The organism is Streptomyces sp. NBC_01260 (assembly GCF_036226405.1).
GTDB lineage: Bacteria > Actinomycetota > Actinomycetes > Streptomycetales > Streptomycetaceae > Streptomyces > Streptomyces laculatispora.
On the sequence record NZ_CP108464.1, the window covers coordinates 2,123,066 to 2,238,408 of the forward strand.

The window sequence follows — 115,343 nt, forward strand, 5'->3', positions numbered from 1 at the left end:
GGTCCAGCCGCCGGCCTGGTTGCCGATGTCATCGGCGTTGGACCCGGCGACGTACACCTTCTGCGAGGACTTCAGCGGCAGCACGCCGCCGTCGTTCTTCAGCAGAACCTGGGACTTGGCGGCGGCCTCGCGGGCCACGGCGCGATGCTCGGCCGAACCGACCTTGCCGAGATTGCCCGTGTCGGCGTACGGCTTCTCGAACAGACCCAGCCGGAACTTCTGGGTCAGGATGCGGGAGACCGCGTCATCGATCCTGGACTGCGGGATGCGGCCCGCGGTGACCTCGTCCCGGAGCGTCTTCGTGAACTCCTTGTAGGCCGTCGGGACCATGATCATGTCGAGTCCGGCGTTGACGGACGTACGGACGTCGCTCGCGTAGTCGCCGGGGATCTGGTCGATGGCCTGCCAGTCGCTGATGACGAAGCCCTCGAAGCCCATCCGGTCCTTCAGCACCCCGTTGATCATCTCGGCGTCGGCGTGCATCTTCACCGGGCCCTTGTCGTCCCCGAGGATGTCGAGCGAGGAGTACGACGGCATGACGGTGCCGATGCCCCGCTTGACCGCCTCGCCGAACGGGGCGAGGTGGACGGCTTCCAGCTCCTGCCGGGTGACCTTGGTGACGCCCTGGTCGATCGGGTACGAGCCGGTGGTGGAGGAGCCGTACTCCGTACCGCCGTCGCCGACGAAGTGCTTGGCGGTGGCCAGCACCTTGTCGCTCCGGTCCAGGTCCTTGCCGGACGCGGCGCCCTGCATCCCCTGGATCACCGTCTCCAGGGACTCGACGAGAGCCGGGTCCTCGCCGTACGACTCGTAGGAGCGGCCCCAGCGCTCGTCGCGCGAGACGCAGAGGCAGGGCGCGAAGTCCCACGGGATGCCGGTGGCACGCACCTCGCTCGCGGTGACGGCGCCGGTCTTCTCGACGGTCTTCGGGTCACGGGTGGCACCGAGGCCGACGTTGTGCGGCATGATCGTCGAGCCGATGACGTTGTTGTGGCCGTGCACCGCGTCCACCCCGTAGATCAGCGGGATCTGGAAGCGGGTCGCCCGGGCGCGCAGCTGGTAGGAGTCCACCATCTTCGCCCACGCCTCGGGGGTGTTGGGGGTGGGGACCGAGCCGCCGCCGGAGAGCAGCGAGCCGAGGTCGTAGCCCGCGATGTCGCCCTGCGAGGTGAGCGCGTTGCGCTCGGCCTGGGTCATCTGGCCGGCCTTCTCGGCGGGCGACATCCGGGACAGCAGGTCGGCGACCCGCTTCTTCACCGGCAGCCCGGGGTCCTGGTAGGGCAGCCCGTGGGCGTCGATGACGACCTGCGGGTTCTCCTTCGGCGGCTTGGCGCCGGTGACGGTGAGTTCGAGCGGGATCGTCCTGGCCGAGGCCGCCCCCGCCGTCTTCCTCGTCGCGACGGAGACCCGGTGCGAGGTGCCGGACGCGGTGCCGGCGGGGAAGGTGTAGGTGCCGCTGACCGGGGTGTAGTCGGTGCCGGGCCCTGCGGTGCCGCCCCTGGTCTCGTAGCCGACGGTGACGGGCTCCTCCAGCGGCGCCGAGCCGGTGGTGGCGACGGAGAGGTCGATGTCGGCGGTGCCGCCCTGCTTGACCGGGTGCACGGCCGCGTCGGTGACGACGCTCGCCTTCAGGGCCGCGTCGGCCTTCCCGTACAGCTCCACGCCGTCCATGGCGAACGAGCCGGGGGCGCCGGTCGGCAGGGTGAGGGCGTAGCCCCACATCTCGTCGAGGCCGAGGACCTGGTCGATGCCGCCGACGGGCTGGTAGTCGCCGCGGTAGGTGAAGTCGGCGAAGGGGATCTCGACCTGGTGCCAGCCCTCCCAGTCGTCGGTGAAGGAGGTGGTCCACAGCTCGGACGCCTCGCCGTTGGCGCCGCCGTCCTTGATCTCGAAGCTGATCTTCCTGCCCGAACCGGGGGGCAGGGGCGCGGTGTTCTGCCCGTACCACCAGAAGCGGATGCCCTTGTGCGCGGACCAGTCGTGGGCGGGCTGGTCGGCGGCGTAGTCGTGGCTGAGTCCGCCGTAGCCGCTGATGTCGTAGGTGCCTTCGAGGACCTTGGCGCCCTCGGGGGCGTCCGCGCGCTCCTTCAGCGCCAGGGCCGGCGGGTCGTCGGCGTCACCGCCCCAGGTGAAGATGCCCTCGGCGGGCTGGTTCGCGAACGGGACCTCGCCCTCGAACCGGTCGATGGCGACGGGCGCGGGGTCGTCGGCCGCGGTGGGCGCCGCCGCGCTGGGTACGGCCCCGGCGAGCAGGCCGGCCAGGACGGTGGCGGCGGCCAGCGCGGCGGTCGCGGGTCTCGCCCGGTGACGGGTGCGTGGTGGCATGGGTGCGGCTCCTTCGTGCGATGCCGGACGCGGCACAGCGGGTGCGGGTGCCGTGCCGCGCGCGGCTACGCGTTGCGGGTGCGGTGGATGGTGTCGCGGTACCACTTGGCGCTGTCCTTGAGCGTCCGCACCTGCGTGTCGTAGTCGACGCGGACGATGCCGAATCGCTTGTCGTAGCCGTAGGACCACTCGAAGTTGTCCATCAGCGACCAGGCGAAATAGCCCCGTACGTCGGCCCCTTGTGCGCGGGCTGCGGCGACGGCGGCGATGTGGTCGGCGAGATAGGTGGTGCGGTCGGCGTCATGGATCTCGCCGTCCGCGGAGACGGTGTCGTCGAAGGCGGCGCCGTTCTCGGTGATGACCGTCGGGAGGCCGTAGTCCTTCTCCAGACGGACGAGCAGGTCGGTGAGGGCCGTGGGGGTGATCTCCCAGTCCATGGCGGTACGGGGCAGGTCGCGCTCGACGCCCCGGGTGACGGGCAGGCCGTCGGCGTCCGTCGTCGCGCCTTCCTCGGTGACACCGGAGAAGAGCGCGCCGCGGTAGAAGTTGACGCCGAGGACGTCCAGCGGGGTGGCGATGACCGCCAGGTCGCCGTCCTGGACCGGGAGTTCGATGCCCTGCACGGCGAGGTCGGCGACGATGTCGGCGGGGTAGGAGCCCTTGACGACCGGGTCGAGGTAGAGGCGGGCGCCGAGTCCGTCGGCGCGGCGGCAGGCCTCGGCGTCCTCGTGGCTCTGTGTCTCGGGGGTGGCGGTGCCCAGGTTGAGGGTGAGGCCGAGGTCGAGTTCGTTGCCCCGTTCGGCTGCCTGCTCCCTCATGTACTGCGAGGCGAGGCCGTGGCCCAGCAGCAGGTGGTGGACGGCGTGGATCGCCTCGCCGAAGTTCTGCCGGCCGGGGGCCTGGTTGCCGTAGGCGTAACCGAGCATCGCCGAGCACCACGGCTCGTTCAGCGTGGTCCAGTGCTTCACCCGGTCGCCCAGGGCGTCGTAGGCGAGGGCCGCGTACTCGGCGAACCGGTAGGCGGTGTCACGGGCCGGCCAGCCGCCCGCGTCCTCCAGTTCCTGCGGCAGGTCCCAGTGGTAGAGGGTGATCCACGGGGTGACGCCCTTGGCCTCCAGCTCGTCGACCAGACGCTTGTAGAAGTCCAGGCCCTTCGCGTTGGCGGGGCCCCGGCCGCCGGGCTGGATGCGCGGCCACGCGAGCGAGAAGCGGTACGTGTCGACGCCCAGGTCGGCGATCAGCGAGACGTCCTCGGGCATCCGGTGGTAGTGGTCACAGGCCACGTCGCCGTTCTCGCCGCGCACGACCATGCCCGGCACCCTGCAGTACGTGTCCCAGATCGAGGGCGTTCTGCCGTCCTCGGCCGCCGCTCCCTCGATCTGGTAGGCGGCTGTGGCGACGCCCCAGCGGAAGTCAGCGGGCAGACCGGTCACGGCCTGGGCGGTGATCTCGCGGGCGTAGGCCTGGGGGGTGACGAGGTTCATGGTTCTCCTGTGGTGTGCGGGTCGAAGTGCGCTACGCGCGGGCGGCGGCCGGGGCCTCCCGGTGGAGCCAGCAGGCCACCGAGCGGGAGCTGTCCCCGTCCGGCGCGGCGAGCACCGGGACGTGGGTGTCGCAGCCCTCGACCTTCTTGGCGCAGCGGGGGTGGAAGGCGCAGCCGGCGGGCATCGCGGACAGGTGCGGGGGCGAGCCCGGGATGCCGCTGAGTTCGCGGCGGGGGCCGTGCAGCGCGGGGAAGGAGTGCAGCAGTCCGTCGCTGTAGGGGTGGCGGGGGTCCCGGTAGATGTCCGAGGACCCGGCCTCCTCGACGATCCGGCCGCCGTACATGATCGCGATGCGGTCGGAGAACTCGATCAGGAGCGAGATGTCGTGCGTGATGAAGACGACCGAGAAGCCGAGCTCCTCACGGAGCTTGACCAGCTGGCGCAGGATCTGGCGCTGCATGACGACGTCCAGGGCCGTCGTGGGCTCGTCCATGATGACGATCTCGGGTTCCAGCGCGAGCGCCATCGCGATCATCACGCGCTGGCGCATTCCGCCGGAGAGCTGGTGCGGGTACGCCCCGAGCCGGTCGGCGGAGATTCCGACAAGCTTCAGCAACTCCTCGGCGCGTGCGGTGCGCTGGGCCCGCTTCATCTCCGGGCGGTGGGCCTGGAGTACGTCGGTGAGCTGGCTGTGGACCGTGTGCACCGGGTTGAGGGAGTTCATCGCGCCCTGGAAGACGATCGACAGCTCCTGCCAGCGGAAGGCCCGGAGTTCGGGGGCCGACAGGGTCAGCAGGTCGAGCGCCTCGCCGCCGCGCTGGTGGTAGCGGACCTCGCCACCGGTGATCACGCCGGGCGGGGAGAGCAGCCGGGTGACGGCGTACGCCAGGGTGGACTTGCCGGAGCCCGACTCGCCCGCGAGGCCGAGGACCTCGCCCCGGTGCAGGGTGAGGTCGATGTCGCGCAGCGCGTGCACGGCGTCGTCCCCGGTCCCGTAGTCGACGTTGAGGCCGCTGATGCTGAGGACGGGCTCGCTCATGAGCGGGTCTCCTTGTCGTGCCTGCCGCGCGCCCCGGCCTTGTCCGTACCGCGTGCCACGGGGGTGAAGCCGACCCGCATCCGGACCTTGCGGGAGCCGCCGGTCTCGGTGCGCAGGCGCGGGTTGACGAATTCGTCGATGCCGAAGTTGATCAGGGCCAGGGACATCCCGAGCAGGGCGATGCAGAGCCCGGCCGGGACGAACCACCACCACGCGCCCTGGGCCAGGGCCTGGTTGGACTGCGCCCAGAACAGGACGGTCCCCCAGTTCCAGTTGGAGATGTCGGCGACGCCGATGAAGGCGAGGGTGATCTCGGAGAGGATGGCGAAGATGACCGTGCCGACGAAGCCGGAGGCGATGACGGCGGTCAGGTTGGGCATCACCTCGAACAGGATGATCCGCCAGGTCGACTCACCGGTGGCGCGGGCCGCCTCGACGTAGTCCCGGCGCCGCAGGGAGAGCGTCTGGGCGCGCAGCACCCGCGCTCCCCAGGCCCAGGAGGTCAGGGCGATGACGGTCGCGATCAGCAGGTCGCCCGCGTCGGAGACGAAGCTGGCGATGATGATGATCAGCGGCAGTCCGGGGATGACGAGGAAGACGTTGGAGAGCAGCGAGAGCACCTCGTCGGCCGTGCCGCCGAGGAAGCCGGCGCTGACGCCGATCAGCACGGACAGGATCGTGGCGAGGATGCCGGCGGTGAATCCGACGACCAGGACTCCGCGGGTGCCGACGAGGATCTGCGAGAGCACGTCCTGACCGGTCTGGGTGGTGCCGAACCAGTGGGCCCCGGACGGCGGCTGGAGCAGTTCCTTGCCCATGGTGTCCGGGTCGTACGGGGCGATCCATGGGCCGATGACGGCGATCAGCACGAAGAAGAGCAGGATGCCGAGTCCGATGACGGTCTTGCGGCCGCGCAGGAAACGGAACCTGCGCTTGCTGGGCGCCGGGGTGTCGGCGGTAGCGAGTACGGCGACCTCTGGGGCGGTGACGGCCATTGCCCTACGCCTCCCTTCGGGTACGGGGGTCGAGGATCATGTAGAGCACGTCGGCGAGGAGGTTCGCCGCCAGGACGGAGAGCGTGATGATCAGGAAGACGCCCTGCATCAGGGGGTAGTCCTTGGCTCCCACACCCTGGAAGAGCTGGTATCCGATGCCCGGGTAGGAGAAGACCATCTCCACCAGCAGCGTGCCGCCGACGATGAAGCCGAGCGAGAGGGCGAAGCCGGAGATGTTGGGGAGGATCGCGTTGCGGGCGGCGTACCCGAACATCACCCGCCGCTCGGAGAGCCCCTTGGCCTGGGCGACCATGACGTAGTCCTCGGAGGAGACCGTCACCATCATGTTGCGCATGCCGAGGATCCAGCCGGCCACCGCGCTGAGCACGATGGTGAGGCCGGGCAGCACTCCGTGGTAGAGCGCGCTGGAGATGAACGGCCAGTCGAAGGCGGGGACGAGCGAGTTGTCGTAACCGCCCGCGGCCGGGAAGAGCGGCCACTTCACCGCGAACAGCGAGATGGCGATGAGGCCGAGCCAGAAGTACGGGATCGCGGAGATGAAGGTGGTGACGGGCAGCAGGCTGTCCATCCAGGAGCCGCGCCGCCAGCCGGTGAAGACGCCGATCCCGGTGCCGAGCACGAAGCTGATCAGCGTGGTGATGCCGACGAGCGCGAGCGTCCACGGCAGCGACTGGGCGATCACCTCGCTCACCGGTGTCGGGAAGAAGGTGAAGGACAGGCCGAGGTCCCCGTCGAGCAGATGGCCCCAGTAGTCGGTGTACTGCTCCCAGATCGACTGGTGCTTGTCCAGGCCGAAGAGGGCCTTGAGGGAGGCGATGGCGCTGGTGTCCAGCTGCCCCTGGAAGCGGGCGATGAGTGCCTGCACCGGGTCGCCGGGCATCAGCCGCGGGATGAGGAAGTTGATGGTGATCGCGGCCCACGCGGTGACCAGGTAGAAGGCGAGCCTCTGGAGCAGGTACTTCACTTCGCGGCCTCCTTCTCGTGGTCAGCGGCGCGGCCGGCGGCGTCGGCGTACAGCCAGCAGGCCGCCCACTGGCCGTCGGTCAGGTCGAAGCGGGGCGGCAGTTCGGTGCGGCAGCGTTCCATCGCCTTGGGGCAGCGCGGGTGGAAACGGCAGCCGGCCGGTGGCGCGATGAGCGACGGGGGCTCGCCGCTGCCGGTCTCCTCCTGCTCCGCTTCGGCGACCACCCGGTCCGGGTCGGGTGCCGAGGCGATCAGCAGCTGGGTGTAGGGATGTGCGGGGCGCTGGGTGACGGTCTCGCTGTCACCGCCCTCCACGATCCGGCCCGCGTACATCACCAGGGTGGAGTCCGCGAAGTAGCGGGCGGAGGCGATGTCGTGGGTGATGTAGAGGATCGCGAGGTGCATGCGGTCCTTGAGGTCCTTGAGCAGGTTGAGGACCCCGAGCCGGATCGAGACGTCCAGCATCGAGACGGGCTCGTCGGCGAGGAGGACCTGGGGGTCGGCGCCGAGCGCGCGGGCGATGGCCACGCGCTGGCGCTGACCTCCCGACAGCTCGTGCGGGAACTTGTCCAGGTACTGATGAGGAGGAGTCAGCTGGACGCGGTTCAGCAGAGCGGTCAGGTTCTGTTCCAGTTCCGCCTCGCCGCTGCCCGCCCGGTCGTGGATCTTCAGCGACCGGGTGAGGTGGTAGCGCACGGTGTGCACCGGGTTCAGCGAGGCGAACGGGTCCTGGAAGATGAGCTGGACCCGGCGTACGTAACTGCGGAAGGACCGGCCACGTCCGGCCTTCACCGGCTTGCCGCCCAGGAGGATCTCGCCCTCGGTGAGCGGATACAGCTGGGCGAGCAGTCTGGCGACGGTGGACTTCCCGGAGCCCGACTCCCCCACCAGTGCCGTGACGGTGCCGCGCCGCAGTTTCAGCGAGACGTCGTCGACGGCGTGGACGGTGCGGCGCTTGCCCGCGAGGAGATCGCGGCCGGTGCGCCGTACGGCGAAGTGTTTGGTGACTCCGCGTGCTTCGAGCACGACGTGGTTCTTTTCGAGCTGTTCAGACATGGCCGGTACCTGGATCCCTGGGTGTGAGGCCGACGGCCTTACTTCGACGGCTTGAGCTTCAGCACGACTTCCAGCGACGAGGGCTGGGTGTGCTGCGGGTCGGCGTACGGGTCGGCCTCGGTGGGCCAGCCCACCCAGTTCTTGGTGGAGTACTCGGCCCCGATGGGGGCGGCGGCGGTCGGGATCATCGGCGCCTGCTCGACCATGATCTTCTGCAGCGTGTTCATCGCGGTGATGCGCGCGGTGTCGGTCGTGGCGCTGGCGAAGTCCTTGAGCGCCTCGGTGGCCTCGGTGTTCTTGAAGCGGCCGAAGTTGCCGAGCTGGGAGGCCTTGCCGATGGGCTGGAGCAGCGCGCCGTCCATGATGTTCTGGTACATGTCGTACGGGGTGGCGCCGCTGTTGGTCCAGTGCAGGGTGGCGTCGAAGTTGCCGTTGGCCACGTCCGCGCCCCAGGCCTCGGCGGTCTGCGTCTTGACCTTGGCCTCGATGCCGAGCTTCTTGATGTTGTCCTTGATGATCGCGAGGCCGGTGATGTAGTCGTTCCAGCCGGCCGGGTCGGTGAAGGTCAGCTTCACCGGCTTGCCGCTCGGGTCCTTCAGCACTCCGCCGCTGAGCGTGAAGCCGGCCTTGTCGAGGATCTTCTTGGCGCCCTCGACATCGGGCTTCGTGGTGGCGTTCTGGTACTCGGGGGCGATGAAGGACTTGCCGGCGGGCAGCGGGATGCCGGTCGGGTTGGTGATCTCCGGGTAGAGGGTCGCCTCGGCCTGGGTGTAGATCGCGTTGCGGTCGACGACCATCGCCATGGCCTTGCGCAGCGCCGGGTTGTCGAACGGCTTGCGGGCGGTGTTGAACCACAGTCCGTGGATGCCGAGCCCGGAGGGGAACCACAGCTTGTGGTTCTTGGGGTCCTTGGCGATGTACAGCTGCTTGTAGTTCGGCATGAAGACGAACGACCACTCGAGCTTGCCGCCGGCCAGCGCGGTGGTGGCGGCGCTGTTGTCGTTGTACGTGCTGTACCGAAGCTCCTTGACCTTCGTCGCGCCTTTCCAGTAGGTGGGCGTGGCGGTCAGGGTGGTGGTCTGCGGGGTGAACGTCTTGAGCTTGTACGGGCCCGAGCCGACGGGTGTGCGGTTGGGCCAGGTCTCCGGGTTCTTGACGCCTTCCCAGATGTGCTTGGGCACGATGAACTGCTGGATGATCTTGTTCTGGTTGACGTACTGGGAGTCGTCGAAGGTCAGCACGACCTTCTTGCCCTGAACCTCGACCCCGCCGAAGGCGATGCCGTTGCCGTTGAGCGCCGGGTGCTTCTTCAGCAGGTTGAAGGTGAACGCCACGTCCTCGGCGGTCAGCGGCTTGCCGTCGGCCCACTTGGCCTTGTCATCGAGGGTGAAGGTGACCTTGGTGAAGTTGAAGTCCCACTTCCAGGACGTCGCCAGCCACGGATCGGCCTTGTCGGCGGGCCGGATCTGGCTCGTCATCGCCAGCGGCTCGTAGATCATGTAGCGGTAGCCGAGGGTGGCGCCCGCCGAGGTGCTGAGGAACGGGTTGCTGTTGTTCGTCTGCGGCCCGTCCGGCTTGCCCAGCGTCAGGATGCCCGACGCGGCGCTGCCGCCCTTGTTGGCGTTCGAGTTGGCTGACGAGCATCCGGCGGCGAGCGCGACCACCGCGGTGGCGAGCGCGACCGCTCTGAGCGTGTGGTGACGGCGTGCGGACATGGCGACTCCAGGAGGGACTGGCGGGTCTGGGAGATCCGGAAACGGGCAGCGCTCGGCGCGCCGGGTACGGGCGGTACGGGTGCGGTGCGGGGGCGCGCAGCCGGCTGCTGCACGGAGTACGGGAGCGGTGGGGCCGGTCCGGCCCCGGCCGCTAGGGCGCCGAGTGGCGCACGACCAGTTCGGTGGGCAGCACGAGGGGTGCGTCGGGTACGGCCGTGCCGCCGAGGTGGGAGAGCAGCATCCGTGCGGCCGTCTCACCCATCTGCCGGGTGGGCTGGCGCACGGTGGTCAGCGGCGGTTCGGTGTGCTCGGCCATCGGGATGTCGTCGAATCCGACCACCGCGATGTCGCCGGGAACGGACCGTCCCGCGGCGCGCAGCGCCCGCAGCACGCCTGCCGCGGTGATGTCGTTGTGCGCGAAGACCGAGTCGAACTCCACGCCGGAGGCGATGAGTTGCTCGACGGCCAGCCGGCCGCAGATCTCGGTGAAGTCCCCGCGGACGACGAGGTCGGTGGGCAGGACGGAGACGAATCCCGCGAGCCGGTCGCGTACGCAGCCGAAGTCCTGGGGGCCCGTGATGACCAGGGGCCTGGTGCGGCCGGCAGCCCGCAGATGGCGGGCGGCCGACGCGCCTCCTTCGTGGTTGGTGGTCACGACGGAGGGGAATTCGGGGTGGTGGCCGCGATCGTCGATCAGCACGATCGGCAGACCACCGCGGTGCAGTGCGGTGAGATGGTCGAGGGTGTTCTCGGGTTCGACGACGACCAGTCCGTCGAAGGCCCGCGCCGACACCTGGCTGGTGAAGCGCTCCACGGACTCGGCCCCGCGGTTGCAGGTGAAGAGCAGCAGCCCGTAGTCGGCGGCCTCGACGGTGTCGACGACGCCCTGAAGCACCTCGCCCATCCACGGCCAGGTCAGCGAGGGCACCAGCATGCCGACCGTGCGGCTGCTGCCGCGGGCCAGACCGACGGCGCCCGAGCTGGGCACATAGCCGAGCTGTGCGATCACTTCACGAACACGGGCGGCCGTTGAACCGTCCACTTCGCCCTTGGTGTTGATGACCCGGGACACGGTCGTCTTGCTGACGCCGGCCTCGCGGGCGACATCAGCGATGGTGACACGCATCGGGGGCCTCCAGGACACAACAGGACAGAGAGAGCGGCCGGTCGTGGAACCGGTACCGCAACCGGTTCCGGAACCGGTACCGGCGTTGGTGGCGTGAGTTAACCCCGCTGGAACAGAGCCGTCAATACTTCACACCGAGATTGGTCCGTACCCATCCCGCGAGCTGCGAGGAAGGCCAATGCGTTCAAGTCCTGAACGTGCACCCTCTTGACGTGGGCACGTAAGAGCAGTTCACTCACGCCTCGTTCGACGGCACGTTCCCCACGCTCCCGCCGAGGAAGGTCTTGAGCATGATCCGACCAGGAAGAGCCGTACGGGTGCTGCTCGCCGCAGCGCTCGCCTCCGCCGGTCTCACCGGGCTCTCGTCCGGCACCGCCCAGGCCCCGGGCGAGAGCGTCGGCATCACGCTGACCACCACCGATGACTCCGGCGGCCGGCATGTCACCCGGGGCCTGGAGGCCCAGGCCCCGGTCGCCTTCAGCGCCGGGACCGGCGGCGCCGGTACGAACATCACCGTCGACGAGAACACCCGGTACCAGACCTTCACCGGCGGCGGCGCCTCGTTCACCGATACGGCCGCGAACCTGATGAAGAGCAGCGGGGCGCTGAGCCAGGCGACCGGGGATGCCACGATGAGGAAGCTGTTCTCCCCCACGGACGGCATCGGGCTCTCGTTCGTACGCAATCCGGTGACTCCTCCCCGCCCTGAAGGGTGAGGCTTCTCCTGTGTGGGCCGGTTCTCCTTGGCGATGTGCCCGCATGCGGGACACCGCCGGGAGGTGTTGCGGGGGTCCACGGCCATCACTTCCCACCCGGCACTCTCAGCCTTTGCATTCAGGATCGTCAGGAACACCCTCCATCCGGCATCAGCGATCGAATAGTTGAGTCCCGCCTTGGCTGCTGCCCCATGGGGCAGAAACACACCTGGCCTGTCACGGTCGGGCTTCGGTGCGGGGGCCTTGCTCATGTTGCGGATCTTGAGGCCTTCGTGCGCGATGAAGTCGTGCTCACGGACCAGGGTGAGCGCGGTCTTGTGTGCGTGGTCGAGCCGCCGGCGCCGCACCTTGCCGTGCAGGGCCGCGACCTTGTCCACCGCCCGCTGGTGGTTGCGGATGCGATTCTTGGCCTTGCATCGTGGGAACCGGGACAGTGCCCGCTGCGCGGCCTCGAGCTTGCAGGCGGCCTTGCGGGCGTGGCGCGGGTTGGGGATGTGGGTGCCGTTGGAGTCGGTGAGGAAGGAGGCGATCCCGAGGGAGCACCGTGCGGTGCTGGTTGACCCTGACGTGTCCGACGCCCTGGAAACGCGCACGGGCGACCGGGCCGTGCGGGGTGGAGTCCCAGCGGCAGCCGTCGCCGTCCCTGGGAAAGTCCACCGTGTCGAACCAGTTCACCCCGCGAAAGATCTGGACGTGCACCGGGGCGGTCAACCAGAAGTGGCACCCGGGGTAGCCGGCCGCACGCACCTGGACCGCGGGCCGGAGAGCCGGCCCGCGGTCCAGGTGCGTGCGTGCGGACCCTCTTACTCCGTCGGCTCGATCCCCGCCCGCAGCAGCCCGAAGGTGTACGCGTCCTCCAGCGCCTGCCAGGAGGCCGCGATGATGTTCTCGGCGACGCCCACGGTCGACCAGTCGGCGGTGCCGTCACCAGTGGTGATCAGGACCCGGGTCGTGGAGTCGGTGCCGGTGCGCCCCTCCAGGATGCGGACCTTGTAGTCCACCAGCTCCAGCTTGGCGAGCTGGGGGTAGATCCGCTCCAGCGCGACCCGCAGCGCCCGGTCCAGGGCGTTGACCGGGCCGTTGCCCTCGGCGGTCGCGACGATGCGCTCGCCCTTGGCCCAGAGCTTCACGGTCGCCTCGTTGGCGTGCGTGCCGTCGGGGCGGTCCTCGACAATGACGCGCCAGGACTCGGTACGGAAGTAGCGGCGTACCCGGCCCTCCGCCTCGGCCCGCAGCAGCAGCTCGAAGGAGGCGTCGGCCGCCTCGTAGGTGTAGCCCCTGAGCTCGCGCTCCTTGACCCGCTCGACGACGCGCCCGACGAGCTCGCGGTCACCCCCGAGGTCGATGCCGAGCTCCTGGCTCTTGAGCTCGATGGAGGCGCGGCCCGCCATGTCGGAGACGAGCATCCGCATGGTGTTGCCGACCAGCGCGGGATCGATGTGCTGGTACAGGTCGGGGTCGACCTTGATCGCGGAGGCGTGCAGCCCGGCCTTGTGCGCGAAGGCCGAGACACCGACGTAGGGCTGGTGGGTGGAGGGGGCGAGGTTGACGACCTCGGCGATGGCGTGCGAGACGCGGGTCATGTCGGCGAGCGCGCCCTCGGGCAGCACGGTCTTGCCGTACTTGAGCTCCAGCGCGGCGACGACGGGGAAGAGGTTGGCGTTGCCGACCCGTTCGCCGTAGCCGTTGGCGGTGCACTGGACGTGGGTGGCGCCCGCGTCGACCGCGGCCAGGGTGTTGGCGACGGCGCAGCCGGTGTCGTCCTGGGCGTGGATGCCGAGACGGGCGCCGGTGTCGGCGAGGACGGTGGAGACGACGGCCTGGATCTGGGCCGGGAGCATCCCGCCGTTGGTGTCGCAGAGGATGACGACGTCCGCGCCGGCCTCGGAGGCGGCGCGGACGACGGCCTTGGCGTACTCGGCGTTGGCGCGGTAGCCGTCGAAGAAGTGCTCGCAGTCGACGAAGACCCGGCGCCCCTGCTCGCGGAGGAAGGAGACGGTGTCGCGGACCATCTCCAGGTTCTCCTCCAGCGTGGTGCGCAGGGCCAGTTCCACGTGGCGGTCGTGGGACTTGGCGACCAGCGTGATCACCGGCGCGCCCGACGCCAGCAGCGCCTTGACCTGGGGGTCCTCGGCCGCCTTGCCGCCCGCCCTGCGGGTCGCGCCGAAGGCGACCAGCTCGGCGTTGCGGAATTCGATCTCCTGCTGGGCGCGGGCGAAGAACTCGGTGTCGCGGGGGTTGGCGCCCGGCCAGCCGCCTTCGATGAAGCCGACGCCGAAGTTGTCCAGGTGCCGGGCGATGGTGAGCTTGTCGGCGACCGTCAGGTTGATGCCTTCACGCTGCGCACCGTCGCGCAGCGTGGTGTCGAAGACATGGAAGCTGTCGTCGGTGGGCTTGGCCTTTGTGGTCATGCTGGTCTGACTCCTGTCGGATGAGTGGATCCGGACGATCTGGCTCCACTTGCCCCCATCATCCCGCGCGCCTCGCCCCGGCCGAGGTGAGGGCCGGAAAACAAAAAACCCCTCGCGGGTGCGAGAGGTCTGCGCGCGGGTCTGGGGCACGATGGCCGTGCCGTACATGGTGGTACGGAACGGTCACTGCGGACCGGCGCGCCTGTTGCCAATAATCATGACGAACGAGGACACGGAGGCAGTGTGGCACAGGACCGCCTCCGTGCCGTGTCCCGTCTCAGGATGCGGGCGTGGTGCTCGTCGCTCCGGCCGCCTGCTGCGGCTGCTCCCGCGGCTGACCGGCCGCGGCGACCCGGTTCAGGTCGATGTCGCGGGTCTCGCGCATCGACAGGTAGACGATGAGGGAGACCGCGGCGCAGCCCGCCACGTACCAGTAGAAGCCGGATTCGGCCCCGGCGTCCTTGAACCAGAGCGCCACGTACTCGGCGGTGCCGCCGAACAGCGCGTTGGCGACGGCGTACGAGAGGCCGACCCCCAGGGCGCGGATGCCGGTCGGGAAGAGCTCGGCCTTCACACACGCGTTGATGGACGTGTAGCCGGTGACCACGACCAGGGCGAGGAGCGCCAGGCCGAGCGCGGGCCAGAAGGTGTCGGCGTGCTTGAGCATCGTCATGATCGGCACGGTCAGGAAGGTCGAGCCGACGGCGAAGGTGATCAGCAGCGGACGGCGGCCGATCCGGTCGGACAGCATGCCGGCCAGCGGCTGGATGCACATGAAGACGAACAGGGCGCAGAAGCTGACGAGCGAGGCGGTGGACTTGTCCATGCCGGCGCTCTTGGAGAGGAACTTGGTGAGGTAGGTGGTGTACGTGTAGTAGGCCACCGTCCCGCCCATGGTCAGCGCCATCACCAGGAACGCCTCGCGCCGGTGCTGCCAGAGCACCTTCAGCGTGCCGCGGTCCTGCTGCTCGGCGGTGCCGGACTCGGCGTACACCTCCGTCTCCAGCATGGAGCGGCGCAGATAGAAGACGATGGCGGCGCCGAGCGCGCCGACGACGAACGGGATGCGCCAGCCCCAGCTGTGCAGCGCCGCGTCGGACATGTTGCGCTGGAGGACGATCTGGAGGCCGAGGCCGACGAGTTGGCCGGCGGTCATGGAGACGTACTGGAAGCTGGAGGCGAAGCCGCGCTTCTCGGGGGCGGAGGCCTCGGTGAGGTAGGTGGCGCTGGCGGCGTACTCGCCGCCGACCGAGAGCCCCTGGAGCAGCCGGGCGAGCATCAGTACGGCGACCCCGCCGTATCCGGCGACGTCGTAGGTGGGTGCGATGGAGATCAGGATCGCGGAGGCCGACATGAGGGTGACGGTGAGGGTGAGCGCGGCCTTGCGGCCCTTGCGGTCACCGATCCGGCCGAGCAGCCAGCCGCCGACCGGTCTCATGAAGAAGCCGACGGCGAAGATGCCCATCGTGTTCATGAGGTTGGCGGTCTCGTTGCCCTCGGGGAAGAACGAGTCCGCGAAGTAGACCGCGAAGGTCGCGTACACGAACCAGTCGAACCACTCGACCATGTTGCCGGCGGAGCCGACCCAGATCTTCTTCCATTGCTCTCGTCCCATGGTTGGTCACCGTGCCCCAACCACCGGAGAACTAACAAGGATGCAGAGGACAACGATCGGTCTTGGGCGCGTTGTGTTCACCGCACGAGCGAGTCCCGCAGGAACTCCTTCACATGGGAAAGGACTTGCCCGCGGCCGGTACCGGGGATGCCGACGGCGACATGGACGCTGAAGCCGTCCAGAAGGGCGCGCAGCCGGGTGGCGAAGCGGTCCGGGTCCACGGCGCGGAACTCGCCGCGCGAGATGCCCTCGGCCAGCAGCGCCACCAGGTCCCGGTGCCAGGCCCCCTCGATGGCGGCCATCCGGCCGCGGGCGTCGGCGTCCGCGTTCTGCGAGCGGTTCCAGACCTCCAGCCAGAGCGTCCAGTGGGGGTCGCGCGGCCCTTCGGGGACATACAGGCGCACATAGGCGTCGAGCCGCTGGGCGGCGGACGCCTGCCGGGAGAGCAGGGCGCCGCGCTCGGCGCCGAGCCGGCCCTCGCTCCACTCCAGGGTCTGCAGCAGCAGCTCGTCCTTGGTCCGGAAGTAGTACAGCAGGTGCCCGCTGCTCATCCCGACCTCCCGCCCGAGCCCGGCCATGGTCAGCCCGTCGAGTCCGCGCTCGGCGATGGTGGCCATGGCGGCGACGAGCAGGGACTCGCGGGGCGGGGCCGTGTTGCGCCGCCGGGCGGGGGGCGGGGTCATCGGGCGGCCGGTGCGCTGAGCGTCTCGTTCACCCGTACGTTCTACCGGATCCGCCGGTCAGCCGCGTACCGCGGGCTGCTGCTGGGTGATGCAGTGGATGCCGCCGCCGCCCGCGAAGATCGTGCGGGCGTCGACCAGGGTGACGCTGCGTCCGGGGTACAGACGCCGGAAGATTCCGGCCGCGTTCTCGTCCCGGGGGTCGTTGAAGCCGCACAGAACGACGCCGCCGTTGCAGACGTAGTGGTTGATGTAGGAGTAGTCGACCCAGTGGCCCTCCTCGTCCCGCACCGCGGTCGGGGCCGGGACCTCGACGACCTGGAGGGCGCGGCCCCGCGCGTCGGTCCGGGAGCGGAGCAGCTCCACGTTCTCCTTGCAGAGCTGGTGGTCGGGGTGGGACGGGTCCGGCTGGGTGTGGACGACGACCACTCCGGGTCCGGCGAACGCGGCGACGATGTCGACATGGCCGAGGGTGCCGAAGCCGTGCGGCGGGTAGTCGCCGGTCAGGCCGCGCTTGAGCCAGATCGCCTTCGTGGTGCCGAGCCTGGCGTGGATCTCGGCCTCGACCTGCTCCTTCGTCCAGCCCGGGTTCCGCTCGGGGCCGAGCTGCACGGTCTCGGTGAGCAGTACGGTGCCCTCGCCGTCGACGTGGATGCCGCCGCCCTCGTTGACCAGGGGCGAGCTGTGCACCGGGACCCCGGCGAGGTCCGCGACCTGACGGGCGATCTTCGCGTCGTGCTCCCAGTCGGCCCAGTCCTGCGCGCCCCAGCCGTTGAAGACCCAGTCCACCGCGGCCAGCCGGCTGCCGTCGCTGACGAAGGTCGGCCCGATGTCGCGCATCCAGGCGTCGTCCAGCTCCCGTTCGACCAGCTCGATGTCCGGGCCGAGGAGGGTGCGGGCGTGCTGCGACTGCCCGGTCGGGACGACCATGGTCACCGGCTCGAAGCGGCGTACCGCACGGGCCACGGCGGCCCACGCCGCGCGGGACTCGGCGAGGTCGTCACCGGTGAACGTGGCGTTGGGGCCGGGCCAGGCCATCCAGGTGCGCTCGTGCGGGGCCCACTCGGCCGGCATACGGAAGGTCATGTCGTCGGACTCCTGAAGGCTGTGTGTCGTGGAGCGTGCGTCGTGGAGCAGTGCTTCGTGAAGCGCCGTGCTTCTACAGGAAATAGAGGCGGTTGAGCGAAATCGAGTCGGCGGGGGCGGACCGCACCGGCGCCCCGTCCAGCGTCACCAGACCGCTGTCGCCGTTCACCCCCACCTCCCCGATCCGGGAGTTGAGCCGGAGATCCGCCGGGCCGATCGAGCGGGTGCCGCGTACGGCGACCCTGCGCCGCCGGGTCGGCATCAGGTCGGAGCCGAGATCGATGGCGGCCTTCGCCACGAAGGCCACCGAGAGATCGGCCGGGGTCGCGCCGTGCCCGCCGAACAGCGGTCCCAGGACCAGCGGTTCACAGGTGTCGGTCGCCGCGTTGGGGTCGCCCGTCACTCCCCAGGCGGGGAAGCCCGACTTCAGTACCAGTTGCGGCTTCGCGCCGAAGAACTGCGGCTTCCACAGGACGATGTCGGCGAGCTTGCCCACCTCGATCGAGCCGATCTCGTCGCCGAGACCGTGCGCGATGGCCGGGTTGATCGTCAGCTTCGCCACGTAGCGCAGCACCCGGGCGTTGTCGTCGTGCGGTCCGTCGCCCTCCAGCGGGCCCAGCTCCGCCTTCATCTTGCCGGCCATCGCGAAGGTGCGGCGCACGGTCTCGCCCGCACGCCCCATCCCCTGCGCGTCCGAGGAGGTGATGCCGATCGCGCCGAGGTCGTGCAGCACGTCCTCGGCCCCCATCGTCCCCGCCCTGATCCGGTCGCGCGCCATGGCCGCGTCACCGGGCAGATCCGTCTTCAGGTCATGGACGGAGACGATCATCCCGTAGTGCTCGGCCACCGCGTCCCGGCCGAACGGCAGCGTCGGGTTGGTGGACGAGCCGATGACGTTCCGTACGCCCGCCATCTTCAGCACGTTCGGGACGTGTCCGCCGCCGCACCCCTCGATGTGGAAGGCGTGGATCGTCCGGCCGTCCAGGACGCTCAGGGTGTCCTCGACCGACAGGCATTCGTTGAGGCCGTCCGAGTGCAGGGCGACCTGGACGTCGTGCTCCTCCGCGACCCGCAGGGCGGTGTCGAGGGCGCGGGTGTGCGCGCCCATGTCCTCGTGGACCTTGAAGCCGGACGCGCCGCCCTCGGCGAGCGCCTCCACCAGCGGCGCGTCGTCGGAGGACGAACCGCGGGCCAGGAAGCCGATGTTGACCGGCCAGGCGTCGAAGGCGCTGAACGCGTGGCGCAGTGCCCACGGCGAGTTCACGCCGACGCCCCAGACCGGGCCGAACTCCTGACCGATGACCGTGGTGACGCCGGAGGACAGCGACGCCTCCATGATGCGCGGCGAGAGCAGATGGACATGGGTGTCGACGGCACCGGCGGTGGCGATCAGGCCCTCGCCGGAGACGATGCTGGTGCCCGTACCGACGACGACGTCCACCCCGTCGAGCGTGTCCGGGTTCCCGGCCCGCCCGATCGCGTGGATGCGGCCTTCGCGGATGCCGATGGAGACCTTCCGGATGCCCTGGACCGCGTCGATGACCAGCACGTTGCTGATGACGACGTCGCAGGTGTCACGGACGGCCGCGGCCTTGAGGTGCAGCCCGTCGCGCGCGGTCTTGCCGAATCCGGCCAGGAACTCGTCGCCGTGGCGCTGCGCGTCCGACTCGACGCGCACCACAAGCCCGGAGTCGCCCAGCACGACCCGGTCCCCGGTGCGCGGTCCGTGGACCGACGCGTACTCGTAGGGGTCCATCAGGCGTTGCCCTCCGCTCCCAGATAGCCGCAGGCCACCGCACGTCGCAGGGCCTCCTCCTTCGCACCGGGCGCGTCCAGCGGACCGTCGACGAGACCGGCGAAGCCGATCGCGATCCGGGCGCCGCCGATCGGCAGCAGACCGACCTCGGCCTCGCCGCCCGGGCCGAACCGGACCGACGATCCGGCCGGGACGCACAGCCGCATTCCGTACGCGGCCGCCCGGTCGAAGTCGAGCCGGGGGTTGGCCTCGAAGAAGTGGAAGTGCGAGGTGACGCTGACCGGGACGGTCGCGGTGTTGCGCACGGTCAGCCGCAGCGCGGGTTCCGGTTCGGCGTGCGGCGGGGCAGGCAGCACCGCGCCGGGGGCGCTGTCGCCCAGCCGCGTACCGGCACCGGCGCCTATCGGATCGGTCACCACGGCCAGCCGCGATCCGTCGTCGAAGACGGCCTCCACATGCACCTCGGTGACCACGTCCGCCACTCCGGGCAGCACGTCGTCGGCGCCGAGCACAGCGCGGGCGGCCGCGATCGCCTCCGCGAGCCGCCGCCCGTCGCGGGCCGCCTCGCAGACGGTGTCCGCGACGAGCGCGGTCGCCTCGGGGACATTGAGCCTCAGCCCGCGCGCCCGTCGGGCCCGCGCCAGTTCGGCCGCACCGAAGAGCAGCAGCCGGTCACGCTCGCTCGGGGTCAGTCGCACGTCACCACACCTCCTGTTTGAACACCACTCTAACCATGACTCCACTCCATCCGGAACACCGAGATCATTGACGGGCCGCACCGGATTAGGTCACATTGAGCAGCACTCAAACAGTCGAACGTCAGGGGCGGCCTCATGCCGATCGAACAGCACGGAGTCGACACCATCCCGGAGGCGGAGCGCACCAGTACCCCGCGCGATCTCGTCTCGATCCTGCTCGGATCGAACCTCTGCCTGGGCGTGATCGTCTTCGGCTGGCTCCCGGTCTCCTTCGGCCTGGGGGTGTGGCCCGCGGTGAGCTCGATCGTCGTCGGCACGGTCGTCGGGGTGGCGGTCACCGCACCGCTCGCCCTGGTCTCGCTGCGCACGGCGACGAATCTGTCGACCTCCAGCGGCGCGGCCTTCGGCGTACGCGGCCGGCTGGTCGGCTCCGTCGTCGGGCTGCTGCTCGCGCTGGGCTATACCGCGCTCACCCTGTGGATCGGCGGTGATGTGATGGTCGGCACCCTGGCCCGCATCGCCGGACTGCCGGCCGGCGGCCTCTCGCACACCCTGGTCTACGCGCTCCTGGCCGCCTGCACCGTCGTCGGCGCGGTGTACGGATACCGGCTGCTGCTGCGCCTGAGCAAGATCCTCGCGGTCGGCATGACCGTGCTGCTGCTGATCGGCCTGATCGCCTACGCACCGGACCTCACGACGGCGGCCCCGCCGGACACCCCGTATCTGCTCGGCTCGTTCTGGCCCACCTGGGCACTGTCCGCCGTGGCCGCCGGGCTGAGCGGCCCGATCGCCTTCATCACGCTGCTCGGCGACTACACCCGGTACATCTCACCGGTCCGGCACCAGCCGCGCCGCGTGCTGCGGGCCACCTGTCTCGGCCTGGCCGTCGGGCTGCTGGTCCCGCAGCTCTTCGGTACGTACACCGCGCTCGCGGCCCGCGCCTCGCTCGACTACGCGGGTCCGCTGGTCGCCGCCGCGCCCGCCTGGTACCTGATCCCGCTGCTCCTGGCCGCCACCGCGGGCTCGGTGGGCAACGCCGGGCTGATGCTCTATTCGATGGGCCTCGACCTGGACGCGATCCTGCCCCGCGCCACCCGGGCACGGGCCACGCTGGTCGTCGCCGGGGTCGCCACGGCGTTCGTGTTCCTGGGCCACTTCGTGTGGAACGCGCAGTCGGCGATGACGTCGTTCGTGCTGCTGCTCACCGCGATCGGCACGCCCTGGGCGGTCATCACGATGATCTCGCACCTGCGCTGCCGGGGTACGTACGACGCGGAGGCCCTGCAGGTCTACAACCGGGGCACCCGGGGCGGCGTCTACTGGTTCCGGGCCGGCTGGCAGCCGCACGCCACCTTCGGCTGGGCGCTCGGCGCCGCGGTGGGCCTGTGCGGCGTCTCCACCCCGCTCTACGAGGGGCCGCTGCTCGCGCTGACCGGCGGGGTGGACTGCAGCTTCGTGCTGTCGGGGCTGGTGGGCGGGGTGACGTACACCGTACTGACCCGGCGTGGCCCACGCGGCGCCGCCGGCCGGGCTCGCGGACAAGCCCGGCCGGCGGCTCAGCACACGCCTTAGCCGAGCGGGTGCATCCAGCCGTGGGTGTCCTCGGCGATGCCGCGCTGGATGTCCAGCAGGCGCTCGCGCAGCTTGAGGGTGACCGGGCCGGGCGTGCCGTCGCCCTGGGCCCACTCGCCGCCGGCGCTCTTCACGATGCCGACGGGGGTGATGACGGCGGCGGTGCCGCAGGCGAAGACCTCGGTGAGCGTGCCGTTCGCCGAGTCGTCGCGCCACTGGTCGATCGAGACGCGGCTCTCCTCGGACTCGTGACCGAGGTCCCGCGCGAGCTTGAGGAGCGAGTCACGGGTGATGCCGGCGAGGAGCGAGCCGGTCAGCGCCGGGGTGACGATCCGGTCCCCGTACACGAAGTACAGGTTCATCCCACCGAGCTCCTCGACCCACTTGTGCTCGACGGCGTCGAGGTAGGCGACCTGGTCGCAGCCCTTCGTGGCGGCCTCGGCCTGGGCCAGCAGGGACGCGGCGTAGTTGCCGCCGGTCTTGGCGTCGCCCATGCCGCCGGGGACGGCGCGCACCCGGTCCTCGGAGAGCCAGATGGAGACCGGCTTCACACCGCCGGGGAAATAGGCGCCGGCCGGTGAGGCGATCACCAGGAAGAGGTACTCGTTGGCGGGCCGCACACCGAGGCCGACCTCGGTCGCGATCATGAAGGGGCGCAGGTACAGCGACTCCTCGCCGCCGTGCTCCGGGACCCAGGCCGCGTCCTGCTGGATGAGCGCGTCGCAGGCCGCGACGAACGTCTCGACGGGCAGCTCCGGCATGGCGAGCCGGTGGGCGGAGGACCGGAAGCGCTCGGCGTTGGCCTCGGGGCGGAAGGTGGCGACCGAGCCGTCGGGCTGACGGTAGGCCTTGAGGCCCTCGAAGATCTCCTGGCCGTAGTGCAGCGTCATGTTGGCCGGGTCGATCGACAGCGGCGCGTACGGAACGAGCTGGGCGTCGTGCCAGCCGCGGCCTTCGGTCCACTTGATCGTCACCATGTGGTCGGTGAAGTAGCGGCCGAATCCGGGCTTGACCAGGATCGCCTCGCGCTCCGCGTCGGACAGCGGGTGCGAGGAGGGCTTGAGCTCGATCGTGGGCGTCGTCATGAGTACGTGTCCTTCACCGGTTTTGTGTGTGTAGGACCGCGCCCACGCCCACGCGTGCCGGACAAGTGCTAGGACGTCCGAGCTTCATGGCGAGCCACGGCCCGTTCGATTATCTCTCGCGGGAGGCCGTGCACGAAATGACGTGTGTGCGGTCCAGGGTTCGATGGTGACACCCGGGGCCGCACAGGAGAAGCCGCCGGGTGCCTGTGGGACCCGGCGGCTTTGAGGCAGTCGTCGGATCAGCCCGCTACGCGTACCGCGAGCGCGTCACCGATCTCGTCGGTGCTGCGTGCGGTCCCGTCGCGCTCCGCGAGGTCGGCTGAGACCGCGTCCTCGATGCGCACGGCCTGGGCCTCGTGGCCGAGGTGGCGCAGCAGGAGGGCGACGGAGAGGATCGTCGCGGTCGGGTCGGCCTTGCCCTGGCCCGCGATGTCGGGGGCGGAGCCGTGGACCGGCTCGAACATCGACGGGAAGGCGCCCGTCGGGTTGATGTTGCCCGAGGCGGCCAGGCCGATACCGCCGGAGACGGCCGCGGCGAGGTCGGTCAGGATGTCACCGAAGAGGTTGTCGGTGACGATGACGTCGAAACGCTCCGGCTGGGTGACGAAGAAGATCGTCGCGGCGTCGACGTGCAGATAGTCGGTGGTGACCTGGGGGTACTCGGCCGCCACCTTGTCGAAGGTGTTCTTCCACAGGTGGCCCGCGTACACGAGGACGTTGTTCTTGTGGACCAGCGTCAGCTTCTTGCGCGGACGGGCGGCGGCCCGCTCGAAGGCGTCACGCACGACCCGCTCGACACCGAAGGCGGTGTTGAGGCTGACCTCGGTGGCGACCTCGTGCTCGGTACCGGTGCGCAGCGAACCGCCGTTGCCGGTGTACGGACCCTCGGTGCCCTCGCGGACGACGACGAAGTCGATGTCCGGACGGCCGGCCAGCGGGGTCTCGGTGTTCGGGAACAGCTTCGACGGCCGCAGGTTGATGAAGTGGTCGAAGGCGAAACGCAGCTTCAGCAGCAGCCCGCGCTCCAGGACGCCGGACGGCACCGAGGGGTCACCGATCGCGCCGAGCAGGATGGCGTCGTGGCCCTTGAGGGCTTCCAGCTCCGCGTCCGGGAGGGTTTCGCCGGTGCGGTGCCAGCGCTGGGCGCCGAGGTCGTACTCCTTGGTCTCCAGCTTCACATCCTGCGGGAGAACAGCGTTGAGGACCTTGAGGCCCTGGGCCACGACCTCCCGGCCGATACCGTCACCGGGGATCACTGCGAGATTGATGCTGCGAGACATGTCCGCACCCTACTGCGCGTCCCACCCCATGACACGTGGCGTCCACCATACGGACACATGGGAAGTTGTACGTGTACCGTTCACCCACTCGACGGGACGACGTCAGCGGGCGGGTGGAGGTTGTCGCCCATGGACATCCCCCGCTTCGGAATCCCCGAGAAGCTCGCCGACCGCATGAGCATGGCCGAGCAGCACGACTATCTGCGCACCCGGCTGACCCGTCGCGGCGTGCTGCGCACCAGCGTGGCCACCGCCGCCGTCGCCGGTGTCGGCCTCAGCACCTCGCTGACCGCCTCGGCCTCTTCGCCGGCGTATGCCGCGCCGACGGTGCTCACCTCGCACAGCACCACCCGGGTGGACGGTTCACTGGTCGCCCCGTTCGGCCGGCACCTGGCCTACGGCGCCGACCCGAGGACACAGATGGCGGTCTCCTGGCAGGTCCCGTTCGCCGTGCGGCGGCCGTACATCCGGATCGGCCTCAAGCCGTGGGCGCTGAGCCGGAAGATCGACGCCGAGGTGCGCCACCTCACGACGCCGCGGCTGAACGACGGCAAGATCGCGGCCGCCGAGCAGTTCTACGTGCACGCGGGCCTGGAGCGGCTGAAGCCCGGCACGACGTACTACTACGGCGTCGGCCACGACGGTTTCGACCCGGCCGACACCCGCAACCTGGGCACGCTCGGCACCTTCACCACCGCGCCCGCACGTGCCGGGAACTTCACCTTCACCGCCTTCGGCGACCAGGGCGTCAGCTATCACGCACTCGGCAACGACCAGCTGATCCTGGGCCAGAACCCCGCCTTCCACCTGCACGCGGGCGACATCTGCTACGCCGACCCGTCGGGCTCCGGCCAGACGGGCGACACCTACGACGCCCGCACCTGGGACCAGTTCCTGGCGCAGACGGAGACCGTGTCGAAGACCGTGCCGTGGATGGTGACCACCGGCAACCACGACATGGAGGCCTGGTACTCGCCGGACGGCTACGGCGGCCAGAACGCCCGCTGGACGCTGCCGGACAACGGCCCGGACCCGGTGAACCAGCCCGGCGCGTACTCCTTCGTGCACGGCAACGTGGGCGTGATCGCGCTCGACGCCAATGACGTCTCGTACGAGATCCCCGCCAACTTCGGCATCAGCGGCGGCAAGCAGACGCGCTGGCTGGACCGGCGCCTGGGCGAGCTGAGGGCGCGCCACGACATCGACTTCCTGGTGGTCTTCTTCCACCACTGCGCCTTCTCCACGACCAACGCGCACGCCTCGGACGGCGGGGTGCGGGACGCCTGGGTGCCGCTCTTCGAGAAGCACCAGGTGGACCTGGTCATCAACGGTCACAACCACGTCTACGAACGCACCGACGCGATCCTGAGGAACGCGGTCCAGCGCAAGGTGCCGATCGGCGAGCGCACCGACCCGACGCGGGACGGCATCGTGTACGTCACCGCGGGCGGCGCGGGCAAGGCCCTGTACGACTTCCCGGCACCGGACAGCTACGAGGGGCATGTCACGAGCCTGGAGAGCGTGAACACGTACCAGGTGGTCAAGGGCGGCGGAAGGGCCGCCGAGACCGTCGAGTGGTCACGGGTGCGCTACACCGGCTTCTCGTTCCTCGCGGTGGAGGTGGAGGCCGGCCGGCACGCCAGGATGAAGGTCACCGCGCTCGCCGAGTCCGGCGAGCGCATCGACCATTTCGAGATCAGCCGCGGCTGATCGGCACGTCACCGCCGGGCCGCGGCGGGCCCGGTCAGTGACCGGTCGAGCCGCCGTTGTCCCTGCGGTCGAGGGCGCGCTGCAGGGCGGCGGCGGCGTTCTGGCGCTCCGACTCGGTCGGGCGGTGGGCGTGACGGACGCGGCGGACAATGGTCTCGGCCATGATGGATCGACTCCCTGAGATCGCGAGGATTTCGAGATCGGAACTTCGTGAACGGTGATTTCGAGATCGGTGATTTCGAGGTGCCGGAAGGGGCGGGAGCGGGCGCCGCAGGGGTTACCTGCATCGGGGCACGCACTCACAACGCCAGTCGCTGGTTCCAGCGATACGTTCGGCTTCTCTAAAGCTAGGGCAGTCCGGCCGTTCTGTCTCCACAATTACTCGGACTTCCTACTATCTGAGACGGGGGTTTGGCTCAGCCGGCGCGCAGCTCACGGATCAGAGCCCGGACGGCGGGCGATCGTGCCAGCTCAGAGGTGGTGACACAGCCCACCGACCGCGTCGGGCGCTCCGGCCCGGGAGCAGCGATCGGGGTTCTCGCTGCTCGTGCATGGCCGGCACTGAACGGGGACACAGCGGGAGATCAGGGACGACTCCACCTGCCCGCATTCATTGATCCGACGTATCCGACGCCAGAGCCCTTGACGCCCCCTCAATCCGCCGCCATCCTCCCAGTCATCGGACCAATGGTCAGGTCTGTGAACGATGAGCCTGCGGACTGGGAGAAATCGTGTCACTGCGCACACCATGGAGAAACCGGATCGGGACGCTGTCGGTGGTGCTGTGCGGCGCGCTCGCGTCGACCCTGCTGACGGCCACCGGCGCACACGCCGGGGAGAGCACCTGGACGGTACGCGAGCAACGCGACGGACCCCGCGCCGAGCTGCGGCTCGACCCGGCCGGGGCACTGAGTCTGGCGGTGTCCGGCCGGGGCGGGACAGTCATCGCCCCGTCCCCCGTGGGGATCGTCACCGAGCGGGCCGACCTCTCCTCGGGGCTGGAGTTCACCGGCCGCAGCGACCGCTCGATCGGCGGGACGTACCGCACCGACGCGGGGAAGACCCGCAGTCGCACCGTCCACATGCGTGAGTCCCGCTTCCGCTTCCGCACCGCCTCGGGAGCCCGGCTCGACCTGCTCGTCCGGGCCTCCGCCGACGGGATCGCCTACCGCTACGCACTGCCCGGCGACACGGGCGACGTCCTGCGCGAGGCCTCCGCGTTCACCCTGCCCGAGGGCGCTTCGGCCTGGCTCGGCTACTACCGCAAGGACAACGAGAACCTCTTCAGGGCGTACTCCGCCGCGGACGCCCCGGCCGGCGAGTACATGATGCAGGGGCTGTTCCGTACCGGGGGCGGCTATGCCCTGGTCGCCGAATCCGACCTCACCGGCAGCTACTCAGGGGCCCGGCTGGCCCATGACGCGGGCTCCTCCACCTACCGCGTCAAGCTGTGGGACGAGCGGGTCCGGGTGCGGGGCGCGCTCACCACGCCCTGGCGGGCCGTGATCACCGGCGATCTGGCAACCGTCACCGAGTCGACCTTCACCGACGATCTCGCCCCGGCCTCCAAGGTCCGCGACACCTCCTGGATCAAGCCGGGCCGGGCCCTGTGGACCTGGCTCGCGGGCGGGCGTCCGGCAGGGCAGAGCCTTCGGATGCAGAAGGGGTACGTCGACTACGCGGCCGCCCGCCACTGGCCGTACACGGTCGTCGACGCGGGCTGGTACTTCGACCCGGACCAGTGGGACGTCACGGACCCCGACTGGCAGTCCCACAGCTGGATTCCGGAGCTGGTGCGCTACGGCAGGGAGCGCGGCGTCGGTATCCAGGTCTGGATCCACCACCGCGACCTGGACACCGCCGCCGAGCGTGCCCAGTGGCTGCCCACGCTGGAGAAGTGGGGCGTCAAGGGCGTGAAGATCGACTTCATGGACTCGGAGGCGCAGGAGACGTTCCAGTGGTACGACACGATCCTTCCCGAGACCGCGGCCCGTCATCTCCTGGTCAACTTCCACGGCTCCACGATCCCCAAGGGCATCCAGCGCACCTGGCCGCACGTGATGTCGCTGGAGGGCGTCAACGGTGCGGAGAAGAAGACGAACACCGCCGAGCATCTGGCGACGCTGCCGTTCACCCGCAACGTGATCGGCTCCATGGACTTCACCCCCGGCGCCTTCCAGCGGCCGGAACGGCCCAACGCCGGCTCCGACGCGGGTGAGCTGGGTCTGTCGGTGCTGTACGAGTCCGGGATCCAGAATCTGGCGGGCACTCCCGAGTCCTACGAGGCCCGCCCGGTGGCCCGGCACTTCCTGGAACAGCTGCCGGACGCCTGGGACGACACCCGGCTGCTGGCCGGTGAGCCCGGGAGCAGCGCGGTGGTGGCCCGGCGCAGCGGCAGCCGGTGGTTCATCGGCGGTACGTACGCGGGCGCGGCGCACACCGCCGGGGTGCCGCTGCGGATCGGGGCCGGCCGGTGGCTGGTCGAGACGGTGACGGACGGGCCGGCCGGGCTGGTCCGCACGGCCCGTACGGCGCGGGGCGGCGGCACGCTGTCCGTGGACGTGCTCCCCGACGGCGGCTTCGCCGCGGTCGCCTGCCGTTGGTCGCCGGGCCGCACCTCCTGCGACCGCTGAACCGGCAGCGGGGAAATGGAAACCGCCTCCCGGCCGGCAGGGGAACCGGGCGGGAGGCGGGACTCGTGGCGGGGCGCCGGGAAAGCGGCGCCCCGGGGGGCGTCAGCCCTGGTGGGGGTAGGTGTAGTCGGTCGGCGGGACCAGCGTCTCCTTGATGGCCCGGGTCAGGGTCCAGCGCTGGAGGTTCTGCGGGGCGCCCGCCTTGTCGTTCGTACCCGAGGCACGGCCGCCACCGAAGGGCTGCTGGCCGACGACGGCACCGGTCGACTTGTCGTTGATGTAGAAGTTGCCCGCGGCGTACCGCAGCTTCTCCATCGTGTACGCGGCCGCGGCGCGGTCGCCCGCGATGACCGAGCCCGTCAGGGCGTAGTCGGAGACCGACTCCATCTGCTCCAGCATCGCGTCGTACGCGTCGTCCTCGTAGACGTGGACGGCGAGGACCGGGCCGAAGTACTCGGTCGTGAAGACCTCGTTCTCCGGGTCGCTGCACTCGATGACGGTCGGGCGGACGAAGTAGCCCACCGAGTCGTCGTACGTGCCGCCCGCGACGATCGTGCACGCCGGGTCGGCGGCGGCGCGGTCGATCGCGGCCTTGTTCTTCGCGAAGGCACGGTCGTCGATGACGGCGCCCATGAAGTGCGACAGCTCGGTGACGTCGCCCATCGTGATGGAGTCGACCTCGGCCGCGAACTTCTCCTTGAAACCGGAGTTCCAGATGGAGGCCGGGACGTACGCACGCGAGGACGCGGAGCACTTCTGGCCCTGGAACTCGAAGGAGCCACGGGTCAGCGCGGTCTTCAGGATCGCCTGGTCGGCCGACGGGTGGGCAACGACGAAGTCCTTGCCGCCGGTCTCGCCGACGAGACGCGGGTAGGTGCGGTACTTCGCGATGTTGTTGCCGACCGTCTTCCACAGGTGCTGGAAGGTGGGGGTCGAGCCGGTGAAGTGGATACCGGCCAGGTCGCGGTGGTTCAGGGCCACCTCGGAGACGGCGATGCCGTCGCCCGTCACCAGGTTGATGACGCCCTTGGGGAGACCGGCCTCCTCCAGGAGCTGCATCAGCAGCACGGCGGCGTGGGTCTGCGTCGGGGACGGCTTCCACACCACGACGTTGCCCATGAGGGCGGGGGCGGTGGGCAGGTTGCCCGCGATGGCCGTGAAGTTGAACGGCGTGATCGCGTAGACGAAGCCCTCCAGCGGGCGGTGGTCCATGCGGTTCCACACGCCCGGGGAGTTGGCCGGGGGCTGCTCGGCCAGGATCTGGCGTGCGTAGTGCACGTTGAAGCGCCAGAAGTCGACGAGCTCGCAGGGGGTGTCGATCTCGGCCTGCTGGGCGGTCTTGCCCTGACCGAGCATCGTGGAGGCGGCCAGCGTCTCGCGCCAGGGGCCGGAGAGCAGCTCGGCGGCGCGCAGGATGATCGCGGCGCGGTCGTCGAAGGCCATCGCGCGCCAGGCCGGAGCGGCGGCGAGGGCGGCATCGACCGCGTCCTTGGCGTCCTGCTCGGTGGCGCCGGCGAACGTGCCGATGACGGCCTTGTGGTTGTGGGGCTGTACGACGTCGAAGCGCTCGCCGCCGCCCATCCGCTTCTCGCCGCCGATGGTCATCGGCAGGTCGATCGGGTTCTGGCTGAGCTCCTTGAGCTTCGCCTCCAGACGGGCGCGCTCCGGGGAGCCCGGGGCGTAGGAGTGGACCGGCTCGTTGACCGGCGCGGGGACCTGGGTCACAGCGTCCATGGGTTCCGTTGCTCCTTAGGTAGGGAGGGGGAGGGGCTCAGCCCTTGGTGAGGATGGAGCGGCCGAAGAACAGCAGGTTGGCCGGCTTCTCCGCGAGGCGGCGCATGAAGTAGCCGTACCAGTCGGTGCCGTAGGCGGTGTAGACGCGCATCCGGTGGCCCTCGGCCGCGAGCCGGATGTGCTCGTCGCTGCGGATGCCGTACAGCATCTGGAACTCGTACTCGTCGAGCTTGCGGCCCGCCTTGCGGCCCAGCTCCTGGGCGATGGCTATCAGACGCGGGTCGTGGGACCCGATCATCGGGTAGCCCTCGCCGTCCATCAGCGTCCGCAGGATGCGGACGTACGCCTTGTCGATCTCGGCCTTGTCCTGGAACGCGACGGAGGCGGGCTCCTTGTAGGCGCCCTTCACGATGCGGACGCGGCTGCCTGCGGCGGCGAGGCGGCGGGCGTCCTCCTCGGTGCGGAAGAGGTAGGCCTGGATGACGCATCCGGTCTGCGGGAAGTCCTTCCGCAGCTCCTCGTGGATGGCGAACATCGAGTCGAGGGTGGTGTGGTCCTCGGCGTCCAGGGTAACCGTGGTGCCGATCCCGGCGGCGGCCTCGACGACCGGGCGGACATTGGCGAGGGCCAGCTCGTGGCCGCCCTCCAGCGACTGGCCGAACATGGAGAGCTTGACGGACATCTCGGCCTTCGTGCCCAGACCGAGGTCCTTGAGGCGGCCGATGAGCTCCAGGTAGGCGTCGCGGGCGGCGGCGGCCTGCTCGGGGGTGGTGATGTCCTCACCGACCACGTCCATGGTGACTTCGAGGCCGTGGTCGGCGGCGTCCTCGATGATCGGGACGACCTGCTCGACCGTCTCACCGGCGATGAACCGGCCGACGACCTGCTTGGTGCCCGGGGCTGCCGAGATGAAGCGGCGCATCTTGTCGCTGCGTGACGCGGCGAGAATCACGGGACCCAGCACGGGGCACCTCCACGGAAAGTACGAACGAAGGGCCGTACCGCCGCACACGAAGCTTGCGGAACAGAAGCGGTACAGCACGGAGAACCACCGTGAAATCTAAGGATCTCTCCGATCCTGGGCCATCGACAGCTGTCACGCATCCGTGCCCTGGATCTCAGACATATGTCTGAAGGGGTGCGAGAATGGCTGGGTGAAGGGCGATTACCAGGAGCTGGTCGACGAGATCTCCGGGCTGCTCGGCGCTCCCGCGACGCTGGAGAACCGGGACTTCGGCCTGGTCGCCTTCGGTGCCCACGACAGCGACGACGACTCGGCGATGGACCCGGTCCGCACCCGCTCGATCCTGACCCGCCGCTCGACCCCCGCGGTCCGCGCCTGGTTCGAGAACTTCGGCATCACCCGCGCCACCGGCCCCGTCCGTATCCCGGCCGCCCCGGAGGCCGGCGTCAACCGGGACCGGATCTGTCTTCCGGTACGCCATCGGGGTGTGGTGCTCGGTTACGTATGGCTGCTGGACGCCGACCCCCGGCCGACCGACCAGCAGCTGGACGCGGCGATGGAGGTGGCGGCCCGGATCGGGGCGCTGCTCTCCGACGAGGCGCGGGCGGGCACGGACCTGTCCCGGGAGTTCGGCGCGGTCCTCACGGCGGGGCGCGGCTGGCAGCGCGACATGGCGGTGGCCGCGCTCAGCGAGGCGCTCGGCCCCGACGCGGAGGGGCTGCACACCGTGGTGTGCGTGACCCCGTGGCCGGACGATCCGCCCTCGGTGCGCACGGTGCCGTCGGCGGCGGCCCTGTCCGGCGCCCCGTCCGCGGCCGGGGCGGGCACTCCCGCCCTGGCCGCACTCGTCCGGCTCCGCTCCCCCGAGGTCCTGGACCCGGCGCTCACCGCCGCCGACCGGCTGCGCGCCACCGCGGGGGCCGCCGCCACCGCGGGGATCGCGGTGCCGCGCCGGGGCCTGGCGGAGCTGGCCGACGCCTGGCACGAGGCATCCGCCGCGAACCGGGCGGCAGCGGCGGAGTCCCGGTTCGGCCCGGTCGCCCAGTGGTCCGCCATCGGCCCGTACCGCCTGCTGACCGCGCTCGCCCCGGACACGCCGCCCGACCACACCGTCCGCCCGCTGCTCACCCCGGCGCACCGGGATCTGGCCCGCACCGCCGAGGTGTTCCTCGACTGCGCGGGCCAGGCGTCCCGGACCGCGGGTGAGCTGGGCATCCACCGCCAGACGCTCTACTACCGTCTCTCCCGGGTCCAGCAGCTCACCGGCCTGGACCTGAACGACGGGGAGGACCGGCTGCTGCTGCACATGGCGCTGAAGGCGTCCCGGCTCTGAGCGCCCCCCTACTGCCTTTCGTCCGTGCCGGGCACCTTGGCGGTGGACAGGGCGATGCGGTTCCAGGTGTTGATGGTGAGGATCAGCGCCGGCAGCCCGCCCAGTCCAACCGCGTCGAACACGGCCGCCGCACGGGCGTAGACGTCGTCGGGGACACCACCGCGGGACACCAGCGGTCTGGACGGGCTCGCCGGCTTCCGTCATCCGGCCGCGACGATGCCGGGCCCGGACGGGCTGGTCGTGGGCTGCGCCTCCCCGCCGGACCACGGCGTTCGGCGCGGCGCTGGAGGCGCTCTGCCGGGCCCTGCCCCCGGCTGACGCGGACCTGGCCCGGCCCGGCCTGTCTGATCGCGCCCGCCCGTACCGGCTCGGGTCTGCTCCGGCCTTCTTCCGGACGGGGCGCTACAGCCAGGACGGCGGGCCGGGCGCGACGATCGGCCGGTCACTGACGACGGCGGCCATGACCAGCGGCGCGTCCCCGTCACTGTGCCCGACACTCACCCCGACCCAACGCCCCTCGCCGGACACCGGCCCCCACACCGCCAGGTCGCCGTGGCAGTCCTCGTCGAGCAGCGCCTGGAACAGCGCCGGCACCGGCTCCCCGTCCTGCTCCAGGAGGAGTGCCACATGCACCGCCACCTGCTGGTGGGCGCCCCAGCGGCTCTCCAGCTCCGCCACGAGCAGGGCCAGTTGCGCCTCGGCCACCTCGTCCGCGTCGTCCCATTCGGTGCCGTGCGTCCCGTCGAGGGAACCGCCCTCCCAGAGCGGGACGATCCGGAAGCCCTCGCCCGCGGTCACCGTCCACTCCCCCGTGTCCGGCTCCCCCTCGGCCACCGCCGGCCCGGTGGCCGGCAGCGGAGCGGCGAGCAGCGCCTCGATGGCGGTGACGGCCCGCACGACGTCGAACGTCTCCCCGGCCCGGACGCTCACAGAGCGGCCCCGCTCACCGGGCGCGTGAGCCGCACGGGCCCAGCGGCCGTCCGCGCCACCTCGCAGCACCCCACCTCACGCGTCAACTGCTGCTCCCGTAGCTCCTGTTGCCGGTCGTACTCCACCGGCAACAGGGTAGCCGGGCCGGGCCCTCGGACAGGGACCGGCCCGGCTCGCCGGGCGCTGAGCCGTCAGGCGCAGTCGCCCGCGGCCCTGGCGCGGGTCACCACGTCCGTGGTGCCGCGGGTCTCGGACCACAGGATGCGGTCACTGCTGTTGTCCAGGGTCGGGTAGAGCTGAGCACCGTCACCGCAGGAGACCCGCGTCCAGTCGGCCCGGCCGTCGTCGGCCACATCGGCGACCGGTGCGATCTCCAGCTTGGGCAGCTGGTCGTAGCCGCCCCACAACATGGCGAACGAGTCCGTGCGGACCAGGTTCTTGTCGTACATGCCGTTGTGGACGTAGTCCGTGGGGACGTCGAGGAAGCCGCCCGCCTTGGCCTCGGTGAGCGTGCCGGTGGCCAGGTCGTAGACATCGACATAGGTCTGCGAGGCCTTGTAGTTGAGGAACGACACCTTGCCGTGGGCGATGGTCGGACGAAGCGCGCTCGTCCCGGTCTCCGGCGTGATGTTGACCGGCTTGCCGTCGCCCTGCCTGACGTAGACATCGGCCTCGTCACCCTGGATGTCGACCCAGGTGAGTGCGGTGCCGTCGCTGTCCGCCTCGCGCTGGTCACCGGGACCGCCCGCGACGACGGTGACCTTCCTGCCGTTGCCGTTCACCTTGGTGGAGACGACGTCGGCACCATTGGCCCCGACCCGGGTGTCCAGGAGTTCCTTGCCCTGGATCACCGGGTCGAGGGACCACAGCCCGTCCTGCTGGAAGTCCTTGGGACCGTCGCCGCCCTTGACCTTGCCGACCTTGATCCCGTACTCCGGCGTACCGTCGAAGAATGACTTCAGGTCGACGTACGACGTCGCCCAGTACGCGCCGTCGACCGCCATGTTGCGGGACTGCCCGACCGCCTCGGCGGCCGGCGCGGGGCCCTTGGCGAGGGTGTCGCAGTCGCGCTTGTACCCGATGGCCTCCCAGCCCGGGTAGATGCCGTGCGCCTCGAAGGCGTTGTCGATCTTCTGCAGGTCGCCCCTGGTCGCGCCGAGCCTGCGGGCCGCGTCGACGATCCCGTAGCGCGCCTGGAGGAAGTCCGTCCAGGGATTGAAGTTCTCGGTGAGCGCGGTGTACACGATCCCGTCGGTGAAGTGCTTGTTCAGCGTCTTGCGCATGTCCCACATGGCTCCGCCGACGATGGTGGAGTTGAGGTGCACCCCGCCGTTGTCCACCGCCATCGGGACGTTGAGGTAGTTCTTGTCGGCGCGGCGGCCGTCATTGAGGTCACGCAGGGCGCAGTCCGCGGGGGCACTGCCGTCGCTGCACAGGTCCTCACCGATGAGGCCTGGATCTGAAGCGGAAGCGGATTCCGGATCGGGAGCGGATGCGGGACGGGTGCGCTGAACGGCACCGCGGGGCGGGGTGTTCAGCCCCGGCCCCGGCGTCGGCCCCGGCCTAGCGCTCCCGCCCCTCCAGGACCACCTTCAGCCCGTCCGTCAGGTCCTTCGCCGACGGTGCCGAATCACGGTCCATCATCCACTGGACCATCACACCGGCGAGCAGTGCCTGGCAGAACAGTCCGGCCACCCGCGCCCTCTCGGGATCGGTCTCCGGGTCGATGCCCAGCATGTTCTCGGCGAGCCCGTTCCGGCCCTCGCGCTGCGGGCCGGCCAGGGCCTTCTGCAGTTCGGGGTCGGTGTCGATCCTGGAGATGACCTCCATCTGGAGCTGCCAGACCGACCGGGTCTGCTCGTAGCTGCCGATCACCCGCTCCCAGGTCTCGCGGAACTGGTCGAGCGGGGCCTGGGACGCGTCCTCGCCGGCGGCGTCCCCCTCGGCCTTGTCGGTCATCACGTCACCCCACTCCTCCGTCACCTTGATGAAGGCGAGGTTGAGCAGGGCCTCCTTGGAGCCGTAGTGGTAGCCGATGGAGGCGAGGTTCGTACCGGAGGCAGCCACGATGTCGCGTGCCGTCGTCCGGGCGTACCCCTTCTCCAGCAGGCAGCGCTTGGCGCCTTCGAGCAGATCCTCACGATGTCCCATGACAGCAGCGTACCCGGCACGCAGACGTCTGTGTAAGACACACGTCTAGATGCCGGGTACGGGGGTTGCGGGAGGGACTCAGTCGGTGAGGTTCACCGAACGCGCCGAGGCCGCGCCGATCTCGGCCGAGATCTCGGCCAGCACCGACGGCGGGACGTCGTCGTCGACGGTGAGGACGACCAGCGCCTCGCCGCCCACATCGGCCCGCGAGACCTGCATGCCCGCGATGTTCAGCCCGGCCTCACCGAGAATCTTGCCGACCGCGCCGACGACACCCGGGCGGTCGTCGTACCGCAGCACGACCATGTGGTCGGCGAGCGCCAGGTCCACGTCGTGGTCGCCGATCGCGACGATCTTCTGCAGGTGCTTGGGACCGGCCAGCGTGCCGGAGACCGCGACCTCCTCGCCGTTGGCGAGCGTGCCGCGGACGGTGACCACGTTGCGGTGGTCGGGCGACTCGGAGCTGGTGGTGAGGCGGACCTCGACACCGCGCTCCTGCGCGAACAGCGGGGCGTTCACGTACGACACGGTCTCGTCGACCACGTCCTCGAAGACACCCTTGAGCGCGGAGAGTTCGAGCACCTTGACGTCGTGCTGGGTGATCTCGCCGTACACCTCGACGTCGAGGCGGGCCGCGACCTCGCCCGCGAGCGCGGTGAAGATCCGGCCGAGCTTCTCGGCGAGCGGCAGTCCGGGACGGACGTCCTCGGCGATGACGCCGCCCTGGACGTTGACCGCGTCCGGTACGAGCTCACCGGCCAGGGCGAGGCGCACCGACTTGGCGACCGCGATGCCCGCCTTCTCCTGGGCCTCGTCGGTGGAGGCGCCGAGGTGCGGGGTGCAGACGACCTGGTCGAACTGGAACAGCGGGGAGTCCGTGCAGGGCTCCTTGGTGTACACGTCGAGGCCGGCGCCGGCCACGCGGCCCTCCTTGAGGGCGGAGGCGAGCGCCTCCTCGTCGACGATGCCACCGCGTGCGGCGTTGACGATCCGCACCGAGGGCTTCACCTTGTGCAGCGCCTCGTCACCGATCAGGCCGAGCGTCTCCGGGGTCTTGGGGAGGTGCACGGTGATGAAGTCGGAGACCTCGAGCAGCTCGTCCAGCGAGAGGAGCTTGACGCCCATCTGTGCGGCACGCGCGGGCTGCACATAGGGGTCGAACGCGACGATCTTCATGCCGAAGGCCGACATGCGCTGGGCGACCAGGACACCGATGCGGCCGAGGCCGACGACACCGAGGGTCTTCTCGCTCAGCTCGACGCCGGTGTACTTGGAGCGCTTCCACTCGCCGTTCTTGAGGGCGGTGTTGGCCTGGGGGATGTTGCGCGCGGTGGCGACCAGCAGACCGCAGGCCAGCTCGGCGGCGGTGACGATGTTGGAGGTCGGCGCGTTCACGACCATCACACCGGCCTTGGTGGCCGAGGAGACATCGACGTTGTCCAGGCCGACGCCCGCGCGGGCGACGACCTTCAGCTTCTTCGCGGCGGCGATGGCCTCGGCGTCGACCTTGGTGGCGGAGCGCACCAGGATGGCGTCGACATCGGCGATCGCGGGGAGAAGCTCGGCGCGGTCCGCGCCGTTGCAGTGCCGGATCTCGAAGTCCGGGCCCAGGGCGTCCACCGTGGCGGGCGACAGCTCTTCAGCGATGAGTACGACAGGTTTCGAGCTCACGTGAGTCCTCACAGGTCCAGTGCGGACGGCCGTCCCGACGGCCGCAGGCGGTGGAGGGGCTTGCCGCGTGGAAGACGCACGACACTGTGGGCCTGACGCGTGTATGTGTGAAGAAGTGTAGTCATGCGCGACGGCGCATACTGCGCCCCGTTGGAAGGATCACCCACATGAGGCTGGACGACTTGTACACACGTACGACGCCGCCTCTTCCAGCGGTGAAGCAGGGCTGACGTCTCAGGGGCGGGTCCGGGGACCCGCCCCTGAGGCATCGGTGTTACGCGTCGTCGTCGTTGACCCAGCTCATGAGCTTGCGCAGCTCGCGGCCGGTGGTCTCCAGCAGGTGGTCGCTGTCGGCCTTCTTGTACTCGTTGTACTTGGGCAGACCGTTGTGGTACTCGGCCATCCAGGCCTTGGCGAAGGTGCCGTCCTGGATCTCGGCGAGGACCTTCTTCATCTCGGCCTTGGTGGCGTCGGTGATGATGCGCGGGCCGGTGACGTAGTCGCCCCACTCGGCGGTCTCCGAGATCGACCAGCGCATCTTGTCCAGACCGCCCTCGTACATGAGGTCCACGATGAGCTTCAGCTCGTGGAGGCACTCGAAGTACGCGATCTCCGGCTGGTAGCCGGCCTCGGTCAGCGTCTCGAACCCGGCCTTCACCAGGGCGGCGGTACCACCGCAGAGAACGGCCTGCTCACCGAAGAGGTCGGTCTCGGTCTCCTCGGTGAACGTCGTCTTGATGACGCCCGCCCGGGTACCGCCGATGCCCTTGGCGTACGACAGCGCCAGCTCCAGGCCCTTGCCCGTGGCGTCCTGCTCGACGGCCACGATGCACGGAACACCGCGGCCCTCCTCGTACTGGCGGCGCACCAGGTGCCCCGGCCCCTTCGGGGCGACCATGCAGACGTCGACATTGGCCGGCGGCTTGATGAAGTCGAAACGAATGTTCAGACCGTGGCCGAAGAACAGCGCGTCGCCGTCCTTGAGGTTGTCCTTCACGGACTCCTCGTAGACCTGCGCCTGGATCGGGTCCGGGACCAGGATCATGATGACGTCGGCCTCGGCGGACGCCTCGGCCGGGGACACCACACGCAGGCCCTGCTCCTCGGCCTTCGCCTTGGACTTGGAACCCTCGTGCAGACCGACACGGACGTCGACACCCGAGTCACGCAGCGACAGCGCATGGGCATGGCCCTGGCTGCCGTAACCGAGGACCGCGACCTTGCGGCCCTGGATGATGGACAGGTCGGCATCGTCGTCGTAGAACAGCTCGGCCACTGGGTCTTCTCCTTGGTGTGCAGGTGTTGCGTCCCACCGTACGGCGGGGTGCGTCAGTTACGTTTTCGGGTCTCGCCATACGAGCGGCGAGCCGGCGGCTACGCCGTGCGGTCGAGGGCGCGCAGGGACCGGTCGGTGATCGAGCGCGCGCCACGTCCTATGGCGATGGTGCCGGACTGGACGAGCTCCTTGATGCCGTACTGCTCCAGCATCTTGAGCATCGCCTCCAGCTTGTCGGCGCCGCCGGTCGCCTCGATCGTGACGGCCTCCGGGGAGACGTCCACGGTCTTGGCGCGGAACAACTGGACGATCTCGACGATCTGGGAACGGGTCTCGCTGTCTGCGCGGACCTTCACCAGGACGAGCTCACGCTGGATCGCAGCGGCGGGCTCGAGTTCGACGATCTTCAGGACGTTGACCAGCTTGTTGAGCTGCTTGGTCACCTGCTCCAGTGGCAGGCCCTCGACATTGACCACAATGGTGATGCGGGAGATGTCGGGATGTTCGGTGGTACCGACCGCGAGCGAGTCGATGTTGAAGCCGCGGCGGGAGAACAGGGCGGTGATCCGGGCGAGGACACCGGGCTTGTTCTCGACCAGGACGGAGAGCGTGTGCTTGGTGGACATGGAAGTCGGTCTCTCTCTGTCTCTCAGTCGTCTTCGTTGTCGCCGAAGTCGGGGCGGACACCGCGGGCTGCCATGACCTCGTCGTTGGAGGTGCCGGCGGCGACCATCGGCCACACCATGGCGTCCTCGTGGACGATGAAGTCGACGACGACCGGGCGGTCGTTGATCGCGTTGGCCTCGGCGATGACCTTGTCCAGGTCGGCCGGGTCCTCGCAGCGGATCGCGTAACAGCCCATGGCCTCGGACAGCTTGACGAAGTCGGGCACCCGGGTGCCCTTCGCCGGGATGCCGTCCGTGTCGGCGCCGGAGTGCAGCACGGTGTTGGAGTACCGCTGGTTGTAGAAGAGGGTCTGCCACTGGCGGACCATCCCGAGCGCGCCGTTGTTGATGATCGCGACCTTGATCGGGATGTTGTTGAGCGCGCAGGTGGTGAGCTCCTGATTGGTCATCTGGAAGCAGCCGTCACCGTCGATCGCCCAGACCGTGCGGTCCGGCATACCGGCCTTGGCACCCATCGCGGCCGGCACCGCGTACCCCATCGTCCCGGCACCGCCCGAGTTCAGCCAGGTGGCGGGCTGCTCGTACTTGATGAAGTGCGAGGCCCACATCTGGTGCTGGCCGACGCCCGCCGCGAAGATCGTGTCCGGCGGGGCCAGTTCACCGACGCGCTGGATGACCTGCTGTGGCGAGAGGCTGCCGTCCTCCGGCAGGTCGTAGCCGACCGGGTAGGTGTCGCGCCAGCGGTTGAGGTCCTTCCACCAGGCGGCGTAGTCGCCGGTGTGGCCCTCGGTGTGCTCGGCCTGGACCGCCTGGACGAGGTCGGCGATGACCTCGCGGGCGTCACCGACGATCGGCACGTCGGCGGCGCGGTTCTTGCCGATCTCCGCCGGGTCGATGTCCGCGTGCACGATCTTGGCGTACGGGGCGAAGCTGTCCAGCTTGCCGGTGACCCGGTCGTCGAACCGGGCACCCAGGGCGACGAGCAGGTCGGCCTTCTGCAGCGCGGTGACGGCGGTGACCGCACCGTGCATACCGGGCATTCCCACGTGCAGCGGGTGGCTGTCGGGGAAGGAGCCGAGCGCCATCAGTGTGGTGGTGACGGGCGCTCCGGTCAGCTCGGCCAGCACCTTGAGTTCGGCGGTGGCCCCGGCCTTCATGACGCCGCCGCCGACATACAGCACGGGGCGCTTGGCCTGGACGATGAGCTTGGCGGCCTCGCGGATCTGCTTGGCGTGCGGCTTGGTGACGGGCCGGTAGCCGGGCAGGTCCTGGGTCGGCGGCCAGCTGAAGGTGGTCTTCGCCTGGAGCGCGTCCTTGGCGATGTCGACCAGGACCGGTCCCGGACGGCCGGTGGAGGCGATGTGGAAGGCCTCGGCGATCGTGTGCGGGATGTCCTCCGCCTTGGTGACCAGGAAGTTGTGCTTGGTGACCGGCATCGTGATGCCGACGATGTCCGCTTCCTGGAAGGCGTCGGTGCCGATGGCGGCGGAGGCCACCTGGCCGGTGATCGCGACGATCGGCACCGAGTCCAGGTAGGCGTCGGCGATCGGCGTGACCAGGTTGGTCGCGCCGGGGCCGCTCGTCGCCATGCAGACGCCGACCTTGCCGGTGGCCTGCGCGTAGCCGGTGGCCGCGTGGCCGGCGCCCTGCTCGTGGCGGACCAGCACATGACGGACCCGGGTGGAGTCCATCATCGGGTCGTACGCCGGAAGAATGGCGCCGCCGGGAATGCCGAATACCGTGTCGGCCCCCACCTCCTCGAGGGAGCGGATGAGGGACTGCGCGCCCGTGACGTGCTCAACGGTGGCGGACGACGATCCGCCGTTACGGGCGCGCGGCTGGGGATGGTGGGCCCCGGTGGCCTGCTCGGTCATCGGCATTCTCTTCTCGAAGCTGAGGGTTTTTGCGAGTGTTTTACGACGTTTTGCGTAGTACCGGTGCAACAAAAAACCCCTCGTGCCGTGAGGCAAGCGAGGGGAGCGCGCCGGTGCGGTCTGCAGAGTGTCATTGAGGGACTCTGCTTCAGCCGACGCGCTTTCCAAGTACGAGAATTCGGGTGCGCATGGCATTGACCCTCTCTCCGACGCACTCGACGTGTCAAGTGGGTGGGACGGGCGTCTCAGCATGTGAGCCGGTGAGGAGTGGGATCGAGCCGCCCGCCAGGACCGGCTGCGCGGCCGGGCTGCCGGGCACCGGGAACTCGCCGCGGATCAGGGCGCGGCGCAGCCGGTACTCGTCCAGCGGTCCGGAGAAGGCCATGCCCTGGCCGTGCGTACAGCCCATGGCGCGCAGGGCGAGGACCTGTTCCGGCATGTCGACGCCGTCGGCCACGGACTGCATGCCGAGGTCGCACGCGATCCGCAGCAGCCCGCTGGTGATCTTGTGCAGCCGGGCGGACTCGACGACACCCTCGACCAGACCGCGGTCCAGTTTCAGTACGTCGATGGGGAGCCGGCGCAGGGCGTTGATCGCTGCGTATCCGCTGCCGAAGCCGTCGAGCGCAATGCGCACGCCGAGACGGCGCAGGGCCACCAGCCGCTGTTCGAGTTCGTCGAAGGAGACCCTCGGGTCGCTGTCGGAGACCTCGATCATCAGCGCCCCGGACGGCAGCCCGTAGCGGGTGAGCAGCGCCTCGACGGAGCCGAACGCCATCCCCTTGTCGAGCAGCCGGCGGGCGGAGAGCCGGACGGCGACGGAGACCTGATGCCCGGCACTGGCCCGGTCGGCGGCCTGCTCGACGGCCTCTTCGAGGAGCCAGCGGCCCAGCTCGGCGGTGCGGTCACTGTCCTCGGCGACGCGGAGGAACTCGGCGGGGGTGAACAGGATGCCCTGGGCGGAGCGCCAGCGGGCCTGTGCCGCGACGGCGGCGACCGTACCGCTGGTCAGATGCACCACGGGCTGATGGAGCAGCGCGAACTCGCCGTCGCGCAGTGCGGTGCGCAGCCGGACCGCCAGCTCGGAGCGGCGCACCACCTCGGCCTGCATCTGCGGGGCGTACAGCTCGACGCGGTCCTTGCCGGCCGCCTTGGCGCGGTACATGGCGAGGTCCGCGTTGCGCATGAGGTCGTTGGGGGTGATGGCGGGCTCGGCGAAGGCGACCCCGATGGAGGCGGTGACCCGGACCTCGCCGGCGGCGATCCGGTAGGGCTGGGAGAGGGTGAGGCGCAGCCGGTCGGCGATCTCGTGGACCTGGTACTCACGGGCGGTCTGCTCGCGGCTGCCGTCACCGACGATGAGGGCGGCGAACTCGTCACCGCCCAGCCGGGCGGCGGTGTCCCCGGCCCGTACGGAGTCCTGGAGGCGGCGGGCGGCCTGGATGAGGAGCTCGTCGCCCGCCTGGTGGCCGAGCCGGTCGTTGGCCGCCTTGAAGCCGTCCAGGTCGATGAAGAGCACGGCGGTGCCCGCGTCACCGGACCGGCGGCCGCCGAGGGTCTGGCGGACCCGGTCGGTGAAGAGGGCCCGGTTGGGCAGGTCGGTGAGCGGGTCGTGCTCAGCGTTGTGCTGCAACTGGGCCTGCAGCCGGACCCGTTCGGTGACGTCACGGCTGTTGAGGATCAGCCCGCCCTGGTGGCGGTTGACGGTGGACTCGACGTTCAGCCATTCGCCGCTGCCGGACCTGAAGCGGCACTCGATACGGGTGGTGGGCTCCTCGGCCGGCGGAGCGGCGAGGAACCGGCGCACCTCGTGCACCACCCCGCCCAGGTCGTCGGGGTGGATGATCGAGGCCAGTTCCGCGCCGATGAGGTCGTCCGCCTCACGCCCGTAGACACCGGAGGCTGCGGGGCTGACGTAGCGGAGTATGCCGGTCGGGGCGGCGATCATGATGACGTCGCTGGAACCCTGCACCAGGGAGCGGAAGTGGTTCTCCTTCTGGGCCAGTTCCTGGGTGAGGGCGATGTTGTCGACGAGCATGATGCCCTGCCGGACGACCAGTGCGAGCACCACCGTGCATCCGGTGAAGACCACGACGCGGTCCACCCTGCGGCCCTCGATGACGTTGTAGAGGATGCCCAGGGTGCAGACGGCGGCGGCGAGATACGGCGTCAGCGCGGCCAGCGAACCGGCGATGGGGCGGCTGGTGGTACGCGGCTCGGGCCGCGGCTGGACAGCGTTGTCTTCCTCGCGGCCCGCCCCCCAGGGGGCGTACGCGAGGAGCAGTGAACCGGCGAACCAGCCGGCGTCGAGCAACTGGCCGGAATGGTAGGTCTGTCGCAGCAGCGGCGAGGTGAACAGGGCATCGCACAGCACGGTCAGGGCGAGAGCGGCGATGGCAGTGTTCACCGCGGCGCGGTTGACGCTGGACCGCCGGAAGTGCAGCGCGAGCACCATGGAGACCAGCACGATGTCGAGCAGCGGGTAGGCCAGCGAGAGCGCCGCCCGCGCCACGCTCGCACCCTCGACGTCCGCCAGATGCGCGGTATGGGCGAGGGCGAGGCTCCAGGAGAGCGTGAGGAGTGATCCGCCGATCAGCCAGGAGTCGAGTGCCAGGCAGAGCCAGCCGGCCCTGGTGACGGGGCGCTTGGCCAGGACGAGCAGTCCGACGATCGCGGGCGGCGCGAAGCAGAGGTAGAAGAGGTCGGCGAGGGAGGGGCTGGGCACCGGGAGCCCGCGCACGAACTCGTACCAGCCCCAGACCGCGTTGCCCCCGGCCGCCATCAGCGAGGAGAGCGAGAACAGCAGCCAGGCCGGCCGGAACCGGTTGCCCGCCGCGCGGGCGAAGAGGAAGCACGACACGGCGGCGGCCAGGGCGGCGGTACTGAGGCCGAAGTCACCCATGAACACCGCCAGTTGCGCCGACCCCCAGCCGAGGCACGCACCCACCGCGTATCCGGCGCAGGCGAGGCCGAGGAGGAGCTGCGGGAGCAGCGCGGGCGTCCGCCCGACGGCCGACCGCCGGTCCTGCAACGCTCCGCGGATGCTCGCCGGCGCGCTCACCGGGGTGCCCCCGAGGTCTCCGGACGGCTGCGGCGCCGGCGCACCGGACGCATCACCGGCGGCCTTCGGCCGCCCCGCCGTGTCGGATCGTTCGCCCATCGGCCGTACATCGCCCGTCGCCCCCTCGCGTGTGGCTTCCTCCCCGGCACCGTCCCTTCCACGGCGCAGCCTCCCTTTCGGACGATACACCAGACTCGTCACGCAGGGCCATAGTTCCTCTACTCTCCGTGACGACCTGGGCAGTTGTCGGCACGGGGCGCCGCGGTACGTGCTCGCAGCGTGTTCAGCCGGTGGTACGCACGACGTTGCGGACCGGATCCCCCGCGGCGAAACGGCTGAGCTGTCCGGCGATCAGGCGCTTGGCACGAGGCAGGAACGCCGAGGTGCTGCCGCCCACATGCGGAGTGATCAGGACGTTCGGAGCATGCCAGAGGGAATGGCCGGAAGGGAGCGGTTCCGGGTCGGTGACGTCGAGCGCGGCGTGCAGCCGGCCGGACTCGAGTTCGGACAGCAGGGCCTTGGTGTCGACGACACCGCCACGGGCGACGTTCACCAGCAGCGCGCCGTCCTTCATCGCCGCGAGGAACTCCGCGCCCACCAGCCCCTGTGTGGAGGGGTTCAACGGGGTGGACAGAATCACGATGTCGGCTTCGGGCAACAGTGCGGGCAGGTCGTCGAGCGTATGTACGGGACCGCGTGCGGTTGTCCGCGCAGAGCGTGCGACGCGCGCCACCCGCGCACACTCGAAGGGCGCGAGCCGGTCCTCTATCGCGGAGCCGATCGATCCGTACCCCACGATCAGTACGGACTTGTCGGCGAGCGCCGGGTAGAACCCGGACCGCCACTCCTCGTTGTCCTGGCCGCGCACGAACCCGGGGAAGCCGCGCAGGGAGGCGAGGATCAGGGCGATGGTCAGCTCGGCGGTGGACGCCTCGTGGACCCCCTTGGCGTTGCACAGCCGCACCCCGGCGGGCAGCAGACCGAGCCCCGGCTCGATGTGGTCGATGCCCGCGGAGAGGGTCTGCACGACCCGCACCGCGCTCATCCCGGCGAGCGGACGGACCGCGACCTCGGGGCCCTTCATGTACGGAACGACGTAGAAAGCACAGTCCGCGGGGTCGGCCGGGTAGTCCTGCCCGCCGTCCCAGAATCGGTAGTTGAGACCCTCGGGGAGTCCGTCGATCTCGTCGGCCTCGATCGGCAGCCACGCGTCGGGGACCGCGGTGGAATTCGTGGTGGAAGTCATGGTCAGGAGGCTATGCGAAGGCGCGCGGGGAGCAGAGGTTAGTTTGTGGGTGCGGAGTGGTCCCGTGCGGCGGGGCCGAGGGAGGGTTCGGGGAGTTGGAGCGCAGGAGTCTCGGTGCGGCGGCGCTCGCCGTGGGCGCGGTCGGTCTCGGCTGCATGCCGATGAGCTGGGCGTACGGCGCCTCGCAGCAGCGTGGCGACGATGCCTTGCGCGCGGTGCACGCGGCGCTCGACGCGGGCGTCCAGTTGCTCGACACGGCCGACATGTACGGCCCGTTCACCAATGAACTGCTGCTGGGACGGGCGCTGAAGGGGCGCCGTGCGCAGGCATTCGTCTCCACCAAGTGCGGGCTGCTGGTGGTGGGCGATCAGCACATCGTCGCCCAGGGCCGGCCCGGCTATGTGCGGCGGGCCTGCGACGCCTCGCTGCGACGGCTGCAGACCGATGTGATCGATCTGTACCAACTGCACCGGGCCGACCCCGAGGTGCCTGTCGAGGAGACCTGGGGTGCGATGGCGGAGCTGGTGACCGCGGGGAAGGTGCGGGCGCTCGGGCTGTGCGCGGTCGGGGCGCGGGCCTCGCGCCGGCCGGGTGCGCGGATGCACGACGGAACGATCCGGCAACTGGAACGGGTGCAGCAGGTCTTCCCGGTGAGCGCGGTGGAGGCGGAGCTCTCGGTGTGGTCGCCCCAGGCGCTGGAGTCGCTGCTTCCGTGGTGTGCGGCGCGGGGTGTGGGGTTCCTGGCGGCGATGCCGCTGGGCAACGGATATCTGACGGGGACGCTCACTCCGGGGCAGGGCTTCGAGCCGGAGGACCTGCGGGCCAGGCATCCGCGGTTCACCGCCGAGATGATGGCGGCGAACCAGCCGGTGGTGGTGGGGCTGCGCCGGGTTGCCGAACGGCACGGGGCGACGCCCGCACAGGTGGCGCTGGCCTGGGCGCTGCGGCAGGGGCCGCAGGTGGTTCCGGTGCCCGGGACCAAGCAGGAGCGCTGGGCGGTGGAGAACGCGGGGGCGGCCGGTCTGACACTGACGGCGCAGGACCTGGCGGAGATCGACCGGCTGCCGCCGGCGCGGGAGTCGTGGGACTGAGCTCGGGGAGGTGGGCCGCGGCGGGGTGGAACCGGGGCGGCCGGTCCGCGACCGCCAACGGCTGACGGCTGATCGAGAAAGTCGGCCGTCATGGGGCACCTCGGGCCGGGCGGCGGTGTAAGAACAGGGGACAGGCGGCCGTCGAAGGGATCGGTGCGGTGTTCGGATCTGGGCAGGACCCGGTGGGGCGTCACCTGACGCGTCACGGGAACGATCGCGTGGTGCGGCGGCATGCGGGGACGGGAGCGCGGCGCGGCGCGGTGGCCGTGCTGGCGGTCGGTGCCCTGGTGCTCGCCGCGGGGTGCTCCTCGCAAGAGGGGGCGCAGAGCGCGGCGGGCCAGGGTGCGAGATCACCGGCCGGGTCCGCGACGGCCGAGTCGAACCCGGGGGCCTCACCGTCCGCCTCGCGTCCCGCGGCCGATCTGCCGCCCGCGAAGGGCTCGGTGAAGGTGGTGTCGACCCTCACGGAGGGACTGGACTCGCCGTGGGGTCTCGCGGCCCTGCCGGACGGTGACCTGCTGGTGTCCTCGCGCGACAAGGGGACGATCACCAGGGTCGACGCGAAGAGCGGGAAGAAGACACTGCTGGGCACCGTGCCCGGCGTGGCTCCCGCCGGGGAGGGCGGGCTGCTGGGAATCGCGCTCTCCCCCACCTTCGGCACGGACCATCTGGTGTACGCGTACTTCACCACGGCCTCGGACAACCGCATCGCCCGCATGCTCTACGACGAGAAGGGGACGACACCCGGTCAGCTGCTGGGCGCTCCCGACACGATTCTGCGGGGCATCCCGAAGGGCTCCCTCCACAACGGCGGACGGATCGCCTTCGGCCCGGACCACATGCTGTACGCGGGGACCGGCGAGACAGGGGACCGCGGCCTCGCGCAGGACAAGAAGTCGCTGGCCGGCAAGATCCTGCGGATGACGCCGGACGGCGAGCCGCTGCACGGCAATCCGCAGGCCGACTCCGTGGTGTATTCGTACGGTCACCGCAATGTGGAGGGGCTGGCCTGGGACAACCACAAACGGCTGTGGGCGTCCGAATTCGGCCAGGACACCTGGGACGAGCTGAACCTGATCGTGCCGGGCGGAAACTACGGCTGGCCGGAGGTCGAGGGCAAGGCGGGCAAGGCGGGGTTCCGTGATCCCGTGGCACAGTGGAAGCCGTCCGAGGCGTCCCCGAGCGGTATCGCTTTCGCCGAGGGTTCCATCTGGATGGCCGCTCTGCGCGGTGAGCGGCTCTGGCGGATTCCGCTGTCCGGTACGGCGGACAAGGAACCTCTGGCGGCCCCGCAGTCGTTCCTGAAGGGGAAGTACGGCCGTCTGCGCACCGTGCTCGCGGCCGGCGGCAACAAGCTCTATCTCGTCACGAGCGAGACGGACACCCGTGGCACCCCGAAACCGGGAGACGACAAGATCCTGGTGCTTGAGGTGCGGTAGCGGCTACAGCAGGCGGAAGGGTGCGCGGCCCGTGTTCAACTTCTTCGAGGAACTCTTCGCACCGGGCCGCAAGCACGCTGCCGAGGAACAGCGGCGGCTGGAGCTGAGCCGGGTCGATCTCGGCATCGGCGACCCGGCGCGCGGCCCGATAGACCTCACCTCGGGCAAGGTGGTGGTCCGCCGGCCGGACGCCGGGGACGCAGAGCCCGAGGACAAGGTCCCCGGCGACCCGGACCCCGGGGACCAGGGTTCCGGCGGTGCGGCCGAGGAGCGCGGCCAGAGGCCTTAGGAACCCGTCGGCGTGCGGTAGAGACGCAGCCGGTGGGCGAGTGCGGCGGCCTCGCCCCGGCTCGCCACCCCGAGCTTGGCCAGGATGTTGGAGACGTGCACGCTCGCGGTCTTGGGCGAGATGTAGAGCTCCTCGGCGATCCGGCGGTTGGTGTGTCCGTCGGCGACGAGCCGGTGCACGTCCTGTTCGCGCCGGGTCAGCCCGAAGGACTCCACCGCGGCGGCAGCGGCGGCCCGGAGCTGCTCCTCGGGGTGGTCGCGACCGGTCTGCTCGTCGGTGGCGCCGTCGCCGTCCGGGACCGTGACAGCCACCAGGATCTCGTCGCCCGGGCCGGGGCCCATGCCCACGCCCGAACCGGGACCGCGAGGTGCGTCGGGGACGGTGAGGGTGATGCGGGCGCGGCCGGCCAGCAGCTCGATGGTCTCGGTCAGCGGGCGGGCGCCGAGGCGCAGGGCGGTGGCGTGCGCCTCGCGCAGCAGGGCGGTGGCCGTGGGCCGGTCGCCGGAGGCCACGAGCAGGGCCTCGGCCCAGCGGTGGCGGATCTGGGCCAGTTCGTACGGCCGGTGCAGCGGGCTGAAGGCCTGCGCCGCGCGGGACCAGTGATCAGGGGTGTCGAGGCCTTCGGCACGGGCCAGCTCGGCATCGACGAGCAGACCGTAGGCCGCCCACACGGGGACGGCCATCGGCAGTCGCTTGAGGTGGGTGCGGATCAGGGCGAGGTTCGCCGGCCGGCCCGGCTCGGTGGCGGGCAGGCCGCGGGCGTCGGCCTCGGCCGCCGCGACGACGTGCAGCAGGGGCAGGGCGTAGCGCTGGGTGCCGGTCGGGAAGCCCACCTCCGCCTGGGCCTCGAAGGCCGTCCGGGCCTCGGAGAGGCGGCCCTGCTGGACGGCGAGGGTGACGGTGTGGCGCACGGCGTTGATGAAGTGCTGGGGCTGCGGGTCCCGGGAGCCGAAGCTCCGCTTGTTCAGTGCGAGTTGCCGTTCGGCCTCGGCGAAATCTCCTCGTGCCAGGGCCACTTCGGTGCGGCGGGCGGCGACCAGGCCCTGGGGCTTGCGGGACAGCGCCGTGCGGGCAGCGGCCTCGGTGGTGGCCAGGGCCTCGTCCCAGTGGCCGAGCGAGAACAGGGACATCGCCTGGTTGGTGCGGACCCAGGCCTCCGTGTCGGCGATGCCGTGGCTGTGGCAGATCTCGATCCCGTGGTCGGCGGCGGCCACGGCTTCCAGGGAACGGCCCATGGCTTCGAGGGTGGAGGGGAGATTGATGCTGGCGCGGCCCATGACGCCGATGAGGCACAGCTCGTCGGCCCGGTCGCGGACGGCGTACATCTCGGCGATGCCGTCGTCGACGTCTCCGGCGTCGGCGGTCAGCCAGCCCCGGGTGAGGCGTGCGTGCAGCTCGATGTACTCGTTGCCGACCAGCCGGGCGTACTCCACGGCCCGGTCGGCGGCGGCGAGGGTCTGGGCACCGGGGCGGTGCAGGGCGCCCCAGCCGGCCACGCTCATCAGCACCTCCGCGTGGACGGCCGAGGGGGGCAGTCCACGGACCAGCTCCTCGGCGGTGGCCAGCTCGTCCCAGCCGTCGCCCCGGGTGAGGGCTTGGATCAGATGGGAGCGCTGGACCCAGAACCAGGCGGCGCGCAGCGCGTCGTCCTCGCTCTCCAGGATGCGCAGGGCCTTCTTGCAGATGGTGAGGGCCCGTTCGCGGTCGTTGCCGAAGCGGGCGGCGACGGTGGCTTCGGCCATCAGGTCGAGGTAGCTGAGGGGGGTGGCGCTGTCGCGGCCGCAGGCCGGGTAGACCTCGGCGTAGTCGATGGGGCGCAGGGTGGCGCGTATCGCTTCGGGAGCGTCGTCCCACAGCTCCATCGCCCTTTCCAGCAGCCGCAGCTGCTCGGAGAAGGCGTTGCGGTGACGTGCTTCGACGGAGGCCTTCAGTACGGCGGGCAGGGCCTTGGCGGCATCGTGCGCGCCGTACCAGTAGCTGGCCAGGCGGGTGGCGCGCTCGCCGTCGCGGACGAGGGTGGGGTCGGCCTCCAGCGCTTCGGCGTAACGGCGGTTGAGCCGGGAGCGTTCGCCCGGCAGCAGGTCGTCGCTGACGGCCTCGCGGACCAGGGAGTGCCGGAAGCGGTAGCCGTTGCCCTCCGCGGTGGTGAGCAGCAGATTGGCGCCGACCGCTCCCCGCAGGGCTTCGATGAGGTCGTCCTCGGTGAGGCCGGCGACGGCGGCCAGCAGTTCGTACTCGACGGCGGAGCCGCCTTCGGCCACGACCCGGGTGACCCGCTGGGCGTCGTCGGTGAGTGTTTCGACCCGGACGAGGAGGAGGTCGCGCAGTGAGTCGGGGACTCCGGCCCCGTCGCCGCACTCCAGGCTGCAGGCGAGCTCCTCGACGAAGAAGGCGTTGCCGTCGGAGCGCTCGAATATCTCGTCCACCAGGGCCGGTTCCGGGGCGTCCGCGAGGATGCCGGCCAGCTGACGGCGGACCTCGGCGCGGTTGAAGCGGGCGAGCTCGATGCGGCGGACGGTGCGGAGCCGGTCCAGTTCGGCCAGGAGCGGGCGCAGGGGGTGGCGGCGGTGGATGTCGTCGGCCCGGTAGGTGCCGATCACGACGAGGCGGCCGCTGCGCAGCGTACGGAACAGGTAGGTGAGGAGGTGCCGGGTGGAGGCGTCCGACCAGTGCAGGTCCTCCAGGACCAGGACGACCGGGCGCTGCGCCGAGATGCGCTCCAGCAGTCTGCCGGTGAGCTCGAAGAGCCGGGCGGTGCCGTGCTCGTCGGCCGAGTCCGGGCCCGGCTCGCCGAGTTCGGGAAGCAGCCGGGCCAGTTCGCCCTCCTGTCCGGCGCAGGCGGCGGCCATCTCGTCGGGGAGGGCGCGGCGCAGGGCGCGCAGGGCCGTGGAGAAGGGGGCGTACGGCAGGCCGTCCGCGCCGATCTCCACGCAGCCGCCCACGGCGACGACGGCCCCGCGGCGGGCGGCCACCGTGAGGAACTCCTCGACCAGACGCGTCTTGCCCACGCCCGCCTCGCCACCGATGAGCAGCGCCTGCGGCTCTCCGCAGACGCAGCCGTCCGGACCGGCGCCTTCCGCGGTGGCACGGGCGAGCGCGTCGGTGAGCGAGGTGAGTTCACCTGCGCGGCCGACGAACACGGGACTGACTGACCTGGTCTCCACGGAGCCGAGCATCGCATACGGGTCCGACAGCTCGGAGCCGGGAAGCCGGACAGACATCGCCTTTCGGCCCTTACGCGGCGTGCGCGAACCGTTCCCGTTCCCCGTCCGCGCTCACCGTCCTCTCACGCTCCTTGCGTGCCGAACCGCGGGCGGCCCGGTCGGCGCGACGCGCTTCCCGGACGAGCCGCTCGGTGTCGGCGCGACGGATCAGTTCGGCTTGCCTGATCTTCTGGAGTTCCAGCGTGTACATGCGATTCCCCCTGGTGACGAGGGCCCGTTGGGCCCGGGTGGCGGCAGTTCGTCTGCCGTGCCTCCACTTTCGTCCCCCAGGGGGTGTCGCCGCATCGGGCGAGTTCCGCATCTCTGACGGGCCGGCGCCTTAGGCGGATGCCTACGTCACCGCACAAGGGCCGTGAACGCCCCCGCGGATGCCTTAGGCAGCTCCGGGAGACGCCGTACGGGAGGGAAGTGCGGGGCGGGAAGGGCGGGAGGGGATGTACCCGCCCGCCGGGTCAGCTTCCCGTAGCCGCCGCGGCCGCCGTGGGCAGGGCGACGATGAGGTCGAAGTACATGCCGACGGAGATCAGCACACCGATCGCACCGAGCGCGATGCCGCCCATGGCCACCGCACGGACCCAGCCGGCCTGCGGGCGCGCGGACGGGGCGCCGAACGCGGGCCGGACCAGGACGTAGATGCCGACCAGCAGGGCGACGAGCCCGAAGAGGCCGTTGACCAGGGCGGTGGCGTGCCAGGCGTCGCCGTAGATCTCGGAGATCTGCTGCGCGGCGGAGCCGCCGGACGACGTCTTGATCTGCCCGATCAGCGTCTCGCGCTCGGCGGCGACCCGGCCGCTCCAGGCCCCGGTGAGCGAGACGATCCCGAGGCCGACGGAGACGACGGCCGCGGCGGCGGTGCCGAGACCGGCAGACTCGTTGTCGGACTCGTCACCGTCCAGGTCGAGGTCGAAGTCCTGCTCCGCCGCGTCCAGGTCGGCGTCCGCGTCGCGGTCCGTGGGCTCTCCGGACTCCGTGCCCGCCTCGTCGTGCTGCCCCGCCGTGTCGGGTCGCGCCGCCGCGTCCTTGGCGCCGGCGGTGTCGGTGACGGCCTTCTTCGCCGTCTTCTTCTCTTCGTCGCCCTCGGCGACGGGAGCTGTGGGAGTAGTGGGAGTGGTGGGGTTCATTTCCCGCACGCTAGGTGCCCCGGATGAGAACCTTCTTAACGTCCGGCGGCACCCCGCTCCCGCACCCCGGCTCAGCTCTGCCGGGCCCGCCATTCCGGGGCCAGCACGGACCAGATCTCCGAGTCGTGTCTCACACCGCGGTACAGGTAGTTCTGGCGCAGCACGCCGTCCCGCTTCATCCCGAGCCGCGCGGCCACGGCGATGCTCCGGGTGTTCGCGGCGGACGCGTCCCACTCCACCCGGTGCATACCGCGCTCCAGGACCGCCCAGTCGATCAGCCTGGTCGCCGCCCTGGTCACCAGGCCGTGCCCCTCGGCGGCCGGTTCCAGCCAGCAGCCGATCTCGCAGTTCCCGGACTCCGCGTCGAAGATCCGGAAGAGGACCCCGCCGACCAGGGTGCCCTTCAGCCAGATCCCGTAGAGCCGGCCCGTGTCGGCCGCCTGCTTCTCCGCGTACCGGCGCAGCAGGTCTCGCGCGGATTCCAGGTCGGTGGCGAAGGAGGCGAACGGGATCCACGGGTCTATGAGGTCCCGCGCCCGGTCCATGTGGTCCAGGAACTCCTGCGCCTGCCAGATCTCCAGCGGCCGCAGCTCGGCCCCGTCGTCCCCCAGCGATACCGCGAACATCGTGTTCTCCTCGTCATCCCACCTACCGCGGTCCGCGCTGTTCAGCGGACGCGCTGCGCGGCCGGCACGGCCTCGTCGTCCTGGCTCGTGCCCGCCCCTGGGATTTTCGCATGCGGAGCCCGGCATTCGGGAGGCTCGATGCTGAGACGCGGCAGTCTGCGGTCCAGCCAGCCCGGCAGCCACCAGTTCGCCCCGCCCAGCAGGTGCATCAGGGCGGGAACCAGCAGCGTGCGCAGGACGAAGGCGTCCAGCGCGACGGCCGCGGCGAGCGCGATCCCGAACATCGCGATGACCCGGTCGCCGCTGAGCACGAAGGCGAGGAAGACCGAAATCATGATCACCGCGGCCGAGTTGATCACCCGGCTGGTCTCTGCGAGGCCGACCCGGACCGCCCGCCGGTTGTCGCCGGTCTCCAGCCACTCCTCGTACATCCGGCCGACCAGGAACACCTGGTAGTCCATGGAGAGGCCGAAGAGCACGGACACCATGATGACCGGCAGGAAGGGTTCGATGGGGCCCGAGCTGCCCAGGCCCAGCAGCTCGCTCCCCCATCCCCACTGGAAGATCGCCACGACCACGCCGAACGAGGAGGCGACCGCCGCCACGTTCATCACCGCCGCCTTCAGCGGGATGCCGACCGATCGGAAGGCCATCAGCAGGAGCAGGCAGCCGAGCCCTATGACGACGCCGATGAAGAGCGGGAGTTTCCCGATGATGATCTGTGCGAAGTCGTCGTAGCTGGCCGTCACACCGCCCACATGGGCCTGGAGCGAGGTGTTGTCGGCCGCCTTCGGCAGTACGTCCGTACGCAGCCGGTCGACGAGCTCGCTGGTCTGCTGGGACTGCGGCGCCGAGTCCGGGACAACGGTGACGAACGCGGTGTCGCCACTGGAGTTGTAGGTGACCGGGTCGGCCCATGCGACGCCGTCGGTGGCGCGCAGCGTCGCGGGCAGCGCGTCCATCGCCAGCCGGTCGTCGGCGCCGTCGAGCTGTGCGGCGATGGTCAGCGGTCCGTTGACGCCGGGACCGAATCCGCTCGCCAGCAGGTCGTACGCCTGCCGGGTGGTCGAGGACTTCGCGTTGTTGCCCTGGTCGGAGCTGCCCAGGTGGAGCGAGAAGGTGGGGAGTGCGAGGACCAGCATCACCACCACCGCGATCCCGCCGAGCAGCTTGGGGTGCCGCTCGACGAAGGCGGACCAGCGCGCGGCGAACCCGGTGGGCAGGTCCGGCTGCGGGCCGTGCTCGGCGAGCTGTCTGCGCTCGCGCCTGCTCAGCGCCCGCATCCCGATGAGGGACAGCAGGGCCGGCAGCAGGGTCACGGCGGCCGCCACCGTCAGCACGACGGTGAGCGAGGCGGCGACGGCGACACCGTTGAGGAAGCTCAGCCGCAGGATCAGCATCCCCAGCAGTGCGATGCAGACGGTGGCCCCGGCGAAGACGACGGCCCGCCCGGTCGTGGCGACCGCGTGCTCCGCCGCCTCGGGAACGGTCATGCCGCGCCGGAGCCCTCTGCGGTGCCGGGTGACGATGAAGAGTGCGTAGTCGATGCCGACCCCGAGCCCGACGAGCATGCCGAGCATCGGGGCGAAGTCGGCGACGGTCATCACGTGCCCGAGCAGCACGATGCCCGCGTACGCCGTTCCGACCGAGACGAGAGCGGTGGCGATGGGCAGCATGCTGGCGGCGAGGGAACCGAAGGCGAGGAAGAGCACGACGGCCGCGACGGCGACCCCGATGGCCTCGCTGAGGTGCACGGCGGGCGCTTCGGTGAGGGCGACGGCCGAGCCGCCCAGCTCGACCCGGAGGTGTTCGCCCGAGGCGGCCTTCGCGGTGTGGACGACCGCCTCGGCCTGCGCCACCGGCACGTCGTCGGCCTGCCGGTCGAAGGTGACCGTGGCGTAGGCCGTGTGCCCGTCCGCGCTGATCTGCCCCGCTCCCGCCTGGGTGTAGGGCCCGCTGACGGAGCCGACACCCGGCAGCCGTTCGACCGCGTGCAGGGTGCTGGTCATCTTCTGCTCGACGTCGGCCGCCCGCACGGTGGAGTCGTCGGTGTGCCAGACGATGGTGTCGGTGTCCCCGCCGAGATTGCTGAAGCCGCTCTTCAACAGCGCTGCGGCACGGCCGGATTCGGTGCCGGGCGCCTCGTAGTCGTTCGTATAGGCGCTGCCCGCGAACGCCGCACCGGCGGCCGTGCCGCCGAGGGCGAGCAGCCAGATGAGGACGGCGACGAGGCGGTGTGCGATGCACCAGCGGGCGATGGCAGCCAAGGGGCGAGCTCCCTGCGGGTTCGTGGTCTCTCCGGCGGCTCGACAGAGCCGTCCGCAAGAAAAACGCATGGCCTTGAGAACTGTCACTCTGACAGCCAACTGTGATCATTTGCCCTATTCGTGGCCATACTCACAGGCGTCGGATCCGCATATGGGCGACATCGCCGCAGCCATCCGGCGGGCTCGCGGACGGTGCGCGACGGGCGCGGACGCCCAGCGTTCGCGCACCTGGGCACGCGTCACACCCCGATCACCCGCAGCGCTCCCCAGAGCGCGACCGTCGACACCACGAGCGTCGCCGGTACGGTCAGCAGCCCGAGCCTGGTGAAGTGGCCGAGCTCCGGCGCCGCGCCGTGCGTGTGCAGGATGCGACGCCACAACAGGGTGGCGAGCGAGCCGACGTAGGTGAGGTTCGGCCCGAGGTTCACCCCGATCAGTGCGGCCAGCAGCGGACCCGGGCCGGCCGCGGCGACGACCGGGAGCAGGGCGAGGATCGCCGGCAGGTTGTTGATCAGGTTGGCGAGCACCGCCGCCACCGCGGCCACCGCCAGCAGCGCGGGCAACGAGGATCCGTCCGGCAGGACCCGGGCGATACCGGCGCCCAGGCCCTGGTCGACGACCGCCTTGACGACGACGCCCAGGGCCAGCACGAACAGGCAGAACGGCACGTTCGCGGCGTGCACCAGCCCCTTCACGGTGGTCTCCCGTTTCGCCAGCGCCCGTACGGCAAGCACGGCGGCGCCCGCCAGCGCCGCCCACAGCGGCTCCGCGCCCGCGAACGAGGTCACGACGAATCCGCACAGGGTCAGCACCAGGACGACCAGGGTGAAGACGGGCAGGGCCGGCCGGTCCTCCACCTCCTTCGGCGGGTGGGCCCCCGCCGCCAGGTCGGCCGCGAAGAACCGGCGGAAGACCACGTACTCGACGGCGATCGCCGCCAGCCACGGCAGCGTCATCAGGGCGGCGAAGCGGGTGAAGGAGAGACCGCTGGCCGTGAACGCCAGGAGGTTGGTCAGATTGGAGACGGGGAGCAGGAGCGACGCGGAGTTGGCGAGGTGCGCGCAGGCGTACACATACGGGCGGGGGCGGGCCCCGACGCGTGCCGCGGTCGCGAGGACGACGGGGGTCAGCAGGACCACGGTGGCGTCCAGACTGAGCACCGCCGTGATCACCGACGCGACGGCGAAGACGCCCCCGAGCAGCGGGCCGGTCCGCCCGCCGCAGACGCGGGCGACCAGGTCACCGGCCGCCCTGAAGAGCCCTTCGTCGGCGCAGAGCTGAGCCAGTACCAGGATCGCGGCGAGGAAGCCGACGACCGGCAGCAGACTGCTCACCTGGGACCGGGCCTCCGGCCAGGAGACCGCACCGGCCACGGTCACCAGCACCGCGGCGGGCACGGCGACGGTCGCCTCCGGCAGACCCCGGGGGCGTGCGACGGCGAACGCCAGCACCCCGAGCAGGAGGGCGACGGAGACGATCTCGGCGGTGACGGCGTTCAGTGGGCTCTCCGGAGCGGTGAAAGGGGCGGTGCACCCGGTGGTACCGGATGCACCGCCCCTTCGAGGACGTACGGGTGGGCTCAGCCCTCGACGCCGAGCTTCTCCAGGATCAGCTCACGCACCCGGGCCGCGTCCGCCTGGCCGCGGGTGGCCTTCATGACGGCGCCGACGAGCGCGCCGGCCGCGGCGACCTTGCCGCCGCGGATCTTGTCCGCGATGGCGGCGTTGCCGGCGATGGCCTCGTCGACCGCCGTGGACAGCGCGCCCTCGTCGGAGACGACCTTCAGGCCGCGCTTCTCGACGACGGTGTCCGGGTCGCCCTCGCCCGCGAGGACGCCCTCCAGCACCTGACGGGCCAGCTTGTCGTTGAGGTCGCCCGAGGCGACGAGCTCGGCCACCCTGGCGACCTGCACCGGGGTGACGGGCAGCTCGTCGAGGTCGCGGCCGGTCTCGTTGGCGTTACGGGCCAGCTCGCCCATCCACCACTTGCGGGCCTGGTCCGAGGGTGCGCCCGCCTCGGTCGTGGCGACGATCAGGTCGACCGCGCCCGCGTTGAGGATGGACTGCATGTCGTGCTCGGATGCGCCCCACTCCTCCTTGAGCCGTGCGCGGCGCAGCCGCGGCAGCTCGGGGAGACCGCCCCGCAGCTCCTCTACCCAGGTGCGGGCCGGGGCGACGGGTACCAGGTCGGGCTCCGGGAAGTAGCGGTAGTCCTCGGCGTTGTCCTTGATGCGGCCGGCCGTGGTGGAGCCGTCCTCCTCGTGGAAGTGCCGGGTCTCCTGCACGATCGTGCCGCCGGAGTTCAGCACCGCGGCGTGGCGCTGGATCTCGAAGCGGGCGGCCCGCTCGACGGAACGCAGCGAGTTCACGTTCTTCGTCTCGGAACGGGTGCCGAACGCCTCGCGGCCGTGCGGGCGCAGCGACAGGTTCACGTCGCAGCGCATCTGGCCCATCTCCATCCGGGCCTCCGAGACGCCGAGCGCCTTGATGAGCTCGCGCAGCTCGGCGACGTATGCCTTGGCGACCTCGGGGGCCCGTGCGCCCGCGCCCTCGATCGGCTTGGTGACGATCTCGATGAGCGGGATGCCCGCACGGTTGTAGTCGAGCAGGGAGTGGGACGCGCCGTGGATACGGCCGGTGGCGCCGCCGACGTGCGTCGACTTGCCGGTGTCCTCCTCCATGTGGGCGCGCTCGATCTGCACCCGGAAGATCTCGCCGTCCTCCAGCTGGACGTCCAGATAGCCGTCGAAGGCGATCGGCTCGTCGTACTGGGAGGTCTGGAAGTTCTTCGGCATGTCCGGATAGAAGTAGTTCTTCCGGGCGAATCGGCACCATTCGGCGATCTCGCAGTTCAGCGCGAGACCGATCTTGATGGCGGACTCGACGCCGATCTCGTTGACGACCGGCAGGGCGCCGGGCAGTCCGAGGCAGACCGGGCAGGTCTGGGAGTTGGCGTCCTGCTTGAGCTCGGTGGAGCAGCCGCAGAACATCTTGGTCTTGGTGCCGAGCTCGACATGGACTTCGAGGCCCATGACGGGGTCGTACGTCGCGAGGGCGTCCTCGTACGACTCCAGGTCAATGACAGTCACGGTGAAACTTTCCCTCTCAGCCCAGCAGGACGTCGTCGTCGCCGAGACGCTTCAGTTCGCGATAGAGGATCGCGAGGCCGGTGACGATCGCGGCGGCGGACACGGTCGCGTCGATGAGACGCAGCGTGTCGTTGTCGTTGCGCGCGAGCCTGATCTGCTTGGCAACACTGATCGCGCCGAACGCGGTGCTGCCGAGCGATACGTACAGCCCGGTCTTGGACTTCTTGAAGTTCGTGGCCTTCTTTGCCATGGCACTCACAGCGACGGAGCCTCCTCAAGCAGTGGGTGTCCCCACTTTTCCACGAACGCGGCCTCTACGGCGGCTCCGACCTTGTACAGCCGGTCGTCCTTCATGGCGGGGGCGATGATCTGCAGCCCGACCGGCAGCCCGTCCTCCGGCGCCAGGCCGCAGGGCAGCGACATGGCGGCGTTGCCGGCCAGGTTGGTCGGGATGGTGCACAGGTCCGCGAGGTACATCGCCATCGGGTCGTCGGCGCGCTCGCCGATCGGGAAGGCGGTGGTGGGCGTCGTCGGGGAGACGATGACGTCCACCTGCTCGAAGGCCTTCTCGAAGTCCCGCGTGATCAGGGTGCGGACCTTCTGCGCCGAGCCGTAGTAGGCGTCGTAGTAGCCGGAGCTCAGCGCGTACGTACCGAGGATGACGCGGCGCTTGACCTCGTCGCCGAAGCCGGCTTCGCGGGTGAGCGCGGTGACCTCCTCGGCGGACTTCGTGCCGTCGTCGCCGACCCGCAGGCCGTAGCGCATGGCGTCGAAGCGGGCGAGGTTCGACGAGCACTCGGACGGCGCGATGAGGTAGTACGCCGAGAGGCCGAGGTCGAAGGACGGGCAGTCCAGCTCGACGACCGTCGCGCCGAGCGACTTCAGCAGCTCGACCGACTCGTTGAAGCGCTGGACGACACCGGCCTGGTAGCCCTCGCCGGAGAACTGCTTGACGACTCCGACGCGCATGCCCTGTACGGAGCCGTTGCGCGCGGCCTCGACGACCGGCGGGACCGGGGCGTCGATGGAGGTCGAGTCGAGCGGGTCGTGTCCGGCGATGACCTCGTGCAGCAGCGCCGCGTCCAGGACCGTACGGGCGCAGGGGCCGCCCTGGTCGAGGGAGGACGAGAAGGCCACCATGCCGTAGCGGGAGACGCCGCCGTAGGTGGGCTTGACGCCGACGGTGCCGGTGACGGCGGCGGGCTGGCGGATCGAACCGCCGGTGTCCGTGCCGATGGCGAGCGGGGCCTCGAACGAAGCGAGCGCGGCCGAGGAGCCGCCGCCGGAGCCGCCCGGGATACGGGTGAGGTCCCACGGGTTGCCGGTCGGGCCGTAGGCGCTGTTCTCGGTGGAGGACCCCATGGCGAACTCGTCCATGTTGGTCTTGCCGAGGATGACGACGTCGGCGGCCTTCAGCCGCTTGGTGACGGTCGCGTCGTAGGGCGGGACCCAGCCTTCGAGGATCTTCGAGCCGACGGTGGTCGGCATGTCCTGCGTGGTGAAGATGTCCTTGAGCGCGAGCGGGACGCCGGCCAGCGGGCCGAGCTTCTCGCCCGCGGCCCTCTTCGCGTCGACGGCACGGGCCTGCGCGAGCGCGCCCTCGCGGTCGACGTGCAGGAAGGCGTGGACCTTCTCGTCGATGGCCTCGATCCGGGCCAGGTGGGCCTCGGTGACCTCGACGGCCGTGAGCTCACCGGAAGCGATCTTCGCGGCGGTCTCGGCGGCGGTGAGCTTGATGATGGTGCTGATGTCCGTCATGGCTTTTTAGTCCTCCCCCAGGATCTGCGGCACCTTGAAACGCTGCTGCTCCTGGGCCGGGGCGCCGGAGAGCGCCTGCGCGGGGGTGAGCGAGGGACGGACCTCGTCCGTCCGCATGACGTTGGTCAGCGGCAGCGGATGGGAGGTCGGCGGTACGTCTTGGTCGGCGACCTCGGAGACGCGGGCGACCGCGCCGATGATGTCGTCGAGCTGACCGGCGAAGTGATCGAGCTCTTCGCCCTTCAGCTCCAGACGCGCCAGCCGGGCGAGGTGGGCGACCTCCTCGCGCGTGATGCCAGGCATGCAGCGATCCTCAGGGGTTGGTGTGTGGTTTTGGCCGGAGCGCGGCAGGTGGAAATGTGCCGCCGACCCCCAATCCTATGGTGTCGCCCGCACCGGCCACGGCCACCCGTGGATCACCCCTGCCCGGCCCGCCTCCCGGGGACCGCCCTACGTCGTCGCGGGCCGTGAGTCGACGGTCCGGCCGGACGGCCGCTGCTCCGGCTCGGGCCTCGCCGCGGCGGTCACGCCGGCCGCCGCTGCCGCGGCCGCGGCGGCCGCCGCCAGCTCCGCCGGCCGCCGCCACCCGTGCTCGCCGCGCGCCCGCAGCCACGCGGTCGTCTCCTGCGGCGGCATCGCGGCCGCCACCAGCCAGCCCTGGACCGCGTCGCAGCGCAGGTCCCGCAGCCGCTCCCAGGTCTCGTCGTCCTCGACACCCTCGGCGACGACCAGCAGACCGAGCGAGTGCGCCAGGTCGATCGTGCAGCGGACGATCTCCGCGTCCTCGTGGTCGATGGCGAGCCGGGCCACGAAGGACCGGTCGATCTTGAGCTCGCTGACCGGCAGCCGGCGCAGGTGGACGAGGGAGGAGTACCCGGTACCGAAGTCGTCCAGGGACATCTTCACGCCGTGCCCGGTGAGCCCGGCCAGCGTGTCCGCGGCCCGCTGCGGGTCCTCCAGCAGTACGTGTTCCGTTATCTCCAGCTGGAGGGCACCGGCCGGAACGCCGTGCCGGGCCAGCCGGGCCGCGACGCCGCCCGCGAACCCCGGGGTGTGCACATCGCGCGGGGAGACGTTGACCGCGACCGGGACGAACAGCCCCTGCGCCCGCCATCTGGCGACCTGGGCCAGTGCCGTCTCCAGTACGTACTCGGTGAGGTGCGGCATCAGCCCGGACGACTCGGCGATGGCGATGAACTCGTCCGGAGGGACCCGCCCCCGCTCCGGGTGCACCCAGCGGACCAGAGCTTCGAGACCGGCCACCTGTCCGTCGAAGCGGACCTTCGGCTGGTAGTGGAGCTCGACCTCGCCGGCGTCCAGCGCGCGCCGCAGATCACCGAGGAGCCCGAGCCGGTCCGGGGTGTTGCTGTCGCGCTTGGACTCGTACACCTCGACGCCCGTGCGGTCGCGCTTGGCCTGGTACATCGCCACGTCCGCGCGGCGCAGCAGCCCCTCCGCGTCCAGCGCGTGGTCGGGGTGGACGGCGACACCCGCGCTGGCCTCCAGCACCAGGGTGAGTCCGTCGAGGTCCAGCGGGGAGGAGAGTTCGGCGACCAGATGGCGGGCGACCCGCTGGGCGCTGGTGGTGGAGTCCGCGGTCGGCAGCAGGACGGCGAACTCGTCGCCGCCGAGCCTGGCCGCCTCCGCGCCGCGCGGCAGGGCGAGGCGCAGCCGTTCCGCTATCTGCAGCAGCAGCCGGTCCCCCGCCAGATGGCCGAGGGTGTCGTTGACCGCCCGGAAGCGGTCGAGGTCGATCAGGACCAGGCCGACCCGGGTGCCGACGCTCTCGGCCTCCTCCAGGGCCGTCCAGGTGCGCTCCAGCAGCCACTGGCGGTTCGGCAGTCCGGTCAGCGGGTCCCGCAGCTGCTCCTCGGCCCGGGCACGGGCGATCCAGAGCGTGGAGTCGAGCGCGATCAGCGGGACCGCGAAGAGCGGCAGCAGGACCGGCATGGCCATGGCGACGACGCAGATCAGCGGTGCGATGCCGAGCAGGGCGACCGCGACGAGGCCCTGCCGCAGCAGTGCGGTGCGGGCGACGGTCGGCAGCCCGCCGCCCTGGGGTGACCGGGCGTACCAGAGCAGCACCCGGGTGACGAGCAGATAGGTAGAGGCGGCGAGGAGGACTTCCGGGACGACGTCGATGCCCCAGTCGAGTGGCTGCCAGGGCGACTCGACGGTCTGCACCTCACCGAACGCGGCCATTACCAGCGCCGCCGCGCCCACCCCCAGGATGTCCACCGCCCCGTGCAGCAGCCCCTGCCACCAGCGGTGCCTGCGGGCCATCCCGACGAGTACGACCACGACCAGGCTGACCAGACCGGCGGGCACCCAGCCGTAGAGCAGCAACACGGCGAGCGTGAGGGCGGCCCCGGAACCGGTGCCGCCCCACCAGCGGTCGCGGCCGAGCGCGACCAGATGACCGACGACGATCCCGGTGAGCACGGCCAGCGACCAGCCGGCCCTGCCGTCCGGGAAGATCGCGTGGCCACCGCTCACGGTCCGGTAGAAGCCGGTCGCGAGCTGGACGGTGGCGAGGGCCACGACGACAGCGCCCACTTTGGGCGTGAGTCCGACGAAACCCTGCAGCCGCGACACCGGTGCGGCGTTCTCGGTCGGTTTCATTCCGTCCCTCTCACAGCCGGCGGTGCCGATGTCACCTGATGATTCCGTTCCCTGCCACCGCGCGCGGCACACCCGGTGGCCGGGCTCCGCAGGCGCATCCCTCAACAGTAGGCCGCAGAGGGCTTCCAGGGGCAGCGCTCTACATCTCTTGCCCGAATGCGAACCGACCGTCCGTCAGCATCTGCTATGCGCCGACCGGGTGAATCCGGGCGTACGCACACGACTCCCCCCGCTGCGGCCCGGCCCCTACTCCTCGGCCGGCACCGCCGCCTCGCGCGCCGCGTCAGGCCCGTCCGCGAGCAGCACGGCGAAGCCGTCCTCGTTCAGCACGGGCACCTTCAGCTGCATGGCCTTGTCGTACTTCGACCCGGGGTTGTCGCCGACCACCACGAAGGAGGTCTTCTTCGAAACGGAGCCCGTCACCTTCGCTCCGCGGCTCTGCAGGGCTTCTTTCGCGCCATCCCTGGTGTGCGAGGCCAGCGTGCCGGTGACGACGACGGTGAGCCCTTCGAGCGGCCTCGGCCCCTCTTCCTCGCCGGCCCCCTCGTCCTCCATCCGGACCCCGGCCTCCCGCCACTTGCGCAGGATCTCCCGGTGCCACTCCTCGGCGAACCAGGCCTTGACCGAGGCCGCGATGATCGGTCCGACCCCGTCGGCGTCGGACAGCTCCTTCTCGGTGGCCTCGTCGATCCGCTCGATGGAGCGGAACTGACGGGCCAGTTCCTGCGCGGCGACCGGCCCGACGTGGCGGATCGAGAGCCCGGTGAGGATCCGGGCCAGCGGCGCTTCCTTCGCCTCGGCGATGGCCTCCAGCATGGCGACGGCGTTCTTCTTCGGCTCGCCCTGCTGGTTGGCGAAGACCATGGCGGTCTTCTCCTCCCCGGTCTTCGGGTCGCGCTTGGGCAGTCCGCTGTCCATGTCGCGGACATAGGCCCGGATGGGCAGCAGCTGGTCGACGGTCAGCCCGAACAGATCGCCCTCGTCGCGCAGCGGCGGATCGGCGGGCTCCAGCGGACGGGTCAGGGCGGCGGCCGCCACATAGCCGAAGTGGTCGATGTCCAGGCACTTGCGACCGGCCAGATAGGCGACGCGCTCGCGCAGCTGGGCCGGGCAGGAGCGGGCGTTGGGGCAGCGGACGTCGATGTCGGCCTCCTTCATGGGCCGCAGCTCCGTCCCGCACTCGGGGCACTCGGTGGGCATGACGAACGCCCGCTCGGTGCCGTCCCTGAGGTCGACGACCGGGCCGAGGATCTCCGGAATCACGTCGCCGGCCTTGCGGAGCACCACCGTGTCGCCGATCAGGACGCCCTTCGCCCGGACCACGTTCTGGTTGTGCAGGGTGGCGAACTCGACCTCGGAACCGGCCACTTCGACCGGTTCCACCTGGGCGTACGGGGTGACGCGGCCGGTGCGGCCGACGCCGACCCGGATGTTGACCAGCTTGGTGTTGACCTCCTCCGGCGCGTACTTCCAGGCGATCGCCCAGCGCGGTGCGCGTGAGGTGGAGCCGAGCCGGCCCTGGAGCGGGATCTCGTCGAGCTTGACGACGACACCGTCGATCTCGTGTTCCACCGAGTGCCGGTTCTCGCCGAAGTAGGCGATGAACTCCCTGACCCCGTCCAGGGAGTCGACCACCTTGTTGTACTTGGCGGTGGGCAGTCCCCAGGCCTGCAGCAGCTCGTAGGCGTGCGAGAGGCAGTCGATGTCGAAGCCCTCACGGGCACCGATGCCGTGCACCACCATGTGCAGCGGCCGGCCGGCGGTGACCTTGGGGTCCTTCTGGCGCAGTGAACCGGCCGCCGCGTTGCGCGGGTTGGCGAACGGCTTGTCGTCCGCCTCCACCAGCCGGGCGTTGAGCGCCTCGAACCCCTCCATGGGGAAGAAGACCTCGCCGCGGATCTCGACGAGCGCCGGAACGCGGTCGCCCTTCAGCCGGTGCGGGATCTCCGCGATCGTCCGGACGTTGGGCGTGATGTCCTCGCCGGTGCGGCCGTCGCCGCGGGTCGCGGCCCGGGTCAGCAGGCCGTGCTCGTAGGTGAGGTTGACCGCGAGGCCGTCGATCTTGAGCTCGCACAGGAAGTGGTAGCCGGTGGCGCCGACGTCCCGGGCGACCCGCTCGCCCCAGGTGGCCAGCTCGTCGTCGTCGAAGGCGTTGTCCAGGGACAGCATCCGCTCGCGGTGCTCGACGGAGGTGAATTCCGTCCGGTAGGGGCCCGCGACCTTCTGGGACGGCGAGTCGGGCGTGCGCAGCTGCGGATACGTGTCCTCCAGAGCCTCCAGCTCACGCATCAGCCGGTCGAACTCGGCGTCGCTGACGACCGGCTGGTCGTTCACGTAATAGCGGAAGCGGTGCTCCTCGATCTGCTCGGCGAGGAGCGCGTGCCGCTCCCGTGCCTCCGCTGGCACCGCGGCCCGTGCCTCCGCTGGCACTGCCGTCTGCTCTTCGCCGGCCATCGTCCCGTCCTCCCGTTACCCAGTGCCCCGCTACTCAGGGTTGTCTGCGAGCGATCTCGCGGCCCGGCCGCAGTGGGCGAGCGCGGCCCGTGCGTACGCGGGTGACGCGCCCGCGAGGCCGCATGAGGGGGTGATCACCACGGACTCGGTCAGAGTCCCCGGATTCAGCCCCAGCCTGCGCCAAAGCGTCCTGACCTCCATGACGCTACCGCCCGGGTCCGACAATCCGCCCGAGGCCGGGTCGGTGCCCGGCACCACCCCGAGGAACAGCTGGGTACCGCCCTCGACGGCTTCCCCGATCGCCTCCTCCTCACGCTCGGTGAGCAGGGAGAAGTCGAACGAGATACCGTCCGCCCCGGCCCGGCGCAGCAGTGCGAACGGGACCTCGGGCGCGCAGGTGTGGACGACCGAGGCGCCCTCGCCCGCCGCGCCCAGCACCTCGCGCAGGGTGGATTCGACGAGCTGGCGGTCCACCGCCCGGTAGGTGCGGTAGCCGCTCGCCGTCCTGACCCGCCCGAGCAGGACCCCGGTCAGGGACGGTTCGTCGAGCTGGAGGATCACCTGGGCGCCCGGCATCCGCCGCCGTACCTCGGCGAGGTGGTTTCGCAGCCCCTCCGCCAGCGAGTCGGCCAGGTCGCGGCAGGCACCCGGATCACCGAGCACGGCCTCGCCGCCCCGGCGCTCCAGCGCGGCGGCCAGCGTCCAGGGCCCGACGGCCTGCACCTTGAGCGGGCCCTCGTAGCCCTGGGTGAACTCCTCCAGCGCGTCGAGGTCCTCGCCGAGCCAGGAGCGGGCCCGGCGGGTGTCGCGCCCCGGCCGGTCGCTGATCCGCCAGCCGCTCGGCTCGACGTGTCCGTACATCTCGACGAGCAGTCCGATGGTCCGCCCGATCATGTCCGCGCCCGGTCCGCGCGCGGGCAGTTCCGCCAGGTACGGCGCGCCCTGGCCGTCCCCGAAGGAGCCGGTGACGGTCTTCGCCGCCTCCCGTGCGTCCCCTCCGGGCATCGAACCGATTCCGGTGGCCGGGCACCCGCTGAACTTGCTCTTCTCGCTCACGCGGGAAGCCTACGGCGGTTCCCCGCCCGTGCCGTCAGCGGCCGGGGCGCACCGTGAGGTCGTTGACCTCGGCGTCGCGCGGCAGGTCGATCGCCATCAGGATCGTGGTGGCGACGGACTCCGGGTCGATCCAGCGCTCGGCGTCGTACTCCTTGCCCTCCTGCTGGTGGACCTTGGCCTGCATGGGGCTCGCGGTGCGCCCTGGGTAGACGGTGGTCACCCGGACCCCGTTGCCGTGCTCCTCGTGGCGCAGCGAGTCGGCCAGTGCCTTCAGCCCGTGCTTGCTCGCCGCGTAGGCGCTCCACTCCGCGTGGGCGGCGAGCCCGGCGCCGGAGTTGACGAAGAGGACGTGGCCCTCGGCGACGCGCAGCTGCGGCAGGAAGAGCCGGGTCAGTTCGGCCGGGGCCACGAGGTTGGCGTTGAGCTGGAGGTGCCAGGCCTTGGGCGTGAGCTCGCCGACCCGGCCGAGCTCGACGACGCCGGCGATGTGCATCAGTGAGTCGAGCCGCTCGGGCATCGGCTGCTGGGCGAAGGCCCAGGAGAGCCGGTCCGGGTTGGAGAGGTCGCCGACGATCGTGCGGGCGCCGGGGTACAGCGCGGCGAGCTCCTTGGCGCGGCCCGCGTCACGGGTCAGGAGTACGAGATCGTCCCCGCGCTCCAGGAGGCGGCGAGCGACTGCTGCGCCGATGCCGGAGCCGGCGCCGGTGATGAGGTGAGTGGACATGCCCCCATCGTCGCACCCGTCCACCCGGCGCCGGCACATCACTGCAGGCCGGACCACTCCTCCAGGTAGGCCAGGGCGCCCACCCCGTCCTTCGCGAAGAACACCAGGTCGGTCAGCGGGAGCGGCAGGAAGCCCTCGTCCTCCATGCGCTGGAACTGCTGGCGCAGGCCGTCGTAGAAGCCCGCCGTGTTGAGCAGCACGACCGGCTTGGTGTGCTTGCCGTGCTTCTTGAGCTCCAGGATCTCGGTGGCCTCGTCGAGCGTGCCGGTGCCGCCCACCATGATCACGACGGCGTCGGCCTTCTCCAGGAGCAGCGCCTTGCGCTCGGCGAGATCGCCGGCGATCACCATCTCGTCGGCGTTGGTACGCGCCTTCGCGGCCAGGAAGTCCACCGACACCCCTACCAGCTTCCCGCCCGACTCCTGCACCCCGTCGGCCACGACCTTCATCAGCCCGCTCTCCGAGCCGCCCCAGACCAGGGTGTGCCCGCCGCGGCCGAGCAGTTCGGCGAATTCGCGGGCGGGGCGGGTGTAGCGCTCGTCGAGGTCGGCGGCGGAGAGGAATACGCAGATCTTCATGGCCTCCACGGTAGAACCCGCCACCGACAGCCGGGCCGCCGGGGAAGAAATGGGCGTGCTGTGCCGCTGAAACACACATGACTGCCACCCGAGGACACCTCATCACCGTCGAGCCCGGCACCGAGCATGTGCGTGTGGTCCGCGACGGCGTGCTGCTCGCCGAGAGCCGGCGCCCGCTCGTCCTGCGCGAGACCGGCTGCCCGGTCCGGTACTACCTGCCCGCCGAGGATGTCCGCACCGAGCTGCTGACGGCGTCGGACACCCGCACCCACTGCCCGTTCAAGGGGGACGCGTCCTACTGGTCGCTGCCGGACGGCGCGGATCTGGTCTGGGCGTACCCGGAGCCGAAGGAGGAAGTCGCCGCGATCAAGGACCACTTCTGCTTCTACGACACGGAGACCGTCCCCTCCTGACAGCCGACCGGCCGTCAGCACCCGCTGTGAGCTGCGGAGAAGAGAGACCTCAAAACTTCTTCGCGTCCGGCGATGAGTTTCCGGGCGCCCCGCAGTCCACCTTCACATGGACAAGACTCTCTCCCGCGACGGCACCGTGATCGCGTACCGGTGCCGGGGTGAAGGACCATCGGTGATCCTCGTGAGCGGGGCCCTGGGCACGGCCGCGACCGAGGCTCCGCTGGCCCGTCTGCTGGCGCCGCGCTTCCATGTCGTCACCTACGACAGGCGCGGCCGGGGCGACAGCGGTGACAGCGCGCCGTACGCGGTGGGGCGCGAGATCGAGGACCTGGCCGCGATCGCCGAGGTGGTGGGCGGCCGCCCCTCGGTGTTCGGTGTCGGGGCCGGCGGCGTACTGGCCCTGGAGGCGCAGGCCGCCGGGCTCCCCGTCGGCCTGCTCGCGGTCCACGAGCCGCCGTACACCCCCGGCGCCGCCGGCCTGCTGTTCAAGGCGGGCTGTACGGCCCGGCTGCACCGGCTGCTGTCCGCCGGGGACCGGGACGGGGCGGTGGAGCTGTTCCTGACCGTGACGGGCGTACCGGCCGATCTCATCGCCAGGATGCGGTGTGCGCCGCTGTGGCGGAGCCTGGAGTCCGTGGCGCACACCCTGGCGTACGACGACGCGCTGCTCGGCGACGGCTCGGTGCCGGACGAGCGGTTCGCCTCCGTCACGGCGCGGACCCTGGTGGTCAGCGGTGGCTTCGGTCCGGCCTCCGCACGGGCGGCGACCCGCCTGCTGGCGGACGCCCTGCCCCGGGGCCGCCACCGCACGCTCACGGGCCAGACCCGGGAGCTGGCACCGCAGGTGATCGCTCCGGTACTGGCGGAGTTCTTCACCCGGAACGTGTACGTGGGCCAGGCGTCCTGAGGGGGTCGCGAGCACTCCGCGCGGCCACGCCCGTACAGGGGTCGGGCGTTTCCGCGCGGAGTACGGGCGCCGCGGGGTACCGGCGTCGCGGTGGCACCGACCTCGCGGGCGGGGCGGATCAGCCCGCCGCGGCCGTCTCCCGGCGCACCGTCGTCGCGATCGTCGCGGAGCCGACCACCCGGGTGCCGTCGTACAGCACGACCGCCTGGCCCGGGGCCACGCCCCGTACCGGCTCGGCGAACGAGACGGTGAGGGTCTTGTCGAGCAGTTCGGCCGTCACCTCGGTCTCACCGCCGTGGGCGCGGAGCTGGGCGGTGTACGTGCCCGGGCCGGCCGGCGGCGTGCCGCACCAGCGGGGCTTGATCGCGGTCAGGGCGGTCACGTCGAGGGCCTCGACGGGGCCGACGGTGACCGTGTTGTTCACCGGGGAGATGTCCAGGACGTAGCGCGGCTTGCCGTCGGCCGCGGGGTGGCCGATGCGCAGGCCCTTGCGCTGGCCGATGGTGAAGCCGAAGGCGCCCTCGTGGGTGCCGAGCTTCGTACCGGACTCGTCGAGGATGTCGCCCTCCGCCGTGCCGCCCAGGCGGTCCGCCAGGAAGCCCTGGGTGTCGCCGTCGGCGATGAAGCAGATGTCGTGGCTGTCGGGCTTCTTGGCGACGGCCAGGCCCCGGCGCTCGGCCTCGGCGCGGATCTCGTCCTTGGTGGTGAGGGTGTCGCCGAGCGGGAACATCGCGTGGGCGAGCTGCCGCTCGTCCAGGACGCCCAGCACATAGCTCTGGTCCTTGGCCATGTCGGAGGCACGGTGCAGCTCACGGCTGCCGTCGTCGCCGAGGACCACGGTGGCGTAGTGGCCGGTGCAGACCGCGTCGAAGCCCAGGGCGAGGGCCTTGTCGAGCAGCGCCGCGAACTTGATCTTCTCGTTGCACCGCAGGCACGGGTTGGGGGTGCGACCGGCCTCGTACTCGGCGACGAAGTCCTCCACGACGTCCTCGCGGAAGCGTTCCGCCAGGTCCCAGACGTAGAAGGGGATACCGATGACGTCCGCGGCGCGGCGGGCGTCCCGGGAGTCCTCGATCGTGCAACAGCCCCGGGCCCCGGTCCGGAAGGACTGCGGGTTCGCGGAGAGGGCGAGGTGCACACCGGTCACATCGTGGCCCGCCTCGGCGGCGCGGGCCGCGGCGACGGCGGAGTCGACACCGCCGGACATGGCGGCGAGGACACGGAGGGGGCGCTGGGAAGTCTGAGTCATAGCTCCACCAGGGTACGGGGCACCGGGAACCGAACGCTCATGGATATGCGTTGTCGATCACATGGGGACCAAAGGCACGACGGGCGCCAAAGGGCCGGGCACCGGGATCAGCCGGCGTTCGGTGCTGATCGGCGGCGCCGTCACGGCGGTCGGGACGGCGGCGCTGGCCCGGGACCGGCTGAAGCGTGCCTGGTGGCGGCTGCCGGGCGTGGAGAAACCCCGCACGCCGGGTCAGGTGGACTATGCGCGGGCCGAGTGGACGGCGGCGTCCCCGTCGAACTGGCGGCGGGCGGACCGCCCCGACGACTACGGCATCGACCGGGTCGTCATCCATGTCACCCAGGGCAGTTTCCAGAGCGCGGTCAAGGTCTTCCAGGACCCGGGGCACGGCGCGGCGGCGCACTACGTGGTGCGCAAGGACGGTCATGTGACGCAGATGATCCGCGAGCTGGACGTGGCGTTCCACGCGGGCAACCGCTCGTACAACGAACGCAGCGTCGGCATCGAGCACGAGGGCTTCGTGGACCGCCCGCAGGACTTCACGGCGGCGATGTACGGGGCGTCCGCCCGGCTGACCGCGGCGATATGCGGGCGGTACGGGATACCGGTGGACCGCAAGCACATCATCGGGCACGTGGAGGTGCCGGGCGCCGATCACACGGACCCGGGGAACCACTGGGACTGGGACCGGTACATGAAGCTGGTCCGGGCGGCGGCTTCGGGCACCGGCCGGAAAACCGCTAGCTGAGCCCCGCCGTGCGGGCCCGTTCCACCGCCGGGCCGATCGCCCGTGCCACGTCGTCGATGTCCTGCTTGGTCGTGGTGTGGCCGAGCGAGAAGCGCAGGGTGCCGCGCGCCAGATCCGGGTCGGTGCCGGTGGCGAGCAGGACGTGACTGGGCTGGGCGATCCCGGCCGTGCAGGCGGAGCCGGTCGAGCACTCGATGCCCTGGGCGTCCAGCAGCAGCAGGAGGGAGTCGCCCTCGCAGCCGGGGAACGTGAAGTGCGCGTTGGCCGGGAGCCGGCCGCCGGGGGCCGGGTCGCCGCCGAGGAGGGCGTCGGGGACCTGCGCCAGCACGGCCGCGACCAGTTCGTCGCGGAGGCCGCCGGTCTCCCGGGCGAAGTCCTCGCGCCCGTCGGCGGCGAGCCGTCCGGCGACGGCGAACGCCGCGACTCCGGGCACATCGAGGGTGCCGGAACGCACATGGCGCTCCTGGCCGCCGCCGTGCAGTACGGGAACGGGGGTGTACTCGCGGCCGAGCAGCAGTGCGCCGACGCCGAACGGGCCGCCGATCTTGTGTGCGCTGACGGTCATCGCGGCCAGTCCGGAGCGGGCGAAGTCGACTTCCAGCTGCCCGAAGGCCTGTACCGCGTCGGCATGCATCGGAACGTCGAACTCGCGCGCGACGGAGGCCAGTTCACGTACCGGCATGATGGTGCCGATCTCGTTGTTGGCCCACATCACGGTAATCATCGCGACGTCGTCGGGGTTACGGGCCAGCGCCTCGCGCAGCACGTCCGGGTGGACGCGCCCGTACCGGTCGACGGGGAGGTACTCGACGCGCGCGCCCTCGTGCTCGGCGAGCCAGTCCACCGCGTCGAGCACCGCGTGGTGCTCGACCGGACTGGCCAGCACCCGGGTGCGGCGGGGATCGGCGTCGCGGCGGGCCCAGTACAGGCCCTTCACCGCGAGGTTGTCCGATTCGGTGCCGCCGGAGGTGAGGACCACCTCGCTGGGGCGCGCGCCGAGGGCGTCGGCGAGGGTCTCTCTGGACTCCTCGACGGTACGGCGGGCCCGGCGCCCGGCGGCGTGCAGGGAGGACGCGTTGCCGGTGACGGCGAGCTGGGCGGTCATCGCCGCGATCGCTTCCGGAAGCATCGGCGTGGTCGCGGCGTGGTCGAGGTAGGCCATGGTGGGCTCGATTCTACGAGCCTGCGGCGGGGCGTACGGCGGGCGCATGGCGCCTTGGCGCCCGCGCACCGCGGAAGGTGCGTCCCACCCGCCCCGGCCCTGAGCCCGATCCGGTGGGGAGAGCGGCGGGAATCGAGCCCTGTCAGCCGCCGAAGTTCCAGGCGACGGCGCCGTTTCCGGTGACGAGGAAGGCCAGGATCACCAGGTCGGCGATGCCGAGTGCGAGTCCCAGCAGGGCGCGGCCGCGGCGGGCGGTGGAGCGGGCCAGGGCGATGACCGCCATGACGACGGCCGCCGGACCCAGCAGGATGTTCATCACCAGCAGACCGACGAGACCCAGGACGAACGAGGCGACGGCGAGAGCGTCGGCATCCCGGGTGGACCGGACGGAGCCGGAGCCCGCGGGGCGCCGGATGTGGTCCTGCGGTGCGTCGGCGGGGGCGCTCGGCCCGGCGGCGTCCGCCACTCCGGAGCGGCGGGTGAGTGCGGTGAGTGTCATGGTGCGGACTCCTTCGGTGACGGCTGCGGCGGGGGTGACCGGACGGAGGCGTCCGTCACCGGGACCGGCGCTGCGCGCCCATCCGCTCGCGCACGGCGAAGACCAGCAGCCAGCTGCCGATCAGCGCGCCGAGGACGAGACTCAGCGGCAGCGGGATCTGGGCCACCGCTCCCAGCACGATCCCCAGCAGAAGCAGGGCGACGACAAGGACGATCATGGCCGGCCTTTCCACGGTTGAGAGTACGAGTGTTCACTGACTTGTCAGTCTAGACCCGCACGCCCCTTCCCCGCCCCGGAGAACAGTTGTTTACTGAATGGCATGAGTCACATCGCCGGCATCCGTCAGACCCAGAAGCTGAAGACGCGTCAGTCACTGCTGGACGCCGCCCTCGGACTGCTGGAGCACCAGAGCCTGAGCAGCCTGGGACTGCGCGAGGTGACCCGCGCCGCCGGTGTCACACCCACCGCCTTCTACCGGCACTTCGACGACATCGCCGCGCTCGGGGTGGCTCTCGTCGAGCAGACGCTGGGCAGCCTGCACGGAATGATCGGCGCGATCCTCGCCGAGACCGGCGACAGCGAGGTCCGGCTGGACCGCAGCGTCGGCCTGATAACGCGCCATGTCCGCGAGCAGCCCGCCCACTTCCGGTTCATCGCCCGTGAGCAGCACGGCGGGGTCGACCCGGTCCGCGAGGCCATCGCCTCCCAGCTCCGGCTGTTCGCCCAGGAGGTGGCGGCGGCGCTCGCCGGGGAGCCGGAGTCGCGTGGCTGGAGCGAGGAGGACCTGCTGATGCTGGGCGGCCTCTACGTCGACCACATGGTGATCACCGCGTCGGCGATGCTGGACGCAGGCCCGGACGACGGACGGACGGTGGCCGAGGTCGCCCGGCGCCGACTGCGCCTGGTCACGCTCGGCCGGCTGCACTGGCTGGACGACGCCTCCTGACCCCGTGGCCCCGCGCCCCCGGGTGACCTCGCCCCTCGTCTCGCCCTGGTGCACCGAGGCCGGGCAGCCCGCCTTCTACCGGCAGATCAGCCAGAACGACCAGCGGTTCACCGACGAGATCCAGCACCGCTACGGGGAGATCGAGCTGCCGGTGCTGATCTGCTGGGGCGCCGAGGACACCTGGATCCCGGTGGCCCGCGGGCATGAACTGGCGTCCCTCGTGCCGGGTTGCGAGCTACGGCTCATCGAGGGCGCCGGCCACCTCGTGCAGGAGGACGCCCCGGCCGAGCTGACCGCGGCGCTCACCCGCTTCCTGCGGACTCCCCCGGGTCCGGATCCCCGTACAGCGCCATGACGGCGGCCGCGTGCGCGGCCACCACCGAGCGCGCCCCGGGCGGGGCGAGGACCTCGACGTTCGGGCCGAAGGAGAGCAGGGAGCGCGCCCACTCCACCGATTCCACGGCCAGCTCGGCCCGCAGCCACTCGCCGTCCCGCTCCTCGGGCCGCGGCTCCCCGGTGAGCACCCCCGCGTGCAGCCGCAGGAACAGATCCAGCCGCGAGCGGTGCACCCGGACCCGCAGGATCACGCCGCCCTGCCGGTCCTCGACCTGGCGGCGCAGCAGCTCCCACGCCTGAGCCAGCTCCACCCCTCGCCTGCGCACCACCGCTTCGTCGGTGAGGACGGCCCGCCGCACCCGGTCCGCACGGAAGAGCCGGGGCTCGCCGTCGCGGTCGGCGACCAGGTACCAGACGCCCGCCTTCACGACCAGGCCGTACGGATCGACGGTGTAGTCGCGCGCGGTCCGCGTACCGCTGTGCCGGTAGCGCAGCCGGAGGCGCCGGTCGGTGAACACCGCGTCGTGCAGCTCGGCGATGTCGACGGCGGCGCGCGGACCGCTCCGCCAGCGCACCGGGTCGACGAGGATCCGGCGGCTGGTCAGCTCGGCGGCGGGCCGGTGCGGGGCGGGCAGCGCCGCCATCACCTTGCGCAGCGCGGAACCGATCGCCGCGTCGAGCCCGAGCGCCGCGTGGGCGCCGTCCGCGGCCAGCACGAACAGGGCGCGCGCCTCGTCGGCGGTCAGCCCGGTGACATCGGTGCGGAACCCGGGCAGCAGGGCGATCCCGCCGTGCCTGCCGCGCTCCGCGTAGACGGGGACGCCGGATGCGGAGAGCGCCTCGACGTCCCGGTAGATGGTGCGTACGGAGACGTCGAGGCGCTCGGCGAGCTCGGGCGCGGGGACCGGGCCGCGGGTCTGGAGCAGCAGCAGGATCGAGAGCAACCGGTCGGACTTCACCGCACCAGCATCCCCCGGTTCCGGCCCTCGCGGGGTGTCAGCTGCGCGGCGCCCTGGCGAGCTGGCGGGACTGGGCGACCAGCCGGTCCGCGCTGTCCCAGACGTCCGCGTCCTCCTCCAGGAAGCCGCCCGCCAGGTTGCGGGTGGTGATGGAGACGCGGAGCGGGCCGGGGGCCGGGCGGCAGCGGATGTGGGTGGTGAGTTCGATGGTGGGGGTCCAGCCCTTGAGCCCCAGCTCGAACGAGGTCGGCGGCAGTGCGTCGACGGTGAGCAGCAGCGAGAGCGGGTCGGCGTCGCGGCCGTCGGCGAGCCCGAACCAGCCGCGCATCTCGCCCTTGCCGGACGGCTGCCCCACGGCCCAGCCGATCGTCGCCGGGTCGAGCTTGATGTCGAGCCGCTCGGTGATGGCGGAGCTGCCCGGGATCGGGGCCGGGCCGTCGCTCGGGCCCAGGCAGTGCTCGCGGGGCGGGATGGCGGGCGGCTTCGCCGAGGTACGGATGTCGTCGGTCAGGGCGGCCAGGTCGCCGTAGGTGGCGAGGACCCGGATGCGCTCGACCTCGGTGCCGTCCTGCGCGTACTGGAAGAGGGAGGCCTCGCCGGTGGAGAGGGTGCGCCCGGTCCGGACGACCTGGGTACGGATCACCGCGGGCCCCGGGACGGACGCGGTGAGGTAGTGCGCGGAGACCGAGAAGGGGTCCGCGTGCGGGAGCGCCTCACCGAGCGCGCGGCCGAGCATCGCGAGCAGGTAGCCGCCGTTGACGGCGTGGATGATCGTCCAGCCGGCGGAGAGCTCGGCGTCGTAGACGCCTTCTTCGCGAAGGGTGACGGCGGTGTCCCGGTCGAACTCACTGTCACCGATGGTTGCCTGCGCGGTCCGTGCCGCCTGCGTTGCTGCCTGTGCCATGGAACGCACGGTACACCGATCGCGTTACTGAGCGGTAGCTTTTTCGGGTCGGTGAGATGACGGGCGGGTCGGTGGGATGACGGCCGGAGCGCTGCCCGGCGTCCTCTATCCCTCCTCGGCTGTCGCCGAGCGCCGGTTGTAGGCGCGCGGGGCCCGCCAGTGGTAGCGCAGCGCCAGCAGCCGCAGCACGAACGCCGTGATCACCGCGGCCCCGCTGGTGAAGGCGTTGAGCGCGTCGAAGCGGATGCAGAGCACGATCATCGCGGCCCCCACGATCGCGGGCACCGCGTACAGGTCGCGGTCCCAGCGCAGCAGTGAGGGCACCTCGTTGGCCAGTACGTCCCGCAGCACACCGCCGCCGACCGCGGTGGCCAGCCCGAGCGCCGCCGACGCGGTCAGGCCGAGGCCGTAGTCGTACGCCTTGACCGTCCCGGTGACGCAGAAGAGCCCGAGCCCGGCCGCGTCGAAGACATTGACGCCGACCTGGATCCGCTCGACGTGCGGATGCAGGAAGAAGACCAGACCGGCGGCGAGCAGCGGGGTGGTGAAGTACCCGAGATCCGTGAAGGCGGCCGGCGGCACCGCCCCGATGATCACGTCACGGAACAGCCCTCCGCCCAGCGCGGTGACCTCGGCGAGTACCGCGATGCCGAAGACATCGAAGTTCTTGCGTACGGCGAGCAGAGCGCCGGAGATCGCGAAGACGAAGATCCCGACGATGTCGAGCGCATGCTGGACGGAGGGCGTGAACAGTTCGTTGAGCACCGGGCAATTGTGCCGGTACTACTCCTTGGGGCTGTCCTCCGCCGGCTCGGAGGGTGTTGCGGCGTCGCCCTCGGTGAGCGCGGCACCGTCCCCGGCGGGGGCCTCGGCCGGCGCTTCGGCGGGGCTCTCCGGCTGCGCCGGCGTGATCAGCTCGACCGCTTCCCGGGCCGCGGCCGGCACCTGCTGGCCGGGCACCTGGTCCGGCGCGTTCTCCGGGTGGTGACAGGCGACCTGGTGGCCGGTCTTCAGCGCGATCAGCGGCGGTTCCTGCGTCTTGCAGACCTCCGTCGCCTTCCAGCACCGGGTGTGGAACCGGCAGCCGCTGGGCGGCGAGATCGGCGAGGGCACATCGCCCTTGAGCAGGATGCGCTCGCTTTTCGATCCGCGCCGCCGGGGATCCGGCACCGGCACGGCGGACATCAGGGCCTTGGTGTACGGGTGCATCGGCGCCGAGTACAGCGACTTGCGGTCCGTCAGCTCGACGATCTTGCCCAGGTACATGACCGCGATCCGGTCCGAGACATGGCGGATGACCGAGAGGTCGTGCGCGATGATCACGTACGTGAGCCCGAGCTCGTCCTGGAGGTCGTCGAGCAGGTTGACCACCTGCGCCTGGATCGACACGTCCAGCGCGGAGACCGGTTCGTCGGCCACCACGAGCTTCGGGCGCAGGGCGAGCGCGCGGGCGATGCCGATGCGCTGGCGCTGCCCGCCGGAGAACTCGTGCGGGTAGCGGTTGTAGTGCTCGGGGCTGAGCCCGACCAGCTGGAGCAGCTCCTGCACGTGATCCTTGAGACCGCCCTCGGGCTCGACGCCCTGGAGCCTGAACGGCGCGCTGACGATCGTGCCGATCGTGTGCCGCGGGTTCAGCGAGGAGTACGGGTCCTGGAAGATCATCTGGACGTCACGCCGCATCGGCCGCATCTTGCCCATGGACAGATGCGTGATGTCGCGGCCCTCGAACTCGACCTTGCCCCCCGTCGGTTCGATCAGCCGGGTGATCAGCCGGCCCATCGTCGACTTGCCGCAGCCGGACTCGCCGACGACGCCCAGGGTCTCCCCCGGGTACACCTCGAAGTCGATGCCGTCGACGGCCTTGACCGCGGCGGTCTGCCGGCCGAGCAGTCCCCTGCGGATCGGGAAGTGCTTGACCAGGCCCTCGACCCTGAGCAGCGGCTCGCGCGAGGAGGTGGCCTGTTCCGGGATCGTCACGTCCTTCTCCAGCACCGGGGGATTCTTCTTCTCGCTCACGTCACTCACGTCGCTCACATCACTCGGATCGCTCACAGCTTCGGCGCAATCTCTTCGGTCCAGATCCGGGTCCGCTCCTCCGGTGCCATGTGGCAGGCGGAGAAGTGCCCGTCGCCGACCTGCTTCAGCTCGGGACGCGTCGTGCGGGTGAGGTCGTCCTTGGGGATGTCCGCGTACGGGCAGCGCGGGTTGAAGGCGCAGCCGCTCGGGACGTTGATCAGTGACGGCGGCTGGCCCTTGACGGGGATCAGCCGCTCGGTCTCCTCACGGTCGATGCGCGGCATCGAGGTGAGCAGACCCCAGGTGTACGGGTGCTGGGCCTCGTAGAAGACCTTCTCCGCCGAACCGCGCTCGATGCACCGGCCGCCGTACATCACCAGGAGCTCGTCGGCCATCTCGGCGACGACCCCGAGGTCATGGGTGATCATGATGACGGCGGAGCCGAACTCCTTCTGCAGGTCCCGGATCAGGTCCAGGATCTGCGCCTGGACGGTGACGTCCAGGGCGGTGGTCGGCTCGTCCGCGATGAGCAGTTCCGGGTTGTTGACCAGCGCCATCGCGATCATGGCGCGCTGGCGCATACCGCCGGAGAACTCGTGCGGATGGGCGTCGACCCGCTTGTGCGGCTCGGGGATGCCGACCCGGTCGAGCATCTCGATGGCGCGGGTGCGGGCTATCTTCTTGCTGACCTTGTTGTGGACCCGGTACGCCTCCACGATCTGCCCGCCGACCGTGAAGTACGGATGCATCGCGGAGAGCGGGTCCTGGAAGATCATGGCCATCTTGCGGCCGCGCAGCTCGCGCACCCTGGCGTCGGACGCGCCGATCAGCTCCTCGCCGTCCAGCCAGACCTCACCCGAGATACGGGCGTTGGCGGCCGTGCGGTGCAGGCCCATCACCCCGAGCGAGGTGACGGACTTCCCGGAGCCGGACTCGCCCACGATGCCGAGGGTCTGTCCGGGCTTCACGTCGAAGCTGACGCCGTCGACCGACTTGACCAGGCCGTCATCCGTCTTGAAGTGGATGCGCAGGTCCCGGACGGAGAGGAAGGCCTCGTCGCTGCCGGCCGGCGCGGCGGCGGGCTCGCCGGCCACCGTGGTCTGTGCCTTGGAAACCTCGGTCACGAGTACCTCACCCTGGGGTCGATGGCGGCGTACACCAGGTCCACCAGCAGATTGCAGACAACGATGAAGAAGGCCGCGATGAGCGTCACGCCCATCACGATGGGCAGGTCGTTCTGCTGGACGCCCTTGATCGCGTAGAAGCCGAGGCCCTGGAACGAGAACACCTGCTCGGTGATGACCGCACCGCCGACCAGCAGACCGAAGTCCATGCCGAAGATGGTGACGATCGGGGTGAGCGCGGCCCGCAGGCCGTGCTTGCCGATGATCACGCTCTCCTTGAGGCCCTTGGCACGGGCCGTACGGATGTAGTCCTCACCCATGGTCTCCAGCATCCCGGCTCTGGTGATCCGGGCGTACAGGGCGGAGTAGAGGAAGGCGAGCGAGCACCAGGGGATCAGCAGGTTCCAGGCCCAGTCCAGCGGACTGTCCGTGAAGGCGACGTAGTTGACGCCCTCCCAGATCGGCCATTGGACGGTCAGCACTCCCAGCGCGAGCATGCCGGTGAAGAAGATCGGCAGCGAGACGCCGGCGAGCGCGACACCCATGAAGAAGCGGTCGAGGAGCGAGCCCCGCTTGAGCGCGGAGACGACACCGATCGCCACACCGCTGATCAGCCAGATCACCGCGGCACCGATGGCCAGCGAGAACGTGACCGGGATACGTGCGGACAGCTCGGGCCAGACCTCGACGTGGTTCTTGAACGAGTAGCCGAAGCACGGCACGCCGCAGTGCGAGGCGTCGGGGCCGAACTTGTAGTCGGCGCCGACGAAGATCTGCTTGAGGAAGTGCCAGAACTGCGCATACAGCGGCTGGTCGAGGCCAAGGTTCTGCTTGACCGCGAGGATGGACTGCGGATTGGCGTCCTTGCCCACGTACTGGGCCGCCAGTTGGTCCATCGTCTGCCCGGCGAGCCGGGGGACGAGGAAGAAGATCGCGAAGGTGACTGCGCTGACGATCAACAGCAGCAGTACCGCGCCGAAGACGCGTCGGATGATGTACGCAGCCACAGCTATCCGGCGCCGGTATCTGTCTGCCGGGGGTAACCCGTACGGTCGGACACCGTGCCTTCACCTGCCTTTCAGGACAATTCTGGGGGCCCGGGGGGCCGCTCCCCGGGCCGCGGTGCGCGGCCCGGGGAGCGGGGCCGTACCTACTTGGCGGAACCCATCAGCACGTAGTCGTACATGCCGAGGTAGGCCTGGGTGACCGTGACGTTCGTCGCGGACTTCGGCCGGAGCAGCAGGTTCTTGCGGTAGATCAGCGGCACGGCGGTCGCGCCTTCGGCCACGGCCTTGTCGACGTCGCCCCACGCCTTCTCACGGGCGGCGGTGTCGGTGTTGGCGATGCCCTCGTTGAGCAGCTTGTTGATCTTCGGGTCGTTCAGTTCCTGGACGTTGTTGCCACCGGACGGCTTGATGGCCGAGCCGTTGATGATCTGGTCCAGGAAGCCGAAGCCGGTCGGCCAGTCGGCACCCCAGGCGCTCATGATCATGCCGAGCTTGTTGGCGTGCACGTAGCTCGGGTTGCCCGCGAAGTTCGAGAAGTACTTACCGGCCGGGAAGCTCTTGATCTCGGCGTTGATGCCGATCTTCTTGAGCGAGGCCTGCACCGCGGTGACCATGGCCATCTCGGCGGGGCGGTCGGAGCGGGCCGAGATCTTGGTGTCGAAGCCGTTCGGCTTGTTGCACTGCTTCAGCTCGTCCTTGGCCTTGGCCTCGTCGCCCTTGTGGCCGGCGGACTCGTAAAGGTCGAACTTCGAGTAACCGTTGACCGTGGGCGGCAGCAGGGTCGTCGCGACGTCACCCTTGGGGTCGCCACCCTGGGCGGCCTGGACCGACGCCTTGTCGACGCCCCACTGCACGGCCTTGCGGCAGTGGATGTTGTCGAACGGCTTCACGTTGACGTTCAGACCGATGTACGAGGTGGCGCCCGCGTACGAGTTGTCGGTCTGCTTCTTCAGGTCGGCCTTGGTGAGCACCTTCGGCTGGGTGGCCGGGGCGACACCGGTGCCGGCGCCGTCAACGGTGATGTTGTCGGCGAGCAGGTTGTTGTCGACCGTCTCCTGCTTGACCTTGAAGCGCACCGTCACCTTGTCCGGCAGGGCCGGGCGGTTCGGGTCGGTCTTCGGGTCCCAGTTCGAGTTGCGCACGAGAGTCGCGCCGCGGCCCTCGTCGTACGACTCGAACTTGTACGGGCCCGAGGACACGATGTGCTTGACGTAGTCGGCGCCCTTGTCCTTCGAGGCCGGCACGGGGGCCGTCTGCGAGAAGGTCGCCAGGTAGTCGAAGTCCGCGAAGGCGTCCTTCAGCTTGAAGACGATCGTGGTGTCGTCCGGCGTCTCGATGGAGGAGATGCCGTCGGGGCTCTTGTCCTTGTACGGACCCTTGTACTTGTCGCCGCCGGCCAGGTGGGCCTTGAAGTACGTCGGGCCGTTGGACAGGGCCTCCGGCGCGAAGTTGGAGCGCTCGACGGCGTACTTGACGTCCTTCGAGGTGATCGGGGTCCCGTCCTCGAACTTGAGACCCTTCTTCAGCGTGTACGTCCAGGTCTTCGCGTCCGCGCTCGGCTTGCCGAGGCCCTCCGCGAGGTCCGGGACGATCTCCAGGCCGTCCTTGCCGGCGGCCGGCTTGAAGGACGTCAGGGTGCGGCCGTACAGGCGGGAGAGGTTCTGCACCCAGCCGTAGTACGTGTTGCCGGGGTCAAGGGAGTCGGGCTCGTCGGAGAGCTCGATCTTGACGGTCCCGCCCTTCTTGTCCGACTTGTTGACGATCGACGTCAGCCCGGCGTCAGTGGCGCCGGAGCCCTTGTTGTCGGTGCCGCCGTTGTCGTCCTTGGAGCCGTTGCACGCGGACGCGCCCAGCATCAGGACCACAGCCGTGGCAACCACCGCTGTCGTTTTTCTGGTCTTCACCTGAGGAAATTCCCCTCAATCGATGGTTGCCATGGCATGTCGCCCGTCGATTTGACGAGCGCCCGGGCACTACTACTTGCTGCGGGGGTCGAGGGCATCACGCAGCCCGTCTCCCAGCAGGTTGAACGCCAGGACCGTGACGAAGATGGCCACGCCTGGCACGATCATGTACATCGGGTCGTTCTGGTAGAAGTCGATCGCGTTGGTGAGCATCCCGCCCCAGGAGGCCTGCGGCGGGGCGATACCGACCCCGAGATAGCTGAGGCCCGCCTCGAAGAGGATGTTCGAGGGGATCAGCAGCGTGGAGTAGACCAGGATGGGCGCCACCAGGTTCGGCAGCAGCTCCCGGAAGAGGATGAAGGGCCCCCGGGCACCCAACGACCGGGCCGCCTCGACGAATTCGCGGTTGCGCAGGCTCATCGTCTGGGCGCGGACGATACGGCCCATGTACGGCCAGCTGAAGAAGCCGATCACGAAGATCAGTACGGCGATCCGCAGCGGCAGCCCCTCCAGACCGAAGGCTCCGTCCTGCAGCGCCGCCGAGATGGAGATCGCGAACAGCAGCAGCGGGAAGGCCAGGAAGGTGTCCATCATGCGGCTGATGATCGTGTCGACCCAGCCGCCGTAGAACCCCGAGACCACGCCGAAGAAGACGCCGATCACCACGGAGAGCAGCGTGGCGCCGACGGCGACGACGAGGGAGACCCACGAGCCCTCGATGACCCGGGTCATGATGTCGCGGCCGTACTGCGGTTCGACGCCGAGCGGATGACTCCAGCTCATGCCGCCCCAGTCGCCCTTGGGGGCGAGCAGCGCGGGGTCGATGAGCTCCTGGTGGAACTCGTTGGGGTCCAGCCCGAAGACGGCCTGGATCGGCTTGGAGAGAACGGCGAGCAGGATCAGCAGGATGACAACGATGCCGCCGGCAACGGCCACCTTGTCGCGCTTGAAGCGCGTCCAGGCGATCTGCCCGAGCGAACGGCCTTCGATCTGGCTCTGTTTGACTCCCGTGAGTACTGCCTCCGGCTGAGCCTCGGCAGCCGATCCGGTGGTCTCGATCGGTGCGGTCACAGTGCCTTTGACCCCTCCCGCCGGCGGTGGCCGGCCCTTGCTCGCCGCGGTAACGGCCAGGCGTGTGTCAGCCACGCATGTTCATGCGGCTGATGTCTCGGTGCGAAAAAGCATCTGCGGAATGTCCGTCGGGGCAACCTCGTACAAAGGGCCGACGATCCCCACTAGCCGGGAGTCTTCAACGCAGTTGCGATCACCCGCCAGACCTGGCGGGGAATGTTTGCTCAAACGTGATGCGGTCAGTGAGCTTCCGTTATCCGGACAGCTTGATCGAGTGAGCGGACCACTCGGCCACTAATCCACCAGAACGGACATGACACCCAACAGGCCTTATTGAGTGGCTATTTGGGTGACCGGGGCGGTGGCCTTGTCCGGCGGAGGGACCTATGTCCGCTCCGGTGAGCGGGTCCGGCGGGCCTAGTAGGCGTGCGGGGCCGGACCGGGTGCCTGCGGGTAGCCGTAACCGGGAGCGACGACACCACTCCGGCCGGCCGGGGCGTGCGATTCACGGTCGTAGAACGGACGGGAGTTGCCGCGCAGCCACATCGCGACCGGGTCGTACTCGTCGGACATGGCGACGGTGGAGACCGGCAGCCCCTCCGGGACCGCGCCGATCGACTGCTGCATCATCGCGCGCACCGCGTCGACGGACGGCTGGCTGGTGTCGTACAGATCGAGACCGATGGCGAGGTACGGGACGCCGAGCGCGGGCTGCACCCAGGCGCGGCGCAGCGAGCGGATCGCCGGGGTGTGGTGGGCGTTGCGCGTCAGCTGGGCGTAGAACTGCGGGGTCTCGACGGCGGGGTCGCTGATCCGCAGCGGACCGGCGGGCATCCGGTCGAGGCCGGTGGCGATCCGCCGCAGATCGAGCCAGGGAATGCCCACGCCGCCGCCCGGGGCGTGCGGGTTCAGCCAGATGCCCCAGCGGTCGGGGAACAGTGCGCGGGCGATGTCGCGGCCGCCCACCACCTCATGGGCCCGGTTCCAGCCGCTGGCGGAGAGCTCCTGGGCGGAGGTGACACAGGGGGCGTAGCCGAGGCCGTCGACCTCCATGTTGCCGTACTGGGCGTCGGGCGAACCGGCCCGGCCGTTCCAGAGCAGCATCCAGATCCGGTCACCCGCCAGGGCCTGGAGCAGAGCCTCGTACGCGTCGTAGCGCCCGGGTGTCACTTGGCGCAGCATGTGCTCGACCGTTCCCCGAGCTCTCGGCTCCGCTCGAGCAGGGGAGACCCCATCGGCCGCCCCCATGCCTGACGCACTCACCCTGGGTCCCGCCCCTCTTCGATCCACTGTGTCGGCCTGCCGCTCCCGGGGCACTCGGGTACGGCACGGTGCCGAGGCACCAGCCATCAAACCAGCTTAGGTGCCGGTCCTGACACCGACTTGACGCCATGGGCTGCCGCCGTCACCTCGCGGTACAGCGGGCCGCGCTACTCGGCGGCGCGCTGGTAGAACGGCCGGATCCTCGCGCGCATCCAGTCGGCGACCGGGTCCTGCGCCACGTCGAGCAGCACCAGATTGACCGGCCACTGCACCTCGACGCGGCCGAGCGCGCGGCCGAGGGCGTCCATGGGGGCGTTGCGCCCGGCGCCGTCCCAGGTCGAGAACTCGACGCCGACGAAGAGCACGGGGTCGCCGCCCTCGATGCTGGCCAGGACCCTGCGGGCGCTGAGCACGACGCCGCTCTCCTCGAACTCGCCGGCCGCGGCGGAGAGGAAGTCGACGGGCTCCTCCTTCCAGTCCGGCTCGTAGAGCCGGACCCGGCCGCCGCTGGACGGTCCGTCGAGCACGGTGCGTCCGGCCCGGCAGAGTTCGGCCACGGCGGGCGGCGGGAGCGGCATCCCGACGGCGCCGCCCGGGTTCACCGCGATCCCGAGCTGCGGGGGCAGTCCGCGGGCGAACTCGACAGCGGGCGCCACGGTGAAGGACATATGGGTGCCGACGCAGGCGATGAACTGCTGCTCGGAGCTGAACACGGGAACGTAGGGTGCGCCGTCGATCTCCAGTGTCGGCAGGTCCAGGTCGGTGGCGTCCGGCCCACCGCCGTTGGGCAGGGGCACCCAGAGGTGGCTGCGGCCGAGCACCTCCACGAGCCGGCCGCCCGCTTCCGGGCTGCCGAGCGAGGCGCCCAGTACCTCTTCGAGCTCGTTGGCCGGCCATCCGCCCTGCGGAGTGGTGTGACCCTGTGCCGGAATGTCCACTGCTTCCCTCTCTCGCCCCGTGCCGTGCAGCATGAGGTTAGCGCCGCGCACCGGGTGTCCAGGCATCGGGCAGTGGGCTACCCGTCCTCGCTCTGTGCCTCCGCGAAGGTGATCCGGGTCAGCAGCGTCGCCGCCTCGCGGTCCAGCAGCACCGCCGAGACGCAGCCGAGCGGCAGGGTGCCCGTCTCGGTGTCCCGCAGCAGCCTCCGCAGGGCCCTGCGGTGCCGGGCGAACGCGTACCCGGAGACGCCGCGCCCGCGTTCGAGCTGGCCCGCCCGCGCGGTCTGCGGGGTGACGTCGAGCAGGACGAGGTGCAGGATGCGGCCGCGCCGCCGGGCGTCGCGCGCCAGCCAGCCGCGCACCCAGGCCTGGGTGCCGCAGTCGTGGACGACGACGGAGGCGCCGGAGCGCAGCACCTGCCACAGCCCCCAGTAGTGGGCGACGCGGACGAGCGGGCGGTAGAGGGCGTAGGGGACTAAGCGGGGCAGCAGGCCGGCCCAGCGGTCCCTGGTGTCCTGGGAGTCGATGACGCGGGCGGACACGGCCCGTCTGATCAGGGTCGATTTGCCGCTGCCCGGCAGTCCGGAGACCACCACGACATCGCCCGCCGCGAAGTGCAGGCCGCGCGGGCTGCGCCCGGCCCGGTCCCGCAGATCCCGTACGACGGGTCCGCGCGGGCCCCGCGCCCCCCGGGCCGGCGCACCCGGCTGTGCGGGCAGCGCGCCGTGCGCGGCTCCCGCGGTCGTCGCGTACCGCTGCAACGTCATCGCCATCCCCCTGTCGGCAGACCCACACCTGCAAGAAGTGTAAAGAAAAGGTAATGCGGCACAAGCTTGCGACCCGCCGGATCCAGTGGGGTACCGGCGCCCCACGGCCCGGCGATGCGTGCGATGATGACCCGGCCAACTGCATAAAGGCCGCTTGAATCCGCGCGGGAGAGTTCCGGCCACTGGGCCGGGCGCCGAAGGAGCAAGATCCTCCCTTGAATCTCTCAGGCCCCGTACCGCGTGGATGAGGCAGATCTGAAAAGCGAGTCGCCCAGCGGCTCCACCCAAGGTGCAAGCCGAACCCCTGCGGGGTCTCTCGGCGAACCTCTCAGGTTCCGATGACAGATGGGGAGGGATCGTCCTCGTCGTCATGCCCTGGGAGCCATATCAATGAGCACCGCCCCGCGCCTCACAGCCCTCGATGCCCTGCACCGTTCGCTGGGCGCCACGATGACCGACTTCGCGGGCTGGGACATGCCCCTGCGGTACGCCAGTGAGCGCGACGAGCACGTCGCCGTGCGCACGAGGGCCGGCCTCTTCGACCTCTCCCACATGGGCGAGATCACCGTCACCGGCCCGGCGGCCGTGGACCTGCTGAACTTCGCGCTGGTCGGCAACATCGGCACCGTCTCCGTGGGCCGGGCCCGCTACACGATGATCTGCGCCGAGGACGGCGGCATCCTGGACGACCTGATCGTGTACCGGCTGGCGGACACCGAGTACATGGTGGTCGCCAACGCGGGCAACGCCCAGATCGTGCTGGACGCGCTGACCGCCCGCGCCGAGGGCTTCGACGCCGAGGTCCGCGACGACCGCGACGCGTACGCGCTGCTGGCCGTCCAGGGCCCCGAGTCCCCCGCCATCCTGGCCGCCGTCACCGACGCCGACCTGGACGGGCTGAAGTACTACGCCGGGCTGCCCGGCACCGTCGCCGGGGTCCCCGCGCTGATCGCCCGTACCGGCTACACCGGCGAGGACGGCTTCGAGCTGTTCGTCGCCCCCGGGCACGCCGAGCAGCTGTGGCGGGCGCTGACCGAGGCGGGCGCCTCCCGCGGCCTGATCCCCTGCGGGCTCTCCTGCCGCGACACGCTGCGCCTGGAGGCGGGCATGCCGCTGTACGGGCACGAGCTGACCACCGGGCTGACCCCGTTCGACGCCGGGCTCGGCCGGGTCGTGAAGTTCGAGAAGGAGGGGGACTTCGTCGGCCGCAAGGCGCTGGAGGCCGCCGCCGAGCGCGCCGAGACCGCCCCGCCCCGCAAGCTCGTCGGCCTGGTCGCCGAGGGCCGCCGGGTGCCGCGGGCGGGCTTCCCCGTCACCGCCGCCGGCCAGGTCGTCGGCGAGGTCACCTCGGGCGCCCCGTCGCCCACCCTCGGCAAGCCGATCGCCATGGCGTACGTCGACGCCGCGCACGCCACGCCCGGCACCGAGGGCGTCGCGGTGGACATCCGGGGCAGCCACGAGCCGTACGAGGTCGTGGCGCTGCCGTTCTACAAGCGCGAGAAGTAGGCCGTGGGCGCGGCAGCGCTCCGCGCACGTGACGCAGTCCTGTCTCACACCGTAAGACCATCGTTCATCAGCACTCCCCCGCGTACAGGAGAATTCAGGTCATGAGCAACCCCCAGCAGCTGCGGTACAGCAAGGAGCACGAGTGGCTGTCGGCCGTCGAGGACGGTGTGGCCACGATCGGCATCACGGAGTACGCGGCCAACGCGCTCGGTGACGTCGTCTACGCCCAGCTTCCCGAGGTCGGCGACACGGTGACCGCGGGCGAGACCTGCGGTGAGCTGGAGTCGACCAAGTCCGTCAGCGACCTGTACTCGCCGGTGACCGGTGAGATCACGGCCGCGAACCAGGACGTCGTGGACGACCCCTCGCTGGTGAACTCCGCACCGTTCGAAGGCGGCTGGCTGTTCAAGGTACGTGTCGCGGAGGAGCCGGCCGATCTGCTCTCCGCCGACGAGTACACCGCGTTCTCCGGCAACTGAGACCCCAAGGGACCACCTGATGTCGCTTCTCAACTCCTCCCTCCACGAGCTGGACCCGGACGTCGCCGCCGCGGTCGACGCCGAGCTCCACCGTCAGCAGTCCACCCTCGAAATGATCGCCTCGGAGAACTTCGCTCCGGTCGCGGTCATGGAGGCCCAGGGCTCCGTCCTGACCAACAAGTACGCCGAGGGCTACCCCGGCCGCCGCTACTACGGCGGCTGCGAGCACGTCGATGTGATCGAGCAGATCGCCATCGACCGCGTCAAGGCGCTCTTCGGAGCCGAGGCCGCGAACGTGCAGCCGCACTCCGGCGCGCAGGCCAACGCCGCCGCGATGTTCGCGCTGCTGAAGCCGGGCGACACGATCATGGGCCTGAACCTGGCCCACGGCGGTCACCTGACCCACGGCATGAAGATCAACTTCTCCGGCAAGCTCTACAACGTGGTCCCGTACCACGTGGACGAGACCGGCGTCGTGGACATGGCCGAGGTCGAGCGCCTCGCCAAGGAGTCCAAGCCGAAGATGATCGTGGCCGGCTGGTCCGCCTACCCCCGTCAGCTGGACTTCGCCGCCTTCCGCCGGATCGCGGACGAGGTCGGCGCGTACCTGATGGTCGACATGGCGCACTTCGCCGGTCTGGTCGCCGCGGGTCTGCACCCGAGCCCGGTGCCGCACGCCCATGTCGTCACGACCACCACGCACAAGACCCTCGGCGGTCCGCGCGGTGGCGTCATCCTGTCGACGCAGGAGCTCGCCAAGAAGATCAACTCGGCGGTCTTCCCCGGTCAGCAGGGCGGCCCGCTGGAGCACGTGATCGCGGCCAAGGCGGTCTCCTTCAAGGTCGCGGCGACCGAGGAGTTCAAGGAGCGCCAGCAGCGCACCCTGGACGGCGCCCGCATCCTCGCCGAGCGTCTGGTGCAGCCGGACGTCACCGAGGTCGGCGTCTCCGTCCTGTCCGGCGGCACGGACGTGCACCTGGTCCTGGTGGACCTGCGCAACTCCGAGCTGGACGGCCAGCAGGCCGAGGACCGCCTCCACGAGCTGGGCATCACGGTCAACCGGAACGCCATCCCGAACGACCCGCGGCCGCCGATGGTCACCTCGGGTCTGCGGATCGGCACCCCGGCCCTGGCGACCCGCGGTTTCGGGACGGAGGACTTCACCGAGGTCGCGGAGATCATCGCGTCCGCCCTCAAGCCGTCCTACGACGCGGACGACCTGAAGGCCCGCGTCGTCGCGCTCGCCGAGAAGTTCCCGCTGTACCCCGGTCTGTAGTCCGGACCTGCGTAAGTGCACGTTGGGGAGGGGCACCGCGCACACTGTTCAGTGTGCGCGGTGCCCCATCCCTTGTCCCCGCTCTTCGGGCCGACCCGGCCCGTACCGCACCACCCGGCAGACAACGGCGTCTACCAGCGCTTTGAGGAGTCACCCGTGGCCATCTCGGTCTTCGACCTGTTCTCGATCGGCATCGGCCCGTCCAGCTCCCATACGGTCGGCCCGATGCGCGCGGCCCGTATGTTCGCGCGCCGGCTGAAGAACGAGGGCCTGCTGGCCCACACCGCCTCGATACGCGCCGAGCTGTTCGGCTCGCTCGGCGCCACCGGCCACGGCCACGGCACCCCCAAGGCCGTCCTGCTCGGCCTGGAGGGCGAGTCCCCCCGTACCGTCGACGTGGAAACGGCCGACGACCGGGTCGCCGAGATCCGCTCGACCGGCCGGCTCAACCTCCTCGGGATGCACGAGATCGCCTTCGACGCCGACGAGCAGCTGATCCTGCACCGCCGCAAGGCCCTGCCGTACCACGCCAACGGCATGACGGTCTTCGCATTCGACCGCGACGGCGCCCCGCTCCTGGAGAAGACGTACTACTCGGTCGGCGGCGGCTTCGTGGTCGACGAGGACGCGGTGGGCGAGGACCGGATCGTCCTCGACGACACCGTGCTGAAGAACCCGTTCCGCACCGGCGACGAACTGCTGCGGCTCGCCCGCGACACCGGTCTGTCGATCTCCTCCCTCATGCTGGAGAACGAGCGGGCCTGGCGCACCGAGGACGAGATCCGCTCCGGTCTGCTGGACATCTGGCGCTCCATGCAGGCGTGTGTGTCCCGCGGCATGTCCCGCGAGGGCATCCTGCCCGGTGGCCTCAAGGTCCGCCGCCGCGCCGCGAACACCGCCCGCCAGCTGCGCGCCGAGGGCGACCCGCAGACCCACGCGATGGAGTGGATCACGCTCTACGCGATGGCGGTCAACGAGGAGAACGCCGCGGGCGGCCGCGTCGTCACCGCCCCGACCAACGGCGCCGCGGGCATCATCCCGGCGGTGCTGCACTACTACGTGAACTTCGCGGCCGGCGGCGCCACCGAGGCGGAGAAGGACGACAGCATCGTCCGCTTCCTCCTGGCCGCCGGAGCCATCGGCATGCTCTTCAAGGAGAACGCCTCCATCTCCGGCGCCGAGGTCGGCTGCCAGGGCGAGGTGGGCTCCGCCTGCTCCATGGCCGCGGGCGCGCTCGCCGAGGTCCTGGGCGGTACCCCGGAGCAGGTCGAGAACGCCGCCGAGATCGGCATGGAGCACAACCTGGGCCTGACCTGCGACCCGGTCGGCGGCCTCGTCCAGATCCCGTGCATCGAGCGCAACGGCATGGCGGCGGTCAAGGCCGTCACGGCCGCGAAGATGGCGCTGCGCGGAGACGGCAGCCACAAGGTCTCCCTCGACAAGGTCATCAAGACCATGAAGGAGACGGGGGCCGACATGAGCGTCAAGTACAAGGAGACGGCGCGCGGCGGGCTCGCGGTGAACATCATCGAGTGCTAGGTCCTGTTTCTCGGATCATGTACGGAGCCAGATCATGAGTGCTGCGAGTGTGACGGTGCCGAGGTAGATGTAGGCGCGTTTCTCGTAGCGGGTCGCGACGGCGCGGAAGCCTTTGAGGCGGTTGATGGTGCGTTCGACGGTGTTGCGCTTCTTGTAGAGCTCGCTGTCGAAACCGGTAGGCCGACCGCCGCGTGAACCTCGGTTCTTGCGGTGTCTCTGCTGGTCGAGACGTTCGGGGATGGTGTGCCGGATTCCGCGTCGTCGCAGGTAGCGGCGGTTCTTCCGGGACGTGTAGGCCTTGTCCGCCAAGACATGGTCGGGCCGGGTGCGTGGCCGGCCGACTCCGGCTCGCGGCACCAGAACCTGTTCCAGCACCCGCTCGAGCTGGGGTCCGTCTCCGTAGTGTCCGGGTGTCAGGACGAAGGCGAGGGGCCGGCATCGTCCCTCGGCAACGAGGTGGATCTTGGTGGTGAATCCTCCGCGGGAACGTCCCAGACATTCGCCGACCTGACCACCTCCTCCAGGCGGATGGTCAGTCTCCGCAGTACCGGATCGACCTGGTTCGTCCCCCACTTGGCCCCCTTTGAGGGACGGCGGCCGGGGGCGCTTTCCTCGCACCGGCGGCGTGCTGGTGGGCTCGCACGGCTGTCGAGTCCACCGACACGTCCCAGTCGATGCCGCCCTCGGCGTCCTCGGCTACCTGGATGCGAGACAGCAGCATCTGCCAGGTTCCATCGGCTGACCAGCGACGATGTCGTTTATAGACCGTCTCCCATGGCCCGAATCGCTCCGGCAGATCCCGCCACTGCACGCCGGTCCGCACCCGGTAGAGAACCCCGTTGATCACCCGGCGGTGATCGCTCCACCGACCTCCACGCGTACCACCAGGAGGTAGGAACGACTCCAGCCGATCCCACTCCGCATTCGTCAGATCCCCACGGCCCATGAACCCAGCCTGGCCCCAACACCCCTCGCAGGTCAGGAGATCCGAGAAACAGGACCTAGGGGTGACCGGAGTCCGGGCCGCTCATTCAACACCGGCGAGGATCCCAAGCAGTGGCTTGCGGCGGGACCCCAGGCGTTGCCCTGCACCGGGTGGGCCACCCGTCATGCGGTGAGTACGGCGGGAACCCCTGCCGGGCCGCGACGGCCGCATCACGGCCGGGGTTTGCCGAAGCGGCAACAGAGCTCGCGGCGGGCCCGGTACCCGTCGCATGATCGTCGTCCGGGCCGTCGGGCCGCTCCCGGGCGGCGCGGGTCCGTGAGCGCGGTCGGCGGACACGCCCGATCGTGACCGACGCAGACCGAGACCGCGGAGGATTCATGTCGCAGCAGCCCGCCCCGTCCCCGGAGCCCACGCACCGCACCGTCCCCTCTCCGGCCGGCCGTATCCACCTGGTGGAGCAGGGCACCGGCCCCCTGGTGCTGCTGCTGCACGGATTCCCGGAGTCCTGGTACTCCTGGCGCCACCAGCTGCCCGTGCTGGCCGCCGCCGGATACCGGGCGGTCGCCATCGATGTCCGGGGATACGGACGGTCCTCCCGGCCCGGGGACGTCGCGGCGTACCGGATGCGCGAACTGGTCGAGGACAACGCCGCCGTGGTGCACGCGCTCGGCGAGCGCAGTGCGGTGGTCATCGGCCATGACTGGGGTGCGGCGATCGCGGCGAACTCCGCGCTGATCAGGCCCGATGTCTTCCGCGCGGTGGGGCTGCTGAGCGTTCCGTACGCCCCGCGCGGCGGTCCGCGTCCCAGCGAGGTCTTCGCGGGGATGGGCGGCGGCGAGGAGTTCTACGTCTCGCGTTTCCAGGAGCCCGGCCGGGCGGAGGCCGAGATCGAGCCGGATGTCCGCGGCTGGCTCGCGGGCTTCTACGCGGCGTTCTCCGCCGACACCATGCCCGCGCCCGACGCCCCGGACCCGCACTTCGCCGGGCCCGGCGGGACGCTGCGCGAGCGATTCCCCGACCGACGGCCCGGCTGGCTCGGTGAGGCCGAACTCGACTTCTACGCGGGCGAGTTCGAGCGGACCGGGATGAGCGGGGCGCTCAACCGCTACCGGAACATGGACCGGGACTGGGAGGATCTCGCGGACTTCGACGGCGCACCCGTCACTCAGCCGTCCCTCTTCCTCGGCGGGTCCCTGGACGCCTCCACCACCTGGCTGGCCGATGCCGTCGCGGCGTATCCCACGACGCTGCCCGGCCTGGTCTCCTCACACATCCTGGACGGCTGCGGCCACTGGATCCAGCAGGAGCGCCCCGAGGAGGTCAACTCGATCCTGACGGACTGGCTCGCCTCGCTGCCCGTCTGAACCGGCCCTACGGCGAGAGGGACCGGGGAGGAGAGCCGGTGCGCCGAACCGGCCGGGCGGCCGCCTGCCGTCCGCCACCCCGGCCAGCACAGGAGTACTCCAACCGCTCATAACTGGGCAGGCGTTCCTGGCGAACACACATTTTCAGTCACATGCGGCTTCCCTCCCCCGCATACTGGGAGTTCACTGGTCGTGACGAGTGGTGACGCAACCGCTGTGCACGTCAGGCGGTCCGCTGCCATGGGCCCCGCGGGGCCCTGCTCCGATGCCCAGGCCCCGGCGGAGGAAAGAGGACAGCGATGACAGCCGCCCCTCACATGACGCATCCCCGACGGGATCCGGCCGTCCGGCCCGGCCGCACTGTTTCGCGAAGAGCGTCGCGGCCCCCACGGACCGGCCGACCGCCCCGCCGCCGCTGATCCGCTCCCGCGGCGGTCCGCCACAGCCGGTTCACGGTCTCACCGCCCGTTCGCCGGGCCGGTGCGGACAGCTGTCCCCGATGACGCGGCCGTGTCGATGCGCCGATCGACGGGGCCGGGTTCACCGCTCGCCGCTCCGGCCTTGCCTGCGCGATTCGATTCACGCATCCCCCTTCCCTGTTCGTATCGTCTCGACGAGGTGCATCATGAGCAAGATCGCGCTTCCAGAATTCCACATGCCGTTCGAGAGCGCGGGATGTAATCCGGGAGTTGAGAAAACCAGGCAGGCCGCCTGGGAATGGGCTGAGTCCAGCGATCTCGTCCTGTCGCCGGTGGCCCAAAAGAAAATGATCAGGACCCGCCCCGAACTCTGGATTTCCCTGATATTTCCCGAGGCCTCACAGAAACACCTCGACCTGTTCTGCCAGTGGCTCTTCTGGGCGTTCCTCGTCGATGACGAGTTCGACGACGGCCCGGCCGGCCGCGACCCCGGGCTGTGCGAATCCGCCATCACACATCTGGTGGACGTGCTCGACGGCGCACGGGCACCGGCCGGCCCCATGGAGCGTGCCCTCGACGAACTACTGGCCCGGACCTGCACGGACCGGCCGGCGCACTGGGTACGGCAGTTCCGCAGGGACACGGCGGCCTGGCTGTGGACGTACTACGCCGAGGCCGTCGACCGGGCCGCCGGCCATGTACCGAGCACGGCCGATTTCGTGAAGCACCGCCGTGATTCGGTGGCCATGCAACCGTTCCTCGATCTGCACGAGATCTCGGCCGGAATAGACCTTCCGGAATCCGCACGGAACCTTCCCGCCTATATCGCGTTACGCAATGCGGTGACCGACCACTCAGGCCTCTGCAACGATATCTGCTCCTTCGAGAAGGAGGCCCTGCTCGGTTACGAGCACAACACCGTCCGGCTCATTCAGCGGGACCGCGGGGGCACGCTCCAGGAGGCGGCGGACGAAGCGGGAATCCTGCTGGCGCGCATTGCCGACCGCGTTCAGCGGGCCGAGAAGGAACTCATCGAGGAGATGGACGCGGCGGGAATCGAGGGCCTCCCGCGAGCCGCCCTGGAACGCTGCGTCCAGGATTACCGGGGGATCGTCCGAGGGGACTTCGACTACCACGCGAGGGCGGAGCGCTACACCCGCCCCGACCTCGTGGAGATCGACGAACAGGACTCCCTGTCCCGGAACTTCGCCGCCTGACGGGACGCCCGGCGCGGTGCCCGGCAGGGTCCGGCGCACCCCGCCGGGCCCTGCCGCGGCGGCGCACGGCACCGGAACGCGGGCACCCGGCAGCGTTTTCCGGACATTCGTCGCCCCGATGGCTGAACCGGCAACGACCCGCCCGCCCGCGGCCGGAAACGCCCGCTTCCCGAAGCAGCCGCTCCCCGGTGCGGCCGTCCCAGGACCGTACGAGCGCCGCGCCATGACCGGACGAGGGCCGCCGCCCTCACGAATGGTCGGCCGCCCCCTGCCGTGATGTGCTGATACGCACGCCCGATGGCAGGCGGCAGCCCGATGACCCGAACTCGCCGGCCGTACCGCAGAAGGGCTGGAGGCATCTCATGACAGCCGTACCTCCTCCGATATCCGCATCCGGCGCGGACCGGGCCGTTCCGCGCGCCGAGACGGCCCACGGCACCGTCCGCGGCACACTCGAACCGGGCGTCGCCGTCTTCCGCGGCATCCCCTACGCGGCCGCGCCGGTGGGCGCCCACCGGTTCCGGGCCCCGGCGCCACCGGAGCCCTGGGAGGGCGTACGGGAGGCGGTGGCCTTTGGTCCGACCGCGCCGAAGCGGCCGTACGCCCCGCCGCTGGACCGGCTGCTGCCCGATCCCGAGGTGCCCGGCGACGGCTGCCTCAACCTCAATGTGTGGACCCCGTCGCCCGCCCGCACCGGGCTGCCCGTCCTCGTCTGGATCCACGGCGGCTCACTGCTGCACGGCTCGTCCGCCGTCCCGCTGTACGACGGGGCCGCCTTCGCGCGCGACGGTGTGGTGCTCGTGTCGCTCAACTACCGGCTCGGCATCGAGGGCTTCGGGGTGTTCCCGGACGCGCCCGCGAACCGGGGGCTGCTCGACCAGCTCGCGGCGCTCGGCTGGGTCCGGGACAACATCGCGGCGTTCGGCGGCGATCCGGACCTGGTGACGGTGTGCGGGGAGTCGGCGGGTGCCATCAGTATCGGCGCGCTGCTCGCCGCGCCCCGGGCCCGGGGTCTGTTCCGGCGCGCGGTGCTGCAGAGCGGGGCCCCGTCCGCGCTCCCCCTGGACAAGGGCCGCCGCACCACCGAGCTGATCGCGAAACGGCTCGGAGTGGCGGCGACGGCGCGGGACCTGGCCGCCGTGGACCCGGCCGCGCTCCTGGCGGCGCAGACCTCGGTGACGAGCGGCGGCTCCCCGCTGACCGGCGGGAACTCCTTCCAGATCGTGGTGGACGGCGATCTGCTGCCCCGCGAGCCGGCCGAGGCGCTGCGGGACGGCGCCGCGTCCGGCGTCGATCTGCTGATGGGTTCCAACACCGAGGAGTACCGGCTCTGGTTCGTGCCCAGCGGGCTCACCGAACGGCTCTCCCGCACGAAACTCCGGCTGGCCCTGATGAAGTTCAAGGTGCCGGGCGCCACGGCCCGTACCTACCGCGCGAACCGGCCCGGCGCCACCCCCGGCGAACTGCTCGGCGCCCTCGCCACCGACCTGCTGCTGCGCGTACCGCTGAACCGGCTGGCGGACGCCCGCACCGGCGCGGCCGGCGGCACGCACCTCTACGAGTTCGGCTGGCCGTCCCCCGTCCAGCGGCTCGGCGCCTGCCACGGACTGGAGATCGGCTTCGTCTTCGACAACCTGGACCGGCCGGACGCGGTGGCGCTCGCGGGCCGGGACGCCCCGCAGGAGCTGGCCGACGCGATGCACACGGCGTGGGTGCGGTTCGCCGTCTCCGGTGACCCGGGGTGGCCCGCCTGGGACGTGTCGCGTCCGGTGATGCTCTTCGGCCCCGGCGCCCCCGGGACGGCGCGCGCCCCGCGCGACGACGAACTGCGCGGCTGGGCGCCCTACCGCGGGCAGCGCTGAGCGGGCAGCGCCGGACGGGAAGCGCCCGGTGTCGGTCAGCGGGTGCTGAGCCAGTGCGGGTCGGGTACGACGGTCAGGACCGCCGACACCAGGACGACCGCCCCCAGGGCGACCAGCTCGCGGCGTGCCCGGCGCCGGGCGACCGCGGGGTCCGGGTCCGCCGCCAGCCTCCGGCGCGCTCCCAGCGCCAGCACGCTCACGACGGCCATCAGCACCATCTTGACCAGCAGTGCGCGCCCGTACGCCGAGGTGAGGACGACATCCGGCGGCAGCCGGCGCAGTGCGCTGAACGTACCGGTCACCGCCAGGGCCACGAACAGCCACCCGGCGAGCCGGGCGTAGCGGCCCAGCAGGGCGCGGGCGGCCCCGGGCCCGGTCCGCCGCCACAGCCGCATGGTGCGCAGCACCTGGAGCAGCCCGCCGCACCAGAGCGACGCGGCGGTCAGGTGGACGACGGTGAGCGCGGCGCCCACCGCGGGGCTGTACGCCTCGGGGTGGGCGCGCAACGCCTCCGCGCCGACGACCAGGGCGAGCGGGGCGGCGGCCAGTGCCGGGCGGCTGCTCGCGGCGCAGCACGCGGCGAGGGCGAAGCCGTTGGCGGTGAGGAGGAGGAGCCCGCCCTCGCGGGTGCCGTAGGTCTCGACGAGGCCGAGATCGCTTACCCGGGCGAGCCGGAGGATCTGTCCGGCCGCGGCCAGTGCCCCGGCGACCGAGGCCGCCGCGGCCCAGCCGCGCGGTGCGGTTTCCGGCCGGTCGGGCAGCGAGCGGGCCAGCGCGGTGGCGGCGAGGCCGCCGAGGTGAACGGCGAGCGCGCCGAAGAGGACCGTACGCAGCAGGGTGGCGGTTCCGGCGGCGGGTATGCGCAGTTCACCGGTGCCGCGGGCGACGGCGGTGGCGCCCAGCAGAGCGGCCGCCACGGCCAGGAGGCAGGCCCCCGCCCTGACGAGTACGGCCGCCGCGGACCTGCGGCGGGCGGGTGCGGGCACACGTGAGTGGAGCACCGCCCACCCCCTTTCCTGACCGACAACCACACAAACAACCCCTCGACGTCCACGGCACCATCGAACATTCACCCGGAAGGACGCATTACGAGAGGCTCGAACGTTTCTGCACCCCCACCCGACGCGAGCCTCGGGTTAGGTTCACCGACTGTCACCTCACTGACAGCCACCCAGGCCCCGGGTGCCTCCGGGGATTCGGCGCTGCGAGGAGAGGCATCATGACCGAGAGGCTGTCCCCCACGGCATCCCCTGCGCTGGTCCCCCTGCCCGAGCCGTGCGGCCGCGTGTACCGCAGGAACGGCCGGACGGTGGTGGCGCTGCGCGACGAGATCGACATCGCGACCGCCGCCCTCATCACACCGGCCCTCGACGTCGCCACGTCGGACGGGTCACCGCATGTGGTGGTCGACCTGACCGAGGTGAGTTTCCTCGACTGCTCGGGGCTGACGCTGCTGTGCCGGGCCCGCCGGCGGGTGCTGGACCGGGACGGGCAGTTCTGGCTCGTCTGCGACTGCCCGAGGATCCTGCGGCTGCTGCGGGCCGGCCGGCTGCACGACCTGTTCCGTCCGGTGGCGACGCCGGACGAGGCCTTCGACGGGCACGGGTCCGCCGGCCCGTCCGGTTCGTGAGGGGAGCGGGTCCGCGGCCCCCGGCCCGCCGGCCGGGGGTCCTCGGCCGTCAGCCCTTGTTCTGCGCGGCCCAGAACTCGTCGAAGGTGAGGAGGCCGTCACCGTTCGCGTCGTGGGAGTTGATCACGGCCTGCGCGACCGGCTCGGTGACATAGGGGTCCCCCAGCTGAGCCATGACGCTCTTGTACTCGGCAGCCGATATCAGCCCGTCGCCGTTCAGGTCGAACCGCTCGAACGCCTTGCGCGCCGACTCGATGTCCGCCACTGTTCCGCCCCTTCGTAATGCCTATATGACGGAGGTCAGATTAACGGGCCTGACGGATGGCGATCGCGGCGGCCGGTCATCGATCATGGGTGGGTCCGTCCGCCGCCCGGCGGACGGTGGCCCGGAGCGGGGAGAGTACGGCGCGATGACCGATGCACTGGCGGGGATCCTGGCAGCCGCGGCGCAGGGGCGGTTTCCGCCGCCGGACGGGGCCACCACGGTGGTGCGGCAGCCGAACGTACGGGATGCCGGGGTGCTGGCGTTCACCGCGCACTCGGTGGTGTTCACGGACGAGGACCCACGGTGGGTGCGGGCCGCCCTGGCCGCCACCCCCGGTGACGCGCTCGCCGCGACGATGAATCCGCACTTCCTGGGCGCGCTGCTGGCCCGGACCGGTCGGCGGATGAACACGATCGACCTGCTCACGGTCGCACCCGCGCTGCCGGGCGCACCGGAGTTGGAGCTGCGGGAGATCCGCGACCCCGGACACCCCCGGGTGGCACGGGCGATGAAGTTCCGTGACGAGGTGCGGGTCTGGGGGGCCGCGGGCGGTGTGCTGATCCTCGGACGCGGCGTCGCGGGGCGCTGGGAGACCGCGATCGAGGTGGCCGAGGAGGCGCGCGGGCAGCGGCTCGGCGAACGGCTGGCGCGGGCGGCCCGGCACCTGGTGCCGGACACGGTGGTGTGGGCGCAGCAGTCGCCCGGCAACGCCCGCAGTGTGCGGACGTTCCAGGCGGCGGGCTACCGGCCGGTGGGCTCGGAGGCGCTGCTGATCGAGGGGTGAGCCACCGGCCGGCCGGGGGGCAGGAGCGGGGACCCGGGGTGCGGGCTCAGCGGAAGACGCCGGTGTGGCCCAGCGAGTACCGGCCCGGCTGCGGGTAGACGGCGAGACCGTGCGGTCCCTTGCCCACCGGGATCCGGGCGAGCTGCTTGCCGCTGGTGGTGTCGATCGCGTACACCTCGGCGTTGTAACGCCCGGTCAGCCAGAGGACCTTGCCGTCCGCGGAGACGCCGCCCATGTCGGGGCTGCCGCCGCCCGGCAGATGCCACTTCTTCGCCAGCTTCTTCTGCGCGAAGTCGAAGACGGAGACGGAGCCCTCGCCGCGGTTGGAGATGTACATCTCCTTGGCGTCGCGGCTGACGTAGAGCCCGTGGCAGCCCTTGCCGGTGGGCAGCAGCTTCGGGGTGGTGAACTTCTTTCCGTCCAGCACCCACATGCCGTTCGCCATCATGTCCGCGATGTAGAACGTGCTTCCGTCGGGCGACAGCTTCACGTCCTGCGGCATGGCGCCCTTGAACGGCAGCTTCTGCTGGCCCACCACCTTCATCCTGGCCGTGTCGACCTTGAGGAGTTCGCCGGAGAACTCGCAGGAGACGATGAAGTACCGGCCGTCCGCCGAGAAGTCGGCGTGGTTCACGCCCGCGCAGCTGACCGGGACGGCCTTGGCCGTCTTCATGGTGTGGGCGTCACGGAAGACCAGTTGACGGTCCATCGAGGCCATCACGATGGCGTACTTGCCGTTCGGGGTGAAGTAGAGGTTGTACGGATCGGAGACGTCGACCGTCTTCCCCGCCTTGCCGGTCGCGGGGTCGATCGCGGTGAGGCTGTCGCCGAGGTCGTTGTTGACCCAGAGGGTCTTCAGGTCCCAGGACGGGACGACGTGCTGCGGCTGACGGCCGACCGGGATGGTCTCGATGACCTTGTACGTGGCGGGGTCGATCACCGTCACCGTGTTGGAGTTGGTGTTGGGTACGTACACCCGGGACGGGAAGCCCTTGACGGCCGGCGACAGCTTTCCCGCGGCGTCGGCCGCGTAGACGTTCGCCGGATCGAGCACCGGCGGCATCCCGGCCAGTCCGGGCGGTGCGGGCGGGGTGACGTGCTCGGCTCTGACGGGTGGCGCGGCGGCCTCGGTGGTGGCGTCGGACGCCCCCTTTTCGGCGGGGGTGCCGCAGCCGGTGAGTACGGCGAGCAGGACGCCCCCGAGCAGGGCCGCGGTGCGCGTGGTGGAGGGAAGCATCAGGTCAACAGCTCCGTGGTCGTCACCGCACGCAGTCCGCGGCGGTCGAGTTCGGTGAGAAGGAGGGGCAGCGCGGCGACCGTGTCCGCGTAGCCGAAGTGCATGCTCACCACCGATCCGTTACGGATCTCGCCGGCCACCTTGCGGGTGACGGCCGCGGCGCCGGGCGAGGTGAAGTCGAGGGAGTCCACGTCGTACGAGAGGACGTGCGGATACCCCGCGCGGACGGCGAGCCGCTGAACGAGCGGAGTGGCGTACTGGGTGCGCGAGGGCCGGAACCAGGTACCGATGGAGCCGGTCAGCCGGCTCAGCCGCTGGGCACATCCGGTGATCTCCGCGTACGCCTGGGCCTCGCCCATCGAGGAGATGTCGATGTGGCGCTGGGTGTGGTTGCCGAGGTCGTGGCCGCCGTCGAGGATCCGGCGGGCCATCTCGGGGTGTTCGTCGAGCCAGCTGCCGACGGCGAGGACGGTGACCCGGGCCCGGGCCCGTTCGGCCTCGGCCAGCACGGTCCGGGCGATGGCGGGGTCGCCCTGGCCGTGGAAGGTGAGGGCGACGCGCGGCTGGTCACGGGGGCCGTGGTCGATCTGCACCGGCTGCCCGGGGAAGCGGCGCGGGGCGGGCGCGGGGGCGGGTGTTCCGACGGTGGCGGCCGGTTTCTTCGGGGCCGGGTGGGTGAGGGTCTTCGCCGATGTCCCAGCAGTGTCCCGGTCCCCGCATCCGGTGGCGAGGGCTGCGGCGAGGGCGGCCCCTGCTCCTGCGCGCAGGGCGCTGCGGCGGTGCACCGGTGCGTCGGAGTCGTTCATGTGCAGAACAGTAAGTGGGTAATGTCAGAAAAGTGACACTTGACCCTTTTCCCCGCTTCCGCAGGTCACACGGATGCGCACCGCCCACGCCCTTGGCGATCGATGAATCACCCGCAGAGGCTGTTCGGCATTCATAGATTTCCAGGCAAGTGACCCAGCACACCTGTGATTCATCGCGCAAATGCACTGATTCATCACGCTATGGGCGTTTTGGGGCTTTGGCGATGGAGTCGCCCGTCTGCCATAGTCGGTGACACGACCCGCATTGACCCGAGCCGGGCCGTCATAAGCGGCCGTGAACACACCCCCCATTTCACGGCCCCCACACAGCAGCCCCCGCACCGCCGCACCACGGCCGAACCGGGGGCTTCTGTGCATCCGGAGCCGCCCGGGGCAGCCGCCCGGGGGCCGTCACCCAGGGGTTGTCAGCGGTCGGAGATCCGCATCTCGAACCAGGTGATCTTGCCGCGCGGCAGCAGATCCACGCCCCACCGGTCGGAGAGTTTGTCGACGAGGAAGAGGCCCCGTCCGCTGATGTCCATCTCCTGGACGGGCATGAGGCACGGCAGTCCGCGCGAGGGGTCGCGCACCTCGATCCTGATCCAGCCGCGACGGCGCAGCATCCGCAGACCGAAAACCCGGGCGCCGGTGTGCCGCACCGCGTTGCCGACGAGTTCGGACACGAGCAGAACGGCGTGTTCGCCGGTCTGCGGGGAGAGCCCCCACTGGCGGAGCACCACACAGGAGGTGAGCCGGCGCGCGGTGGCCGCGGACTCCGGGCGGGAGGGCAGCCGGACTTCGTCCTCCGTCGGATTTCCGAACAACTCCAGCGCCTTGAACGCCTGTTCGTCCTCGACGGCCGGCATCCTCCGTGCCGCTGTCGCGCTGCTGCGCTGTCGCGGCTGCTCCATACCCTCCAGGCCCGCCATGGACACCATCATGGCTGCAAGGCGGGCACTCCGGGGCCGTTCCGAGGGAATCCCTGACCCGGAATGAGCAATTCCGCAGCGACCTCTTGGCATATGCCGATGGCAGAATGCCTCCACCCACACCCTCGTTGACCTGGGCGGACATCACGCCCGAGCGGGTTTGCCAGGACCGGCGGCGCGCTGAGCCTTAAGGTTGCCTTAAGGCTCAGCCAATCCGCCCACACGGATGAACGTGCCGGGGTCTGTTCCCAACTAGCGTTCGGTCAGAGGAATTTGGCCTTGCCCGGCCCTTCGTCCACAAAACTGCGCATACCGCGTTCCCGGTCCTCCGTGGCGAAGAGTCCGGCGAACCAGGTCCGCTCGATCGTGAGGCCGGTGTCGATGTCCGTCTCCAGCCCGGCGTCGACGGCTTCCTTGGCGGCACGCAGAGCGAGGGCCGGGCCCTTCGCCAGCCTGGCGGCCCAGGCGTGCGCGTGCTCGTACACTTCGGCGGCGGGCACCACACGGTCCACCAGGCCCATGGTGAGGGCCTCGTCGGCCTTCACATGGCGGCCGGTGAAGATCAGGTCCTTGGCCTTGGCGGGGCCCACCAGACGGGCGAGCCGCTGGGTGCCGCCCGCACCCGGGATCAGTCCGAGCATGATCTCCGGCTGCCCCAGCCTGGCGTTGTCGCCGGCGATCCGGAAGTCGGCGCAGAGGGCGAGCTCGCAGCCGCCGCCGAGCGCGTAGCCGGTGACGGCCGCGACGACGGGCTTGGGAATCCTGGCCACCGCGGTGAAGGACTCCTGCAGCGCCTTGGACCGGACCACCATCGCCGGGTGGTCCATCGCCTGCATCTCCTTGATGTCCGCGCCTGCCGCGAACACCTTCTCGCCGCCGTAGAGCACCACGGCGCGCACGTCGTCGCGCCCGGAGGCCTCCTCGGCCAGCTCGCGCAGCCGGTCCTGGGTGGCGATGTCCAGGGCGTTCATCGGCGGACGGTCCAGCCGGATCGTGCCGACGCCGCCGCTTACTTCGAGGGTTACGGTCATGAGAGGCAGGTTAACCGGCGCTAACGCGGGGGCGGACAGGCCCGGGCCCGGTGCCGTTCGTCACAGCTGACGGGCGACTGGCGGCGGCGACAGCGACGGGCCCGGCGGTGTCCGCCGGATGTCGCGGGCGCCCGACGGATTCCGCAGGTGCCCGCGCGGCCCGGGGCCTGTGGTCCCGGGCCGCGGCGTGGAGCAGCCCGCCTGGCTCAGCCCTCGACCCAACCGTGCTTCTTGGCGAACTGCAGCATCCCCTGGCGTACCTGAAGAATGTGCGCCGCGGTGAGACCGGGGGCCGATTCCAGCAGCACTTCCGTGACGTCCCGCACGTACTCCTGCGAGTTGAGCACATCGCACAGCACGTCGTCGCCGTCCACGACCTGCCTGCTCGGGGAATCGGAACGCCCCGAGAACGCAGACGCCGGTGCCGCTGTCGACCCATTGCCGCTGCCGGGGGCGAGTTGCACCGATGAGGCCTTCAGACCCCGGTCGCCCTCCTCGATCTCGAACTCGACCATCAGGCCGGGCCTGAGAGAGGCCTCGGGAATACGAAGGTCGTTGACATGCAGGAAGACGTCCTCGCCTCCGTGGTCAGGGGCGATGAACCCATAGCCCTTCACGCCGTCGAACCGCACCACACGACCGGTGACCATCAGAACCACCCTCTCAACGAAACCCCGGACCCGTGCCCGGGATACCCCTGCCGCGGCAGGCTGCCCGGACTCGTACACCACTCCGGAGCCGCCTTGCGACTATCTGACCACTACCGTCCCAGTCGTCATTGCCTGCAGCCCCACAGCCGTGGAGATCTGCGGGTGACATCCGGAACTCCGCACCGAAGGCGCGGCATGTTCTCAGCACTCTATGCAACGTGCGGCCGTCCCACCGGCGCGGCCGCCGACGCGGGAGAGTCAGCCGGGGGCGATCTCCTGGAGGAACGCCTTCATGACCTGGCGGAAGTGTTCCGGTTCCTCAAGATGCGGCAGGTGGCTGGACTCCTCGAATATCTCCCAGCGCGCTCCCGGAATGAGGTCCTGGAACGGTTGCACCGTCGCGGGCGTGGCCTCGTCGTGGCGCCCGGAGATCAGCAGGGTGGGCACGTCGACGTCAGGGCAGAGATCGATGACCGACCAGTCGCGGAGCGTGCCGTTCACATGGAACTCGCTGGGGCCGTTCATCGCGTAGTAGACGGTGGGGTCGTTGTACACCTCGTAGAACGAGGCCAGGTAGTCGCGGGGCCAGGGTGCGAGACGGCAGACGTGCCGCTCGTAGAACGTGCGCATGGCCCCGTGGTACTCGTCCGTCTCGGTGGTTCCGGCGGCCTCGTGCCGCAGCAGCGTTTCGTTGACGCCGGGCGGGAGCTGGTCCCGGAGCACCTTGGCCTCCTGGAGCCAGAGCGGATAGGAGGCGGGCGAGTTGGCGATGACCAGGCCGCGCAGGCCGGCCGGACGTGCCGCGGCGTGGTGCGTGATGAGCATGCCGCCCCAGGACTGGCCGAACAGTACGTAGTTGTCGGCGATCCCGAGACCCTGGAGCAGGTTGTCGAGTTCGGCGGCGAACAGGTCCACCGTCCAGAAGTCTGCCCCCCGGTCGGGCAGATGGGTCGAGCCGCCGTTCCCGATCTGGTCGTAGTGCACGACGGACCAGCCGTCTTCGGCCAGGTCGGAGAGGTTTTGCAGATAGTCGTGGGTGGATCCGGGGCCGCCGTGCACGACGACGAGGGTGGGCCGGTCGGAGCGAAGGTCGCCCGTCACCCGGTACCACGTCTCGTGCTCGCCGAACGGCAGGGTCCCCTTCGCGCTGGGTGCCACAGTCACGTCACTTCGCCTCGCTTCGCTTCACTCACACTGTTTGCGGATGGGAGCCGTGGTTCGTGTGCTCGGTCGTCGCGGCCACGTCCCGACGACGCTGTGCGGTTCCTTCGGTACCGAGCCGCGTCCGGCGGATCCGATGCGGTTCCTCGGGTGCCGCGCCCCGTCCGGCCCGTCGGGCCGGACGTCTTCGGTCATTCGGTCATCCGGTCGCTCCGGCGTCGGCCGCTGCCCCGTTCGACGCCGACCACTCGTCCGACGCCAGCCACTCGTCGATGACGTGCGCGGTTTCCTCGGCGCGGTCCTCGACGAGGGTGAAGTGGTTGGCGCGCACGGTTCGCAGCGTGTGGCCGGCCTCCCAGGGCTCGGCACGGCCGCTGCCCAGGTCGGGGGACGCGTCATCCCCGTCCGGTACGAAGGACTGGGTGCACTGGACGAACAGCACCGGGGCCTCGACCGGGGTGAGCGGAAGCTGCGGCACCAGTTCCACCCAGCGGCCCATCGCGGAGAGCCTGCTGCTGTCGAACCGGCCGAACACGGCTTCCTTGTCGAACATGCCGAGTGCGAGGCCGTCGAGGGGGACGCCGTCGCTCCCGCCGTCGTGCACCTTGAACGTGTCCAGCAGGATGACGCCCGCCGGGCGCACCCCGCATTCCCGTTCCAGGTAGCCGGCGGTGGCGTAGGCGAGGGTGCCTCCGGACGAGTAGCCGAGCAGGACGAAGGGCTTCCCGTCAGCCGCGTCCAGCACGCTTCGCGCGAGTGCCTGGACGGCCGCATCGGACGACGTGGGCAGGCTCTCGCCCGCGAGGAATCCGGGGACCGGCAGTGCGGAGATCCTGTGCCTGCCTCCGAAGTGGGACACCAGACGTGCGTGCTGGTGCACGCCGCCCGTGGCCATCGGTGTGCTGAGGCAGATGAGATGCGGCCCCTGGGAGGCGTCCGCGAGCCGGACGGCGGTGGGCAGCCGGTCGATCTCGTCCACCGAACCGAAGCCCGGCCTGACGTCGGCGGCCGCCTGGAGGAGCGCGAATCCCTTGTCCGCGCGGCCGGAGACGACCGCGGAATGGAACAGGTCGCGAAGCGTCTCGGGCGGCCTGCCGACCGAGGGCGCCTCGGCCCCGCCGGCTGCGGAACCGTGCTCCGTCCCGTCCGCGCCCTCGGAGGCTTCCGCTTGACCTGCCCCGTCGGCCTGCGTTGACGCCAGGAGATCCGTGTGCAGCAGCCGGGCGAGCTCGGTCGGGCTCTTGCTGTCGAAGACCACCATCGGAGGAAGCCGCAGTCCGGTGTCCTTCATCAGGACGTTGCGGAGTTCCATCGCGCTCAGCGAGTCGAACCCGGCCTCCAGGAAGTCCCTTTCGGCGTCGAGGGCGTCCACGCTGCTGTGGCCGAGGAGTGCGGCCGCCCGCTCCATGACGAGTGTCTTGAGGAGGGCCTCCTGCCCTGCCTGATCGGCCTGCGTGAATCGTTGCCGCAGAGACGCCGCGTCCGGCCTGGCCACTGCACTGCGCCGCCTGGTGGTGGGGACGAGGTCGCGCAGGAGGGCGGGGATGGTGTCGGTACGCGTACGGAGTGCCGTGACATCGATCGGCAACGGGACCAGAGCGGCCCGGCCGGAAGCCAGACCCGCATCGAACAACGCAAGCCCCTGCTCCGGCTCCAACGCCGGCAACCCCTGACGCCTCATCCGCTCAAGATCCGCCTCACCCAACCACTCACCCATCCCCGCACCCGCCCACAACCCGTACGCCAGGGACGTAGCCGGCAGACCCTCCGCACGGCGGTGCACAGCCAGCGCGTCCAGGAACACATTCGCCGCCGCGTAATTCGCCTGACCCGCAGCCAACACCGAACCACCCGCCGACGAGAACATCACGAAGAACGCCAACCCACGCCCACGCGTCAACTCATGCAGATACCAGGCACCATCCGCCTTCGCACCCAACACCCGATCCAGACGAGCCCCGTCCATCGACCCCACCAGACCGTTGTCACCCGCACCAGCCGCATGGACGACACCGACCAGGTCCGCACCCACACCCTCCACCACACCAGCCACCGCGTCACGATCCGACATGTCACACGCCACCACCGACACCTCGGCACCCAACCCGCCAAGCACACGGCACAGTTCATCGGCACCAGGAGCCTCCGGACCCCGACGCCCCGCCAGCACCAAACGCCGCACCCCATGCACCTCCACCAGATGCCGGGCCACCAAACCACCCAGACCACCCGTACCACCCGTCACCAACACCACACCATCCGGCACCACCGATGCCACAGGAGCGACACCGGCAGCCACCTCAACCAGACGCGGCACCACGATGCCACCGCCACGCACCGCGACCTCCGGCTCACCCGACCCCAACACCGCATCCAAGACATCCGCCAACGACCCACCCGCAGGATCCACATCCACCAACACAAACCGGCCCGGATTCTCCGCCTGCGCCGCCCTCACCAACCCCCACACCGGCGCCACACACACATCCACACCAACGTCCGCTCCGACGGAAACCGCACCACGCGTCACGATCACCAGCGGACCATCTGCGCCCTCCTCATCCGCCAACCACCCCTGAACCCTCTCCAACACCCCACCCAACACCGACCGCACACCCACCACCGGATCCACACCCACGCCCACCACCGGCACCTCGAACACCACCGGGCTCAACGCACCAGCACCCTCCGCCACCCCAGCCGCCGCCAACGGCCGCCACGCCACCTCGTGCAACCCACCACCCACACCCGACCCAGTCAGCTGCTCCACCGAGACAGGACGAAGCGTCAGTCCATCGACCGAGAGGACCGGTGCTCCGGTCGCGTCAGCCATCGCCATGGATACGGTGTCGTCGCCGGCCCCGGTGAGGCGTACACGCAGCGCGGTCGGACCTGACGCGAACAGGCGGACGCCCTCCCAGAAGAAGGGGAGCGCGGGACGGCCGTCCGCGGCCGGGCCGGATTCGAGTTCGGCTGCTCGGAGGCCGAGGGCGTGCATCGTGGAGTCGAGAAGCGCGGGGTGCAGCCCGAACCGCTTGGCATCCGCATGTACGGAGTCGTCGAGTTCGACCTCCGCGAAGATCTCCTCTCCGGCGATCCATGCCGCCTTGAGCCCCTGGAACACCGGGCCGTAACCGTAGCCACGCTCCGAAAGGAGGTCGTACATGTCGGCGACCTCCACCCGGGCCGCGCCGGGCGGGGGCCATGCGGTGAGGTCGAAGTCCGGCACCGACTCACCCACGCCACCACCCAGCACACCATCCGCGTGCAACACCCACTCCGCACCCGCACCCTCCCGACGCGAATGCACCCGCACCGAACGACACCCCACCTCATCCACACCACCCACCACCACCTGCAACGCCACCCCACCACGCTCCGGAACAACCAACGGAGCCCGCAACGTCAACTCCTCCACCACCCCACAACCCACCTCATCAGCACCCCGCACCACCAACTCCACAAACGCCGCCCCCGGCAACAACACCGACCCCAACACCTCATGATCCGCCAACCACCCCAACCCCTCCAACGACAACCGCCCCGTCAACACCACACCACCCGAATCCGGCAACGCCACCACCGCACCCAACACCGGATGATCAACCACCACCTGACCCAAACCACCAGCATCACCACCACCCACACACTCCAACCAAAACCGCTCACGCTGAAACGCATACGTCGGCAGATCAACACGACGAGCACCCGAACCCTCAAAGAACCGGGCCCAGTCCACCGAAACACCAGCCACATGCAACTGCCCCAACGCCCCGACAGCCGCCGCCACCTCCGGACGCCCCTTACGCACCAACGGAACGAAGAGAGCTGAGTCCGAGCGTGCGGACTGTTGCGCCATCCCACTCAGCACACCATCCGGACCCACCTCAACAAACGACGTCACACCCCGCGACACGACGAACGACACCGCATCCGCGAACCGCACCGCCTCCCGCACATGCCGCACCCAGTACTCCGCCGAACCCCAGCCCTCGGCCAGATCCCCCGACACACCCGACACCACCGGAATCGACGCGGCACCGAACGACAACCCCGCCACCACCGCCCCGAACTCCGCCAGCATCGGCTCCATCAACGGTGAATGGAACGCATGCGACACCCGCAACACACTCGTCCTGCGGTCCAGTGCCTCGATCGTCGCGACCAGCTCGCGAACCGCTGACTCGGTACCCGAAACGACCACCGACCGCGGCCCGTTCACGGCAGCCAAAGCGACCCCGTCAGTCAGCAACGGAAGCACCTCGGCCTCCGTCGCCTCCACCGCCACCATCGACCCACCAGCCGGCAACGCCTGCATCAACCGACCGCGCGCCACCACCAATTCAGCTGCATCGGCCAGCGACAGCACACCCGAGACGTGCGCGGCAGCGATCTCACCGACCGAGTGGCCCACCAGGAAGTCCGGACGCACGCCCCACGACTCCACCAGCCGGAACAACGCCGTCTCGACCGCGAACAACCCGGCCTGCGCGAACATCGTCCCGTTCAACAGGTCAACATCCTCACCCCACACCACCTCACGCAACGAACGCCCCAACCGGGCATCCAGCTCACCCACCACCGCGTCGAACGCCTCAGCAAACACCGGGAACGCCTCATACAACTCCCGTCCCATACCCAGCCGTTGTGCACCCTGACCCGTGAACAAGAACGCCGTGGTTCCTACCGGCCGCGCAACCCCCCGGACCACCGAAGCCGTGCCCCCGCCCTCGGCCAGTGCGGTCAGGCCCCGTACGAGCTCCTCACGGTCCGACGCCGCCACCACCGCACGATGCTCAAGCACCGCACGCGACACCACCGACGAGAAACCCACATCCAGCAGAGAGGAGGAAGCACCTATCTGCTCCAGCAACTTCCCGGCCTGCGCCGACAGCCCTACCTCGCTCCGCGCGGACAGCACAACCGGAACCACCGGCAGTTCAGCAGTAGCGGCCGTTTCCGACTCCTCCACCACCGGAGCCTGCTCCACGATCACATGCGCGTTCGTCCCACTCAGACCGAACGACGACACACCCACCCGGCGCGCACGATCCCGCTCGGGCCACGCCCGAGACTCCGTCAACAACTCCACGGCGCCCGCCGCCCAGTCCACCTGCGGTGTCGGTACATCCACATGCAACGTCTTCGGCAACACACCATGCCGAATCGCCTGCACCGCCTTGATCACACCACCCACACCCGCAGCCGCCTGCGCATGACCCAAATTCGACTTCAACGACCCCAACCACAACGGATCACCCTCCGGACGCCCCTGCCCATACGTCGCCAACAGCGCCTGCGCCTCGATCGGATCACCCAACCGGGTCCCCGTCCCGTGCGCCTCCACCAGATCCACATCGGCGAACGACAACCCGGAGTTCTCCAGCGCCGCCCGAATCACCCGCTGCTGCGACGGACCATTCGGAGCCGTCAGCCCATTACTCGCACCATCCTGATTCACCGCACTGCCCCGCACCACAGCCAGCACTTCGTGCCCGAGCCGCCGGGCATCCGACAAGCGCTCGACCAGCAGAACGCCAACGCCCTCCGACCACGCGGCACCATCCGCGGCACCCGCGAACGACTTGCACCGACCATCCTTCGCCAACCCACGCTGACGGCTGAACTCGACGAACATGTCCGGGGTGGACATCACGGCCACGCCTCCGGCCAGCGCCATCGAGCACTCGCCCGAACGCAGCGCCTGGGCCGCCAGGTGCAACGCCACCAGCGACGACGAACACGCCGTGTCGACCGTGAGGGAAGGCCCCTCAAGGCCGAGCGTGTAGGAGATGCGACCGGACACCAGGCTGCCGCCCGTGGTCGCGGCGGCCTCCGTTCCCTGGCCGTAGTCGTGGTACATCAGGCCGGCGAAGACTCCGGTCCTGGTCCCCTTCAGGGAGCGGGGATCGATGGCCGCACGTTCGAGGGCTTCCCACGACGCCTCCAGCAGCAGCCGCTGCTGCGGGTCCATGATCAGGGCCTCGTTCGGGCTGATACCGAAGAACGCCGGGTCGAAGTCGCCGGCGTCGTAGAGGAAGCCGCCCTCGTTCGCGTAGGTCTTCCCCGGCACGCCCGGCTCGGGGTCGTACACGCCCTCGACGTCCCAGCCACGGTCGAGCGGGAACCCGGAAACCGCGTCGCGGCCTTCGGCGATGAGATCCCACAGGCCCTCGGGCGAGGTCACTCCGCCCGGGTAGCGGCACGCCATGCCCACAATGACGATCGGCTCGTCGTCCAGGTCGTGCACGGCGGGGCTGCTGTTCGGCCGCGCCGTCTCCCGTCCCCCGCTTCCTTCGAGTTCGCCGTCGATGTACCCCGCCACGGCTCGTGCGGTCGGGTAGTCGAAGACCAGCGTCGCGGGAAGCCGGAGCGCGGTCGTCAAGTTCAGTTCGTTGCGGAGCTCCACCGCGCTGAGCGAGTCGAAGCCGAGCTCCTGGAAGGGCCGGTCCGCCTCGATGGCCTGAGCCGAGGCATGGCCCAGCACCTTGGCCACGCGGTCACGGACCATCTCCAGCAGCTTGCGGGCTCGCTCGTCATCGGCGAGACCGGCCAGACTCCTCACGAGCTCCTGCCCGTCTCCGGTCCCGGCCACCGCGCGTACAGCGGGTCGCCTGGTGGTGGGGACGAGGTCGCGCAGGAGGGCGGGGATGGTGTCGGTACGCGTACGGAGTGCCGTGACGTCGATCGGCAACGGGACCAGAGCGGCCCGGCCGGAAGCCAGACCCGCATCGAACAACGCAAGCCCCTGCTCCGGCTCCAACGCCGGCAACCCCTGACGCCTCATCCGCTCAAGATCCGCCTCACCCAACCACTCACCCATCCCCGCACCAGCCCACAACCCGTACGCCAGGGAAGTAGCCGGCAGACCCTCCGCATGGCGGTGCACGGCCAGCGCGTCCAGGAACACATTCGCCGCCGCGTAGTTCGCCTGACCGGCCGCCAGCACCGAACCACCCGCCGACGAGAACATCACGAAGAACGCCAACTCACGCCCACGCGTCAACTCATGCAGATACCAGGCACCATCCGCCTTCGCACCCAACACCCGATCCAGACGAGCCCCGTCCATCGACCCCACCAGACCGTTGTCACCCGCACCAGCCGCATGGACGACACCGACCAGGTCCGCACCCACACCCTCCACCACACCAGCCACCGCGTCACGATCCGACATGTCACACGCCACCACCGACACCTCGGCACCCAACCCCTCCAACTCCCCCACCAACACATCAACCCCAGGAGCACTCAGCCCCCGGCGCCCCGCCAGCACCAAACGCCGCACCCCGTGCACCTCCACCAGATGCCGGGCCACCAAACCACCCAGACCACCCGTACCACCCGTCACCAACACCACACCATCCGGCACCACCGATGCCACAGGAGCGACACCGGCAGCCACCTCAACCAGACGCGGCACCACGATGCCACCGCCACGCACCGCAACCTCCGGCTCACCCGACCCCAACACCGCATCCAAGACATCCGCGAACACCCCACCCGAGGACTCCACATCCACCAACACAAACCGGCCCGGATTCTCCGCCTGCGCCGCCCTCACCAACCCCCACACCGGCGCCACACACACATCCACACCAACGTCCGCTCCGACGGAGACCGCACCACGCGTCACCACCACCAACGGACCACCACCACTTTCCTCATCCGCCAGCCACCCCTGCACCCTCTCCAACACCCCACCCAACACCGACCGCACACCCACCACCGGATCCACACCCACACCAACCGACGGCACCTCAAACACCACCGCCCCCGGCACCCCAGCACCATCCGCCACCCCAGCCGCCGCCAACGGCCGCCACGCCACCTCGTGCAACCCACCGCCCACACCCGACCCAGTCAGCTGTTCCACCGAGACAGGACGAGAGACCAACGCACCTACGCTGAGGACGGGTTGGCCCGTTCCATCCGCGACCAGAACCGCCACACTGTCCTGCCCGGCCGACGCGATCCGGACGCGGAGAACCGATGCCCCCGCCGCATGCAGAGCGACGTTGGTCCAGGCAAAAGGCAGAACAGTCGACTCGCCGGTCCCCGATCCGTCATCGATGAGGGCCACGTGCATGGCGGCATCGAGCAAAGCGGGGTGCAGGCCGAAGCGCTGGGCGTCGTCGTGCGCCGAGTCGGGCAGTGCGACCTCCGCGTACAGCTCTTCCCCGGAGGTCCAGGCTGCCTTGAGCCCCTGGAAGACCGGCCCGTATCCGTAGCCACGCTCGGAAAGGAGGTCGTACGCTCCCTCGACCTCGATCGCTGTAGCGCCCTTCGGCGGCCACACGGTCAGATCCGCGGCCGGGGTCTCCGCGCCCATGCCGAGGGTGCCTTCCGCATGACGCGTCCAAGGCCCGTGGTCGGCGCCGCCACTTCGTGAGAACACGCTGACCGAGCGCCGCCCCGTCGGATCGGCTGCGCCGATCGCCACCTGAATCGCGACATCGCCCTCTTCGGGGACCATGAGTGGCGCCTGCAGCGTCAGCTCTTCCAGGAGGTCGCAGCCAACCTCGTCGCCGGCTCTGACGGCCAGTTCGACGAAGGCTGTGCCGGGCAGGAGCACGCTGCCCAGCACGCCGTGATCGGCGATCCAGGGCTGGGTGGCCAGAGAGAGCCGTCCGGTGAGCACCATCTCATCCGCATCCGCCAGAGCGACGGCGGCGCCGAGGAGCGGGTGATCGGTAGTGCCCAGGCCGAACGAGCCGGGGTCGTTGCCACCGAGTTCCGCTTCCATCCAGTACCGCTCACGCTGGAAGGCATACGTCGGCAGATCGACACGACGAGCACCCGAGCCCTCAAAGAACCGGGCCCAATCCACCGAAACACCAGCCACATGCAACTGCCCCAACGCCCCGACAGCCGCCGCCACCTCCGGACGCCCCTTACGCACCAACGGCGCGAAGACCGCCGCGGACTCCGCGTCCACCGACTGCTGCGCCATCCCACTCAGCACACCATCCGGACCCACCTCAACAAACGACGTCACACCCCGCGACACAACGAACGACACCGCATCCGCGAACCGCACCGCCTCCCGCACATGCCGCACCCAGTACTCCGCCGAACCCCAGCCCTCGGCCAGATCACCCGACACACCCGACACCACCGGAATCGACGCGGCGCCGAACGACAACCCCGCCACCACCGCCCCGAACTCCGCCAACATCGGCTCCATCAACGGCGAATGAAACGCATGCGACACCCGCAACACACTCGTCCTACGCCCCTCACCAGCAAACTTCCCCACCAGATCAGCAACCGCCGACTCCACACCCGAAACCACCACAGAACGCGGCCCATTGACCGCCGCAATCCCCACCTCACCATTCAGCAACGGAAGCACCTCGGCCTCCGTCGCCTCCACCGCCACCATCGACCCACCAGCCGACAACCCCTGCATCAACCGACCACGCGCCACCACCAGCTCAGCCGCATCCGACAGCGACAACACGCCGGACACGTGCGCGGCAGCGATCTCACCCACCGAGTGGCCCACCAAGAAGTCAGGACGCACCCCCCACGACTCCACCAACCGGAACAACGCCGTCTCCACCGCGAACAACCCGGCCTGCGCGAACATCGTCCCGTTCAGGACCTCGGCGTCCTCACCCCACACCACCTCACGCAACGAACGCCCCAACCGGGCATCCAGCTCAACCAACACAGCATCGAACGCCGCAGCAAACACCGGGAACGCCTCATACAGCTCCCGGCCCATCCCCAACCGCTGCGCACCCTGACCCGTGAACAGGAACGCAACCTTGCCCGCCGGCCGCACCGAACCCCGCACCACCGAAGGCATCAACTCTCTCTCGGTCAGCGCCGTCAGCCCCCGCACCAACTCCTCACGGTCCGACGCCGCCACCACCGCACGATGCTCCAACACCGCACGCGACACCACCGACGAGAAACCCACATCCACCAGAGCAGGCGAAGCCGACTCCTCCATCCGGGCCAGCAGCCTCGCCGCCTGCCCCGACAGACCCGCCTCACTCCGCGCCGACAACACCACCGGAACCACCGACAGCCCAACCCCCGGCACTGCCTCCGGCTCCACCACCACCGGAGCCTGCTCCACAATCACATGCGCATTCGTCCCACTCAGACCAAACGACGACACACCCACCCGACGCGGACGATCCCGCTCCGGCCACACCCGCGACTCCGTCAACAACTCCACCGCACCCACAGACCAATCCACCTGCGGCGTCGGCACATCCACATGCAACGTCCTCGGCAACACACCATGCCGAATCGCCTGCACCGCCTTGATCACACCACCCACACCCGCAGCCGCCTGCGCATGACCCAAATTCGACTTCAACGACCCCAACCACAGCGGATCGCCCTCCGGACGCCCCTGCCCATACGTCGCCAACAGCGCCTGCGCCTCGATCGGATCACCCAACCGGGTCCCCGTCCCGTGCGCCTCCACCAGATCAACCTGATCCGACGAAATCTGCGCATCAGCCAACGCCGCCCGAATCACCCGCTGCTGCGACGGACCATTCGGAGCCGTCAGCCCATTACTCGCACCATCCTGATTCACCGCACTGCCCCGCAGCACGGCCAGGACCGGGTGTCCGTTGCTGCGGGCGTCGGAAAGCTTCTCCAGGAGCAGGACGCCGGCCCCCTCCGACCAGCTGGTGCCGTCAGTGGAGCCCGCGAACGACTTGCAGCGGCCGTCCTTGGAGAGGCCGCCCTGTCGGCTGAACTCGACGAAGACCTCAGGCGTCGCCATGAGCGCCACGCCTCCGGCCAGCGCCATCGAGCACTCGCCCGAACGCAGCGCCTGGGCCGCCAGGTGCAATGCCACCAGCGAGGACGAACACGCCGTGTCCAGTGTCA

Annotated in this window: 88 protein-coding genes, 5 pseudogenes and 1 riboswitch (2 of these 94 running past the window's edge); of the genes and pseudogenes, 22 read left to right on the forward strand and 71 right to left on the reverse strand. The window is 70.4% G+C overall.

Going from position 1 to position 115,343, the window contains the following annotated elements:
• From OG322_RS09240 to OG322_RS09275, 8 genes are all read right to left on the reverse strand, one after another.
• Positions 1-2,325: the 5' portion of a glycoside hydrolase family 3 protein gene (locus OG322_RS09240; protein ID WP_123461842.1), read on the reverse strand. Its footprint begins 756 nt before the window's first position; 2,325 of the gene's 3,081 nt are visible here — the first part of the coding sequence; it begins with the start codon at positions 2,323-2,325; its stop codon lies off the left edge, out of view.
• A 65-nt stretch (positions 2,326-2,390) separates the two neighbouring features.
• Positions 2,391-3,809: a GH1 family beta-glucosidase gene (locus tag OG322_RS09245; RefSeq protein WP_123461841.1), complete on the reverse strand. Its 1,419-nt coding sequence runs from the start codon at positions 3,807-3,809 to the stop codon at positions 2,391-2,393.
• 31 nt (positions 3,810-3,840) lie between these two features.
• The gene (locus OG322_RS09250) at positions 3,841-4,848 is read right to left on the reverse strand and encodes an ABC transporter ATP-binding protein (protein ID WP_123461840.1); all 1,008 of its coding nucleotides are present in this window, start codon (positions 4,846-4,848) and stop codon (positions 3,841-3,843) included.
• A complete protein-coding gene (locus OG322_RS09255; RefSeq protein ID WP_123461839.1) occupies positions 4,845-5,843 on the reverse strand; it encodes an ABC transporter permease in 999 nt (332 codons plus the stop codon). The genes OG322_RS09250 and OG322_RS09255 overlap by 4 nt, the downstream gene beginning before the upstream one ends.
• 4 nt (positions 5,844-5,847) lie before the next feature.
• The gene (locus OG322_RS09260) at positions 5,848-6,828 is read right to left on the reverse strand and encodes an ABC transporter permease (protein WP_123461838.1); all 981 of its coding nucleotides are present in this window, start codon (positions 6,826-6,828) and stop codon (positions 5,848-5,850) included.
• On the reverse strand, positions 6,825-7,883 hold the full coding sequence (locus OG322_RS09265) for an ABC transporter ATP-binding protein (protein ID WP_329306286.1): 1,059 nt from the start codon (positions 7,881-7,883) through the stop codon (positions 6,825-6,827). Before OG322_RS09265 ends, OG322_RS09260 begins: the two co-directional genes overlap by 4 nt.
• 38 nt (positions 7,884-7,921) lie before the next feature.
• A complete protein-coding gene (locus OG322_RS09270; RefSeq protein ID WP_124285101.1) occupies positions 7,922-9,598 on the reverse strand; it encodes an ABC transporter substrate-binding protein in 1,677 nt (558 codons plus the stop codon).
• A gap of 151 nt (positions 9,599-9,749) precedes the next feature.
• Positions 9,750-10,724, reverse strand: a complete 975-nt coding sequence (locus OG322_RS09275) for a LacI family DNA-binding transcriptional regulator (protein WP_123461835.1) — start codon at positions 10,722-10,724, stop codon at positions 9,750-9,752.
• 290 nt (positions 10,725-11,014) lie between these two features.
• Between OG322_RS09275 and OG322_RS09280 the strand changes: the two are divergent.
• A pseudogene (locus tag OG322_RS09280) lies at positions 11,015-11,416 on the forward strand (glucosylceramidase); the annotation flags it as partial.
• 20 nt (positions 11,417-11,436) lie between these two features.
• Here the strand turns inward: OG322_RS09280 and OG322_RS09285 are convergent.
• The 7 genes and pseudogenes from OG322_RS09285 to ureA all read right to left on the reverse strand — a co-directional run.
• A pseudogene (locus OG322_RS09285) lies at positions 11,437-12,124 on the reverse strand (RNA-guided endonuclease InsQ/TnpB family protein); the annotation flags it as partial.
• A gap of 119 nt (positions 12,125-12,243) precedes the next feature.
• The gene (gene cimA, locus OG322_RS09290; RefSeq protein WP_123461834.1) at positions 12,244-13,851 is read right to left on the reverse strand and encodes a citramalate synthase; all 1,608 of its coding nucleotides are present in this window, start codon (positions 13,849-13,851) and stop codon (positions 12,244-12,246) included.
• A 277-nt stretch (positions 13,852-14,128) separates the two neighbouring features.
• Positions 14,129-15,466, reverse strand: a complete 1,338-nt coding sequence (locus tag OG322_RS09295) for an MFS transporter (RefSeq protein ID WP_123461833.1) — start codon at positions 15,464-15,466, stop codon at positions 14,129-14,131.
• A 77-nt stretch (positions 15,467-15,543) separates the two neighbouring features.
• Positions 15,544-16,149, reverse strand: coding sequence for a TetR/AcrR family transcriptional regulator (locus tag OG322_RS09300; RefSeq protein ID WP_124285099.1), 606 nt, complete (start codon positions 16,147-16,149; stop codon positions 15,544-15,546).
• 57 nt (positions 16,150-16,206) lie between these two features.
• A complete protein-coding gene (locus OG322_RS09305; protein ID WP_124285098.1) occupies positions 16,207-17,232 on the reverse strand; it encodes an agmatine deiminase family protein in 1,026 nt (341 codons plus the stop codon).
• A 73-nt stretch (positions 17,233-17,305) separates the two neighbouring features.
• Positions 17,306-18,988: an urease subunit alpha gene (locus tag OG322_RS09310; protein WP_123461830.1), complete on the reverse strand. Its 1,683-nt coding sequence runs from the start codon at positions 18,986-18,988 to the stop codon at positions 17,306-17,308.
• Positions 18,988-19,686: an urease subunit gamma gene (gene ureA / locus OG322_RS09315; RefSeq protein ID WP_123461829.1), complete on the reverse strand. Its 699-nt coding sequence runs from the start codon at positions 19,684-19,686 to the stop codon at positions 18,988-18,990. Before ureA ends, OG322_RS09310 begins: the two co-directional genes overlap by 1 nt.
• A 135-nt stretch (positions 19,687-19,821) precedes the next feature.
• On the opposite strand from ureA, the gene OG322_RS09320 reads away from it, so the two are divergent.
• Positions 19,822-21,258: a cytosine permease gene (locus OG322_RS09320; protein ID WP_124285097.1), complete on the forward strand. Its 1,437-nt coding sequence runs from the start codon at positions 19,822-19,824 to the stop codon at positions 21,256-21,258.
• On the opposite strand, the gene OG322_RS09325 is transcribed toward OG322_RS09320, so the two are convergent.
• Positions 21,255-22,343 (reverse strand): branched-chain amino acid aminotransferase, encoded by a 1,089-nt coding sequence (locus tag OG322_RS09325; RefSeq protein ID WP_123461827.1) that lies wholly within the window; start codon positions 22,341-22,343, stop codon positions 21,255-21,257. The genes OG322_RS09320 and OG322_RS09325 overlap by 4 nt on opposite strands.
• 239 nt (positions 22,344-22,582) lie before the next feature.
• Complete coding sequence (locus OG322_RS09330; protein WP_123461826.1) at positions 22,583-23,623, reverse strand: 3-isopropylmalate dehydrogenase; 1,041 nt, start codon at positions 23,621-23,623, stop codon at positions 22,583-22,585.
• Positions 23,624-23,752: 129 nt separating this feature from the next.
• On the opposite strand from OG322_RS09330, the gene OG322_RS09335 reads away from it, so the two are divergent.
• The gene (locus OG322_RS09335; protein ID WP_124285096.1) at positions 23,753-25,333 is read left to right on the forward strand and encodes a purple acid phosphatase family protein; all 1,581 of its coding nucleotides are present in this window, start codon (positions 23,753-23,755) and stop codon (positions 25,331-25,333) included.
• Between the two features lie 34 nt (positions 25,334-25,367).
• Here OG322_RS09335 and OG322_RS09340 read toward each other — a convergent pair whose 3' ends face one another.
• Together OG322_RS09340 and OG322_RS09345 are read right to left on the reverse strand one after the other, a co-directional pair.
• Complete coding sequence (locus tag OG322_RS09340) at positions 25,368-25,496, reverse strand: hypothetical protein (protein ID WP_260146822.1); 129 nt, start codon at positions 25,494-25,496, stop codon at positions 25,368-25,370.
• Between the two features lie 253 nt (positions 25,497-25,749).
• Positions 25,750-25,863, reverse strand: a pseudogene (locus tag OG322_RS09345) (LysR family transcriptional regulator); the annotation flags it as partial.
• A 201-nt stretch (positions 25,864-26,064) separates the two neighbouring features.
• Between OG322_RS09345 and OG322_RS09350 the strand changes: the two are divergent.
• Positions 26,065-27,966: a glycoside hydrolase family 97 protein gene (locus OG322_RS09350; protein ID WP_329306287.1), complete on the forward strand. Its 1,902-nt coding sequence runs from the start codon at positions 26,065-26,067 to the stop codon at positions 27,964-27,966.
• 102 nt (positions 27,967-28,068) lie between these two features.
• Here OG322_RS09350 and pruA read toward each other — a convergent pair whose 3' ends face one another.
• A complete protein-coding gene (pruA, locus tag OG322_RS09355) occupies positions 28,069-29,700 on the reverse strand; it encodes an L-glutamate gamma-semialdehyde dehydrogenase (protein WP_123461824.1) in 1,632 nt (543 codons plus the stop codon).
• Between the two features lie 37 nt (positions 29,701-29,737).
• Entirely contained in the window at positions 29,738-30,664 is a 927-nt protein-coding gene (locus OG322_RS09360; protein WP_123461823.1) for a proline dehydrogenase family protein, read from the reverse strand.
• Positions 30,665-30,854: 190 nt separating this feature from the next.
• Here OG322_RS09360 and OG322_RS09365 point away from each other — a divergent pair, with 190 nt between their 5' ends.
• Entirely contained in the window at positions 30,855-31,997 is a 1,143-nt protein-coding gene (locus tag OG322_RS09365) for a PucR family transcriptional regulator (protein ID WP_123461822.1), read from the forward strand.
• 8 nt (positions 31,998-32,005) lie between these two features.
• Here OG322_RS09365 and OG322_RS09370 read toward each other — a convergent pair.
• The 10 genes and pseudogenes from OG322_RS09370 to OG322_RS09420 form a co-directional block, all read right to left on the reverse strand.
• Positions 32,006-32,170 (reverse strand): annotated as a pseudogene (locus OG322_RS09370) (carboxymuconolactone decarboxylase family protein); the annotation flags it as partial.
• Between the two features lie 229 nt (positions 32,171-32,399).
• Positions 32,400-32,927 (reverse strand): hypothetical protein, encoded by a 528-nt coding sequence (locus tag OG322_RS09380; protein WP_123461821.1) that lies wholly within the window; start codon positions 32,925-32,927, stop codon positions 32,400-32,402.
• Between the two features lie 191 nt (positions 32,928-33,118).
• Positions 33,119-34,465: a M4 family metallopeptidase gene (locus tag OG322_RS09385; RefSeq protein ID WP_329307719.1), complete on the reverse strand. Its 1,347-nt coding sequence runs from the start codon at positions 34,463-34,465 to the stop codon at positions 33,119-33,121.
• Between the two features lie 25 nt (positions 34,466-34,490).
• Complete coding sequence (locus tag OG322_RS09390) at positions 34,491-35,078, reverse strand: TetR/AcrR family transcriptional regulator (protein WP_123461819.1); 588 nt, start codon at positions 35,076-35,078, stop codon at positions 34,491-34,493.
• 78 nt (positions 35,079-35,156) lie between these two features.
• A complete protein-coding gene (serA, locus tag OG322_RS09395; RefSeq protein WP_123461818.1) occupies positions 35,157-36,749 on the reverse strand; it encodes a phosphoglycerate dehydrogenase in 1,593 nt (530 codons plus the stop codon).
• Between the two features lie 274 nt (positions 36,750-37,023).
• Positions 37,024-38,025: a ketol-acid reductoisomerase gene (gene ilvC / locus OG322_RS09400; protein WP_123461817.1), complete on the reverse strand. Its 1,002-nt coding sequence runs from the start codon at positions 38,023-38,025 to the stop codon at positions 37,024-37,026.
• A gap of 98 nt (positions 38,026-38,123) precedes the next feature.
• Complete coding sequence (gene ilvN, locus OG322_RS09405) at positions 38,124-38,651, reverse strand: acetolactate synthase small subunit (RefSeq protein WP_073738667.1); 528 nt, start codon at positions 38,649-38,651, stop codon at positions 38,124-38,126.
• A 23-nt stretch (positions 38,652-38,674) separates the two neighbouring features.
• Positions 38,675-40,531, reverse strand: a complete 1,857-nt coding sequence (locus tag OG322_RS09410) for an acetolactate synthase large subunit (RefSeq protein ID WP_123461816.1) — start codon at positions 40,529-40,531, stop codon at positions 38,675-38,677.
• A gap of 217 nt (positions 40,532-40,748) precedes the next feature.
• Positions 40,749-43,685 (reverse strand): putative bifunctional diguanylate cyclase/phosphodiesterase, encoded by a 2,937-nt coding sequence (locus OG322_RS09415; RefSeq protein ID WP_241200157.1) that lies wholly within the window; start codon positions 43,683-43,685, stop codon positions 40,749-40,751.
• A gap of 184 nt (positions 43,686-43,869) precedes the next feature.
• Positions 43,870-44,832: a 2-hydroxyacid dehydrogenase gene (locus OG322_RS09420; RefSeq protein WP_123461815.1), complete on the reverse strand. Its 963-nt coding sequence runs from the start codon at positions 44,830-44,832 to the stop codon at positions 43,870-43,872.
• Positions 44,833-44,927: 95 nt separating this feature from the next.
• On the opposite strand from OG322_RS09420, the gene OG322_RS09425 reads away from it, so the two are divergent.
• The 3 genes from OG322_RS09425 to OG322_RS09435 all read left to right on the forward strand — a co-directional run bounded on the left by OG322_RS09425 (position 44,928) and on the right by OG322_RS09435 (position 47,651).
• A complete protein-coding gene (locus tag OG322_RS09425) occupies positions 44,928-45,923 on the forward strand; it encodes an aldo/keto reductase (RefSeq protein ID WP_123461814.1) in 996 nt (331 codons plus the stop codon).
• Between the two features lie 260 nt (positions 45,924-46,183).
• A complete protein-coding gene (locus tag OG322_RS09430; protein WP_123461813.1) occupies positions 46,184-47,362 on the forward strand; it encodes a PQQ-dependent sugar dehydrogenase in 1,179 nt (392 codons plus the stop codon).
• 31 nt (positions 47,363-47,393) lie between these two features.
• On the forward strand, positions 47,394-47,651 hold the full coding sequence (locus OG322_RS09435; protein WP_123461812.1) for a DUF6191 domain-containing protein: 258 nt from the start codon (positions 47,394-47,396) through the stop codon (positions 47,649-47,651).
• Here OG322_RS09435 and OG322_RS09440 read toward each other — a convergent pair.
• The 15 genes from OG322_RS09440 to OG322_RS09510 all read right to left on the reverse strand — a co-directional run bounded on the left by OG322_RS09440 (position 47,648) and on the right by OG322_RS09510 (position 67,169).
• Complete coding sequence (locus OG322_RS09440; RefSeq protein WP_443066533.1) at positions 47,648-50,872, reverse strand: helix-turn-helix transcriptional regulator; 3,225 nt, start codon at positions 50,870-50,872, stop codon at positions 47,648-47,650. The genes OG322_RS09435 and OG322_RS09440 overlap by 4 nt on opposite strands.
• Positions 50,873-50,885: 13 nt before the next feature.
• Positions 50,886-51,065, reverse strand: coding sequence for a hypothetical protein (locus OG322_RS09445; RefSeq protein WP_123461811.1), 180 nt, complete (start codon positions 51,063-51,065; stop codon positions 50,886-50,888).
• A gap of 262 nt (positions 51,066-51,327) precedes the next feature.
• Positions 51,328-51,996, reverse strand: coding sequence for a hypothetical protein (locus tag OG322_RS09450; RefSeq protein WP_329306288.1), 669 nt, complete (start codon positions 51,994-51,996; stop codon positions 51,328-51,330).
• Positions 51,997-52,067: 71 nt separating this feature from the next.
• Entirely contained in the window at positions 52,068-52,622 is a 555-nt protein-coding gene (locus OG322_RS09455) for a GNAT family N-acetyltransferase (protein WP_123461809.1), read from the reverse strand.
• A 41-nt stretch (positions 52,623-52,663) separates the two neighbouring features.
• A complete protein-coding gene (locus OG322_RS09460; protein WP_329306289.1) occupies positions 52,664-54,889 on the reverse strand; it encodes an MMPL family transporter in 2,226 nt (741 codons plus the stop codon).
• 239 nt (positions 54,890-55,128) lie between these two features.
• Entirely contained in the window at positions 55,129-56,388 is a 1,260-nt protein-coding gene (locus tag OG322_RS09465) for an SLC13 family permease (protein WP_164494441.1), read from the reverse strand.
• Between the two features lie 80 nt (positions 56,389-56,468).
• Positions 56,469-57,977, reverse strand: a complete 1,509-nt coding sequence (gene gatB / locus OG322_RS09470; protein ID WP_266410885.1) for an Asp-tRNA(Asn)/Glu-tRNA(Gln) amidotransferase subunit GatB — start codon at positions 57,975-57,977, stop codon at positions 56,469-56,471.
• 16 nt (positions 57,978-57,993) lie between these two features.
• Positions 57,994-58,227, reverse strand: a complete 234-nt coding sequence (locus tag OG322_RS09475; RefSeq protein WP_073738655.1) for a hypothetical protein — start codon at positions 58,225-58,227, stop codon at positions 57,994-57,996.
• Between the two features lie 5 nt (positions 58,228-58,232).
• Positions 58,233-59,735 (reverse strand): Asp-tRNA(Asn)/Glu-tRNA(Gln) amidotransferase subunit GatA, encoded by a 1,503-nt coding sequence (gene gatA, locus OG322_RS09480; protein ID WP_123461805.1) that lies wholly within the window; start codon positions 59,733-59,735, stop codon positions 58,233-58,235.
• Between the two features lie 6 nt (positions 59,736-59,741).
• Entirely contained in the window at positions 59,742-60,038 is a 297-nt protein-coding gene (gatC, locus tag OG322_RS09485) for an Asp-tRNA(Asn)/Glu-tRNA(Gln) amidotransferase subunit GatC (protein ID WP_024492941.1), read from the reverse strand.
• A 147-nt stretch (positions 60,039-60,185) separates the two neighbouring features.
• The gene (locus OG322_RS09490; protein ID WP_123461804.1) at positions 60,186-62,357 is read right to left on the reverse strand and encodes a putative bifunctional diguanylate cyclase/phosphodiesterase; all 2,172 of its coding nucleotides are present in this window, start codon (positions 62,355-62,357) and stop codon (positions 60,186-60,188) included.
• Between the two features lie 246 nt (positions 62,358-62,603).
• The gene (gene ligA, locus OG322_RS09495) at positions 62,604-64,811 is read right to left on the reverse strand and encodes an NAD-dependent DNA ligase LigA (RefSeq protein ID WP_124285092.1); all 2,208 of its coding nucleotides are present in this window, start codon (positions 64,809-64,811) and stop codon (positions 62,604-62,606) included.
• A gap of 30 nt (positions 64,812-64,841) precedes the next feature.
• Entirely contained in the window at positions 64,842-65,867 is a 1,026-nt protein-coding gene (locus OG322_RS09500) for a methionine synthase (protein ID WP_329306290.1), read from the reverse strand.
• 34 nt (positions 65,868-65,901) lie between these two features.
• Positions 65,902-66,591 carry an SDR family oxidoreductase gene (locus tag OG322_RS09505; RefSeq protein WP_124285090.1) on the reverse strand — a complete coding sequence of 230 codons (690 nt, stop codon included), beginning with the start codon at positions 66,589-66,591 and terminating at the stop codon, positions 65,902-65,904.
• A gap of 38 nt (positions 66,592-66,629) precedes the next feature.
• Complete coding sequence (locus OG322_RS09510; protein WP_123461800.1) at positions 66,630-67,169, reverse strand: TIGR00730 family Rossman fold protein; 540 nt, start codon at positions 67,167-67,169, stop codon at positions 66,630-66,632.
• 77 nt (positions 67,170-67,246) lie between these two features.
• Between OG322_RS09510 and OG322_RS09515 the strand changes: the two genes are divergently transcribed.
• Both OG322_RS09515 and OG322_RS09520 read left to right on the forward strand, forming a co-directional pair.
• Positions 67,247-67,582 carry a DUF427 domain-containing protein gene (locus tag OG322_RS09515; RefSeq protein ID WP_329306291.1) on the forward strand — a complete coding sequence of 112 codons (336 nt, stop codon included), beginning with the start codon at positions 67,247-67,249 and terminating at the stop codon, positions 67,580-67,582.
• Between the two features lie 106 nt (positions 67,583-67,688).
• A complete protein-coding gene (locus OG322_RS09520) occupies positions 67,689-68,489 on the forward strand; it encodes an alpha/beta fold hydrolase (protein WP_329306292.1) in 801 nt (266 codons plus the stop codon).
• A gap of 118 nt (positions 68,490-68,607) precedes the next feature.
• Here OG322_RS09520 and mnmA read toward each other — a convergent pair whose 3' ends face one another.
• Positions 68,608-69,738, reverse strand: a complete 1,131-nt coding sequence (gene mnmA / locus OG322_RS09525; RefSeq protein WP_123461797.1) for a tRNA 2-thiouridine(34) synthase MnmA — start codon at positions 69,736-69,738, stop codon at positions 68,608-68,610.
• A gap of 61 nt (positions 69,739-69,799) precedes the next feature.
• Between mnmA and OG322_RS09530 the strand changes: the two genes are divergently transcribed.
• A complete protein-coding gene (locus OG322_RS09530; protein ID WP_123461796.1) occupies positions 69,800-70,486 on the forward strand; it encodes an N-acetylmuramoyl-L-alanine amidase in 687 nt (228 codons plus the stop codon).
• On the opposite strand, the gene OG322_RS09535 is transcribed toward OG322_RS09530, so the two are convergent.
• From OG322_RS09535 to OG322_RS09545, 3 genes are all read right to left on the reverse strand, one after another.
• The gene (locus OG322_RS09535) at positions 70,479-71,648 is read right to left on the reverse strand and encodes a cysteine desulfurase family protein (RefSeq protein ID WP_123461795.1); all 1,170 of its coding nucleotides are present in this window, start codon (positions 71,646-71,648) and stop codon (positions 70,479-70,481) included. The genes OG322_RS09530 and OG322_RS09535 overlap by 8 nt on opposite strands.
• Before the next feature lie 142 nt (positions 71,649-71,790).
• Positions 71,791-72,147: a DUF4190 domain-containing protein gene (locus tag OG322_RS09540; protein ID WP_260146817.1), complete on the reverse strand. Its 357-nt coding sequence runs from the start codon at positions 72,145-72,147 to the stop codon at positions 71,791-71,793.
• 55 nt (positions 72,148-72,202) lie between these two features.
• Positions 72,203-72,364 carry a hypothetical protein gene (locus tag OG322_RS09545; protein WP_164494411.1) on the reverse strand — a complete coding sequence of 54 codons (162 nt, stop codon included), beginning with the start codon at positions 72,362-72,364 and terminating at the stop codon, positions 72,203-72,205.
• A 102-nt stretch (positions 72,365-72,466) separates the two neighbouring features.
• On the opposite strand from OG322_RS09545, the gene OG322_RS09550 reads away from it, so the two are divergent.
• Both OG322_RS09550 and OG322_RS09555 read left to right on the forward strand, forming a co-directional pair.
• Positions 72,467-73,093, forward strand: a complete 627-nt coding sequence (locus tag OG322_RS09550) for a TetR family transcriptional regulator (RefSeq protein ID WP_123461794.1) — start codon at positions 72,467-72,469, stop codon at positions 73,091-73,093.
• 16 nt (positions 73,094-73,109) lie between these two features.
• Positions 73,110-73,448: pseudogene (locus tag OG322_RS09555) on the forward strand (alpha/beta fold hydrolase); the annotation flags it as partial.
• Here the strand turns inward: OG322_RS09555 and OG322_RS09560 are convergent.
• The 11 genes from OG322_RS09560 to OG322_RS09610 all read right to left on the reverse strand — a co-directional run bounded on the left by OG322_RS09560 (position 73,396) and on the right by OG322_RS09610 (position 85,382).
• Positions 73,396-74,388 carry a helix-turn-helix transcriptional regulator gene (locus OG322_RS09560; RefSeq protein ID WP_123461793.1) on the reverse strand — a complete coding sequence of 331 codons (993 nt, stop codon included), beginning with the start codon at positions 74,386-74,388 and terminating at the stop codon, positions 73,396-73,398. The pseudogene OG322_RS09555 and the gene OG322_RS09560 sit on opposite strands and share 53 nt — an antisense overlap.
• Positions 74,389-74,425: 37 nt before the next feature.
• Entirely contained in the window at positions 74,426-75,292 is an 867-nt protein-coding gene (locus OG322_RS09565) for a thioesterase family protein (RefSeq protein WP_123462520.1), read from the reverse strand.
• A gap of 105 nt (positions 75,293-75,397) precedes the next feature.
• Entirely contained in the window at positions 75,398-76,057 is a 660-nt protein-coding gene (locus OG322_RS09570) for a trimeric intracellular cation channel family protein (RefSeq protein ID WP_123461792.1), read from the reverse strand.
• An 18-nt stretch (positions 76,058-76,075) separates the two neighbouring features.
• Positions 76,076-77,281, reverse strand: a complete 1,206-nt coding sequence (locus OG322_RS09575; protein ID WP_398911759.1) for an ABC transporter ATP-binding protein — start codon at positions 77,279-77,281, stop codon at positions 76,076-76,078.
• A gap of 59 nt (positions 77,282-77,340) precedes the next feature.
• Positions 77,341-78,432 carry an ABC transporter ATP-binding protein gene (locus tag OG322_RS09580; RefSeq protein ID WP_123461791.1) on the reverse strand — a complete coding sequence of 364 codons (1,092 nt, stop codon included), beginning with the start codon at positions 78,430-78,432 and terminating at the stop codon, positions 77,341-77,343.
• Positions 78,429-79,439 (reverse strand): ABC transporter permease, encoded by a 1,011-nt coding sequence (locus OG322_RS09585; RefSeq protein ID WP_123461790.1) that lies wholly within the window; start codon positions 79,437-79,439, stop codon positions 78,429-78,431. The genes OG322_RS09580 and OG322_RS09585 overlap by 4 nt, the downstream gene beginning before the upstream one ends.
• 143 nt (positions 79,440-79,582) lie before the next feature.
• Positions 79,583-81,343, reverse strand: a complete 1,761-nt coding sequence (locus tag OG322_RS09590; RefSeq protein ID WP_329306293.1) for an ABC transporter substrate-binding protein — start codon at positions 81,341-81,343, stop codon at positions 79,583-79,585.
• 72 nt (positions 81,344-81,415) lie between these two features.
• Positions 81,416-82,414: an ABC transporter permease gene (locus tag OG322_RS09595; RefSeq protein ID WP_123461788.1), complete on the reverse strand. Its 999-nt coding sequence runs from the start codon at positions 82,412-82,414 to the stop codon at positions 81,416-81,418.
• Positions 82,415-82,831: 417 nt separating this feature from the next.
• Positions 82,832-83,677: an enhanced serine sensitivity protein SseB C-terminal domain-containing protein gene (locus OG322_RS09600; RefSeq protein WP_443066534.1), complete on the reverse strand. Its 846-nt coding sequence runs from the start codon at positions 83,675-83,677 to the stop codon at positions 82,832-82,834.
• Positions 83,678-83,844: 167 nt separating this feature from the next.
• Positions 83,845-84,615, reverse strand: coding sequence for an enhanced serine sensitivity protein SseB (locus tag OG322_RS09605; RefSeq protein ID WP_329306294.1), 771 nt, complete (start codon positions 84,613-84,615; stop codon positions 83,845-83,847).
• Positions 84,616-84,692: 77 nt separating this feature from the next.
• Positions 84,693-85,382 (reverse strand): AAA family ATPase, encoded by a 690-nt coding sequence (locus OG322_RS09610; protein ID WP_123462516.1) that lies wholly within the window; start codon positions 85,380-85,382, stop codon positions 84,693-84,695.
• A gap of 155 nt (positions 85,383-85,537) precedes the next feature.
• A riboswitch (glycine riboswitch) is annotated at positions 85,538-85,631 on the forward strand.
• A gap of 141 nt (positions 85,632-85,772) precedes the next feature.
• On the opposite strand from OG322_RS09610, the gene gcvT reads away from it, so the two are divergent.
• The 4 genes from gcvT to OG322_RS09630 all read left to right on the forward strand — a co-directional run bounded on the left by gcvT (position 85,773) and on the right by OG322_RS09630 (position 90,182).
• The gene (gcvT, locus tag OG322_RS09615) at positions 85,773-86,888 is read left to right on the forward strand and encodes a glycine cleavage system aminomethyltransferase GcvT (protein WP_123461785.1); all 1,116 of its coding nucleotides are present in this window, start codon (positions 85,773-85,775) and stop codon (positions 86,886-86,888) included.
• Positions 86,889-86,989: 101 nt separating this feature from the next.
• Entirely contained in the window at positions 86,990-87,367 is a 378-nt protein-coding gene (gene gcvH / locus OG322_RS09620; RefSeq protein WP_123461784.1) for a glycine cleavage system protein GcvH, read from the forward strand.
• Between the two features lie 19 nt (positions 87,368-87,386).
• The gene (gene glyA, locus OG322_RS09625) at positions 87,387-88,643 is read left to right on the forward strand and encodes a serine hydroxymethyltransferase (protein WP_123461783.1); all 1,257 of its coding nucleotides are present in this window, start codon (positions 87,387-87,389) and stop codon (positions 88,641-88,643) included.
• Positions 88,644-88,799: 156 nt separating this feature from the next.
• Positions 88,800-90,182, forward strand: coding sequence for an L-serine ammonia-lyase (locus tag OG322_RS09630; protein ID WP_123461782.1), 1,383 nt, complete (start codon positions 88,800-88,802; stop codon positions 90,180-90,182).
• Between the two features lie 15 nt (positions 90,183-90,197).
• On the opposite strand, the gene OG322_RS09635 is transcribed toward OG322_RS09630, so the two are convergent.
• A protein-coding gene (locus OG322_RS09635; protein WP_443066535.1) for an IS5 family transposase occupies positions 90,198-91,128 on the reverse strand; the annotation gives its coding sequence in 2 pieces (ribosomal slippage) (positions 90,198-90,792 and positions 90,791-91,128; 933 coding nt in all).
• A 377-nt stretch (positions 91,129-91,505) separates the two neighbouring features.
• On the opposite strand from OG322_RS09635, the gene OG322_RS09640 reads away from it, so the two are divergent.
• From OG322_RS09640 to OG322_RS09650, 3 genes are all read left to right on the forward strand, one after another.
• Positions 91,506-92,492: an alpha/beta fold hydrolase gene (locus OG322_RS09640; RefSeq protein WP_329306296.1), complete on the forward strand. Its 987-nt coding sequence runs from the start codon at positions 91,506-91,508 to the stop codon at positions 92,490-92,492.
• 625 nt (positions 92,493-93,117) lie between these two features.
• The gene (locus OG322_RS09645) at positions 93,118-94,128 is read left to right on the forward strand and encodes a terpene synthase family protein (RefSeq protein ID WP_443066536.1); all 1,011 of its coding nucleotides are present in this window, start codon (positions 93,118-93,120) and stop codon (positions 94,126-94,128) included.
• A gap of 362 nt (positions 94,129-94,490) precedes the next feature.
• On the forward strand, positions 94,491-95,990 hold the full coding sequence (locus OG322_RS09650) for a carboxylesterase/lipase family protein (RefSeq protein WP_123461780.1): 1,500 nt from the start codon (positions 94,491-94,493) through the stop codon (positions 95,988-95,990).
• Positions 95,991-96,025: 35 nt separating this feature from the next.
• Here OG322_RS09650 and OG322_RS09655 read toward each other — a convergent pair whose 3' ends face one another.
• On the reverse strand, positions 96,026-96,991 hold the full coding sequence (locus OG322_RS09655) for a CopD family protein (RefSeq protein WP_123461779.1): 966 nt from the start codon (positions 96,989-96,991) through the stop codon (positions 96,026-96,028).
• A 218-nt stretch (positions 96,992-97,209) separates the two neighbouring features.
• Here OG322_RS09655 and OG322_RS09660 point away from each other — a divergent pair, with 218 nt between their 5' ends.
• Positions 97,210-97,620 (forward strand): STAS domain-containing protein, encoded by a 411-nt coding sequence (locus OG322_RS09660; RefSeq protein WP_123461778.1) that lies wholly within the window; start codon positions 97,210-97,212, stop codon positions 97,618-97,620.
• Positions 97,621-97,669: 49 nt separating this feature from the next.
• Here OG322_RS09660 and OG322_RS09665 read toward each other — a convergent pair whose 3' ends face one another.
• Positions 97,670-97,885 carry an EF-hand domain-containing protein gene (locus tag OG322_RS09665; RefSeq protein ID WP_123461777.1) on the reverse strand — a complete coding sequence of 72 codons (216 nt, stop codon included), beginning with the start codon at positions 97,883-97,885 and terminating at the stop codon, positions 97,670-97,672.
• A gap of 145 nt (positions 97,886-98,030) precedes the next feature.
• Here OG322_RS09665 and OG322_RS09670 point away from each other — a divergent pair, with 145 nt between their 5' ends.
• Positions 98,031-98,669 carry a GNAT family N-acetyltransferase gene (locus OG322_RS09670; RefSeq protein ID WP_123462511.1) on the forward strand — a complete coding sequence of 213 codons (639 nt, stop codon included), beginning with the start codon at positions 98,031-98,033 and terminating at the stop codon, positions 98,667-98,669.
• A 46-nt stretch (positions 98,670-98,715) separates the two neighbouring features.
• Here OG322_RS09670 and OG322_RS09675 read toward each other — a convergent pair whose 3' ends face one another.
• The 7 genes from OG322_RS09675 to OG322_RS09705 all read right to left on the reverse strand — a co-directional run.
• Positions 98,716-99,906, reverse strand: a complete 1,191-nt coding sequence (locus OG322_RS09675) for a YncE family protein (RefSeq protein WP_123461776.1) — start codon at positions 99,904-99,906, stop codon at positions 98,716-98,718.
• Positions 99,906-100,712: a polysaccharide deacetylase family protein gene (locus OG322_RS09680; RefSeq protein ID WP_123461775.1), complete on the reverse strand. Its 807-nt coding sequence runs from the start codon at positions 100,710-100,712 to the stop codon at positions 99,906-99,908. Before OG322_RS09680 ends, OG322_RS09675 begins: the two co-directional genes overlap by 1 nt.
• A 425-nt stretch (positions 100,713-101,137) precedes the next feature.
• Positions 101,138-101,653, reverse strand: coding sequence for an ATP-binding protein (locus OG322_RS09685; protein WP_123461774.1), 516 nt, complete (start codon positions 101,651-101,653; stop codon positions 101,138-101,140).
• A gap of 251 nt (positions 101,654-101,904) precedes the next feature.
• Positions 101,905-102,672, reverse strand: a complete 768-nt coding sequence (locus OG322_RS09690) for an enoyl-CoA hydratase/isomerase family protein (protein ID WP_123461773.1) — start codon at positions 102,670-102,672, stop codon at positions 101,905-101,907.
• Between the two features lie 206 nt (positions 102,673-102,878).
• Entirely contained in the window at positions 102,879-103,322 is a 444-nt protein-coding gene (locus OG322_RS09695) for a cold-shock protein (protein ID WP_123461772.1), read from the reverse strand.
• Between the two features lie 258 nt (positions 103,323-103,580).
• Positions 103,581-104,486, reverse strand: coding sequence for a proline iminopeptidase-family hydrolase (locus OG322_RS09700; protein ID WP_266410894.1), 906 nt, complete (start codon positions 104,484-104,486; stop codon positions 103,581-103,583).
• A 196-nt stretch (positions 104,487-104,682) separates the two neighbouring features.
• Positions 104,683-115,343, reverse strand: partial view of an SDR family NAD(P)-dependent oxidoreductase gene (locus tag OG322_RS09705; RefSeq protein ID WP_443066537.1) — the 3' portion only. The gene runs 571 nt beyond the window's last position; the window shows 10,661 of its 11,232 coding nt (coding positions 572-11,232); its start codon lies off the right edge, out of view — the gene reads right to left on this strand; its stop codon occupies positions 104,683-104,685.

Coding starts and splice junctions, on each gene's coding strand:
- OG322_RS09330 (WP_123461826.1), bottom strand. CDS start 23,623: ATGTCTCGCAGCATCAATCTCGCAGTGATCCCCGGTGACGGTATCGGC.
- OG322_RS09660 (WP_123461778.1), top strand. CDS start 97,210: ATGACCGAGAGGCTGTCCCCCACGGCATCCCCTGCGCTGGTCCCCCTG.
- OG322_RS09340 (WP_260146822.1), bottom strand. CDS start 25,496: ATGGCCGAGACCATTGTCCGCCGCGTCCGTCACGCCCACCGCCCGACC.
- mnmA (WP_123461797.1), bottom strand. CDS start 69,738: ATGACTCAGACTTCCCAGCGCCCCCTCCGTGTCCTCGCCGCCATGTCC.
- ligA (WP_124285092.1), bottom strand. CDS start 64,811: ATGGCCGGCGAAGAGCAGACGGCAGTGCCAGCGGAGGCACGGGCCGCG.
- OG322_RS09650 (WP_123461780.1), top strand. CDS start 94,491: ATGACAGCCGTACCTCCTCCGATATCCGCATCCGGCGCGGACCGGGCC.
- OG322_RS09390 (WP_123461819.1), bottom strand. CDS start 35,078: ATGGGACATCGTGAGGATCTGCTCGAAGGCGCCAAGCGCTGCCTGCTG.
- OG322_RS09645 (WP_443066536.1), top strand. CDS start 93,118: ATGAGCAAGATCGCGCTTCCAGAATTCCACATGCCGTTCGAGAGCGCG.
- OG322_RS09410 (WP_123461816.1), bottom strand. CDS start 40,531: ATGCCGATGACCGAGCAGGCCACCGGGGCCCACCATCCCCAGCCGCGC.
- OG322_RS09450 (WP_329306288.1), bottom strand. CDS start 51,996: ATGAACCCCACCACTCCCACTACTCCCACAGCTCCCGTCGCCGAGGGC.
- ilvN (WP_073738667.1), bottom strand. CDS start 38,651: ATGTCCACCAAGCACACGCTCTCCGTCCTGGTCGAGAACAAGCCCGGT.
- OG322_RS09320 (WP_124285097.1), top strand. CDS start 19,822: ATGCCGATCGAACAGCACGGAGTCGACACCATCCCGGAGGCGGAGCGC.
- OG322_RS09510 (WP_123461800.1), bottom strand. CDS start 67,169: ATGAAGATCTGCGTATTCCTCTCCGCCGCCGACCTCGACGAGCGCTAC.
- OG322_RS09490 (WP_123461804.1), bottom strand. CDS start 62,357: ATGAAACCGACCGAGAACGCCGCACCGGTGTCGCGGCTGCAGGGTTTC.
- OG322_RS09245 (WP_123461841.1), bottom strand. CDS start 3,809: ATGAACCTCGTCACCCCCCAGGCCTACGCCCGCGAGATCACCGCCCAG.
- OG322_RS09515 (WP_329306291.1), top strand. CDS start 67,247: ATGACTGCCACCCGAGGACACCTCATCACCGTCGAGCCCGGCACCGAG.
- OG322_RS09520 (WP_329306292.1), top strand. CDS start 67,689: ATGGACAAGACTCTCTCCCGCGACGGCACCGTGATCGCGTACCGGTGC.
- cimA (WP_123461834.1), bottom strand. CDS start 13,851: ATGACCACAAAGGCCAAGCCCACCGACGACAGCTTCCATGTCTTCGAC.
- OG322_RS09325 (WP_123461827.1), bottom strand. CDS start 22,343: ATGACGACGCCCACGATCGAGCTCAAGCCCTCCTCGCACCCGCTGTCC.
- OG322_RS09690 (WP_123461773.1), bottom strand. CDS start 102,672: ATGACCGTAACCCTCGAAGTAAGCGGCGGCGTCGGCACGATCCGGCTG.
- OG322_RS09695 (WP_123461772.1), bottom strand. CDS start 103,322: ATGGTCACCGGTCGTGTGGTGCGGTTCGACGGCGTGAAGGGCTATGGG.
- OG322_RS09670 (WP_123462511.1), top strand. CDS start 98,031: ATGACCGATGCACTGGCGGGGATCCTGGCAGCCGCGGCGCAGGGGCGG.
- OG322_RS09545 (WP_164494411.1), bottom strand. CDS start 72,364: ATGATCGTCCTTGTCGTCGCCCTGCTTCTGCTGGGGATCGTGCTGGGA.
- OG322_RS09535 (WP_123461795.1), bottom strand. CDS start 71,648: ATGGCCTACCTCGACCACGCCGCGACCACGCCGATGCTTCCGGAAGCG.
- OG322_RS09265 (WP_329306286.1), bottom strand. CDS start 7,883: ATGTCTGAACAGCTCGAAAAGAACCACGTCGTGCTCGAAGCACGCGGA.
- OG322_RS09675 (WP_123461776.1), bottom strand. CDS start 99,906: ATGCTTCCCTCCACCACGCGCACCGCGGCCCTGCTCGGGGGCGTCCTG.
- OG322_RS09540 (WP_260146817.1), bottom strand. CDS start 72,147: ATGACACTCACCGCACTCACCCGCCGCTCCGGAGTGGCGGACGCCGCC.
- OG322_RS09445 (WP_123461811.1), bottom strand. CDS start 51,065: ATGTACACGCTGGAACTCCAGAAGATCAGGCAAGCCGAACTGATCCGT.
- OG322_RS09305 (WP_124285098.1), bottom strand. CDS start 17,232: ATGACCTTCCGTATGCCGGCCGAGTGGGCCCCGCACGAGCGCACCTGG.
- gcvH (WP_123461784.1), top strand. CDS start 86,990: ATGAGCAACCCCCAGCAGCTGCGGTACAGCAAGGAGCACGAGTGGCTG.
- OG322_RS09685 (WP_123461774.1), bottom strand. CDS start 101,653: ATGATGGTGTCCATGGCGGGCCTGGAGGGTATGGAGCAGCCGCGACAG.
- OG322_RS09255 (WP_123461839.1), bottom strand. CDS start 5,843: ATGGCCGTCACCGCCCCAGAGGTCGCCGTACTCGCTACCGCCGACACC.
- gatC (WP_024492941.1), bottom strand. CDS start 60,038: ATGCCTGGCATCACGCGCGAGGAGGTCGCCCACCTCGCCCGGCTGGCG.
- OG322_RS09455 (WP_123461809.1), bottom strand. CDS start 52,622: ATGTTCGCGGTATCGCTGGGGGACGACGGGGCCGAGCTGCGGCCGCTG.
- OG322_RS09505 (WP_124285090.1), bottom strand. CDS start 66,591: ATGTCCACTCACCTCATCACCGGCGCCGGCTCCGGCATCGGCGCAGCA.
- OG322_RS09475 (WP_073738655.1), bottom strand. CDS start 58,227: ATGGCAAAGAAGGCCACGAACTTCAAGAAGTCCAAGACCGGGCTGTAC.
- OG322_RS09610 (WP_123462516.1), bottom strand. CDS start 85,382: ATGACGTTGCAGCGGTACGCGACGACCGCGGGAGCCGCGCACGGCGCG.
- OG322_RS09530 (WP_123461796.1), top strand. CDS start 69,800: ATGGGGACCAAAGGCACGACGGGCGCCAAAGGGCCGGGCACCGGGATC.
- OG322_RS09270 (WP_124285101.1), bottom strand. CDS start 9,598: ATGTCCGCACGCCGTCACCACACGCTCAGAGCGGTCGCGCTCGCCACC.
- OG322_RS09420 (WP_123461815.1), bottom strand. CDS start 44,832: ATGACTTCCACCACGAATTCCACCGCGGTCCCCGACGCGTGGCTGCCG.
- OG322_RS09335 (WP_124285096.1), top strand. CDS start 23,753: ATGGACATCCCCCGCTTCGGAATCCCCGAGAAGCTCGCCGACCGCATG.
- OG322_RS09440 (WP_443066533.1), bottom strand. CDS start 50,872: ATGTCTGTCCGGCTTCCCGGCTCCGAGCTGTCGGACCCGTATGCGATG.
- OG322_RS09275 (WP_123461835.1), bottom strand. CDS start 10,724: ATGCGTGTCACCATCGCTGATGTCGCCCGCGAGGCCGGCGTCAGCAAG.
- OG322_RS09640 (WP_329306296.1), top strand. CDS start 91,506: ATGTCGCAGCAGCCCGCCCCGTCCCCGGAGCCCACGCACCGCACCGTC.
- OG322_RS09550 (WP_123461794.1), top strand. CDS start 72,467: ATGAGTCACATCGCCGGCATCCGTCAGACCCAGAAGCTGAAGACGCGT.
- pruA (WP_123461824.1), bottom strand. CDS start 29,700: ATGGACGCTGTGACCCAGGTCCCCGCGCCGGTCAACGAGCCGGTCCAC.
- OG322_RS09250 (WP_123461840.1), bottom strand. CDS start 4,848: ATGAGCGAGCCCGTCCTCAGCATCAGCGGCCTCAACGTCGACTACGGG.
- gatA (WP_123461805.1), bottom strand. CDS start 59,735: ATGACGGACATCAGCACCATCATCAAGCTCACCGCCGCCGAGACCGCC.
- gcvT (WP_123461785.1), top strand. CDS start 85,773: ATGAGCACCGCCCCGCGCCTCACAGCCCTCGATGCCCTGCACCGTTCG.
- OG322_RS09680 (WP_123461775.1), bottom strand. CDS start 100,712: ATGAACGACTCCGACGCACCGGTGCACCGCCGCAGCGCCCTGCGCGCA.
- OG322_RS09565 (WP_123462520.1), bottom strand. CDS start 75,292: ATGGCACAGGCAGCAACGCAGGCGGCACGGACCGCGCAGGCAACCATC.
- OG322_RS09310 (WP_123461830.1), bottom strand. CDS start 18,988: ATGGACCCCTACGAGTACGCGTCGGTCCACGGACCGCGCACCGGGGAC.
- glyA (WP_123461783.1), top strand. CDS start 87,387: ATGTCGCTTCTCAACTCCTCCCTCCACGAGCTGGACCCGGACGTCGCC.
- OG322_RS09300 (WP_124285099.1), bottom strand. CDS start 16,149: ATGACCCCGCCCCCCGCCCGGCGGCGCAACACGGCCCCGCCCCGCGAG.
- OG322_RS09295 (WP_123461833.1), bottom strand. CDS start 15,466: ATGGGACGAGAGCAATGGAAGAAGATCTGGGTCGGCTCCGCCGGCAAC.
- OG322_RS09415 (WP_241200157.1), bottom strand. CDS start 43,685: ATGGGCGAACGATCCGACACGGCGGGGCGGCCGAAGGCCGCCGGTGAT.